Here is a 115,343-nt window from a genome sequence, read left to right as displayed (position 1 = left end):
TTTGCCGCCGTTAACAACTCTTCTAATAGCGATGAGCGCTATGACCTGTCGATGCTTAAAGATCTTTTGGATCTATCTGAGACCAGTGATGATCTAAATGACTCAAAAAGTGAAAAGGAACTTAGTCGCAGTTTAATGCTTCTCTTTAGACTTAAGCGCAAGCAGTTGAAGAAAGCTTATAAGCCTATCTTAATCAGTAAAAAGTAAGGGAATGCGCTCAATGTAAAGGCGCGGAGGAAGCATGTTATTACATGAGCGAATAATAGATTTTTCGAAGTACTCGACAATTTCTATTGTTGCAATTTTTACTTTCGTATCAGAGCCAATCCTACAGTCAACAAATCTGGCTGTCTTGGTAACATATGGGTTAGCAATTACCTTTGCTGTGATAGCTTTTGTATTTTGCTTGAAGGTGACTTACATACCGATTGAGGATAGTGAAGAGTGGAGGATTGTGAATGCTGGAGGAAAGAACAAGATTAAAGCAGATCCTCACAAGATAAGTGCGCCAAAGATGAATACAATAAGGCGGTATAATAAGCACCAACGAAGAAGTGCGATGCTATCAGTAAGCTTGCTAGCTCTTAGTTTATTCATTCTGATGTACGACAATTATACATCGAAAGACGAAACGGTAAGTTATGAGATTGTGCCTTGTGGGCAAAGTACCCCATTGCCTTTAACAACCCCAGACACTCTTTGCATGAAGAAAAAGTAGGAAAGAAAACGACCACAGATTGTGGCGTTTGAATCGGTCAGCATCCTGTAGACCATCGATCAGTTGTAAATTCCAAACTTCTCATAGACCGCTGGAGACTTAATGGCCATCTAGAGACAAAGTCAAGTGAGTCGATAATTTATTAGCTATACCTACACTAATTCATGGGTAGCAAAATTAGCAATATCATTAACACATTCTGTCCAGAAATCAGTTGTAACATCACCATATGAAGAAGCCACAGTGTATGGGTTGGTTGTGACTCACCAGCAAATCTGTCGGATTGACTATGAGTCAATACACCTTAACTGTAGGGGCTTCTTATTGTGCGTTATATAGACAAGGCTCACCTTCTGCTATGAGTCCCCGTTATGTGACCTACATTACTCATGACCGGAATTTTTACTTAAACCTGTTTCGTCTTAGGGGGAAGTGAACACAGTATTTCGAACATCAACAGCAATAGAGTAAATGGTTTTATTATTAATGGATTGTAGTTTCTGAAAGCCCTTGCCAAAATCTCTTTTCCTACCGTCAAATATTACTAGATATCCTAAATTCGAGCCTGTATTGTTCTGATAGTGGATAATCTGATCTTCGCCAGAAATAGCATATGAGCTTGAATAAGGCTTGCCACACATCTTCAGCTCAATAACTACCTTTAGACCTCCAGCGAATAACAGATATAAGTCAACAAAGCCCGCTCCAGCACGTTGCTCCTGAATAATTTCAACACTGTCTTTACCAAACTTCGCTGACAGTGAAGCAATAAGAAGTTGCTTTCCAATTTCCTCTGGATTCTTGCTCCATTTATGACCGCCTTTACCATCAGCTTGCCAAAAGTACATCCTATTTTTTGAAGCTACAGTTGCTGAAAACTCATTTAGAGCAGTTAATATGTCATCGCTGGTAATTTGTAAAACACATTCGGGTTTAAAGTTGGTAGCTATCAAACCTTTCGGCATATTGTTGAAGCAGTTTTCCTTAAGTTCCTGAAGCCCTTCAATATCAGGGTTTGCTTTATTAAAGTATTGCAAAGCTTCATGGTATCTATGCTGTTTATAAAGTGCCTTACCATATCCAAAGCACATATTAGGCAACTCCCCTAACAGCTTGATCCTTGCACTAAAGAATTCTCCAGCTTTCTCCCATGACTCATCTTTCATGTAGAGTGCTGCTAGATTATTTGCTGATGCATAGTTATACGGATTGGCGTCAAGGGATTTTAGGTAGCTCTCCTCAGCATTACCTTTCATTCCTTGGTTTTGGTATATCAAACCAAAGTAGAAATGGATTAAATCAATAATATTTCTATCGTCTCTTTTCTCCAGATATTTAAGAGCATCATCTAAGAGTGTCATTGTTTCAGCTATCGTATTTGAAGGACTGATGGACTCTTTAAGTAAGACTGTACCAATAAGAGATGGGTTACCAAACCCTAATACCTCATCGAAAAGAGCTTTACTGAGTTGCTCATTCTCTTTGTAGTAGTTTGACACTTTTATTTGAAGAATGAATAACTCATCGTCTATTGTTGAAGCTATAGCAGCTGCTTTTTGCTCAAAGTTATGAGATTTCTCTTTCAAGCCGAGAACGGTAGCATATTGAGACGCAACTACATAAGATGTATGAAGATTTACTTCAGCACCAAATACACCCTCATCAAGCTCAAAAGTATCTTCAATAGTTGCTAGTGCTTCCTCTTTCTTACCAAGCTTATCAAGATAGTTAGCTTTATCCTGCAAGAGGTTTGCTTTCTCATGACGATCAAATAAGTTTTCTGAGCTAGCTAATTTCAAACAAGTCTCAAGAGTTTCTAGTGCAAGAGCTGGTTTTTTTTTAGCTTGGAGTTTTGACAATAGCAGCAAATTAAGAATTGCATCCTTTTTCAGCCCAGCTTCAAGAAACTTATCTGCACTTAACTTGCAATAATGAGCACTGTCTTCATCATTGTTAGAGAGATCTGCTAACCCTTGATAAGCTACAGCAGTATCCCTCGGAGAAACATTTTCTTTACTTGCAAGTTCTTGATAATGAATTACTGCTAGGTTCCTTTTACTTTCTTCTTTAGCAAATCTTGCCCTTTCTAAGGTAAAGCCATCTACATCTCTTTCATCTAAGCTATCTGAAAACTCATCCTCCAACAGTTCAATATACTTAATTACTTCTTTTAATTCACCAATGTGCGATGCATAGCCAAAACTAAGTAGTAGATGCTCTTTCCTAGTGCCTTCATCCAAATTAGTACTATCAATTGACTCAATAATATCTAAGACTCGTTTATCTCTTAACTTGAAAATGAAGAAAGCATTCTCAAGTATCAAAGTTAAAGCTTTAGCATGTTCACCTGTTTCAATCTTGGTTTGAGCATCCTCAAGAGTTTCATGTGCTATTTTTACAGGAATCCCTTGTATAGATTCATGAATCTTTCGTCCAATCTCCATTGCTTCTGGGGATTGGCTGTCTATAGTGCCCAAAGACTTTGAATCAGTAACTGTAAAAGTAACTGTATGTTTTGATGTATTCTGCTCTTTCATATAGACCTAAAGCTGTTAGTGCTAACATTTACCTTTCGATTCATAAGCATATAGTATCACTTGTGTTAACTAAAAGTCGTCATTTTAACTCAATTAGTTTTGTCTACCGATATTTGGGCTAGTTTTCCCCTTCTGACAAATAGAGAGGTAGAATAACGCTAGGGTTGAACGAGGGACGAATACTTTCTAATAAGCCTTACATAAATAAGTCGCAGATCGTGGGTGAAAGCTATTGTCCAGTTCCGCGCAAGTCGATCGCTGCTAACAATGGTGGCTTCTAATGTTTTGGGATACAAAAAGTTATTCGAAGGGTGAATTTCATCCGAGGAGTCTGAATTGTTTTTGTCCAGAATCGTTACAGTCTGATTTTTAACTCAAGGCACTTTTTACCTCAAAAGTGCTCCATTTTAATTTAGTCAACTTATCCATCACACCTCTGTGTAGGCAGGCTAGTTGACGTACTACACTTTTTACACCGAATATTTTCAGAAAACCGCACTTTTTACACCGAAAGCGAGTACTCGCCCCCTTTTTTACAGCCCAAATGTAGAGTGGAAGAGCTAAATCACTTCTGTCCAATAACTAGAGATGTTCTTGCCCAACAGCTCAAAATTTAATTGCTTGATTTAAAACACAACAAAAAGTTAGTGAAATTCACCATTACCATGTCATCCATTTTTAATGGATTTATAGGTAAGCAATAAGCAGCCACACAACTAACAAATTCACTTTAATGTGCTATGAGTCAAATTGTGTCGCACTGAATCGTTTGTAAAACAATCACCTTAACTCAAAATAATGTTTCTTACGCACAACTAACTTCTTGTTTTATATAGCACATAATGTTGCACTCAGGTTTAGCCCCCCTCCTGTTAGGCGAGACTTTTAACATAGGTGTACAAAAGTCTATTTAGCCGTGTATGTAGTGATGTGATGGAGATACGGGTTGAGCTGGTAAAATTGAGGGCAAGTTTACTATTAGCTATTCTTTAGGGAATATATATCCCCTCAGACTAAGCCTGAGGGGGGCTTGCTTCTAGTTGTTGTTATGGTAATTATTACTTAATATTATCAATACTAACATTACTTTAAATGTTGTTTTTTAAGCATAAGTTATAAACTTACAGTATATTCCCAGTGCCCATAATCATCCCATTCGGCCCGCCAAATCCAAAAAAGCCAGCTTAATTGCTGGCTTTTTTACATCTGTTACTTGAGAAAGAAACAGATAGGGATGCAGAAAGCCGGCCTTTTTGCATTTGTCCCTTGGGAGAACCAAGGTTCCAATCCTCTAATACCCAAGAACTTCGCCATATGCAAAGAAACCGATATTATGTCAGCGATTTTTTGTCCCTGAAATTTTATATTTTTTGTTATACGTTAGATTTAATAGATACCTGAAGTTGCAATATTAGCAATAGGATCGAGTTGCTCACAAAACCGTTACGATTGGTTGCAGTTGAATTGTATTGGCATTTAATTAACTAGGAAGGATTTCAATAAGTTAACTATTAGAAGGGATTGAAAAATGATTAATGTGAAACAGTACAAGTCAGCTCTTGATAGACACAATGCATTAGCGATGGCCAAGTTGTCAAAACTCGTTTATAGCGATACTGATGCTAAGAATAAAAAGCCTCATGAAGCTTATATATTGCAGCAGCTTAAAGCTAATGATTCGGGGTATCGTAATGTCACCGGATATGATCGAAATACAGCCCAAGGTATGCTGGTGGAGCATGATTCGTTCATTGCTGTGGTGTTCCGTGGTACCGATGAAATAGGTGACTGGGTTGATAATTTAAGGGCATTTGCTGTCAGTGCGTTGTTCGGTGATTTTCATCGTGGCTTTTATGAGTCGGTTGATGGTATTTGGTCTGAGATGGAGAAAGATCTGAATGAATTGAAACAAGCGATAGTCAAAGATGGTAATGGAACAAAGCACAGGCGTCCTGTCTTCTTTGCTGGACACAGCTTAGGTGGCGCAATGGCGACGATTGCTGCTGCTAAATATATCAATGAAGACAAACAGTTTACCGCTGTTTACACCTACGGCCAACCACGAGCGATGACGCGCTCTACCGCACGAATTTTTAATGCGGAAGCAAAGAATCGTCTGCATCGATTCCAGAATAATGAGGATATTGTCACCCGTGTTCCTGCTCGTGTGATGAATTATAGTCATGTAGGGCAATGTTGTTATATTGATGCTGACGGTCAAATTCATACTGACCCAGGCTTTTGGTTCCGGTTTATGGATTATATTGAAGGCGCGGTTGATTCACTGAAGAAAATGACTAGTTTAGGTGCCGTCGATGATCATGATATAGATAAGTATATCGCGGCTGTTGAAAAGTGGGATTACGATGAGTAATTGAGCTTAAGCCCAGTTCCAAAGGTCTGGGCTTTGTCAGCATTTAGAATAAGTTTTTTCTAAAAAAATCTTAGTTAATTTTCTGGTAAGTCTCCGTAAGTTTTATAGCAATAAAGGTGTGAAAGCTGACTGATTCCTTGTTGATAAACGGGCGAATCCGTTATAAATCTGAGTTTGTATGTAAATAACGGACATTTGTTTTTTTTAACAAAAATAATAAAAAAATTTACGTGTTTTTCTGAAAAATACGTACCTTGTACAGTCTGTGTTATTAGATATCCTTGCCTCTATTGCCACACATCTATTTGGGGAAGAATACAAAATGAAAAAATTAAGTTTGCTTGCAGCATCGGTTGCTTTAGTCCTTGTTGGTTGTGGTGGTGGCAGTGGTGGTGGTGCAACTGGTGGCGATACAACGGCCAATAATCCAGTGAGCCCAGGGAAAAGTACATCATCGAAAGAGCTGGCAACGAAATTGGCGAATGTAAATCCCACAGTGAATGACGACGCTAATATCTGCGGTACTTACGGGGGCATTGAAGGCGCAGTTCTGCGAACTGAACATTTTAAAGTTGGGGTGATGGATAGCGGTGTGACAGACGCCAATCTTGAAAAAGCGGCTCGTGTTACTCAAGTCGCGTTTAATGACTTACTGACCTTAATCGACCTTGATGCTGAAACAGATCTTCATATAGATGAAAGTAATCCATGGGTTGTTTGTGTCGATAGCAAAAAAACTGGAAATGGTGCGGGTCATGTGAACGCATTTGAATTTAGCCCGGAAAATGATGCAGTCGAAGACTATCGCTTAGCAAAGCATGAACTGACTCACACGGTAACAAGTGAGTTGCTTGGTGACGTTGAGGCATACTTGAAATCTGAGCGTTGGTTTGATGAAGGTATAGCCCACAATTGGGGCTCACCTGCTGAGACTTTAGGTGCGATACAACTGGCTGACTTCACCCAAAATGTAGGTGCGCCAGCCATCATCAAATTGCACAGTCAAACAATCGCATTATGGGCTGATAACCCTGATTACTCATTCATGGAATACGCAAGCTTCTCAACTGTTATTGATTATATGATTCACAAATTAGGCGTTACAAAGGCTGATTTGCTTGACGTTATTCGGAAAACGAAAGATCTTCCATTCGAAGTAGCGTTTAACACTGTGATGTCAGATAAAGGCTTGTCTTTGACTCTTTCTGATTTGGAAGATCCAGCTTATATTCAAAATAAAATCATTGATGGTTGGTTAGTTGATTACCAAGCAACAGGCTCTATCGTGGCTGACGTCAATCTTGCCATGATATTCGTTGAAAACGATGATTATATGTCAGGTAGTATTGAATCCGTTGTGGATTACAGCAAAGGGATCTACGAATCTCGACTTGAGACATTTAAAGATGGCACTTATGAATTATATGCATTAGACAGTGCCGATAAAGTTTATGGTCCTGTAAATGTAACCGTAAAAAATCATGCTATGGGAAACTTAAATCTTACTGGTATCCCTCTATGTACTTCAGCATTTTGCTCTGAACAGGATTAGTAGCTTCTAGGTGAATACAAAGCCGTCTTAGCGTAGTGCCGCTCACGTAAAGTGAGCGGCATTAAGGAAGTTATTGAGAAACCTGAAGCTGAAGCCAGCTGCGGGCAAAGCGGAGATCTTTATCAATCAAACTTGCGCTGCATTCTAATAGCTGGCTGATTTCATCATTCTTCATTCCCATTAAATATTTAAGTTTTATGGCGTTTGCCTGGCGAGGATAACGGACCTCCAATTTGTCCAACGCCTTATCCATGGTAGTGAGCGACAGTAAATCAATCTCAGTTTTATCTTGATTCGGCACGGTGTGCTGTCGTTTCTTCGCCCGTAAATGGCGAGCTTGATCGAACAGAATTTGCCGCATGATCTTCGTTGCCATCAGGTAAAAATGTCGGCTGTGCTTGATATCCTGTTTATCACTGACGCTCAGTTTGAGGTAGGCATCGTGGAGCAGTGCGGTGGTACTGTTTACACAATCTTGCAATACCGTATTATCATCGCCAAATTTTCCGGCGATACGGTGTCGTTCCTGGCTGGCCAGCGTGCGTAAATGCTGATAAGCCAGCTGATAAAGCTGGTTTTCTGCATCAGGAGAACCGCTTTGCCACGCTTCTAATGCCCCCTCTAAATGACGATCAACCATGACGATCACCTAACTTATGCAGTTCTGAGATAGCTATGGTTTCCAGTTGCTCCCGGCCAAAATCATCGGCCACAATCTTTTGTTGTAGGCGGTATAAAATCCCTAAATCCCATTGATTTCCTGTCGGCAGGTATTCCCAGCTGGTGATATGCGGTTGCTCAGTCTTGTCATACCATTTTACAGGAGTATTTAGTTGTGCCAGCGTTGGATTGGTTGGCCCTTGTTGCATCCACCACATATCAGCATATTGCTTACTGATATCTTTGTTGAAATTAATATCATTCAGTTGCATGCAATCATCGGCTTGAGTATTGGCCTGGTAGATACGATTGCCTTTTATCAGTAAACATTGCTGCCGTGGTTCCAGGCTATCGGGATTATATTGAGTCAGTTGCCAGATCCCTTGCATATTGATAAGTTCAGGTGCGGTATCCGGTAAGGTGAACCTTAATAACTCGGCGTGATTACTGTGCTGAACATGCTCGTTTTTACCTAGCCCCTGGGTTGATTCCATGATGAGCTGAGTGGTCTCGTTGAAGCTATGTGCAATCGTCCGGTATTTCCAGTCACCTTCATCATCGTGGCTTTGGATTTTATAGCCATTTAAATAACTTCGGCTGCATCCCGTTCTTGCACACCCGATCACACCGGGAATATTGTCTAATGTTTGCCAGGATTCAGATTCTGCTGCGATTGTTTGGTATTGAATGTTGAGCTCGCAACTGCTGATTGAACCATCATTACTGCCAAAATAATCACCGGTCCCCGGATGAATGATAATGCCATCAGAATTGATACTGTATTTAATGCGGCCGATAGGTCCGTAGTAATCGGGTTCATTCGCTCTTGCAGTATCGTAATAACATAGCTTTCCCTGATAATCGCGACGTTTGATTGAAACATAGACGAAGGTTTTATCCATTGGTGCATAGATGATTTTGTCTGAGCTGAAATTATCTTGAATGTACTGCTGGCTGGCGGCCAAATGCGTGACAGCCGTTTCCATCGAGACAATATCGATACCGAGATCTTTGCTGGTCACATCCAGATTATTCAGGTCGATAGTTTTCAGTTTTTGTTGGAAATCAGGCTGAGACAGCAAATGGCTTGCAAGAACGATTTCATCACTGCTGGCAGGTTGGCTGTCTAATGAGAGTAGTAGCCGGGTCATATTAACGGTACGGCTTGGCGTTGTGCTGCTGGAGTAAGGCGTCGTAATTTCTTGCGGTGAGACTTTTGTCAGGGGCATCGCCTGAGCATTCTGGCCTAGGTAGAAGGTAACAGTATCCCCTTGACGATACTCATAGGCTCCTTTATTTGTCATCCCTTCTAAATTTGAGCTGGTGCTGTAATAGAGCCCTGTCACCGGGGCGTCGATAAAATAGCCGGTTAATGCTGCTTTTTCTGGGATATGCTGGCTGCACCCTACCAAAAGTGTGAGCAGCGAGGGGAGCATTACCGTTCTTAATTGCATTGTCGTTTCCTAACCAGGTTTACGTTGTTGTTGTTGTTGTTGTTGTTGTTGCATCAATTATGTTTTGCTTGTGACTGAGGAGTCATCATTGCGAGCAGCATTTTTTGTTTTAATTCGACCGGTAAGTCGGGGTTACTGAGAACCCGCCGTCGAGTCAGTTCCAACATACGTTCCATGGAAAGCGCGTTATTTTCAGGCCCCTTGCCATGATAAAGCAGAGAAGTCATTTCGTAGACCATGTCTTCGGCAACCGCTTTTTCTGTGATCAGTTGTTGATTGGCTTTAGTCAGTAAATGAATGAAGAGAATAACAGCGCAGAGACTGATGCCTGCTAAGCACGAACTTACCGGATGGCGCTGCAAAAAGCGTTTCGCCACATAGCTTTTTTGATGAGATCGCATTTCAATAGGTTGCTTGCAAAGAATGTTGCGTAAATCGTCGGCAAGCGCCTGGGCCGAGCTGTATCTTTTCTCGGCCTGATCTTGGGTGGCACGCTGAATGATCAGGGCTAAGTCGGCGGCAGGAGATTTTTCATTCTTTAATAACAGCCATTCGGCCAGCTTTCCTAACGAATAGATGTCACTCTGGCTCGTCAGGTATTCACCTTCAAGTTGCTCCGGACTGGCAAACAGACGGCTAAACGCCACAATATTTTGCTGATCATCAGGACTGTTTTTGACTCGCTGTCCGAGATTGAAATCGAGTAGTTTGGGTTTGATATTGACATCGATCAGAATGTTTTCAGGTTTCAGATCAGCATGGATGACCTGAAACTGGTGAGCATGGTGAACCGCCTGACAAATATCGATCAGTAACTGCACCCTTTGTTTTAGAGGGAGTGGATGCTGAGCTAAATATTTCTGCAGATCGATACCGTCGACTTTTTCCATCACTATGTATGAGTAGAGATCCTGGTGGATCCCACCGTCATAGACTTTAGCGATATAGGGGTGGTTCAAACGTGCGAGCATTTGTGCTTCGCGATAGATTAGTTCTTTACCCGAAAATGGAAACAGGGAAGGCTGAAGAAACTTGATCGCGACTGCCTGCTCAAATGTTCCATCATTGCGGATCCCGGCATAAACGACTCCCATTCCTCCTTGTCCTAGTGGGTGGGTAAGTCGATATTTCCCTATTTGCTGATCGCATAATTGATGAATAGGGGTTTCATTCACCAATTCATTTGCGCTATGACTGAATAAATTAAGCCATGACTGTTCACGATGAAGACTCTGTTTATCAGCCCGGAAAAGTTGGATGATTTGATGATATTTTGACGGAGACGTCGATTTTAACTCGTTAAGATAGATTTGTTGCTCTTGCTCGGTTAAATCCAACAAATCATAAAAAAGTTCAGTGGTTCCAATGCTGAAATCTGTATTCATGTGCCGACTGATATCATTTGTCTATTTGTGGGTGTGGTTTTATTTATATGTCTGATGATTGCAAATTTACCTCTTTTATACAATAGCTTAGAGTGGTAAAGCTATCATTTGTAAAAAAATTTTGAAATTGAGGGTGTCAAGTTTGTAAGCGATTGGTTTATATTTGTGGTATTCAAGAAATGATGTTTTTAATTGATTGATATTATTATCTTGAGCCAGCCTCTTTAACCTCTTGCCGTTATTCCTTAAACTTGCATCTCAAATCATTCAAACACGTTTTTTGATACTTCTATGCTGCCTATCTCAGATTCGAAATCGACAGGTATGGGCGTAGGAGCTGAAATTGACATGCAAGGCCATCAGGGTCTGAGGGATAACACATGAGCAAAGCGAAAATCGGTATTGTGACAGTCAGTGACCGTGCAAGTGCGGGCGTTTACGAAGATATTTCTGGTCTGGCGATTATCGATACTTTGAATGACTATCTGACGTCACCTTGGGAGCCAGTGTATGAAGTGATCCCGGATGAGCAAGATGTGATTGAAGCAACATTGATCAAAATGGCCGATGAGCAGAACTGCAGCCTGATTGTGACAACTGGTGGTACTGGTCCGGCAAAGCGCGATGTGACACCGGAAGCAACCGAAGCGGTATGTGATCGTATGATGCCAGGTTTTGGCGAACTCATGCGCGCTGAATCACTGAAGTTTGTACCGACGGCAATTCTGTCTCGTCAGACAGCGGGTCTTCGCGGCAATAGCCTGATTGTAAACCTGCCGGGTAAGCCGAAATCTATCCGTGAGTGTCTGGATGCGGTTTTTCCTGCTATACCTTATTGTATCGACCTGATGGAAGGCCCATACTTTGAGTGTAATGAGGAAGTTATTAAGCCATTCCGTCCAAAGCAGAAGTAATACCAACCGGGTTAATTCCTTTCTTTTCAGGTTTAACTTCTCTTTTTGAGTCACTTTGATACCGATAGCCATTTATCTGGCTATCGGCCTTACAAAGAGGGTGCTGCTGTGAAATACCGAGCCGTTGTTGTTGCGCTGAGTCTGTTCGTTTTGCCTGCCCATGCGAGTTGGGAAAAGTTTAAGGAAACAGCGTCAGATATTGGCACTAAAGTCAGCGAAAGTAGTAAACAAGCCTGGGAAAGTGTATCGGACTTCTCTAAAGAAACATGGGATTCAGTGTCCGATTGGGGGGAAGACGCATTTAATACTGCCGGTGAGTGGACCGACAGTTCTATTGAAACAGGTAAGGAATGGCTTGATGCCGGTGAGGCCAAACTAGATGAAATGCTAAAACCGGAGACGCCAGCCGAAGCTCGCGAAGCACTAAATATCATGGCCGATACTGCTTTGGTTCGGTTGTTCAATGAACAGCCTTCAGCAAAGTTATTGTTTGATGCAGCCTACGGTTATGCGGTGTTCGATTCTCGTCAATTCTCATTGCTGCTTCATACCAATCAGGGGGCGGGGGTTGCGATAAATCGTAAAACAAACAGCCATACTTATATGAAGATGTTCGGGGCAGGATTGGCCGCGGGCTTTGGTGGCAAGTTTTATCAGCAAGTGATCTTTTTTGAAGATCAAAAGACCTTTGACAGTTTTGCAGGTGAAGGCTGGGAAGCAACATCAGAGATGGGTGTCGTTGCGGGTACTGAAAGTGCTGAGTTAACCGCTAAATACAACGGTGGAATGGCAATCTACCAGATTGGTGCAAAAGGGCTGTTGATCGATGCCAATATTTCAGGGTCGAAATACTGGATAGATACCGATCTGACAGAATAAATGAAGATGCTGATGAAAGACCAGCTCAATTAATTCTAATGAAAAGGCTTGAAGTAATCTGTCAAGCTGTTGTTTTTAAAGTTTTTTTGCCGTTTAGTGATTATCCCTACTGGTCATTAGAGTTTTGGTGGTAATGAAGCCCCTTCAGATAATGGTGGCTGATCTGTCGCGTTTGCTTGTTCTTTGGATTCAGTGGCTGATTCAGACTCGTGCATCCATGTAATGAACAGCTGATACCAGATCGCCAGAACGACCGGCCCTATAAACAATCCCAGAAGACCGGATACTATCATGCCGCCAATAGCACCGATTAAGATCACCGGCATGGGAATATCCAAACCGCGGCCCATTAGCAGGGGTTTTAAGAAATTGTCACTTAACCCGGCTAACAGACTCCAAACAGTAAAAATGGTCGCGGTTGTTGTATCGTGAATGGAATAGACATAAGCAATAACGGGTGCGACCACAAGTAAAGCGGGCAGCTGAGCGATTGCCAGTAATAATACTAATACGGTGACTAATCCGGCTGCCGGTAATCCAATCGCAAATACCCCGATACCGACCAAAAGAGCCTGAATACAGGCAACCCCAACAACCCCTAGCAATACACTCCGGATAGTTGCAGTGCAGAGTGATGTCCATTCAGCACCGCTATTGCCTGCAATCCGTATCGAAAGGGCGTTAATTGATTGGGAAATACTGCTGGCGTGAGCCATAAACGCAGCTGAAATAAAGAGAGAGATAACAAACATTAGCACACTGACAATACTGCTACCCACGAGCGAGGCTAACGCAGTAATACCAGAAGTAAGCTGAGGGAGAAAACGGGTAAAAGCTTTCTCCAAATTTGTTGAAAACAGCTGCCAGATATCGAAGAGCTGCTGTCCGATGATAGGGACCTCTGCCACTTTCTCAGTCGGACCGGGGATTTTAAATGTGCCTGAACTAATCGTAGTACTGATCCCTTCAATAGCTTCGATGAGCGAGATAGTGAACAAGACAAACGGCACGACGAATAACGTTATACCAATGAGTGCGATCATCGTAGCGGCAAGCCCACGCCTGCCTTTAAACAGGGCCTCAAGTTTTAAGGTCAGAGGCATCAGGGCAACGGCGATGATTGCCCCCCATAAAACGGGGATCAGAAAGGGTTTGACGATACCAAATGACCATACAATTAAGATGAAAAGCAGGCCGACCCGAATTGCTGATTCGACAATATTATTGACGAAGAATTGGCTCTGCTTTTTATAATCGAATTGATGCTGTTCCATAACGTGCCTCGTTATTGATTCAGTGTGCTCTGCCGCGCATTGACCAGGCTGGAGACGACGATGGCCATATAAAATACGCCGGCAATGGCTTCAAGATAGACTACCACTTGAGCCATCGGTGATACCGGGCTGATGTCGCCATACCCGAGAGTGGTCAGGGTAACAAAACTAAAGTAGGCCGCCGTTGAGAAGTTATCACCCCAGGGGGCAGGTTCGATGCCTTTAATGGCATAGGGCGAAAATTCAATAATAAGTAGATAAGCCATAGCCCAGATGAGGCCCAGTAATAAAAAAAGGGCGACAGAACCGATGATCTTGTTGCCGTCAATCGCGCCGGTAAACAAGATCTGCCGAGCCGTCGATTTAAAAGTACCAGCGAAAAAAATCAGTACTAATGTCATCATGACAGTGTTAGTGGCCGTCAGGTTTAGGAAATTATGGACCAGGATGGTGGCAACCATACAGGCGCTGATGATCAGAAGGAATCGATACCAGTTTTGATCTATTTTCAGACTGATTAAGCAGACCAGAAAAACCACGATAATGAAAAATTGCACTAAGTAATCAAGAAGCCCTTCAGGTAATACCTGAGTAAGAGAGGGTGCGATCAATAAAGTAATGAGAGAAAAGGTAAGATAGTAAAAATTATTTGTTTTGGTAATTAGAGTCATTGCTGGTTACTTACCATTCAGTTGAGCCATTGAAAAATACGACCAATAAAGACAAGCTTAGAACATGGCGGAAGGAAGAGAAGATAATACCTCATTGCCTATCGTTTTTAATCTATTTTATTAAAATCACAGTTAGCGTCACTCCTTCTTTTGTTTGTTTTAGCTACACTATTGTTAATCAAATTAATCTTATAGCTGTCTTTGTTGCCTGAGATTGCATGAGTGAGAGGGAAGAGTATGGATGGATTTATCAAAACCTTGCCTAAGGTCGAACTGCATCTTCATATCGAAGGAACATTAGAGCCTGAACTGATGTTCGAACTGGCACTGCGAAACAAAATACAATTACCCTATCAGAATGTGGAACAGGTACGCCAGGCGTATGAGTTTGACGATCTGCAGTCATTTCTTGAGCTTTATTATCAAGGCGCTCAGGTACTGCAAACGGAGAGAGATTTTTATGATTTGACGTGGGCGTACTTGCAACGCTGTAAAATGGATCACGTTGTTCACACTGAGATTTTTTTTGATCCGCAAACGCATACCGCGCGTGGAATTTCATTTGATTCCATTATTAATGGTATTACTCGAGCGCTGCAACATGGCAGAGAGCAATTAGAGATCAGCAGCCATCTTATCATGTGTTTCTTACGCCACCTGAGCGAACAAGATGCCATTGAAACCTTGCAGCAGGCATTACCCTACAAAGATCAAATTATTGGGGTCGGGCTGGATTCATCCGAGCAGGGACACCCGCCGGCTAAATTTCGTCATGTGTTTGAGCAAGCAAGAGAGCTGGGCTTTCTTACTGTAGCCCATGCAGGTGAAGAGGGGCCTGCCAGTAATATCTGGGATGGGATTAACATACTCCATATCGCGCGTATTGACCATGGCGTGCGCTGTGCTGAGGATGGATCATTGGTGAGGCTCCTTGCGAAAACCCGCATTCCATTGACGGTGTGCCCGTTGTCGAACGTAAAGCTCAAGGTCTTTCCCACCATGGCCGAGCATAATGTGGTCAAGCTACTGCGCGAAGGTTTGTGTGTCACTATTAATTCCGATGATCCAGCCTATTTCGGCGGGTATATGACGGATAATTATCTTGCCGTTGCCCATGCCCTTAATGCTTCCAAGTTGGAAATGGCGCAGTTCAGCAAAAATGCCATTGAAGCCAGTTTTCTTGATGCCCGGCAAAAAGCAGAATTACAGCAGCGGCTTCAGCATTATATGGATCAACAGTTCAAACCGATTTTGTGAAACCAGGAAAAGTTACCCCACAATAGGCTGAGCTAAATCCATAAGCTGAGCACTTGAGATGGTTTGGGTAGACATTGATTACCTTAGCCATTTTTTGATTGTTTCGAGCAGGGTTGCAGATTGCCTGCTTTTGCGAGCCTGTTTTACCCCGACATAATAAGCCTGCATAAAGCCGGAACGTATCTGCTCGGCGGATTGTGTCTTTGAATAATCAGCGTCTGACACAATTAGGCTGTCGGGCATCAGTGTCTGCGCGATCTGTTCGGCATGATCATTGGCATAGCTGAAATCGATGCCAGTATACCCCTGCACCATAAACCACACCGTAGCGATCACTTTTAACCGCTGGCTATCTGTTGCCACAAATTTATCTGCTTGCTCTGCTCCGACAGTGTCTTCGAAAACCTGCTTCATATTCTGCAGGCTCTGACTCTTCTGTTTATAGTCTTCGACGGCTTCGCTCTGGGCCTTGGTCATAACACCAAGCAGTAAATGATGTTGTGATTTGTCAGGCTTCTGCTGGCAAACAGAGACAAAAAATGGAGAACACACTGCGATAAATTGGTCCAGTTCACCGCGTTCTTGTTCGCTAAAGGGAAGGTCATGTAATCCCATGACGCTTAATTCATTCAGTAAGTCAGGCATGATGCTAATTATTAAGTACATTAATCTGATCGCAGTATACGGAATTTATACTGGAAAAGCAGAGTCTGGTGCAAATTGATTTTGTGCTGTTTTACCTGGTTGAAACAATCAAGTGTTTATGGGGGCGCACTGCAATGGTGCGGTTTTTCTTTTATCCCTGTTTTGATTGTCCTTTCTATAATCCATTGAGATCAAACTTAATGCGATCAGAATCGCATTGAGAATTAATGGCTTAGTGTTTTGACTTCACATTTTCATAATATAGCCAGTTTATTCAAGCCATAAAAAAACTGCCTTTGTATGTTACCTCAAATTAACTTTGACCGGGAGAACCCGGTATTTAGCAAACAAAGGAACCAATATGGGTATCGAAGCTATCTACAACAGTATTAAAGAGCAGGGTGGTGACCCGGTAAAATGGGCTATCACAGATTTAGGATTACTGTTCTCACTGCCCTTGGAAAAACAGCAGCAGCTTAAAGCACTCTTGATAAAAGATAGCTTTAACTATCACTATGAGCACAATAATTTTTATCGTCAGCAGTGTGATGAGAAAGGTGTCACTCCGGATGATATTCAAGATTTCGATGATCTGATTAAGATCCCGGTTATTCCTGTTAATGCGTTTAAATCGGCTGATAGCCATAAGTTATTGACCAAGCCGCTTAATGCGATCGAGCACGAAATGCGTTCGACGGGTACCAGCGGGATCCCCAGTGTTTCTCGTCGCTGTGATGAAACCATGGATAATGCCGTGATCGGCATTTATGCAATGTACCGCGAGATGTTCGCACTCTCTAAAGGGGCTGGGTTGTGTATTTGTCCATCGACGGAAGAAATTCCAGAGATGGGGATGATCAAAGCCTTCAATTTTTTGACTGGGTTGCTCGACACCCACCGTTTTGTTGTCAAAGAAGAGCGTTTTTCTCCGGAAGAAGCCATTGAACAACTCGCTCAGTGGCAGGGTAAATTTACGCGTCACTTAATTGGTCCTCCTTTCCTTATTCATCGCTTGATCAGCTATTTGCGAGCGACAGATACCCGTTTAAAACTGGATAAAGACAGTATGATTATTACCCTGGGCGGTTGGAAACGTTTTACTGGCCAGATGATTTCCCGTACTGAATTTAACGCAGAAATTGAAACCTATCTTGGTATTCCGGCAAGTAATATTCGTGATATGTACGGTTTGGTTGAAGCCAACGTTATCGTCATTGAAGACGAGCATAATCAAAAACACGTTCCCCCTTATATTCATTTTTCGGTACGAGATCCAAAAGACTTAAGTAAAGAAGTTGCAGATGGTGAAACCGGACAGCTGGTGATCCTTGACCCTCTTGCGCGTTCAACCCCTGGAATGCTACTGACTGAAGATCTGATTTATTTACGTAAGGATGATACGGCGTCGACACGCAACAGTCAGCGGATGCAGTATGTGATGCGAGCTCCAAATGCCAAAGAGTTTGGCTGCTGTGCGGTCAACTTAGAAAGCAAAATGGCCAGCGATGAAGCTGAGCAGCAGTGCCCGGTCGCTCAATAAGCTCATTGAAGATCATGTCTATTGATTAAGGAAAATCACGCGAAGAGGTAACTTATGTTTAATGAGGTCATTGTAGATAATTTTAGTAATCCGAGCCATCAGGGAGAGGTTGATTCTGCGCAAGCAAACCTGAAGCTTGGCAATCCTGTTTGCGGAGATACGGTCAATATCAGTTTGCAGTTCGAATCAGCAGATACCGTCAGCGAGGCAAAATTTCAGGCGTGGGGATGTGCTACTTCGCTGGCGATGGCGAATGTGTTTTGTCGCTATGTAGAAGGGCGAAAACTAACCGAGATAAAAGAGGTCGAAGCTGATTTCATCACATCACTATTGGGGGAGCTTGAACCATCTCAGCACCACTGTCTGGAAATGCTCAATGAGTTATTCGACCAATGCAGATCGCTGGAGGTTGCATGAGTTTAGGTTATTTTGACTACAATGCGACCACGCCATTATCAGATGGTGTTCAGCAAGCTGTGCAGGAAGCGATGCAGATTTTCGCTAATCCTTCTGCGCGCTATCAGAAAAGTCAGCAAGCGAAACAGTTAATACAATCTGCCAGAATTGGCATGGGTAATTTGTTGGGTTGCGCAGCGGACGAGATCCTTTTTACCTCGGGTGGGACGGAAAGTAATAACCTTGCTATACGCAGCGTACTTGATCGCTTTCCCTCTAATCATCTGGCGCAGCAGCATGTTATTACCACCGCGATGGAACACCCGTCAGTTTTGGAATTGCTCCGTTGGTATCAAGCGGAGTATGGCTTGCAAGTTAGCTACATCAAACCTGATTATGAGGGGCGAGTTTCAGTTGAGGCCATTAATACCGCCATCACAGCACAAACGTGCTTGATCAGCTTAATGGCCATCAACAATGAAACTGGAACGATTCAACCTTTCGAAGCAGTTGCTGAACTTGCCCGTCAGCATGGTATCCATTGTCATATCGATGCTGTTCAGGCGGTTGGGAAAATTCCGTTAAATTGCCATGAGCTCGGTGTCCACACATTGGCGTTTTCTGGCCATAAGTTTCATTCACCCAAAGGGATTGGTGGATTGTTTTGCCATTCTGGCTGTACGCTTGCTCCGCTGTTTCATGGCGGTGGACAAGAGGGCGGTCTGCGCAGTGGTACAGAAAATACATTAGGACTCTCCGGTCTGGCAACAGCGGCGAACGAATGCTATGAACACCTTGAACAGCAATTTCGCCATTACGAAAAGCTTCGTTGCTTGGCGCTCAATTCCCTTCGCCAACATCAGGTTGCTTTCACCTGTAATGGTGCAACTACTGATATTCATCAAGCTCCTTGGACATTAAATATCAGCCTGAAGGGAATAAGGGCTGAGTCGCTTGCTGCAAGGTTGGATCTCTGTCACAACATCTCCGTCTCTCTGGGCTCTGCATGCAATAACAATAAAACTCAGCGTCGTTCTCACGTACTGACAGCTATGGGGCTCAGTGATCAGCAAATTGACAGCGCTATTCGTATTAGTTTTGGGCGCTTTACCTTACCTGAAGATATAGATCACCTTGCTGCAGCTATTGCTAGCGAAGTGCAAGTACTTTTACGGATGGCTCCTGCTCGCCGACAGGAACAGGAGAGTGTTTATGAAAGTTGATCAAGCAAGCACGATCATGGCGTGCGTGGAGCACTATGCACAAGTTCAGCCTGACTCTCCGGCATACCGTTTTTTACCAAAAGGACGGGGACAGCAGCAGGTGCTGAGTTATCAGCAGCTACATGATCGCGCTCAGAAGCTTGCCTGCCATTTAATCGCTCGTCAGTTACGCCATGAACGCGCGATTTTGCTGTTTCCGGCCGGATTGGAATTCATGGTCGCGCTGTTTGGATGCTTTCATGCCGGCACCGTCGCGATACCTTCTAATCTCTCTCGTAACAGCCAGCATATTCAGCGCCTGAAAGGGATTATTGATGATGCGAAAGCGGCTGTCATTTTGACAACGCCAGAGCTCGAGGCTGGCTTGAAAGCACAGCTTGATCGCCATGATATTACCTTTATTACCGTCTCGGATCAGCAGTCAGAAACTGATGCACCTGATGTGATTTTCGAATCACCACAAGCCAGTGATCTGGCTTTTATTCAGTATACCTCGGGCTCAACCTCGGCACCGAAAGGAGTGATGGTTGATCATCACAACCTGATTTCAAATATCATTGCAATTAGAGATACCTTTGGCACCCACGAAAAAATCACCATCGGTGGCTGGATCCCCCAATTTCATGATATGGGCTTAATTGGCCATATTCTTCATGCAGCTGCTGTTGGTGGGCATTATGTGTTTATGTCCCCACTTACGTTCATCCAGCGCCCTTTGCGCTGGTTGCAACTGATGGACAATTTTAAGTGTGAATTGTCGACGGCACCGAATTTTGCATATGATCTATGTGTTAAGAAAATTACACCCGAACAGATCGCAAATCTGAATTTAAGCCATTGGCAGTGGGCAGGGAATGGTGCTGAACCCGTACAGGCAGAAACGATTGAGGCGTTCTGTACAACATTTGCCGAAGCCGGGTTAAAACCCACAGTCATGACCCCGTGTTATGGCATGGCGGAAACCACGCTGATGGTCTCCTCTTCAACGAATCATCACTTGCCTGAGTGTTATACGGTTTGCGCCGAAAGTTTAAGTCGGGGACTGCTGCAAGAAACCACGGTTAGCAACGTTCCAACCCAGATATTGGTTGGTTGTGGGACAGTTGCAGCAAACCATCAGGTTCTTATTGTTGAGCCTGATAGCTGCCAGGTACTTAAGGATGGTCAGATCGGGGAGATCTGGGTGAAAGGCCCGAGCGTGGCAAAAGGTTATTGGAACAAACCGGAAAAAACGCGTCAGGATTTTGCCGCTTACACCTGCTGTGGAGAAGGGCCATATTTGCGTACCGGAGATATCGGCACGTTATGGCAGCAGCAGTTGGTATTATCTGGCCGGCTTAAAGATCTGATCATTATCTGCGGGCGAAACCTCTATCCGCAAGATCTTGAGCGGAGTCTCTCTTCGGCTTCCCCTCTGGTCCGTCTAAATAAAGCGGCGGCTTTTACAGTCAACCAACAGCTTATTTTGGTTCAGGAGTTAGAGAAAGGGACAGAAAAGCATCCTGACTTCTCAACGTTGAAAAATCTACTGAACCGTCAAATAACGGCCGAATACAACGTAATTGTGCATGACATCGTCTTTATTCGAGCCAACAGCTTACCCATGACATCAAGTGGAAAAGTGCAGCGCAGTCTGTGCAGTAAGTTATATGAACAGCAACAGCTTCAAGTCGTGCGTACGGCCGTGGCGGCATTAGCATAACCAATTATTCAAGGAAGGAATTATGGATCAATTGATAACTGACTGGTTAACAGAATACCTGTCACCGTATTTTAAAGCGAATGATCTTGCTGTAGATATCAACACTTCATTTGACACTCTCGGACTTGATTCTGTCACCCGCGTTGAAATGATCGGTGCGTTGGAAGAAGCCTTTGGGCTGGATCTGGATCCGGTTCTGGGCTTTGAATATCCGACGATCAAGTCGCTAAAACAGCAAATCATTGCGCAGGAAGTGACTCATGCCTAGCAGTGAAGTACACCCCGGAAAGCCCGCCCCCCAACATACGCCATATATCATTGTCGGTGTCGGGCAAGCAGGACTCTCTGTTGCCTATCAACTAACTTCGGAGATCATATGACGGTCTGGCTGAGATTACTTTCCTCTCTAAAGAATATACGCAGGCTGACTTTTATTAGCCTGTTTATCTGCTTTATGGCGATGAGCGGGCTGACAAAACTCACCATGGTGAGTGATTATCGTATTTTCTTCGATAGTGATAACCCTGAACTGATGACCTATGAAAGCATTCAGCAACAGTATCTGAGCAGCGATAATGTCCTGCTGATGTTAATTCCGCCGGAAGGACAAGATGCGCTGTCTGAGCAAGGCTTGGCATTACAATTGTGGTTAACGGATCAGGCTTGGCTACTGCCTTTCGTTACCCGGGTTGATAGCTTGCCAAATTTTCCACGCACGCAAGTTGATGGGGATGATCTTTATATAGAAGAATTGTTACAGCAAGCTGATCAGATCAACCCCAGCTTGGTGGCAGAGCTCAAAGCGTTTGTGACGCAAGAGATCCAGCTAACGGATCAGCTTGTGGATCGACAGGGGCATTTCTCGGCACTAAATTTAACCGTTCAATTGCCTGGTAATAATCCAAAGGAAGAGACGTTGCAGGTTGCAGCGGGTATCAAAAAACTGGTTGCGGAAGCGAAGCTGGATTGGCCTGAGTACCGTCTCTACAGCACCGGAACCGTGATGCTTAACAATGCCTTTTTTGAGGCGGCGAAAGCAGATTTTATCTCTCTCATCCCAGTGATGTTACTGGGCATTATCATCGCGGCGAGTCTGTTGCTGCGTAGCTGGCTTGCGATGCTAAGCCTCACTACGGTGATGTCACTATCGATTGCGGCGGCATTGGGAATGTCAGCACACCTTGGTATGGCTCTGTCTGCTCCTACAGTATCTGTCCCCATAATTCTGGCGACGATCAGCGTGGCTTCTTCTGTTCATCTGCTGGCGGCGATTCAGCGTCAGCAGGGTGAACCGCTGTTGCGCTTGCAACATGCGCTAAAGAAAACCCTGGCCCCTATTACGCTAACTAATTTGACGACAATTATTGGTTTTTTGTCGATGAATTTCAGTGACTCACCACCATTCAGAGATTTAGGTAACATGGTGGCATTAGGGGTGTTTTTCTCATGGGTGTTAACATTGTCCGTTATTCCGTGCCTGTTACTCCACTTACCAATGATCAGTAATTCGGCACCGCAAACCGTGGAAGTGATGATGTCTTGGCTGGGTAATGCTGTCAGCCGACACTACCGAAAAATACTCTTATTCGGATTGCCCGTCACCATCGGCCTTTCGCTGTTTGCTTTTAGCAATGTTCCTAATGATGATTTTGTCGACTACTTTGACCATTCTGTACCATTCCGTCAGCAAACAGACTTTATTAATGACAATTTAACTGGTATTTACAGCTTGGAGTTTTCGGTTGAAACCAGTGAGATCAATGGCATGTTACATCCAGACCGGCTGAAAACGATTGAACAATTCAGCCTATGGTTACGTGAGCAACCTGAGGTTACAGCGGTTGTTACGATCACCGATGTTCTGAAAGATATACGTCAGAACATGCATCAGGGCGATCCGGATCAATACTTATTACCAGACAGCCAGCAAGAAACGGCCCAGTACATTTTGTTGTACGAGATGTCTTTGCCTTTTGGTAAGTCACTCAATGATCGTATCAATATGGATAAGTCTGCAACCCGTATTACAGCACGCTTGATGAATCTTGACAGCATTGGTATGAAAGCGTTTGAAACCCGGGCGTTGGCTTTTTGGCAAAGCAGTAATAGGGATCCATCCGTGTCACTCCAATACTCATCACCAACATTGATGTTCTCCCATATTGGGGTGAAAAATACCCAAAGTCTGATTGAAGGGGGATTACTGGCACTGGTACTGATCTCACTATTGCTGATAGCCATCTTTCGCTCCTTATTTTTCGGGATCTTCAGTGCAATTCCTAATCTGTTACCGGTGATGCTGGCGTTTGGGGCCTGGGGACTATTCAGCGGTGAGATTTCAATGGGGCTGGCTAGCGTGAGCTCGATGGTTATTGGGATTGTAGTGGATGATACGGTTCATTTTCTTCATCATTTTCGGCGTTATAGACAGCAGTGTGCTATTGAATTGGCAGTAAAAAAAACCATGGTCGCCATTGGCCCTGCCATGATCATCAGTTCACTGGTTCTTACTTTGGGATTTCTAATGCTATCGTTCTCAAGTTTTGATAAGAATGCGGCGATGGGGCTGTTGACCGCACTGACGATAGTGCTGGCCGTTGTCGCGGATTTATTGTTGCTTCCGGCGTTGCTTATCTGGCTTGATAAAATGTTTCTTCGTCGTTCACCAGTTTCTCAACACGCAACAGGAGGTTCGTTATGAGTTACGCTAAATCAATAATCAAGGTTTCATTATTCTCGCTTGTGCTTGGGGGAACGTTTAAATGTTTTCCTCTTATTGCAGCCGAACTCCCCTTGGATGGATATCGCATTGCAGCGCGTGCAGAGCTTAATAAAGATGGTTTTAATGATCATAGTGCCAATGTCACGATGATTCTACGCAATGCTGCAGGAGATACATCGCAGCGCGAAATGATCATTGATACCCTTGAGCAGAAAGATGATGGTGACAAGGTACTCATTACCTTTCTCACGCCCGGAGATCTTAAAGGCACAAGCTTGCTCAATTACACCCACCGAGCCAAAGATGACGAGCGCTGGTTGTATTTACCTGTACTTAAACGGGTAAAGCGCATTGCTTCTAAGAATAAATCAGGCCCATTCATGGGAAGTGAATTCGCCTATGAAGATCTGTCATCAGTTGAAGTTAATAAATACGATTATCGTTTCCTGCGAGAAGAAAACCTGGATGGGCAAGCTGCCTATGTTGTTGAAAGGACTCCTAATGATCTGTATACCGGATATAAAAGCCAGCAGGTATGGTATGGCAAGGAAGCGTTGCGGATACTTAAAATTGAATACTATGACCGCAAAAATAGTCTGCTAAAAACACAGCGAAATAAAGACTTTAAGCTCTTTGAACAACAATATTGGTATCCGATGACGATATCTATGGTCAATCATCAGACCCAGCAGTCGACAGAATTGATTTACAACCAGTTCAAACTTAATCAACAGCTTGACGATAAGCTCTTTCACCCAGCCCAGTTAAAACGTAACCGGAGGCAGTGAAAGTGAAACGAATCCTACTTGCTATGTTGGTGACAGGGATAGCAAACACGGGGATTAACGACGCATCTGCGACCCCCGAGCTACAAGGACAATACACGCTGTTGGCTTCTGAACGTTGGTTTGAAAACTCAGCGGTTCCAACGGAACAGCAAAGTTACCCGGCTGTTGCCGCAGAAGCTGAGGTATTTCTGTTCTACGACAATAGCGAATGGGTGTTTCAGCCATTAATTCAATATCAGCCTGAAGATGGTTCGAACTGGCATGGTGATTTACGTCAGTTCCTCTGGCGTTATTATGGGGAGACACTGACCTTTAATATTGGTTTTCAACAGTTTTTCTGGGGAAGTCTGGAAACGGCGAACCCAGTTAATGAGCTTAACCAATGGGATATGCGAACCGGGCTTGAAAAGTATGATCGTCTCGGAATGCCAGCGGTAACGGTGAGCCAACTGACAGATGAAGGAGAACTGACGTTCATTGCCCTGCCCGGGTTTAGGGAGAGGGAGTTTTTAGATCCCCCCTCTCGTCCTAATTATCCTTTTTCAGTCGAGGGTGATTCGCAATATGAATCATCGAAGGAAAGCAAAAGGCTGGATTTAGCACTGCGTTGGTATGGCTTGGTCGGCGAGTCCGATGTCGGGCTGGCGGCATTCAGTGGCATCCGACGCTCGCCTCTGGTTAAGCAAGAGAATGGACGTTACTTTCCTTTTTACCCCTTGACGCATTATATTGCGGCAGATGTCAGTTATGCTTCTGGCAACTGGCTGTGGAAAACGGAAGCAATGCTGGGCTATGAACAGAAAGACGACTATCAGGTACTGGCTGCGGGAGCCGAATATACGTTGACGGGCGTTTTTTCAAGCCGTTGGGATCTCGGTCTTATTGCTGAAAACTATTATGACAGCCGAGATGCGTATACTCCCGGATGGTGGCAGAACGATCTGGCTGTTGGTATGCGCTTGAGCGCCAATAATACCGCCAGCAGTGAGCTGAAATTATTGTTAGCCTATGACTGGAAATACCACACTCAGCAGGCCAAGCTGGAGTTCACAACACGATTAACTGAAAAGTTGCAGCTGAACGTATTGGGTTATGGAACAGAGGCAACTCCGCAAGATACCGGCTTGTTATTGCTCGATGATGATAACCATCTAAAAATCACCGTTAAATATTATTTACCCATATAAATATTGGGAAGTATTTTCCAAAACGACTGATAATTTATTTATTATCAGCCATTGCTGTAATTTCCTCTATACAATCATTTTCATATTGTTAGGGCTGAGTTATATGATAGCGCTATCGTTTCAATTATGGTTTGGGATAGAGCATCATGGACTGTTCTGTAAACCGTCAGCGAAGGCAGCTTCGCCCGGTTGGCAGGCGTATCCATGGCTGGATGAGGATAACGGTGATGGCAGCAGAGGGAACGTCCTCAGATAAAGAAAAAAAAATGGTACTGGATATTTACCATGATGAGGGTATTTCCCTTATCGCCAGCCATAATTTAACCAACGAATGGCACAAACACATTTGTTTGCAGTTATCGTTATCAATGCATAGTCAGGCATTGCAGCTTGATACTGAAGATGGCAGCATTTATGCTCATGGCCTTATTATTACATCAAACTATTCCCATCGTTTGCATACGGATAATCAGTGCTGCCTGACGCTACTGATTGACCTTTTTCATCCAGAGGCGCATAGATTGCAACATTTGGTAGAATCGGCACCATACAAAACACTGAACTTACATCAAACAGATCGGCTGATCCCCTTGCTTACGCGGGCATTAGCCGACCGTGCTCCACTTGCGATTGCTCAGATAGCCAATATTCTGGCCAGCAGTGATGAGTGTTATTGTAAGCCTGATAACCGAATATATAAGACAACGTTGTTGCTGGATAGACTTGAAATAAAAAAGATCTCTTCACGGGATGTCGCAGAATTGGTGTGCTTGTCAGAAGGTCGATTTTTACATCTGTTTAAATCAAAGGTCGGCACTAATTTTCGACGTTATTTATTGTGGAAACGGTTACAGGACGCAATAAAAGGGGTCGCAAGTAAAACATCGCTGACCGACATTGCCAACCGAACCGGATTTTCAGATAGCGCCCACTTCAGCCGAACATGCAAAGAAATGTATGGCCTGGCACCGTCGACAATTCGCTTAGCGTGTGTTGATGATGAGAAAAAGGCAAATAATGATGAGGTAAGCTGTACCTTGTGTAATTAATATTATTGTTGACCGTTGATTCTGTATTGAGGTTACTTGGATATATAGATATGAATATTTGTCGTCATCGAGTGAGATAATTGCAGAGGTAGAGCAAATATTCTACTTAGGTCTGAAAATGATAACTTTTCAGTGTATAACATTAACTTGAATAACATTGTATTAAGCTAGTGTTACGCCAGATGGAATGGATAGCTAACCGGGGCCATATTGTAACTATTCGCCCTATGCTCAAGAGCCTAATAGGAGATGCATGATGACAAGTTTTTATGAACTTTCCGCCAATAACATTCGTGGTGAAAACGTATCGATGAGCGATTTCGCCGGTAAGGTGGTGCTGGTGGTCAATACCGCCAGTGAGTGTGGTCTGACGCCGCAATATCAAGGGCTGCAAGATCTGTATGCCAAGTATAAAGATCAGGGATTAGTGGTTTTAGGTTTCCCGTGCAATCAATTTGGCGGGCAAGAGCCGGGCGAGAATCAACAAATAGCAGAAATGTGTCAGATTAATTATGGTGTCGAATTTCCCATGTTCGAAAAGGTGGATGTGAATGGCCATGACAGCCATGAGATTTTTAAGTATCTGACCCAGGCTTTGCCAGGCACACTTGGGAAAAATGTGAAGTGGAACTTTACCAAGTTTCTGATCGGCCGGGATGGCAAGCCGTTAAAGCGTTATGCTCCAACGAAGAAGCCGGAATCACTGGAAGCCGATCTTGTACGACAGCTCAAGCGTTAACCAACGCATGGTATGGCGCTCATCGGTATAAGGATTGATAGCTGTCAATGTTTTGCTGATCGGCAAAATCGATGAGCTGCTGAATAATCTGATTTTTTGCCGTAATTTGTTGCTTTTCAGTAATGGCTAGTAATCGTTCAACGGCCAGGTACGGATGGCTGTTCGGTTTTCTTGTGGCCAGATAACCGGCTAAAAACAGCTGTTGTATCGATGAATCATTAAACTCACCAAGCAGATCCTGTAACTGCTTTAAGGTCGTGATTTGTTTTTTTACCTGCTTGGCCGGAAACAGTGGCAAGAAAAATTCGAGCAGGTATCTCAGTTTTTTACACTCAATGCGCAGCTGGTGAAATTTGCTATCCGGGCTGTCAGTACTTATTGCCCGGCTGAGCATCAGTACTTTCTGAGCGCGCTTCCAAATAACCTTTGGACCAAATTGCTGGCAGCATATTTGTCCCGCTTCGGTAGGGGCTTGGGAGAGCCTTTCAATAAGTTCGTTGACTTGTTTGCACTGCTGTTTGTAATTGTCTGTTTTCATCCATTGTTTTAACTCCTTAAAAGCCTTGCTCCGCTTGTTTTGCATGTCGTCAAAAAAGCGTGCTAGCCCCTGATGATGCTTGTGTTCCAGCCAGCCATAGTAGTCATCCATCTTATGAAGATAGACATCTAAATCACGTAGCAGATTGGTTTTTTGCATCATCCTTTTTAATGTAATCGCCAGCATCTCGCTCTGCTCTGGCTGAAAAAGCCCGTTCAGCAGGCTGATAATAGCCCGACTGCGACGCAGGGAAACTCGGTATTGATGTAAGAATTCATCATCATCATCCCTCAATAATCCGGCTTCATGCTGGCGAGCGTAGTGAAATTCGGTGATCAGGAAAGAATAGGTAGGAAGATAAATGTCTGTTTTCGCATCAAGATTAATCTTGTCTTTTTTTCGTTTTGGAAATTTTAGCTTATCTCTTTTTGTGACGTTCATTGTTTCCTCCTTACTATTAAATCTAGTACCAGTTGACCCAGAATTTGATTAATTCGGCAGGAATTCAATACCCAAGTTATCTATCGGGATAAGAATGGCAGTTGATCCCCATTGGCAAGCATGCTTTACAAATGCTACTTACATTTTTGTTACATCGCTTTCGTCTTGAACTTCTCATCTATTACTCATTAGTGCTAGTTCTATTAGTAGTCACGAATTGAGGAAAAAGAGATGAAAAACCCACGCTTTAATCCAATGGGAACGGATGGCTTTGAGTTTGTTGAATATACCGCGCCAACCTCTAAGGGGATCGCGAATTTGAAAAGCCTGTTTCGATTAATGGGTTTTGCTGAAATTGCGAAACACAAACATAAAGCTGTTTGGCTGTACCGGCAGGGTGATATTAATTTTATCGTTAATGGTGAAACACATTGCCAGGCAGAAGGGTTCGCCTGTCTTCACGGTGCGAGTGTGAATGCGATGGCATTTCGCGTGGCAGACTCGAGCCAGGCACTGGCTTATGCCGTTAAAGGGGGGGCAACAGCGTGTGCACCGCAGGCAGGCCCGATGGAGCTGAATATTCCCGCAATTTATGGTATCGGCGAATCGTTAATTTATCTGGTTGATCGCTTTGGCGAGCACGATATCTACGAGATCGATTTTGATTATTATCCTGACTATAAGCATAAATTAGCTGATTTAGATGCCGGGTTAGAAGTTATCGATCATCTCACGCACAATGTTCAGCGTGGCAACATGGATTTATGGTCAAACTTCTATGAAAAAATTGCCAATTTTCATGAAATTCGCCACTTCGATATCAAGGGAAAGGTGACCGGATTGTTATCGCGGGCGATGACAGCCCCTTGCGGAAAAATCCGTATCCCAATTAATGAATCCCATGATGATAAATCACAAATTGCCGAGTACCTTAATAAATACAATGGGGAAGGGATTCAGCATATCGCCCTGAGTACCCGGGATATCTACAGCACGGTGAGAAAGCTTAAAGAAGGCGGGTTGCGATTTATGGATACGCCTGATACCTATTACGAAGGGATCAATCAGCGCGTACAAGGCCATGAAGAGGATGTAGAGAAGCTCAATGAGTTGAAGATCCTCATAGATGGTGACGATACGGGCATTTTGCTGCAGATTTTTACTGATACTGTGATTGGTCCGGTTTTCTTCGAAATTATCCAGCGTAAAGGTAACCAGGGCTTTGGCGAAGGTAACTTCCAGGCTCTGTTTGAATCTATTGAGTTAGATCAGATCCGTCGTGGTGTTTTGGATGCGACTGATCCGTAAGTGCTTCCATTAAGTCTATACCCAAACAGCATCTTGAACTGGTTTGGGTATAACCACTGATCTTAGAATCTAATTTGCGAGTCCAGAGTAACGACAGCGTTGTAATTTTTGGCATCGATTAAACCGACAGGTACTATTCCTAAGTTTAAGCTGAACTGGGTCATGGGTAACACTTTCAGATAGGGTTGGGCTAATGGAACAACATCCATGCCTGACTCTTCTTTATATCCGGTCGCACCACCTAAGCGAATGCCGAAACCCAAGTATGGGTTCACGTCGTACTCGAAGGCCTTGTATACAGCAATACTTTGGCGACTGTAACTGTTCTTGAAGCTTATAACGCCGTACCCGGCATATTCAGCGCCAATGCCAAGGTTTGACTCATTCAGTTTAACGCATTGGTCATTTGCGCAGAAAAAATGTTTACTTGCCAGCGGGATTGTCACGCGAAAGTCACTGGCACTAGCCGGAACAGCAGCAAAGGCGAGTAATATCGCTAATGCTATTTTCATTATGTTTTCCTGTTATTTTATAAAATTAGATACTCATTGCGCACCAAAACACCTTAAAGGCATAACCTTTAATGAACTGTTGTTTTGATAGCATTATTTTTAATTCAGAGAGTTAGCGGTAGATTATAAAACCGTTCAATCGTTTAGTTTATCGTTATGCTATATCCATTAAGTCGTGAAAAATATGGCTAAATCTCCGTTATCCAATGACAAATAGAAACAACTCCGTCATGCAGTGAGGTAATTGTTTATATATATCGTTTTTGTCGGCCAATATAGGCAATTTATCGCTCTGGATATTGTCTTTATTATTTCTTAGCCAAGTTGAGTTAATAACTGGACATCTAGGATCTAGCGTTAATACTAAAGAATAAATCTGGAGCTTATTGTGTTGATTTTAAATGGTTTTAACTGCTTTTATTTGTTTGTGATGTCTCTCCGCTGCTGTTGTTCTTATTTGCTCTGAAATGCCGACGTTCCTCTTTGGCACAGCACATAATGGCCAAAAACTACACTTAGTCAAATAGCTTTGTTAAAAAATGAGCGATAAAAACATTCTCAAAAATGAGAAATATAACAAATTAGTAAGATAACTTTTTGAGACTGAAAAGATTTATATTTAAAATTAAGTTCAGTATTTCTAATTAATAGAACAGCATATTTTTCAACGGTAATAAAAGCAATGAAACACTAGGCATAATAATTTCACTTATAACATATTGATAGTAGATTTTTCCGCTTAAGGTTATTTCTGTAAAAGAGACATTAAAATAGCGTGATATTAAAGTTTTTACTCTTGTCGGGATTTTTAGTCACTGTGAGGCTCTCTGAATTATCGCTGAAATCGCGCAAAGGTTAAGAGGATGAGTGTAACGAACCTGTTGACTATAGTCAGTCAGCATTTTGGCAACCAAAGGTTAACAACAATAATGATGAAACGAATAAAAAATTGGTTGGTACTGAAATTACCCCGACCTGATGACGATTGGAGCACTGATTTCATTTCAGAATATTTTTAATACCAATGAATTGAATTCAGAGGGTATTAAGAAAAAAACACCGAACGTATTCACGTTCGGTGTTTTACTGTACTTCTATGCGTAAGGTATGAACCTGCTAGCGATGAATCAGGAGGGAATTAGCATTCTGCCACGCCATGCCATTGATAATGGTTATTGGGTTTTTTACTGACAAAGCCTTCATCCAGTAGCTTTTTGAAAATCTCGTCGACTTCCTCACTGTTTGTTTTCAAAAAGCGAGTCATCGCGCGTTTACTGCAGTTTACCTGATTCTGGCTAAGCGCCTCAATTGCTTGCTCATAGATGCTTTTAGGCTCTTCGGGCTCCTGTGCTTCAGCGATAACAGGATCATCAATCTCGCTGGTGCCAAATTCCGAACGGTTTATCTGGTGGGTCAGCAACTCAGGATCGCGATGTTCTGCACGATTGTAGGCGTCAATCGTGATCGGATTCAGGCGACGAAATTGATTCCGAAAACGCAGCTCTTCACCAATAAGTCCAACAAAAAAGGCCGCGAAAAAATCAAGCAGTACCGATAGAAAGACCACCAGGCCCAGCTGAGCAGTCTGGGTCTGAATATTCAGCGACTTCGCCAGACTGTCGATCAGGCCTAGCACCGAGCCCTGGCTGACGACGGGCAAACTATCGCGCTCTGTGGCCAACTCTTGCTGCTGCAGGCGTAACTTATCATTGGCTTTTTGAATACGTGTCACCCCGGTGGCGATACGTTCCATCTGAATATATTTCTCGGCGGCAACATTATTGAGTTCAATTTGCTTCTCGATGGCATCGATCTGCATGTTGTAGGTGTTTACCTTACTCTGCTGAACATTAACGTGGTTCTGAGCCTTGTTCGTGGCGCTATTTATGCCACCGACAGAGCCGCCAATCGAGATGGCGGCCAATACCGCATAAAAAGCAAAGGCAGAGAATGCGCCGGCGTAATGGCGACGGGCTTTACGTTCGCCGACTTCATACCAGGCAAAAAACTTACCCAGCTCAAAAATCACCGCGAGGCCACCGAACAGCACCTGCATCAGCGGATCATCATCAATTGACAGGAAGAGAAGCAAAGAGAAGACAATGGACGCGAGAATAGACGCGCCGGTGAAGCTGTAAACCGTCCACATCGCGAACGTCCCTTTCGGGTATCTTACGGGTAAATTCTGGTTGTAAAGCATAAAAGAGTATCTGTGTCGATGAGCGCAATGCACATTAGCTTGTCAGCGATGCCGCCAAGCAAAATAAAGGGACGGCAAGGATACCCTAAAAAACAGGCTGAGCCCTTATAAAACGTGGCTTCGCAAGATTTATCGATGAAAATTCACACGCCGCTTTCATAACTGTTTAATACTTAAGCATTCGTTGTTTGCAAGCTCTTCAATAACAATGTTTGCGTGCTACAGGTTGCGAGTAATTGGCTGCGGTGAAGTGCTGAATTCCAAGAAAGCTGGGTTACAATGAAAACAGGCCTGTTGCAAAAGTGTTAAGTTGGAGCTAGGTTAATTACTCTAATGCATATCAAGCATAGCAATTTTACTTAAAAAAAAGCGACGGGAGCAAATATGGACGACATGCTGAAAGATTATCCGGTGATCACCGAAATTCCTGTTGCCTGGGGGGAGATGGACGCCCTGAATCATGTTAATAACGTCGTTTACTTTCGCTATTTTGAAACCGCCAGGATCGATTATTTCAATAAAGTTGCTTTGATGGCAGAAATGAAGCAAACAGGAGTGGGGCCGATATTGAGTGAAACCACCTGTCGTTACAAGCTGCCCGTTACCTTCCCTGATACTTTATACGTTGGTTCTCGCATCTCTAAGATTAAAGCAGACAGGTTTACGATGACTTATGAAATTGTCAGCAAGAAGCTCGGCAGAACTACAACGATCGGTTGTGCTGAAGTGGTGATGTTTGACTTTAAAAAGAATGAAAAAGCCAAGTTGTCGCAACACCTGCTTGATACCATTTCATCAATAGAAGGGAAGGGGTTGATTGAGCAAGAACTGGTTTGATTTAACAACTTCGCTTGCTATTAATATGCCGAAATGAATATAAGTCATGCCTATATGCTGGCTGGGAGGGCTTGTAGTTGAATCAGCAGAAGAGTGGTGGTTTTGCAGATTTTAGAATTGTAGCCATAGTTTAAAAGTGTTCACTTAATGCGACTAAGCTGAAAAGTATATGAAAACTTATTGACCTTACCCCTGCTGGAAGCTTTATAGTTTCAGTGTACTCACTTGGATGAAGAAAGATGGCTCACACAGGCTCCCGATACAATTTGGTTGCTTTGATATTGTTTTTGATAGCTGCTCTGTTATCAAATGCAGTCGTGGCTGCGCGTTTCTCATCTGGCATGGTACACGTCTCTTCTGCTTCTATGAGTCAGATGACTCACGAAAATGCCTCTATGGCTGACATGGACTGCCATGGTCAAAAGCACCACTCAGAAAATAACGAACTTGCACAGGCCAGCCAGATGCCGGTGGATTGTGGTTCTGACACTGATAACAGTGCATTTGATCAATGCTGCAGTCAGCCGTTATGTATGAGCGTTATGGGGTATTTACCGCCATCAGCTTTTACGATCCCCTTATCGTTTAATCCCCCCCAAGCTGCCCTTAGCGGTCTTTTTGAGCGGCGTCAGCGTATCGAATCACTGTTCCGTCCCCCAATCGCATAACTCTAATCCAATTATTTCGACCAATTGCACCGGTTGCTTATATCTGTATCTGCCACTTAACATCTTGGCATAACTGTCTTTATCGAGTCAGTAATACAGCTGCACGACAGCACCCAAAGTGGATTGGTTATTTGTTAGCAATTACTTCATGTAATGGATTGAATTATGCGTTCAAAAATTTCGTGCCGCTTATTGGCCGTTAGCCTGGCTGCGATATTGATCAAACCGGCTTTTGCTGAAACTGAGCTAAACGACCTGATTGCCTATGCCATTGAGCAAGACGCAGGCAAAAGACAAATCACATATCAGGCCGATGCAATGCAAGATATGGGCGTCGCCAATTCCCAATGGCAGGATCCTCAGCTAAAAGTCGGGGTAGGGGGGGTGCCCGTTGATAGTTTCAGTTTCGATAAAGATCCGATGACCAACATCTCTGTGGGCCTGATGCAGAAATTCGGCCGGGGTGACGCCTTAGAACTACAGTTAAAACAAAGTACTGAGCAGGCCGACAGTATGCGCCAAAAGGCCAGCTTACGTGAACTGGAAGTTGCCAATGCGATCACCGTGTTGTGGATTGAGCTTTTTTATCAGCGCAAAGCCCAGCAGACATTAGAGCAAAACCGCGTTTTGTTTTCTGATCTTGAGCACTATCTAGGTACCAATTACGGGGTGGGGGTCAATCAGGCGCAAGATCTTATCAAGGCACAGCTTCAGGTTTCTGTACTTGATGAAAAGCTGCAGGCCAACCAGCAGCTGCAACAACGTATCCGTGCTCAGCTTACCGAGTGGCTGGGTGACAGGGCGTTGGATATGAAAGTTAACCGTTACCCCGGCTGGAAGAGCCTGACGGAATACTTAGCGACCAAACCGCAGAGTCATTATAACGCCCTTTTAAGGCACCCAACCGTCAAGATGGTTGATTATCTGGTTGCGAGTAGTGAAACCCAGGTTGATATTGCTCATGAATCTTATAAGCCTCAATTTGGGGTGGAAATGATGTATGGCTATCGCCAGGCCAATGGCATGAATGGCCAGCCGGCATCTGATCTGGTGAGTTTTTTCTTAACCATGGATATCCCGCTGTTTACGGAGAAACGTCAGGATAAAAAGTTGTCCTCAGCGCAACACCTGGTCGGGGCAGCAAAATCTCAACGCGATCTGCTGCTCCAGCAGATGAACGCCAAAGTCGATGCCTTACTGGTGAATCATCACAACCTTCAGGAACGGTTGAATCGTTATAGCCATACGCTGCTAAAACGAGCCAAAGAGCGAACCCAGGCGGTAGAACGTGGTTATCAAAATAATACCAGCAATCTGGATGAATATATTCGAGCCGCGAGCGAAGAGTTAAATCTGGCATTGGAACAAGAGCGATTAAAAGCCGATTTACAGCTGACTAACAGCAATCTCGCTTTTCTGCTGAATAAAAAGTAAGGAATATAATAATGAAATCACTTTCTGTGGCTGTATTGGCCCTGGCTATCGGTGGCGCTCTGGGATACTTCGCGTATCAACCCATTAATGAGGCTTTACATACCGAGGGGCAGAGTGCGTCATCTTCCAATGATCCGCTGTACTGGGTCGCGCCGATGGACCCGAATTATAAGCGTGACAAACCCGGAAAATCACCAATGGGAATGGATTTAATTCCTGTTTATGAAGAAGAATCGGCGGGCGGGGAAAAAGATCCAGCAGGTACTGTCACCATCAACCCTGCGGTCGAAAATAATTTAGGCGTGAAAGTTGCCCCGGTACGACAGCAAACGTTATCGCCGCAAATTGAGACGGTCGGTTATGTCGCCTTTGATGAAAGCCGTTTATGGCAAATCAACAGCCGGGTAAGCGGCTGGATCCAAAAGTTAAATATTGATGCTATCGGTGAGAAGGTGAAGAAAGGCGAGGTACTTTTCGAACTTTATTCGCCGGATCTGGTGCGTGCCCAGGAAGAGCTGCTGAATGCTAAGCGCATGGGCAAAGCCGTACTGGTCAAAGGGGCCAAAGAACGCCTGATTTCACTCGGAGTGGATTCAGCACAGATTAACCAGATCCTCCGTAGTGGCAAAGCAAAGCGCAATATCGCCGTTAAAGCCCCTTCTGATGGGGTGATTGCAACCCTGAATGTACGAGATGGTGCGTATTTATCACCTGCTCAGGCGGTGATCAGCGGCGGATCGCTCAGTGAAGTCTGGGTGGATGCTGAAGTTTTTGAAAGACAATCGCACTGGGTAAAACAGGGGGCAGCAGCAGAGATGACGCTTGATGCGTTGCCCGGCAAGGTTTTGCAAGGAAATGTTGATTATGTCTACCCGGTATTGGACGCCAAAACCCGTACCTTGCGTGTGCGGTTGAAGTTTGACAACCAGAGCGGTGATCTTAAGCCAAACATGTTCGCCAACATCACCCTGATACCGAAAAGTGACGAACTGTCACGGGTTATTCCGCAACAAGCTGTGATCCGCTCAGGCAACATGACCCGCGTGGTATTGGCGTTAGGTGAAGGCAAGTTCCGCTCAACCCGTATTGTCACCGGGCGTGAAGCGGCCGGACAGATTGAAGTTCTTGAGGGACTGAGTGAGAACGACAAAGTCGTCACCTCAGCACACTTCCTGCTTGATTCAGAGTCCAGTCAGAGCGCCGATTTCAGCCGCATGGAAGGGCTGGAAAAGAGCGTCACAGCCGCTGCTGCCAGTACGGCCTGGGCAACAGGAACGATCACCGATGTGATGGCAGACCACAGAATGTTAACCATTCAACACTCACCGATCCCTGAGTGGGACTGGCCGGCAATGCAGATGAACTTTACGGTCAAAGAGGGGGATGACTTATCGCAATTGATTGGGGGGGAGTCTATCCGATTTCTGATCGAGAAGACGGAAGCTGGCGACTATGTCATTTCTGAGATTCGGCCTGAGGGCGAGATGGATCACAGTCAGATGAACCACGGCGTAATGGATATGCCTTCAGCGGAGGATAACAAATGATAGGTGCCATTATTCGCTGGTCGATCGGGAACCGGTTCCTGGTGCTTGTCGCCACGGTTTTCCTGGTGGCAGCAGGATTGTACAGTGTTCGTCAGACCCCGATTGATGCCCTGCCGGATCTTTCTGATGTGCAGGTGATCATTAAAACCAGCTATCCGGGCCAAGCACCGCAAGTGGTCGAGGATCAGGTGACCTATCCTTTGACGACGGCAATGCTGGCAGTACCGGGTGCTGAAACCGTGCGCGGTTATTCTTTCTTCGGCGATTCATACGTATACATCATTTTTAATGATGATACTGATATGTACTGGGCGCGTTCACGGGTACTGGAGTACCTAAGCCAGGTCGCACCTAACCTTCCGGCCAATGCCAAGCCGACGTTAGGGCCGGATGCGACGGGGGTGGGCTGGATATATAGCTATGTGCTGCAGGATAAAACCGGCCAGCACGATCTCAGTGAGCTGCGCAGCCTGCAAGACTGGTTCTTGAAATATGAGCTGCAAACGGTTGAGGGCGTCTCTGAAATTGCCACCGTCGGCGGAATGGTGAAGCAGTATCAGGTGCAAATTGATCCGGCCAAACTACGCGCCTACGATCTTACATTGCAGCAAGTCAATAGTGCCATCCAAAATGGCAACCAGGAAGCAGGCGCATCGGTTATTGAAGTGGCTGAAGCCGAACATATGGTCCGGGCGACCGGCTACCTTTCAAGCATTGAAGACTTACAATCTATACCGTTAAGAGTGACGGAAAGAGGCACACCGTTACTCTTGGGGGATATTGCCGATATTAACTTAGGGCCTCAGATGCGTCGCGGGATCTCTGAGCTCAATGGCGAGGGCGAAGCAGTCGGTGCGGTCGTGGTGATGCGCTTTGGTGAAAATGCGCGGGATGTCATCCAGAACGTAAAATCCAAACTGGAAGACCTGCAGCGAAGTCTGCCTGAAGGGGTGGAAATTGTCCCGACCTATGATCGTTCTGGCTTGATTGATCATGCCGTGGAAAACCTGTATGAAAAACTGCTGGAAGAGTTCATTGTGGTCGCCATCGTGTGTGCCTTGTTCTTGTTCCACTTCCGCTCGTCACTGGTGGTGGTACTCAGTCTTCCTGTCGGTATTTTAGTCGCATTCATCGTGATGCACTCGCAAGGTATTAATGCCAATATCATGTCTCTGGGCGGGATTGCTATCGCTATCGGGGCCATGGTGGATGGTGCCATCGTGATGATTGAAAATGTTCACAAGCATATTGAACGTACTCCGCTGACCGACAAAAACCGCTGGCAAGTGATAGCAAAAGCGACTGAAGAAGTCGGGGCACCGCTGTTCTTCTCGCTGATGATCATTACATTGAGCTTTGTGCCCGTGTTTGCCCTGGAGGGACAGGAAGGCAAGATGTTCTCGCCGCTGGCCTTCACTAAAACCTTTGCCATGGCAGCATCGGCTGGTCTTTCTATTACCCTGGTACCCGTGTTGATGGGGTACTTTATTCGCGGGAAGATCCTGCCGGAACATAAAAATCCGATAAACCGCAGCCTGGTTGCCTTGTACCGTCCCTTGCTCAATACCAGCATGCGTTATCCCAAAACCGTGTTGCTATTGGCTGCGGTATTGCTGGGCTCTGCCTATTATCCGCTGCAAAAAATGGGAAGTGAATTTATTCCGCCTCTCGATGAAGGCGATTTAATGTACATGCCAACGACATTCCCGGGTATTTCGATTGGTAAGGCGCGTGAGCTGCTTCAGCAAACCAACAAACTGATCAAAACCGTACCGGAAGTGGAAACCGCCTGGGGCAAAATTGGCCGCGCTGAAACTGCGACCGATCCGGCGCCGCTTACCATGATTGAAACCTTTATCCAGTTAAAGCCGAAGAGTGAATGGCGTGAAGGAATGACGTCGGAAGGCCTGCGCCAAGAGCTCGACAGCTTAATTCAGTTCCCCGGCATCACTAATGCGTGGGTAATGCCGATTAAAACCCGGATTGACATGTTGGCGACAGGGATCAAAACACCGATAGGGATCAAGATTGCCGGTCCTGATCTTAAACAGATTGAAGCTATTGGTGCGCGGCTGGAACCGATCCTAAACGGCATTGAAGGGACGGCTTCCGTCTATGCTGAACGGGTTGCCGGCGGGCGTTATGTCACCATTGATATTAAGCGCCGGCAAGCGGCGCGTTACGGATTGAATATCAAAGATATTCAGCAAGTGATCAGCACTGCTATCGGTGGCATGAATGTGGGGGAAACAATTGAAGGGCTTGAGCGTTACCCAATCAATGTACGCTACCCGCAAGCTTACCGTGACTCGCTGGACAAGTTGAATAATCTGCCATTGGTGACGCCGAATGGTGCCCGTATTGCGCTGGCCGATGTAGCGGATATCCGCTTTGAAGACGGTCCGCCAATGATCAAGACCGAAAACGCGCGCCCGAACGGCTGGGTATTTGTCGACATTGATGGCCGTGATCTTGGCTCCTATGTGCAAGATGCCCAGCAGGTCGTGGCGGAGCAATTAGCCATGCCTGCCGGCTACTCGCTGGTCTGGTCCGGTCAGTATGAATATATGGAACGGGCGAAAGAGCGTCTCCGTGTGGTAACGCCGGCGACTCTTGCCATCATCATGATGCTGCTCTATCTCAGCTTCCGTCGTGTCGGTGAAGTGCTGATTATTATGGCAACCTTACCACTCGCATTGGTGGGCGGACTCTGGTTGATGCATGTACTTGGTTTTAACTTCTCGATAGCGGTCGGTGTCGGCTTTATTGCCCTTTCCGGTGTAGCGGTGGAGATTGGGGTCATCATGTTGGTTTACCTCAACCAGGCCTGGCATTACAAACTGCTGGATGTAAAAGAGAAAGATCAGCAAGTCACGGCCAATGATTTGACTGAAGCGATTAAAGAAGGAGCAGGCCTGCGTGTGCGACCTGTGCTGATGACAGTAATTACCGTCATTGTCGGCCTTGTTCCTATCATGTATGGCTCAGGTACCGGCTCGGAAGTGATGCAACGTATTGCGGCCCCGATGATCGGTGGCATGGTCTCTGCCCTTTTATTGACACTGGTTGTTTTGCCGGCGGTCTTCAAGCTGTGGAAAGAAACCAGCTATAAATTGAAATAGATGATATTTACTAATTGATTTTAAATGAAAAAAATCCAGTCGCCATGTTGTGGCGACAAGGCTGAAATAAGGAGCAAGTTATGAAAAAAAACATCATTAAAGCAGGACTGGCAGTAAGTGCATTGCTGGCTTCATCAATAGTGTTTGCCCAGACAGATTCGGAATACTTTTCTTCCTTAACACCGCAAGAAGCCGTTAAACAGAGCCAGGCGTGGCGAAGTGAAGGCAAAGATACCAAAGTTATCATTACGCCGACGACAATCATGGCCAAGTTTGCCAATCAACCTGCTGCCGAGGTGCCATTGGGTGACGTTTTTTTTCTCTCTATCGCCCCTTGGATGACATTTACTCACCCGTGCACTAACCATGTACCGACGGGCTGTACCGGAGAGCTGAAGAACGTGTCAATGATGATGACGGTCAAAGATGTTGAGACCGGTGAGACGGTAACAGATGGGATGGTTCGCACCCAAAATGACGGTTTTATCGATCTTTGGCTGCCCCGCAATAAAGCATTTGATGTGTCCTTCTCTTATCAGGGATTGATGTCAACAGAGCGTTTAACCACCACCAACAGCAGCCGAACTTGTATTACGACAATGAAGCTGAAAAAAGCATGATACCAATCGGGATAATTCGAGCTGAATAACGAGCTCTCCGTGTTATGAGAGGAAGTAAATATGAAATTACTGAACACCCTGGCGTTAGCAATAGCCTTGTCAGCAGTTCCAGCCTTGGCAGACAACAGTGGCCATGATCATAAAAGCATGAGCCACGGCGATATGGGCCACTCTGATATGGGGCACGGCGAAATGGGGCATGTCATGTCGGAAGTCGGCATGCCGGCGAAAACTGCGCAAGCCATTCAGACGGTTAACGTGACATTAACGGATGAGATGAAGTTGAGGTTTGATCAACCGTTGAAGATCAAGCAAGGTGATACCGTTCGCTTTATTGTGACCAACAAAGGCACAATGCCACATGAGTTTGCTATTGGCAGTAAACAAGAGCAGTTAAAGCATCGTGAAATGATGCGCAGCATGCCCAACATGGAACACAATGACGGCAGCGTATTGAGTTTAGGGGCGGGAAAACAAGGGGAGCTGACCTGGCATTTTATGGGGAAATCCCATGTTGAGTTTGCCTGTAATGTTCCGGGCCATGCAGAAGCTGGCATGACCATGGATTATATGTTACGTAACCAATAATCGGAGCGAGCACCTCAAGAGGTGCTCATTCGCTTATCAAAAACACCCCATAAAGGTATTTTGATCTAAGAGATTCTGTTGCTGAGGATCCAGGCTCTGATAGACGTTAGCCAGTGCGGCCGAATAGGCGGTCATGCTGGCAAATCGCTCGCTCATCATTCGGGTATGACGGTCAATACGCTCCGGGAGGGTTAGTGATTGACCGCTCTGGAAGTATTCAAGCATCTTCTGGTGGTGTTCGATCATAGAGTTTGCCTGTTGTTCTACCACTTTCTCGAACTCATCCCATTTAACTTGCTGTTCTTCGCTCAGTTTAAGCTGGCTTTCCAGTTCGTTGAACTGTTCTTGCATCGCAGCAATGCCCATACCACCGGCCATTGCTCCTCGTCCATGCATCATGCCGTGATTCTTTGCCATCATGCCCGGACCACCACCCATCATGCAGCCACCGGCCATCATTCCTGGGCCTCCCATCATGCCCGTCATACCTCTTTGCCAATCTTGCGCGGCATAAGTCAAGGTCGCTGTCAGTCCGATGGCTGCAGTAACGGCAATTAATAATGTTCGATTGTATTTCATGGTTTTGCTCCTTAAAACGCACTGATTAAACCGGATAAATATAAATTAGGCCATACTAATATAGACAACTTAACGCGCTACGGAAGTTTCGGTATGGATTTTTTGAGTTTTCCCAATGTATGAGCTTAGTGTGTTCTGGCTGTTCTTGCGAAGCTTAAAAATATTAGCGTCTGTTAACGCTAATGAAATGGGAAAAATAATAATGCCACCTCAGGATCACTTCCTCTTACTACACGTACTATCATTTGTTATGTAAATATCTTGAATTATTTAAATCTTCTTTCCGTGTCGAGGACGATAAATATGAAAATTGAAACCTTAAGAGATGTCCTGCATTGGACGCGTGAGTTTCATCAGTACCTGGCGAGTTGCTTGCAGCATGGTGTCGACGAAAATGCGAGCGAGCGGGCAAAGCTGTTACTTCAATACCTTGGCGAACATGAGCAGAGGCTCGTGAAAACCTTGAAGGGGTTTGAGAAGGGAGCCGATAAAAATGCTTTAGATACATGGTGTTATGATTACCTTGATAAAAACCCCATCCATCATGATATACAGTGTGAAAGTGCATTTTCGAACCTTGAACCAGCCGATATAATTACTGAAATTGTCACTCTGCACCAACAGCTCACTGAGCTATATCGCTATTTGCAAAGCCGGGCAGAGTCGACATCCAGCCGCGAATTGCTGGCTCAAATGGCTGAATTGGAGAAGCATGAGGCAATGCTGATGGTACATAGCGCAAACCGATTCCAGGACATGTGATTAGCCATTATAGCGATTCAACCAAGAGGATTGTATTAGTTGTTGATTTAATTGCATTTTGTGGTAGGTCACTTAATTCTCGCTGAACTCTGCATTTTGATGTGGTTTGGCAACATAAAGAGAGAAACTCATGAAAATTATTTTTTTGGGTGGTTGCGAAACGGTCACGGGATCTAAGTTTCTGGTTGAAACCAAAACCACGCGCGTGCTGGTAGATTGCGGGCTTTACCAAGGGTATAAGTGGCTGAGAAGGCGTAATTGGCAGCCCTTATTGTCTGTTGATGTCAATCAAATTGATGCGATCCTGTTAACCCATGCCCATCTTGATCATTCCGGTTATATTCCCGTTTTATATAAGCAAGGCTACCGTGGGCCGGTTATTACCCACCGTGCGACTAAAGAGCTTTGCGCGATCTTACTGGCAGACAGCGGTCACATTCAGGAGGAAGATGCCCGGTTTTATCGTAAATATAAACTGAGTAAGCATGAAGAACCCGAACCTCTGTATGATCGTGCTACGGCTGATAAATCCATGGAGTTGTTTGAAGCCGTGGAATATGAAGACCGTTTTACGGTAGGTGATATAAAGGTTTATCTGCAAAATGTCGGTCATATCCTGGGTGCGGCAAGTATCATTATCGAAGCAGAAGGAAAAAAAATCGGATTTTCTGGCGATGTCGGTCGACCTGACGATGTGCTTATGAGACCGCCTAACCCCTTGCCAGATCTTGATTTACTGTTACTCGAATCCACCTACGGCAATCGCCGCCATGATAAAACGGATCAGTTCCAGCAGTTGTCCGATGTTGTCAATGAAACCTCAAAAGCGGGGGGAGTGTTATTGATCCCCTGTTTTGCCGTGGGTCGTGCGCAAACGCTGCAGCATATGCTGGTCACGTTGCTGGAGGCCAAGCGCATTCCCAAGTTACCCATCTATCTCGATAGCCCGATGGCGATAAATGTCTCTGATATTTATCGGCGCTATTCTTATGAGCACCGGCTGACACCTGCACAATGTCATTCGATGGGTCAGAAAATCACTTATACACGAAGTGTTGAGGAGTCTAAAGCAATAGCAGAGATGAATTTCCCTCATATTATTATTGCAGGCAGTGGTATGGTCACGGGGGGCCGGATCCTCCACCACCTTAAACAGCTGTTACCCGATCATCGGACAACGGTGTTATTTACTGGCTATCAGGCCGGGGGAACCCGTGGCGCAAAAATGCAGGAAGGCATGGAGAGTGTTAAAATTCACGGTGAATGGATTCCCAACCATGCGCGGATTGAAGTGATGAATGGTCTGTCGGGACACGGGGATTTTGTGGATATTGAGCAATGGTTGAAGCAGTCTTCTCTGCGAAAGGATATGCCGATTAAACTTATTCATGGTGATCCTGACGCGCTTGAAGGAATGCGGGATCATTTACGGCGTACAACGAATTTTGATATTGAAATAGCAGGCTATCAAAGCATTCTGACGGTGTAGCTTGATTTGCATATAAATCAAAAAATTATGTTTGTAGATTTTAGCCAGTTGGCGACCATACACGCGATTCCACCTAGCTAAAGAATATGGGTTCTGGCCAACCAGAACCCCTTCAATGATAAAACCGTGTATGACGCAGGGGTTGAGTTACTTTCTCGATTCAGGATGCAACCAGAACCACCAGATAATCAGGCCAATAATGGCAAGACCGATAACATTAACCATTCTGTTTCTCCTCTGTCTGACGTGGGGTGAACAGGCGTAACCGGTTGGCATTGCTGACGACGGTAATCGATGAGAGTGCCATCGCAGCACCTGCGACAACCGGGCTTAGCAGAGTGCCTGTGAGCGGGAACAAGACCCCCGCCGCGACCGGAATACCGAGAGAGTTATAAACAAATGCGCCAAATAAATTCTGCTTCATATTGCGCAGGGTGGCCTTTGACAAGGCGATGGCATCGGCCGCGCCGTGAAGCGAGTGACGCATCAGGGTAAACTGACCACTTTCTATTGCGACATCACTGCCGCTGCCCATGGCGATACCGACCTCGGCCTGAGCCAGCGCAGGCGCATCATTGATGCCGTCACCGACCATCGCAACCTTGTTGCCCTGCTGCTGCAACGTGACTATCTGCTCCGCCTTGCCGTCAGGTAATACCCCGGCGATAACGGTTGTGATCCCGGCTTGTTTGGCGATAGCTTCCGCGGTAATTTGAGTGTCACCCGTCAGCATAATGACATTGAGCTTCATAGCCTGAAGGCGCTTGACTGCTTCGACAGAATCAGCCCGTAGCGGATCACTGATCCCGAGCATACCAATCAGCTGCTGATCGGCTGCGACATAAATAGGGGTGGCACCTTGTGCGGCAATCTCCCGGGCCTCTTGCTCAGCAAGACGGGTATCCACTCCCTTCTGCTGCATCAGGCGCTGGTTACCCAATAGAACGGTGATATCACCGACGATGCCGGAAACACCTAACCCGGGCAGAGCTTGAAAGTCCTGCTGTGGAAGCTGGGTTACGGCCTCTTTTTGTCCCGCTTTTACAATGGCCTGCGCCAGTGGGTGTTCCGAGCCTTGCTCAAGGCTGGCGGTTAGGCTCAATAAATCGGTTTTGTCAGTATCGTGGTAAGTAAACAGGGAAGTGACCTGCGGCTTGCCTTCGGTCAGGGTTCCGGTTTTATCCAGCACTACGGTGTCAATATCGGCGGCAAGCTGCAGGGCTTCTGCATCGCGGATCAGGACGCCGAACTCGGCCGCCCGGCCGACCCCGACGGTAACCGACATCGGGGTTGCCAGTCCCAGGGCGCAAGGGCAGGCAATGATCAGCACCGTGGTGGCCGTAACCAGCATATAAATCATGGTGGGCTGCGGGCCGAAGTTGTACCAGGCCATGGCCGTTAACGTGGCAATGATCATCACGACAGGCACAAAAATGGCTGAAATCTTATCGGCCAGGCGGGCCAATGCGGGTTTGCTGCTCTGGGCCCGGCGCACCAGCTGAATGATGCGTGACAACATCGTATCGCTGCCGATCCGCTCGGCCCGGAAAAGCAGACTGCCGTTCTGGTTGATGGTACCGGCATGTAATTTATGCCCGGTCTTTTTGTGCGCCGGTAGCGGCTCTCCGGTCAGCATTGACTCGTCTAAATAGCTTTCCCCTTGTTCTATCACACCGTCAACCGGTACTTTGGCCCCGGGGCGAAGGCGTAGCATCATGCCGACAGAAACATGCTCCAGCGGCAGCTCTTTTTCTACCCCGTCAATGACTGCGATAGCTGTCTGGGGCTGAAGATCGATCAGGCGTTCGAGCGCCTTGGAAGTGCGGCTGCGGGCCCTTGCTTCCAGGGCGTGGCCCAAGGTGATTAAACCCAGAATCATCGCCGAGGCTTCAAAGTAAACATGCCGCGCCTGTTCGGGGAACATACTCGGGAAAAGGACAACAGCGATGGAATATAACCATGCCGAGCCGGTACCTAAGGCGACCAGGGTATCCATACTCGCTCGGTGGTGAGAAAACGCCTTGTACGCATTAACAAAAAAGTGGCGTCCTGCGGTGATCAGCAAGATAAAGGTAATAACGCCGATCCCCCCCCAGGAAAGCTGGCTGGTTGTAGAGTTGATCGACATACTGCCGCCGAAAACACCCCACGCCATCAGAGGTACACCAATCGCCAGGGCGACAATGGCATTACGCAAATGTGTACGGTAGGTTTTTACATTTTGCGCTTGCTGGCGCTGGCGACGGGTCTGTTCATCTTCGCTCAGTTCGGCGCCGTAACCGACATCGATAACCGCACTGATCAGGGCTTCTGGTGTAGCACTACCTAAAATGTAGGCGCTTCTTTCTGCCAGGTTAACATTGACCTGCTCTACGCCAGCCACGCTGTTTAAGGCCTTTTCAACCGAAGATACGCAGCTGGCACAGGTCATCCCGCTCAGCAGCAGCTGAATGTGCTCCCCATCGCTTTGATCTGTAGGAGGAGTGACTTCTGTTTCAGAAACCTTGTTGTCTGGTTCAGAAGCCGAAGTGCCAGTTTTGGAAATCAAAGTTTCAGCGTGGAGGGACTCCGGATCTGCAACCCCGTATCCCAGTGCTTGTATCGCTTCAACCAGTTCTGACATGGCAGCATCGCCCTTGATCACGGCCTGCTGGGTATCAACATTGGCTTGCTGAACACCGGGTAAGGCTTCCAGTGTCTTTTGGATTTTCTTGGCGCATCCCATGCAAGACACATTTTGCAAGGGGAGGATAATGGTGGACATAATTTCTACCTCTTGAGTAAGGTAACGATAACACTTGAAAAGTGTTCGGATTAGTCGTCTACTATCAAGAATAATCCTTCCAGTGACTGGAATGTCAAGATCTATTTGGAGCTGAATATGAATATCAGTGAAGTTGCTAAACAAACTGGCCTGACGGCGAAAAATATCCGTTTCTATGAAGAAAAGCAGGTGGCGTCCTTACCTGAACGCGGCGCAAATGGTTATCGGGTCTATAATCCGCAACAGGTGGCTGAACTGCACCTGATCCGGCGCTCAAGAATTGTCGGTTTCAGCTTAGAAGAGATCAAGGCGTTGCTGCAGCTTACCCGCGATCCTCACCGCAAGAGCGCTGACGTCAAAGCCCGGGTTATGGCAAAGATTGAAGAAGTGGAAGAGAAAATCAAAGAGCTCCATGAAATGAAAAAAACACTGAAAGCCTTAGCCGAAGACTGCCCGGGTGACGGCGGAGCCCGGTGTCCTATTATTGAAAAATTAACCTCATAATTTTAACGTCAGGCATATGGTTTTACACACTTCTTCTATACTTTTATGTGACAGAGGAGTGTCTATATGTTTATCGCTATTCAGCATGAAATTACCGATCCTGAAGAATTCTGGCAAAAAGCCAATGGTGCACTAACCCATTTGCCTGCGGGCATGAGATTGCATTCCACCCTGGGTAGCCAAAGCGACAGCCTGTGTCAGTGCATGTGGGAAGCTGAATCAATAGATATGGTGAGGGAGTTTCTGGAGCCAGAACTGGCGAACTCCTGTGTGAACACTTACTTTCAAATAGACCCGGATAAAGCGATAGGATAGGAGCAAGTGTCTAGGGGGCGAGGAACGAGATTCGAGTCACCCCCTAGAATCTTTGACCTATTTTCCCGCAATACTCAGACGGCTAAAACGGATCTGAGGTGCGTAGAAGTCACGCTCGTAATCATGAGTAAGGGTATTTCCTACCGCATCAATCTCTTTTAGCATCTGATAGAAGTTACCGGCAACGGTAATACCGCGCACCGCTTGAACACGCTTGCCATCACGGCACAAGAAACCGCTCGCGCCAAATGAGAAGTCACCGCTGACGGCATCGGCACCAGAGTGAACACCCTGCAGTTCAATGAGTTCCAGATATTCACCGGCAGTTACTTCATCCGCTGAGCTATTACCTGCGGCAATGACAGTATGACGCGGGGCAACCCCTAAGCCGCCTTTTGCCGAACGAGCCGCATTCGCGGTATTTTCAATGCCAAAGAAGCTGGCAGTGTGGCTGTTGTGCAGCAGACTTTGCAGCTGGCCTTCACCAATCAGGATAGTATCGCGGGCCGCGAACCCTTCGCTGTCGAAGTGTTTAATGGCAAATCCGCCTTCCACAAAGGCACTATCAGACACGGTTAGCAACGGGCTGGCCACTTGCTGGTGGAGCGAGTTGCGCCAGGGATTAATGCCTTTCATGGCTGACTGACCAGACAGGCACATGCTGAATCCGCTGAACAGACTGCTGAGTGAGCTGAGGTCGAAAATGACCGGATAGCTTTTGGTGGTAACCGGACCGCCTTCAAGCAGTGCCTGAGCAACATCGTAACCATGATTGATACAGTATGCAGGATCAAGCTGATCAAAACGACGACCAGACGACATGCCGCCGTGCATCGATTGCTTGCCATCCTGCTCATACAGGGTATATGCATAGCAGTAGGTCGAGCGTTCCTGGTGCCGACATAATGTGCCCTGGGTATTAGCCAGTATGACCTGGCTGTCAGATTCGGCAAATCCATTGTATGGCGAGCTTTTCGCGTGGGGCTTAGTCACCACGCCGTTTTCCAGCGCTAAGGCCAGTTCGATTTTGTCATCTGCCGTTGCATCATCTTGCTGATAGATTTCTGCGACATCTGTGGTGATTCTGCTGTCAATGCAGCTGATGGTCTGATGGGCATCTTGCTGAGTGAACTGTGCGTTCTGCAGCGCCTGCTCAAGCATAGCATCCAGGCTGGCCGGCTCTAATGATTCAGAGTAGCTGGTGGCAACGCGCTGGTCTTTGACCACGCGAACCCCGATCACCTGACCTGACGTGACTTTGTATTCCGCCAGTTCACCGTCATTGGCTTTGAGCGAGAAGTTGTTACTGCAATTAGCAATCACGTCCGCTTCGGCACCGGCGGCTTTTACTTTGTCTAATACGTGGTCAATCGCGTGTTTAAGTTTGTTTTGATCAGCCATTAGTTGCCACCTCCCACCAGAATATTATCGACTTTCAATGCCGGTTGACCCACGGTCGTCGGAACCGAGCCACTGACCGAGCCGCACATACCGGCTGCTAGTGCGAAGTCGTTGCCGATCATGCTGATTTCTTTGAGTACTTTAGGACCAGTACTGATCAGCGTCGCGGATTTGAGTGGCTTGGTGATTTTGCCGTCTTCGATCAGATACGCTTCCTGTACCGCAAAGTTAAATTCACCAGTGCCGGGCTGAACCGACCCGCCACCCATTTTCGGCGCGTAGATCCCACGCTCGACGCTTGCCACCATCTCATCCAGCGTGCTGTTGCCGGCTTCAATGAAAGTGTTGCGCATGCGTGATGTTGGCGCGTATTTGTAGGATTCACGACGGCCGGAACCGGTTGGCTCATAACCGGTTTTCATTGCGCCCAGTTTGTCGACCATGAAGCTGGTGAGCTTGCCGTCTTTAATAAGCTGGGTGCGCTGGGTTTCCATGCCTTCATCATCGATATTGATGGAACCCCATTCGTTGGACATGGTGCCGTCATCGACCGCACTCACCACAGGGTTCGCGATCATTTGGCCCATCTTGTCATGAAATACCGAGGCTTTCTTCGCCACAGAGGTGGTCTCTAGCAGGTGACCACATGCTTCGTGGAAAATAACGCCGCCGAAACCGTTACCGATGATCACCGGCATTTCACCGGATGGGCATGTTTCCGCAAACAGTTTGACCATGGCTTGTTTTGCAACTTGCTGGCCGAGTTGTTTTGCATCGAGGGTGCTGTGAAATTCCCACCCCGTCAGCGCTCCGGGTGCTTCAAAACCGGTAGACTGCTCGCTGCCGTTCTGGGCCATTGCCGTTGCAGCGACACGGGTATAGTGACGGGTATCGCCGATGTGCAGGCCGTTAGAGTTGAAGATTTCAATCTGTTGTTCACGCTGCAGCAGGCGGCCAATAAACTGTGAGATTTTCTCGTGTTCAGCGCGGGCGGCATGATCGACTTCTTTCAAAAAGGCGATTTTCTGCGCCAGTTCAGCGCCTTGGCTAAGCGGATGTCGGCAAGTATGCTTGGTGGTGTAACGGTTGAGGTTCAGCGCGCTGCCATCAATAATTTGATCGCGCTTGTCTTTAGCTGCAAGCAGGCTGGTGACTCGTTTTAACTCTTCTTCGTCGGTACTGTTGGTGTAGCCGTACAGTACTTTATGGCCGAAGAACAGGCGAATACCAATACCAAAATCAATCCCTGAATTGATTTTATCAACATCGCCGGAAATGAGTTCGACCGAACTGGATTGGTGATGCTCGACAAATAATTCGGCAAAATCTGCGCCATGAAATAGCGCATGATCAATTACTGCTTTTGCAGTAGCAGGGTTTAGCATAGTTGCTCCTTGCTAATTTATAAATACATTTAGTTATTGTACTCAGTGGTGTTAAGATGCCGTGTCGGTTTGAACCAATGAGCACAAAATGCCTTCCAGTTCATCCCAGGGAAGCGGTTCATTGTCGATCACTTCAATGCGTGATTCAAAACCTTCCAGAGATAGCTCATTAACTGATACCACGCGGTTAACGACGTTAAATGCAATACAGCCTCGTTCAGTATTTACAACCGCTTTTACCCGTTGGGCATTTATATTTGAGAATAGTTTAAACAGATCTGAAAAGCTGAAAATCTGATCGGCGGCGAAGAACCAGCCGCAGCTGCGATAGCCCTGACCACTATTTTCTCTACGAAGATAAGCTTGGCCCGGCGCCAGTTCAACCTCCGGAAGTGGCACCGCTTCATTACCGCTAGCATGATGATGATGATGATGGTGATGGCTGTGAGCTGCCTGGCGCTCAATACGTTCGATATCCAGCCAGTTGAGGTCTAACTGTCCTTGTTCCACTTTACCAACCGCGGCTTTGGCTGGCTGGCATTGTGCGATAAAGGTTTCAAACGCGGTGATGTCGTAATCGACGCATTGGTCGATTTTGTTGGCAACCACAACATCAGCCAGGCTCAGTTGATCCTGGAAATTCTGGTTGTTGGTGTAGTGGGTATCGGCAAAGTGGCGCGGATCGACTACTGTGATAGTGGCTTTCAGATCGATATAGTTCTGGTAGGTATCAGAGGTTAACTTATTGATGACCTCTTTAGGGTGCCCTAATCCTGTTGGTTCAAGCAGCAGGCGATCGGGTTTTTGCGCTAACAGAGCATTAATTCCGACCGACATTGGTAAGCCTGTCACACAGCACATGCAGCCGCCCGGTACTTCTTTAACAATGGCACCCTGTTGATTCAGAATGGCACCATCAACGCCGATATTGCCGAATTCATTAATGAGAACGGCCCATTTTTCATTCTCTGGCTTGCGCGCCAGCAATGAAAGAATCGAGGTTGTTTTTCCGGCACCCAAAAAGCCGGTAATGATATTGGTCGGTATACGCTTCATAAGGAGAGTTTTAGCCACTTACATGCTGAATGATTAGTGCCATATTACTGTAAAAAATGCCCAATGTAGAAGTAAACGATTCTGGGGGATAAATAGCGAGTGAATTGTAGGCGGGCAGCCAGTACTTCATCACAGAAGTTTTGATAAGTTCAGCCACCAAACGTCGTCATTCCGTAAAGTGAGGAACGAACTTATACGGAATCTAATGAACTCGTGGTTAGAACTGGATCCCGGATATCTCGTTCCTCTATTCCGGGATGACATGCTCATAATTATGTTGGAACAGGGGGAGACGCTGTTGGCTACTCCAGCTCTTTATGCCCTTTAAATTGCTCTAAAGCTTGCGGATTGGCCAGTGCGCCGACGTTTTTCACCGGTTGACCATGAACGATATTGCGTACCGCCAGTTCGACCAGTTTCCCTGATTTAGTGCGGGGAATATCATTTACCGCAAGGATCACGTCGGGGACATGACGGGGCGAACAGTGGGTTCTGATGCGCTCGCGAATGGTATTTTTCAGTTCGTCGTCCAGTTCGCAGTTGTCAGCGAGCTGGACGAATAGCACCACACGCACATCGTTTTTCCATTGCTGACCAATAACGACAGAGTCCACAATGGCCTCTAACGGATTAACCTGCCGGTAGATTTCTGCAGTGCCGATGCGCACTCCGCCCGGATTTAACACGGCATCGGAACGGCCGAAGAAAATGATGCCGCCGGTTTGTGTCAGTTTGACAAAATCACCGTGATGCCAGACGTTGGGGAAGGTATTCCAGTAGGCATTTTGGTAGCGGCTGCCGTCGGGATCATTCCAGAATCCGACCGGTTGATTCGGGAAACTGTTGCAGCAGACTAATTCCCCTTGTTTATTGAATTCAGGTTCACCCTGTTCATTGAAAACCTGTACATCCAAGGCTAATGCGCGTCCCTGACATTCACCGCGATAGACCGGATTGATAGGGTTACCAATGGCAAAACAGCCGCATATGTCAGTGCCGCCGGAAATGGAGGCCAGCTGCAAATCTTTTTTTATTGCCCGGTAAACATAGTCAAATTGCTCCGGCGCTAATACTGAACCGGTTGAGCACAGGGTTCTTAATTGGGGCAGGGTATGGGATTTAATGGGTTGATAGCCTTGCTTTTCCAGTGCTTCGAGATATTTAGCCGAGGTGCCGAACAGGGTTACGTTTTCTTGTTCTGCAATATTCCACAGTACATTGCCATCGGGGAAAAAAGGAGAACCGTCGTACAGGATGATTGTTGCGCCAGAGGCTAATCCGCTGATCAACCAGTTCCACATCATCCAGCCGCAGGTGGTGAAGTAAAAAATACGATCACCGGGTTGTATATTGCTGTGAAGCTGATGTTCTTTTAAGTGGTTTAGCAAGGTGCCACCGGTGCCGTGCACAATGCATTTCGGTTTACCGGTCGTGCCCGACGAATAGAGTATATAGAGCGGGTGGCTGAACGTAACTTGCTTAAATTCAATTGGTTGTGGTTCATGCCGAATTAAAATGTCACGCCATAGTGCAAGGTTTATTCTTAAGGAAGTGACTAATGGTGCCAGTTCAGCGAGATTGTCATCTGAGCGGGTATAAGGGATCACAACCAGATGTTCAACACTGGGTAGCTTGGCCAGGATCTCAGCCACATTGGTTAAGCTGCTATGGGGTTTGCCATTATAGCAATAGCCATCAGTACAAAACAGGACTTTGGGTTTGGTTTGTCCGAAGCGTTCGACCACACTGTCGATGCCAAAATCTGGTGACGTTGAAGTCCAGATCGCGCCCAATGCGGTCGTCGCTAACATGGCAATAACGGCTTGTGGCATATTGGCAATATAACCGGCGACGACATCCCCTTGTTTTACACCGCTTTCAGATAAGAACTGGGTCAGCTGCGAAGTCTGTCTATATAACCGCTGCCAGCTAATATGCTGGCGACGTTCAGGTTGGCCTTCGCTGTGAAAGATCAGGGCATCACCTGCAGCGTGGCGATTCCAGTTTTTTAGCAGGTTTTCGGCAAAGTTAAGGGAGGCATGAGGAAACCACAGGGTTTCTTTCGCCGGTTGACTGGATTGCTCAGAACAAAAGCTGACAGGCTGGCGTTTGTCGCCAATGACGTCACAGAAATCCCACACCAGATCCCAGAATGCGTCACTGTTGTTTACTGACCAGTGGTGAAGTTGATTGTAGTCATGGAACAGAGTATTTTTTTGTTCGCTGAGCTGAACCATGAACTGATAGAGCAAACTGTTATGAATGCATTCCCTGGACGGTAGCCACATCATCTGCGGTTTTTCCGCTTCCTCAATGCCACCGTTGCCGTCAGTGTGATCGACAGGGTTGTTGTGAGCAATTTGACTGTCATTTTTGTCCATCACTTTTTGCTCCGTTATAGGCTTGCCTGTCTTTGTATGCCGCCTTGGTATAAAAATGTGAGTTCTTTAAACACTACCTCTGATTGTCAGGATGGGCCTGAATAAAGGCATCAAGCACCTGACATCGCTGGTCGATACGCACCAGTGTCGGATAAGGGCTGAGATCAAACCCAAATCGGTTGGCGTTATAAAGCTGTGGTACCAGGCAGATGTCGGCCAAAGTAGGGGTGTCACCGCAGCAGAAACGGTCATTGGTGTTATCTATCGTTCGGTTATTGACGATTATCGCCTCCAGGGCCTGAAATCCACGCGCCAACCAATGGTGATACCACACCATTTTTTCGTTTTTATTGGCTCCGAATTCACTGTTAAGGTAGTTCAACACTTGCAGGTTATTTAACGGGTGAATATCGCAGGCAATCAGCTGTGCTAATGAGCGGCATTGTGCCTTCTGCCACGGATCGGCCGGGAGCAGTGCATGCTCTGGATACGTCTCTTCGAGGTATTCAATGATTGCCAGCGACTGACCAAGCAAGCCCCGGTCGGTATCCAGACAGGGAACTAGGCCATTAGGATTAAGCGACAAATAGCTAGCGCTTTTCTGCTCACTGTCCAACAGAGAAACAGGGCATTGCTGGTAGCTCAGCCCTTTTAGATTGAATGCAATACGAACCCGGTATGAAGCTGAAGAACGAGAGTAATCGTAGAGTTTCATTCTGCTCCTTTCTCTGTTTGTCGCAAGTCGTCGCAGACTTGGCTCTATTTAGGTAATAGGCATATTTACATTGGCTTATGACGATTTAAATCCTCATCATCGTAGATATTAGTGTAGCGTACGACTTTTTGCTCGATGGCTCCGAAGATAGAGTGGCCGCTGTCGTCAAGCATTTCTATCCGCACCTGATCGCCAAATTGCATAAACGGTGTCTTCGCGTCACCTTGATCAAGAAGTTCCAGCATCCGCCGTTCCGCTATACAGCAAGAGCCGCTGGAACGATCTTTATTGGATACGGTACCTGAACCAATAATGCTTCCGGCACACAGCTGGCGGGTTTTTGTGATGTGCTGGATCAGTTCTGCAAAGTTAAATGTCATGTCGGTTCCAGCATGAGGCTGGCCAAATAACAGGTTATTTAAGTGAACTGTTAACCGATGATGTACTTTAAAGTCGTGCCAGTTATTGCCCAGTTCATCGGGGGTCACCGCGACCGGAGAAAAAGCCGAAGCCGGTTTTGACTGGAAGAAACCAAAGCCTTTTGCCAGCTCGCCGGGGATCAGGTTACGTAGCGAAATATCATTAACCAGCATCAGCAGTTTAATATGGCCGTGAACCTGCTCGGTGCGGGCACCCATCGGAACATCATCGGTGATGATGGCTATTTCCCCTTCGAAATCGATGCCCCATTTTTCATCGGCGGCTTGAATGTCTTGATACGGGCCAAGAAAAGCGTCAGACATTCCCTGATAGATCAGCGGATCCGTCCAGAAACTTTCTGGCATCTCTGCGCCGCGAGCTTTACGTACCAGTTCTACGTGATTGACATAGGCACTGCCATCAGCCCATTGGTAGGCTCTGGGCAGGGGGGACGCACAAAGTTTCGGATTGAACGGGAAGACGTCGTGGGCGATGTCATCGTTTAGGTTGCGATACAGATGTTGTAGATCGGTTTCAACCTGATCCCAGTTATCGAGGGCGAATTGCAAAGTAGGTGCAATATTATGGGCATGGACAGCCCGGGATAAATCCCTGGAAACAACAATGAGCTGTCCGTCACGGCCATGATTAAGAGACGCTAATTTCACGTTGGACTCCTATATTTACATTGTAAATTTTTTCAGCATTTTTCATGTCGCCATGAGTAGACATAATCTTTATTTTCGACCCCATTCGGTAATTCCGCAATTTCCAGCGGGAAGCGGGCATCGATCATTACCGCTACTTCATCGGTTTCTTTCTTCGGGTTTTGCTGGCTGGTGGCTAAGGCCTTTGGATGCGGGCCGTGCGAGAATCCGCAAGGATGGTGGGTGATCATGCCGGCTTCGATGTTGTCGCGGCTGAAGAAGTTACCGCGGTGGTAGAATAAGACTTCATCGTAGTCGTCATTGTTATGGTAGAACGGCACTTTCAGTGCATTCGGATCACTTTCAATTGGCCTTGGTACGAAAGTACATATCACAAAGCCATTAGCCACAAAGGTGCTATGCGCTGATGGCGGTAAATGATAACGGTGGCTCATTAGCGGGCGAATGTCACGCCAGTTCAGTTTGAATACCGTAAGATCGCCTTTCCAGCCTTGGGCATCTAACGGGTTATACGGGTAGGTGATGGTGTTCATGTGATTGCGGGCTTTAAGCAATACGTGCCAGTGCTGATCGCTGCTTTGTTGGGCCAGAAAGAGTTCATCTATGCGGGCGTATTCGAGTATTGCCGGATCAAAGATCGCATGCTGTCCAACCAAGCCTCGTTCAGCCATCTGATAGCCGCTGTTACTTGCTTCAATGAGTAGCAGCGAGACGGGATTGTCAACTTCAATTCGCCAGCTGGTAGCACGTGGGATCACAATGTAATCGCCGTCGCGGAAAGTGAGGTGGCCGTAATCGCAGTAGAGGTGACCGCTACCCTGGTGGACGAATAAGACCTCATCGCCGTCACCATTGCGGACAAGGTGATCCATATTCTGCAGGCTGTTCCATACGCGTAGTTTCAGGTTGTCGTTATACAGCAGTAACGAGGCATCCCACGGTGTGACACCCGGTTGTTCCAGCCGAGTGGTATCGATAGCCCGGGGGCGTAAGGGGCCTTCCCAGTTTATCCAGCCAGTTGGCGGATGTTTATGGTACATGTGGCTGGCAGGGCCGAAGAAGCCCTCTTTGCCGCATTCCCGCTCGTAGGTTCCGTCGGGTAAATCACAGTGTGCCTGCCGGGAAGCCTTTCCCTCAATAATTGGAAATTGAAACCAGTGCCGCATCCTTTAGCCCCTCTTCATATTCATAAAGGTGGTTGATGAGTTGGTAGCGCCGTTTATTAACTTTGGTTGAGACTGAGCAAACAAGCAATAATACCAATTAGCATAATCAACTATCTGATGGGCTGAATAATTATGCTGATTGGTATTAAACCCAGAATTTTTCGGGTGAAGGGGCGGGGATTTTTGTGCATAACGGTATGTATTTTATGGATTAGGGCTTGTCTGCCTGTAGTCGGTTGAATACAAGGGCCGGGAGGGCTTAAAGGTGTTAATGTAAAATAATTGTTACGCGGAAGGTGTGACAATTCTCACTGGTCGGTTCCGGTTGCTGCCTTAAAACACCTAACCTTAATGAAAAAGAGACGCATCAGCAGATACGGGTAAGCTGATTGATATGAATAGTTGAAACACCTAAACACGTCATCCCGGAATTGAGGAACGAAATATCCGGGATCCAGTTCTAACCGTGTGCTCCTTAGATTCCGCATAAGTTCGTTCCTCACTTTACGGAATGACGAAGTTCGTTGACGGAACTTGTCAAACCTTTTGTGATGAAGTACTAGTTTCCAAGGTGACTCCTTTCCAAGGTTGGTGGATTATGGGAAAAGCGGCAAAGTATGTCTCGAAGAAACCAGATGAAAATGGTTATATTGATTGGAACAATAAAGAAAATCAGATCTGGCATGACTTAATTATTCGTCAGCTCAACTGTATTGATGGTCGGGCTTGTGATGAATATATTGCCGGGCTGGATCTGTTGAATCTGCCAACCGAACACGTGCCGCAACTGGACGAAATCAATCAGGTCCTGGGCAATACCACGGGGTGGCAATGTGTGAAAGTCCCCGCACTGATCAACTTCGATCGCTTTTTCGGCATGCTTTCCCATAAACAGTTTCCGGTCGCGACATTCCTGCGTCACCGTGATGAGTTTGACTATCTGCAAGAGCCTGATTATTTCCATGAAGTCTTTGGCCATTGTGCCATGTTAACGAATCCTGCCTTTGCTGAATTTACCCACACTTATGGTCGTTTGGGCTACGAGGCAAGTAAAGAAGACCGGGTATATCTAGCTCGCTTGTATTGGTTTACTGTTGAATTTGGATTGCTAAGTGTTAACGAACAGCTAAAAATTTATGGCGGCGGCATTTTATCCTCTCCGGGTGAAACGGAGTATGCGATTACTGGCGCTTCCGCGATATATAAACCGTTTGATCCTGTTGATGTTATGCGAACGCCATATCGCATTGACATCATGCAGCCGATTTACTTTGTGATTGATAATATCAATCAACTTTATGAACTGGCGCAGCAAGACATAATGACTATGGTGCAAGAGGCCAAAGCTCAAGGTCTGCATACGCCGTTATTTCGACCAAAAAACAGGGAGAGCATGGGAGACTATGTCTGATTTACATCAATTGAAATGCGAAGCTTGCCATAGCGACGCCGTAAAAGTGACTGATCATGAATTGACTGAACTGTCGCAAGGGATCCCGCTCTGGGATGTGGTGGATCGAGAAGGCATTATGCAGTTAGAACGTCTTTTTACATTCAAGAACTTCAAACTGGCATGGGCGTTCAGTAATCAAGTGGCAGAGTTAGCGGAACAGGAATTTCATCATCCGGCCATTACGCTGGAGTGGGGGAAAGTAACCGTGATTTGGTGGAGCCATTCTATGAAGGGATTACATAAAAATGACTTCATCTGTGCGGCAAAAACCGATGCGTTATTTGAAGGCCAAGCTAAAACGTAATACTTCATCATTTAAGCCTTCCTAATTGGAAGGTTATTTTTTCGCAAATATATGAAGGTTGCAATTTTACAATCTATCAGCATATAAAACCATGATTCCCCCCCGCGGCGGTTTGAAATTCCGCAACCGTCCGATATATCCTCTTGTATTTTCAGGTTTTATCTTGCCTGTTCACTGATGGTTTTCAAAATCTTTCCTATACTGAGGTGATAAGTGTTAACTGGATCCAACCCGTATATGACGGAACACAGAACACCTGAACCGATGATAGCCTGTGAAGAGTGTGGATTAGTGATCGCGCTGCCGAAATTATCTGATGGGCAAAAAGCGGCCTGTCCGCGTTGCCATCATACCCTGATCAAACAGATCAGCATGCCATTCCAGCGTCCTTTTGCTTATGGTTTTGCGTGTTTAATTATGTTGGTGCTGAGTGTCAGTTTTCCTTTCATGTCATTCAGTGTGCAAGGCATCACGCAGGAAATAACCTTGCTGCATGCTGCCAAAATGCTTCAGCATTTTGAAAATAGCCTGTTGGCGATGCTGTTGTTATTAACGGTCGTGGTATTGCCTGCGAGTTATATTACCGCCGTGCTGTATTTGTACCGCCAGGCATCAAGGCATCAGTACAGCGAGAGTTCCAGTCAGCATATGCGTATTCTCAAACGAGTGTACCGGGGAACTTTTAGAATCGAACCCTGGATCATGGTTGACGTGTTTCTGATCGGTGTTCTGGTTAGCCTGATTAAGATTGCCTCGCTGGCTGATGTCGGCCTCGGTATGTCGTTTTGGGCATTCTGCGTGTATGCCATGCTGGTCGTGAAATGTGTCTCTATGGTTGACCGAACCTGGCTGTGGCAACAGTTTATTCCGATGCAAAAGTTAGAAGGCGTGAAAGTTGGTGATACCCATATGTCGGATAACCATGTGAGCTGCCACACTTGTTCACAACTGAATCCTCTGCCTGCAACCTCACATACAAGATGCAGCCGCTGTGGAAGTACATTACATCGCTACAATCCCAATCAGAGTCTGCAACGGGCATGGGCGTTGCTGATCGCTTCTGCGGTGTTTTATATCCCGGCTAATTTATATCCGATCATGTACACCGTCAGTCTCGGTAACAGTGAAGGCTCGACGATTCTGGGAGGGGTTGTTCTGTTGTGGCAGTTTGGATCCTATCCCATTGCGATGGTCATTTTTCTTGCCAGTGTGGTGATACCACTTGCCAAAATGTTTTCTTTAGCCTGGTTATACATCAGTGCGCAGCGTATTCGCGACAGATCGACAACCCAGGTTATCCAGCGGTTACGCTTATATCGGATGACAGAACTGATAGGGCGTTGGTCGATGATTGATGTATTTGTGGTCGCGATTTTGGTTGCTTTGGTTCAGTTACATAATTTAATGGCAATTCTTCCGGGGCCTGCCGCGTTATCTTTTGCTGTGGTCGTGGTTTTTACCATGCTATCAGCGATGACATTTGATCCTCGTGCATTTTGGACATTATCGGACAGCCAACAAGATGCGAACAATGAAAAGTGCATTAACCACAACGCGAGCTACCAAAATGCAACCCATCTATCCTCTCCGAATGGTGGCGTTTCAAACCATGACGCTTAGTTGAAAATAACTACTAACTTTAATGAGATGCCTGACTATGAGTGATAACAAGACCGCGAAGGCTGAAGTAGAAGACCTAAGACAGATATCAACAATATGGCTGGTACCGGTCATTGCCGTGGTGATAGGGATTTGGATGCTGGTTCAGTATGTCAGCAGTAAAGGGCCAATAGTGACCTTGCAACTGAATACAGCGGAAGGAATTGAAGTAGGTAAAACAGAAATTAAATCGCTGAATGTAAAAGTCGGGGTGATCACCGATGTGAAATTGAGCGATGACTACACTTACATTATTGCAAAAGCCCAGATGAATAAAGATGCTGAGCGCATGCTAAAAGAAGATACGCGATTTTGGGTGGTGAAACCGCGTATTGGTAAAGAAGGTATTTCAGGGTTGGATACACTGCTGTCGGGTTCTTACATTGAATTGCAACCCGGGGTTAATAAAGGGAAACAGCTGAAATTTACCGTACTGGAAACGCCACCTGTCGGCCCTGCTGATGCGAAGGGGCTGCGCTTGGTACTGACTCACGATGAAGCCGGAAAACTAGGCGTGGGTGATCCGGTACTGTATGAAGGTTTTACCGTCGGTCGGGTTGAGACGGTGAGCTTTGATACTAAGACCAAGAAAGCGAATTATCAGTTATTCATTTTCCAGCCTTATGACAGTTTGATCCGCTCTCGCACCAGGTTTTGGCTGAGCTCGGGTATCGATCTGAAGATGACGGCGGAAGGACTTAACTTGACGATCGGTTCTATAGAGTCACTGATCACCGGAGGAGTGAGTTTCCGGGTACCGGAAGGCTCCGAAGAAGGGAAGCTGATCACTGAACAGATGAGCCTGTTCAAGCTTTATGACAATTTGAAATCAGTACGTGAACGTGTTTTTAACGAGTACCTTGAGTTTGTCATGATGTTTGATGAATCGGTACGGGGGTTGAATGCAGGCGCTCCGGTTGAATACCGAGGAATTCGTATTGGTACCGTGAAGAAAGTACCGCTGCATTTGGCAACCAGGAAAAAAGGATTTTCGAATAAGCAGATCCCAGTTTTGGTGCGTATCGAGCTTGGTCGTGTCAACGAGCATGTGAGCTATGAAACGACACAGGAGCTGAAAACTAGCCTGGTTCGCGAATTCAACCTGGGTCTGCGGGCAACATTGAAAACCGGTAGTTTTCTGACAGGGGCTTTGTTCATTGATACTGAGGTGTACCCAGAAGAGAAAATGCCCGAAATCGTCAAATATGAGGAGTATGATCTATTCCCGACTCGTGCCGGTGGCTTTGCAGAAATTCAGAAGCAAGTCAGTAGCTTACTGATCAAGTTTAATGATCTGCCCGTTGAAGAGACATTAACGTCACTGACTCAGAGTTTAAATGCGTCACAGAAAAGTTTATTTGCGGCAGAAAAGGTGGCTAACCAGTTAAACAAATTGTTAGCGCAGAAAGAGACACAAGCAATTCCGGGTGAAATCCGTCAAAGCCTGCAACAGATCCAGTCTACACTGAATGGGTTTGGCCCGGATGCGGTGCCTTATCGCAATCTCGAAGAGGCATTATTGCGTTTTGAGCAAGTGATGACAGAGCTGCAGCCGGTATTAAGGCAGCTTAATGAGAAACCCAATTCTTTAATCTTTAGCAGTGAAAAAGCCAAAGATCCGATTCCTGCCGGGGGGCGCCAATAATGCGAAAGTGGTTATTACTATCGGCCTTAGCGCTAACAGGGTGTAGCAGTCAACCTGATGTGGTGAGCAATACCTATCTTCTTCCTGCCAGCGGACAGGCTGCGATGGCTCAGGCTGGTACCCATCAACCATTGTTGGTGGTACGCCCGGTCGAAATGGCCGAACATTTGGCGGGTACGGGGCTGGTTTATCAGGTGAGCGAGACCGAGATCGTACAGGCTCAGCAAAACTTGTGGGCTGAAAGCATTGGTGAGCAGTTAACGCGACGTATAAATGAAGATCTTCGCCTGAAGCAAACAACCTACTGGCCGACAGAATTGACGCCAGCCCTTGCTACTACGGGGTTGCCAAGATTGCAGGTGAAAATCAGTCAGTTCAATGGCCATTTCACCGGAGTGGCAAAAGTTAGTGGTGAATGGCTAATACTCGACGGTAAAGGTGAGCTGCAAGGTGTGTTTCCGTTTAAGTTCCAGGTGCCGCTGGAACAAGAGGGTTATGATGCCCAGGTGAAAGCCTTGTCGGAAGGGGTATCGCGTTTAACCACGCAGATTGCTCAACGGTTGGCAACAATGCCGGTTACAGCGCCGTTGAACTAATAATGAATACCAATTGGCAAAATTACCGCGGATAGCTAGTACCTTGACTCATTAATTATGATTGATTGAACAGATTAGTTTTTTATCGATGAAGCCAAACCGTCGTCATCCTCGAAATCGCTTAAGATTGATCTTTTCATTATCGATTGGATAAACAGTAGCGATTATCGAGGATCCACAGTCCACTGAACCTTCCGTGCATGATGGATCCCTGATAACCGCCAAGTGAGTCTTGATAAAGCCTGCAAGTTCGGTGTTTGGCGGTTTCTGGGATGACGGACTTCAACTGTTTTAATCAACCATCTTCACTGTGTAGGTACTAGATAATTGTACCGATTGGTATAAGACCGTTATTTCTGTTTAAACCGGTAGTATCCGTTAATCCAGCATTCTGGCAGTTCTTCACCAGAGGGAAAAGCCAGATTCTGTTTGTCAATGGACACTGGCTCTGCCAGATCTTCCCCTGATTGATACTGCACACTTACCTGCTGTGCAAACGGGTTTATCAATGCTCCCATATCAACCACATCGACTAGATCACCGGTGCGCGTCTCTTTTAGAAACATAGTGCGATTCTCCTCAAGTTAAGATACCTGCTCAGTATTGGCTGTGTTGCTGTTAATGCTAAGTATGGTCGATTTTAATCATTCGGTAATTGAACGTTTCAAACTGTCTAAAACGACGATCTCCATGAGACTTGTTAATCCGCTCACTATTTGGGTTATTTGCTAGGTGGCTAACTGAATTAATTTGCGTAATTCTATTATCATATCCAAATCATCTTAAGAGGTTTGGGGATGTCACACAGGTATGAAATTTAGCCAAGGGAGTAGGCCATGAGCCAGTATTATTGGGGCGTCGATCTTGGCGGTACGAAGATTGAGTGCGCAGTGATGGCACGTAAAGATAACCGTTGTGTCGTACGTAAACGTGTTTTGACGCAAAGTGATAAGGGTTATGTACACATCTTACAGCGGATCAAATTATTAATTGATAAGTGCGTCGAAGTGGTAGGGGAATACCCTGATGCCATTGGTTTTGGTACGCCGGGGGCTCTCGATCCCCAAACAGGCGTGATGAAAAACTGTAACTCGACGGCGCTCAATGGCCAGGCGTTTGATAAAGATTTAGAAGATGTGCTTGGCACAAAAGTCATATTAGCCAATGATGCGAACTGTTTTGCATTGGCAGAAACGCATTTAGGCGTCGTGAAGCGTTTAAAACCAGATGCTGAAGTAGTATTTGGTATCATTATGGGAACCGGTGTTGGCTCGGGGCTGGTTGTCAATGGAAAACTTATTAATGGCTTACATGGCATTGCCGGTGAGTGGGGACACAATGTGCTTGAGCCAAATGGTGCACCTTGTTATTGCGGTAAAAACGGCTGCCTTGAAACGGTCATTTCAGGAAAAGGCCTTGAAGCTCACTACAAGAACCTGGCTAAGAAGGCTTTATCACTACCTGAAATAGTCAAGAAAGCCGCTCAAGCTGACAGCTATGCTCAGCATACATTGACGCGTCTGATTGAAAAATTCGGTCTGGCTGTCGCTCAGGTGATCAATATTATTGATCCTGACGTCATTATTGTTGGTGGCGGGGTGGGGAATATTGACGCACTCTACGAGCATGCGCCAAAAGCCATTGAACGGCATCTATTCAATTCCAGACTGGAAACTCTGATTGTTAAACCTGACTTAGGTGACAGCGCCGGGGTGTTTGGGGCCGCGATGCTGGTGAAATAGCCTGTCCCCCTTATTTTTTAGTCCTTATTTCGTTAGTCAGGATCTGTTTCTAGGCTAATAAAATAAGTGCCTAGAACACAAAGTTCAGCATCAGCGTATAAAGTTGTACATCCTTGCTTTCATTGTTGAGAATTGGTGGTGCAATAAATTGCCCCATAGAACCGTTGTTGTAATCTTCCTGGCCCATAAATATGTTTTGCCATTCGGCATTAATTGAAATGGAGTTGGTGAGATCAAGGCGAAGGCCTGCGGTGATGTTGTTTGACTTTCTGCGGTGATGGCTTTCACCGTAGACCAAATATGGCGTGAACTGGTCGAAATGGTAAGCACTGCTGAGATACCAGCTTGTCTGCAAATTATCGGTTTCCAGCTCTGACATAAATAGCCATTGCTTAAAGGAATATTCGGCACCTAATGTATACATGCTCAGCCTGTCATAGGTTGGTTCTGGCAGCATATCAAAGTCGGCGTACATGTACCCTGCATGTACCCGGTAATTAAAACCATTGACCTCCAAAGAGACTCCCGTTATTCGTTCCGCATCAAACACGAGTTCATCATCGCCTAACTCGGTTTTGTATTTTTTTGAAAAGCCATAATATGGGCTAATAGTAACAATGGCTTCGTCTGATAGGTAATAATCCCATTGAATGGCTAATCCATCGTAGAAGGTAAAACCGAGAATACTGTCATAGACTTCTTGGGGAGGACGGGCCCAGTTATAAGCCTGACCGACGTAGTAATACTCAGATGCGAGGAACAACGGCAACCTTAACCGGCCACCTTTGAAAGACCAGTCATTGTAGTTATAGGCAAGATATGCCCACTCAACTTCAGGATCAGACCAGTCATCTTGCGGGCGCTTCACTACTTGTACCGATGTATTAAACACATCAGTAATTACCAGATCAGCCTGTAAACCTAAGATAGTGTCGCAGTCATAACAAACTTCATCGCTGACTTCACGATGAACAAACAGCGGGGTTTTATTATCCGATTGGGTGATGGAAGCTGAACCAAAGCCGCTGATCGAGAAGTTATCGGTAATTTTAATTGCGGCATGAGAATCAAATGGAATGCTCGCAATGAAAAGTAATAAAGAAAATGATTTTTTCATAACCTTACTCTCCTTGTGAGATTGTGATGAGGATATTAGCATTCTCTGGCACAGATTCGACCGGCGCATAAGCTATACCATTAGGATTATTATTAAGCCATTCGAGAATGTCTTTAATATCATCACCATTGAGTTCTTCCGGTGGTGTACCTTTACCTGAAAAGGAGAGGCTAGCCCAATAACCATTCATCTGGGGAATGGATTTTCCAAGTAACATTTCATAAAATTCTTCTCGGTGAATAGAGCTTTCTGGCAAGTCAACCAGAACAATTTTAATGCTACCGTTTAATTTTTTAGTTCTTCCTTTATATAGCATTCTAGCTTTACTTTTACTGAGTGTCGGAAACGTACTATTTAGCGAAAATACGGCGAAATTGACTTCTTTCTCGTCATTATTAGCGGCGAATGTGGGAAAACAGAGAAATACGACTAATAATCCTAAAAATACGTTGGCCTGAATGTGTCGAACATGAAATCCATTATCCATTAATTCTTTTCCATTCATCCTGAATTAGTCCTAATATAGATAATAGTAGACATAAATGTAACTACAAACAGACATCAATGTGGCAATGAATAAATGTGATTTGGGTTCAAGGTCAAGGAGATGAGATGAGCCTGTTGAATAAAATATCCATAAAAACAAGGCTGTTGCTTCTGGTAATATTGCCCTTACTATTTACCAGTATTTTTGCAGGTTTAGAGATCAATAAGCTGTATCATGATGTGCAGAATTTGAATACCCTAAATACTCGTATTGAGTTATTGGCAGAACAATCTAAAATCTCATCGGCTATACATTCTTTAAAAATAGGACGATTACAGGGGGAAGATAGCACTCTTGCCGAAAAACAAATCTCAGAGTCGATCGAGAATGTTTCACATTTACTATCTGGTGCCTTTCATGGTGATGTTTTGGCAGAAATGTCGCAAGTAATGACTGAGATGGGAGAAGCGAGCGAAGAGGTTAGACTATTAGAAAAAGAAGACTTAAATGATTGGTCTCTCTGGGTGGATGACCTAATTAATCAGTCTTTAATGAATTTTGAAAAAGAGATTTTACACACTGGAAATACACGAATTGAACAGAATGTTAGTGTTTTATACCAACTGCAGTGGCTGTTGTACTGGGCACAGGAAGAAAACTGGTACATTCATCAATTCTTAGCTCAAAATAACCTCGACTATAAAGCATCCTTGTCGACAGTCATCGAACGTCAGCAGTTATATATTGATCGATTTATTTCAATTAACGCGCAACCTGAACAAATTGAATTATTGCTTAAAACGTTTGCCCACCCAGCATTCGCAAGCAGTTATAAGCTTCGCGAAGGTATCTTAACGGGTAATGTTAAAAACAGTGAGATCGGGAAGGGGCTGATCGCATTTAATGAACGATTTAAACTGATTCAGTTTGTGGTGTATAAAGTCAATCGACAGTTAGTTGATGAGATCCAAACATCTATGAACGATGCTAAGTTGCTGATGGGCATTTTTTTGTTAGCGATTGTTCTTTCACTGGCGCTGATGAGTTATCTGGGAGCTAACCTTTCCCGGCGTATAATCAATTACTTGCATCGAGTCATTCGGACAATGTCTCAGATTGAAGAGGCACGTGATTACTCGCTGAAAATCGATCAAGACGGTAACGATGAATTCACGCTGTTTAGCACCAAGTTAAACAAGCTGATTAAAGAACGTGCCATTAACGAAACTAAGATCATTAAGGCTAAAGAAGAGGCAGAAAAGGCGAACCTCGCAAAAAGTTCATTTCTTGCCAATATGTCTCATGAGATCCGTACCCCCCTTAATGGCATTATCGGTATGACATCTATCCTGGCTGATACAGATTTGAACCCATCACAGACAGACTATTTGCGAACAATAGAAACCTCCTCCCAGACACTATTTATGTTGATTAACGATATTTTAGATCTGTCCAAAATTGAATCAGGTAAATTAGTGCTGACGTCATATGAATCAGATATTTGTGAAGTCGCTTATGACACGATGACCGTCGTATTGGCTAAAGCGTCTGAAAAAGGTCTCGATCTGCAACTCAAACTTGATCCAAGGCTGCCTCAATTCATAATGATTGATGAGCACCGTTTGCGTCAGGTGCTAATGAACCTGATGTCTAATGCCGTTAAATTTACTCAAAATGGAACCGTTGTTTTATCCATTAGTTGTGATTCATTAAATGGACATAAAGCGACATTACTATTTTCAGTTCAGGATTCGGGCATAGGTATTGCGAAGAATAAACAATATCAGATATTTGATCCGTTTACTCAAGAAGATGGCTCTATCACTCGACAGTTTGGTGGTACAGGACTAGGGTTGGCGATTTGTTGTCAGCTGGTTGAGTTAATGGGAGGAAAGATCGGTCTGGATTCAGATAAAGGAAAAGGCAGTAATTTTTACTTTTCTCTTGAGGCCGATATACAACAAATGAAGCCTAAGCCAGTTCTTGAGTTTAAAAGCATCAAATGCTTGTTATTGTGTAATAAGACGCCTTTTGCAATGCAGTTAGGAGATGAGTGTAAGAAATACGGTTTGGATGTCACTTTATTTAGTGGGCCCTCAGAATCAGCTGCGATAGGACAATATGATTTGCTGCTGTATTGTCAGCATTCGCTGGAACAAACCAAACAAGATATTGAACGACTGAGTGCAAATCCTTTAAGCCCCGCATTGGTTATATGCCATCATCACGGTGATGGACAATATGATTATGGTAATACCATTAATGGCGTGGTGACTTTGCCAATACTGGGTGAACGCTTTGTGAAAGTGATCTGTGACTCATTATGTTCGGTAAAGCACAATAGGGAGTCTTTGATCCGTCATCTTTTAACGCAAACTGATACCTTGGTGACTGACTCAAATAATAACAATATTGGCTCAGTTGCTACAGATACAACGACTGCTGAAATTGTGAATAAAGAGCTTGTTTTGATTGTTGAAGATAACCGGATTAATCAGAAAGTGGCTTCCGTGTTACTTGAAAAAGCGGGTTATGAGATTGAAGTCGCCAAAAATGGGAAAGAGGCGGTTGATGCCGTAATAAAGGGCACTCGCTATAAAGCCATTCTCATGGACTGCATGATGCCTGTCATGGACGGGTTCACTGCGACAGAAGAGATCCGACGGTGGGAAACCGCGAATAAGATTGTTCGGTTGCCGATTATCGCTTTGACAGCCAGTGTCCTTGATGAAGATATTGAGAAATGTTTTGAAGCAGGAATGGATGACTATATTGCTAAGCCATTTAAGAAAGAACACTTATTAGATAAGTTAGAGGCCTTGATGGAAGCGGTATAAGAGAAAGACTGCCCTATGAGTGATGAGTGGTTCTATTTGACGTAGGGTATTGCGATGAAAAGTGGCCTTGATGTGAAAAAGATCCATAAAATCGGTCTGGCACCTTGGTTAAAATGAAGGTTTTGAGCCGATTTGTGGAGGAATATCAGACTAGCACTCCTCTTATTGTGCGAGATCTCTTACGAAACTGTGCGAAATAGTAATAATATTGTTGGCTTTTTTTCCTGCTGATAATTTAAATTTTATATTTATCAGTGAGATATGTTTAAAAATGTTTGTTCATATAAAATACTCAGTTAAAAGTGTGATCTCAGTTCATTGCTTAGATCCATAAAACAAGTAATCTGTACCCAGTCGGAAGGAACTGACGGAACGGAACAGGAAAAGGCCAGGGATGTTGGCAGCCTCAGGATGAGGGCGGTGAGTCAGGATGACTTATCGGACATGGACTGTGAAGGGATAATCGGAAGGAAACGATATAGTAGGTAGGATGACTTACTCGTCAGGATGACGAAAATGGACCACTTCAGGATGAAGTCAGGGACACCTCCAGGATGGAGAGGAGAGTCGGAACAGGATGATTCGACGGATCAAGGTAAGATCAAGGATATCTCTGGGACAGAGAATAAAGGACTAAGCTGAAGGAATCGGCGATATCATGGAATGATGCAGGGAGCACCATAGTAGCGGGATTGCTGCAAGTAAGACCTAAGGGCGCGACGAAAGTCGCGCCCGCTCTTTTTGTATCTAGTTTGCCAGAACCTGAGGTTTACGCTTGATACTAGAGAACAGCATATAAATTGCCGTGCTTAACAGCACAATGAAGAAAAAGTCCATCAGTCCATTTTTTTCAATCATGAACCGATTTGCAATCATCGGGCCCGCCGCTGAGCCTACGCTATAGCTAAAAAGCATTATTTGTGTAGCTGAGACGATAAATGAAGAATCAAGCTCATCACAAGCCAGGGTTATCGCAATGGGATACAACGTAAAAGCAGACATCCCCAGTAAAGCTAACGCGATCATTAATACAAAATAATCATTATTCTGATATATTAATCCCATCGCAAACACACCGACTAAGCACATCATTGCTAATAGTAGTGTTTTACTCATACGATGAGCTAATGCACTGATGATAGGTTGAATCATCATGCCACCAAGAATGATTGCCGCCATCAAAAGACCAATTTTTTCATCGCTAATGCCGCTTTGACGTAATCCTAAAGGCATTAATCCATAAATGCTGCCCATTACAATACCAGAGGTGGCGCAACCAACAACGGCTGGCTTACTCAAGCGTGTAATCTGCTTAAAGGTCAGGTTATGGTGCGATTCACAAACGGGCTGACCTTGCTTAATTAATAATGGCGGTAAGATCGCGATTAATACCAGAGTTAAGATAACGATAAAAGGTCCGAAGCCACTAATACCAAATAAACCAATACCAAACTGACCTAGCGTCGTGCCGCCGTATAGCGCCGTCATGTAAAAGCCAAGTCGTTTTGCGCGCTCTTTTTTATCGTCACCAATCAGTAGCCATGATTCAACAACGACAAAGATACCGGCGACTGCCATCCCCGCAACAAGTCGAGCAAATAGCCATACTTCTTTGTGTGGAAATAACGGCATAATTGCAACCGTTAATGCTAGTGATGCAAGAAAACTAACAAAAGCGATACGGTGGCCGATCTTGTCGATCACCGGTTCAATCATCATCGAACCAATAAGAAGACCGACATAGAAAATACTGGCTAACCAGCTAGCATAACTGGTATCTATTTTGAATTCTCCCATCGCAAGTGGGATTAAACTCATTAAATAGCCAGATGCAATGGCAAAAATAGTCAGCCCGGCAACAGGTACAAAAATACCTCCGCCAGTGTGACAAGTAGTGGTATTAGTCACTACCGCGGTCTCCAATATCAATAATGTTTTTCGATTAACTGCTGTAGAAAAAAGCAGCATATGATTGTTCAGGAAGAGGAATATGAACCTAAAATTTACGGTCGTAAAATGAGAAAAACTTATCTGAATGATAACTTTTGTTTGTACTACATAAATGGGTTGCTTTACATTTAGAACAAGATGAATTGTGACGAGTAAATACAAATAATCATTTTAATTAAGTCATTGTTATCAATCGAATATAACGAGAAAATCATTGCTTTTTCAATGTTCATTTTAGTACTAATGTTTAGTGTTATAAATGAATGTTTTTCTGACTTATTGATGAGTTAGCTGAAAAAATTTTGTAAAAAGAGATGGATGAGAGTTGATCCGTGATGACAACAAGCAACAGCAACATTTTTACGAATGGAAAGCCAACACAGACCACAAAATTATTTCATTAGTTTCTGATTCTGAACGAATCGAAGGCAAGTTGATGGAAAACAGCCTATTAGCTTCTATGTATGCGCCCCATGCTCCCACGGGGCGCATACATTCTTATGAAATAAAGACGGAATTGGAATGTGGTAGAGTAATAAATAATGCCGCCTTCTGGCAGCATTTTTCAGTTCAAAACAGCTAGATTTGACTCTAAGTTATATATTTACAAATTAGAGTGTTATCTATCGCTTGTTCTTCAAGTAGCGTTTTCTTCGCTCTTCTTTCTTTTTAATTTGCTGTTCTTTTTTAAGTTCGGCTTCAATGGCAACATTGACCAACTCTTCGGTGATCATCTCCGGGCGTTCCATGGTGATCTTACCCAAAATACCGTTACGCAGTTCGTTGATCAGGATTTCTGATGCTTTGTGTAAATCGATACGGCCACCGGGACGCAAACAACCACGCTTGCGGCCAATTTCTTCCATCAGCTCGATATCAGTTTCAGGTAATTCATCATCAAGGTCGTAACGGGCTTTGATTAAGTCCGGGTATGCGGCAGCCAAATATTCAATTGTGAAAAAAGCGACATCCATGTAGTCCATGGCGGTATCTTTAACGGCACCTGTTGCTGCCAGACGGAAACCACTGTGTGGGTTCTCAACTTTAGGCCATAAGATCCCAGGCGTATCAGACAGCACGATCCCGTTTTGTAGGTTAATACGCTGCTGTTGGCGAGTTACGGCTGGTTGGTTACCCGTTACAGCAACGGAACGACCAGCCAAAGTATTAATGATGGTCGATTTACCAACATTCGGAATACCCATGATCATGGTGCGAATATTTTTGCCCATCTCTTCACGACCAGGGGCTAGCTTACGGCAAAGCTCGGTGATTTTGTTTACTTCGTTGATATTTTCTGTAGTGATGGCAATCGCTTTTACACCTTGTTCTTTTTCAAGGTGTTCAATCCACATCTGGGTCATTTCAGGATCGGCCAGATCTCGCTTGTTCAGCACTTTAACGACAGGCTTGTCGTTTTTTTCTCGGAAGGTTTTGATCAGCGGGTTTTCACTACTGAAAGGAATACGCGCATCGAGTACCTCAATGATGACATCGATCTTTGGTAGTACTTCTTCGATTTCTTTTCGAGCCTTGTGCATATGGCCTGGGAACCACTGGATTGTCTGACTACTCATTTGATCTATAACTCTTTTTTATTTCCGTTGTGCTATATGGGGTACCAAATGGGGTACTAAAAACACAAGCTAACAGAATGGGGTATGTAACCGGTGACGGCGTAAGACTTTTTACGCTTGCTGTGTCATGCATGTTGTCACCAGTGCTTATTTGTTTGTGGGTGTTGCAACTTGACGTGAAGTTTAACGCACTGAGACTGAGACATAAATGACTTTAATATTAGGCCATCTCTTGCTGACTGCCACGATACGCCGTCAGTGCCAATCCGCCCAGCCCGAACAGCACCACTGCCAGTTTAATCACCCCACCGACAATGGGTATGAGCTGTAACAGCCCCAGCAGGGTGATGGCGATAAGAAAGGAGAGAATACGCAGTCCCTTGCCAGCATTATCTCCTTTACCTGCAAGGCGAAGACCCAGATCGCCAACGGAAAAGATGCCGGTTACCACGGCAACCAATATCATCACCAGATAGCAGGCCAGCAGGACCAGAGCAAGCAACGAGCCGATGGTGGTGACAAACAGCAGAATGACAACCAGCGGGGTGGTGATCAGCACGAGCACGCCCAGCCCGAGACAGAGCCAGGGTTGGCTTCGCAGTATGACCATGGTTTGATCTGTCACCTGCGGAAGCAGCAGATAGATCACCACCCCTGTGATCATCAGGCTGACGGCGAAGAATATGAACGCAGCCAGCGGAACTGTGTCGTCATCTTCCATATGCTCCGGAAGCGGTCGCTCGATGATGCGTCCGCCGATCGTTGCCCCGTCACTGATCAGTGGAGGCTGCTCACTGCGCCAGATCAGATCACCGTGAAGGTGGGCGCCATCGAGGATCTCGATCTGCTCGGCCATCAGCTCTACATCGCCGATCACCTCGCCGCTGATAATCACATGACGTGCCGCCGCCTTCAGTTCTTGGCCTATTTGTCCTGATACCCGTACAGATTCGCCGGCCAGCCAGGCCCAACTGCCGATCCGGCTGCCTGACTCCAGGGTAACGTTTTCTCCCGCTGCCACCATATGATCGCCCACCTCGCCGATGACAATCACCTGCCGACCGGCTGCGCGTACATCATCTAACACGTTCGCACGCAGATTAATGATCTCCGCAGCGGCGATCACATCGCCAAGCACCGTATCGGTGACGTTGATCACCTGACCGGCAGCGACAAGATCGCCGTCCACCTCGGCAAGTATCTCGATATGGCGGCCGGCGGTATAGAGGTCGTGTTCGACCGGTGCACGGATCAGCACCGTTTCGCCCATAACTTGCGCCCGCAGCGCGGTTCCCCATATAAGGGTAAGTACAGCGGCAAAAAAACAGATGAGGGTGTGGTTTCGCGGGTTCATGGCATTCTTGTCCTCTGAAATAGCAGATCCTTTTCCTTTGATAGTAGAGTAAAAAACTGCTCGCATGCTGTTATTGGTATGTGTACTTCACGTTACGTACAGCAAACGGATGAAAATTTGTTGTGGTTTGTAATTTAAAGCTGAATGAGCGGAGAGCAGTTGAAGGCAGGCAGGCCAAAGCAGCGCAGGGCATCAATATAGCAATCACGTTTTACCTTGCCTGTAGGGCGTATGACAGAGAATAGGCCGTCTTCGACTGCGCAATGGGTAAAATGGATTGTGCTATGTTTTTCTCGCCATTGCAGGGTGTCGAACAATACCTGTGAGCGATGAACATGAATGGATGCACTGACCAGCGTTGCGCGATGGATATGGTGACGTTCCAGCAGTGCTAAGCTGAACCGGGCATTGTCTATGGTATTGGTTGCCTGATCTTCTTCAATGACGCGGTTCGCTGAGATCCCTTGCTCTACCAGCCAGGCTTTCATGGCCTGTGACTCGGTTATTCCCGCTTGTTCTAGTCCGCCGGTGACGATGATGACACTGTGTGGGTATCGCTTTGAGAGATCTACAGTGAGGCTCAGTCGTTGCAATAGCTGAGGAGCCATTGAACCATCATCATTTAGCTTGAACCCTAATGTGATGATGGCATGGTTGAAATGCTTATCTTCAGCTGGTAATTCATTTTCTCGTAATTCAGCAGGACAATAGTGAACAGGCGTCGACACGATGCCTTCTATTTTTCTCGATAAGCACGCTACCTTATCAGCTAAGGGCTTATCTGCCGTAACGAGCTGTTCGAGATACTGCTGGGACTCGAATAAATTGCCTTGGTGGGAGTGCCATACCGACAGGTAAATCAGGGCCAACGTTTTTTCTGATACTGATGTTGCCGACGAAAGGGCATGTTGGTAGGTGTGTAATGCGAGCTCTATGTCGCCGCGAAAGGTTTGCATATTCGCCAAGGTGATCTGTAATTTTTGCTGCTTCGGCTCCAGGTCGATTGCTTGTGCTAAATAATATTCTACGGCTTCAAGGTTACCGACATAACGTCCTTGCAGCGGGTAACTGTCTCGATTTGGGCAATTAAAAGCAGTCAGAGCGTTATGCAATAGTTGGATCATCAGTAAATACCTCTGTCTGTTTGATAATTAGGAAGCTGGCGAGTAAAAATTAAATTTCCGTCATACACAGACCGGGTTCTGGTGAGTGTGATCCTCTAGACCTAGTGAACCTTGCCTGTTATATTCAAATTACTCTAATTCATTGATCTGACCTAACAAATCCAGCGATAGCACAAACCAATTATTCAATATCGGCATATAAATCGGTATCCTGACGACTCTTTTGCTCTTTTCGGTTTTAGTCTAGGAGAAACGAAATGCCATACGATACGTTAATCACCATCGGCGTACTTATAGTTGTTGTTATTGTCTTTATTGCGTCAGGTGTCAAAACTGTTCCTCAGGGCAGTAACTGGACAGTAGAGCGCTTTGGCCGATATACCAAAACCATCTACCCTGGTTTAAATCTGATTGTGCCGTTTTTTGATCGGATCGGAAACAAGATCAGTGTGATGGAGCGAGTACTCGATATTCCCGCCCAAGAAGTTATTTCTCGTGATAATGCGAGTGTGACCATTGATGCGGTCTGTTTTATTCAAGTCATTGATGCGGCAAAAGCTGCCTATGAAGTGAATGATCTCGAACATGCCATTCGTAATCTGACCTTAACAAATATGCGTACAGTATTGGGCTCGATGGAGCTGGATGAAATGTTGTCGCAACGAGATACCATTAATACCCGATTATTAGCAATTGTTGATCAGGCGACTAATTCTTGGGGCGTTAAAGTCACTCGAATTGAGATCCGAGACGTTCAACCACCGGCCGATCTTATTGCGGCGATGAATGCGCAAATGAAGGCGGAACGTAACAAGCGTGCCGATATTTTGGAAGCGGAAGGGGTTCGTCAGGGCGAAATTCTTCGGGCTGAAGGCCATAAGCAGTCTGAAATTTTACGAGCAGAAGGCGACAAGCAGGCGGCGATTCTTCAGGCAGAAGCCCGTGAACGAGCGGCGGAAGCGGAAGCAAGGGCAACGACGATGGTTTCTGAGGCGATAGCCCAAGGTGATGTTAAAGCGATAAATTACTTTATTGCACAGGGTTATACCGATGCATTGAAATCTATTGGTCAGTCTGAAAATGGCAAAGTTATTATGTTGCCACTTGAAGCGACGGGCTTAATGGGCTCTGTGGCGGGGATTGCTGAACTACTGAGTTCCAAATCAGAACCAGCAAAAGGGACAAAAGCATGATTGAATTGCTTGAACAGATGAATGGCTGGCATTGGCTGGCTTTCGGTTTAGCATTGCTGGCATTTGAACTTTTAGGAACTGCCGGTTACTTGCTATGGCTGGGTATATCAGCTGTTCTGGTTGGGTTAATTATGTCATTCATGCCACTGGGCTGGTCAGTTCAATGGCTGACATTTGTGGTGTTTTCTCTTTTTACGACTTGGTTATGGTGGCGTTATCAACACCGCCAGGATCGTGCTGATGATAAACATCGGACATTGAATAGGCGTACTGAGCAACTGGTTGGACAGATATGTATACTGGATCAGCCGGTCCCAGTCGGCCCGGGCCGGATGAAGCTGGGAGATACCACCTGGGCAGTTCGATCGGATGTTGAGCTTGATGCCGGTACGCTGGTAGAAGTGATTGCCGTTGATGGCATTACCTTGGTGATAAGGCCAAAACAGAAGGGCAGTTCTCAGCCATAAGCGAGTACATACTGCTTAATTGAATACCGTAGCCATTCTGAAAGTCAGACATCAGAAGCCGCTGCGGTTTTTTTTATCGATAATTATTTGAGTCACTGAAAGGGCGCACTCAATCAAAAGCATGCAGAATATGGCTTCTGTTCATGATTGATTCATCTTTCTGCGATATGCTGTATTGAAGTAGTTTGGGTATTAACTGAACTGTTACAGGCTGAAAGCCTGAATTGAATTAAAGAGGCACGAATATGAGAAATCTTATTGCTGGTTTTATTGCTTTGGTAGTTGGTCTTTTCACCGTGTCATTTGCTGCAATTATGGGGCTGTTTATTGCAGTTGCAGCGTTATTAACCAGACCATTGATTAAAAAAAGAGTGGCGTATGCGCAGGCAGGCTATTCGCAAGCGGGCTATTCACAAGCGAGAGATTCACAAAAGGGTTATGCCAAAGCCAATATGCCAGATCGTCACACCGTGATTGACGGTGAATGTGAAGACATCACCGCCTCCCGCAAATTTTGAGGTTAGTACCGACTCACTATGAAACGGTACTCGGATCTTCAGATTAAAAATCAAATATTAAGCGCCAGCGACTTTCCCCTCGCTGGCGTTTTTACTGACTTTAGCATGATCACTCTGCATTATAGATCTTGGCTTTGACCATTTTCCGGTACTTGCTTGGGGTTACACTGAACTGTTGTTGAAATCGGGTCGAAAAGTGATAAGCGTCTTTGTAGCCGACTTGTTCTGCCACGTCTTGTACCGACATACCAAAATCTCGTAATAACTGTTGCGCTGTTTCCATTCTTATTTTTTGCAGATATTGATGGGGAGACTGGCCAATCTGTTCTTTGAATTTTCGATTAAAGGTTCTGAGTGGCATCCCGCATTGTATTGCAACACTTTGGGCAGTCATCGGTTGCGACAGATTACGTTTCATCCAGTCCTGAGCAAGCGCAATAGATTCATCAAACTGCACCTGTCCGCCAATTTGGTAGAAGGGTTGTTGCGCTGATTTCGAAATTTCATGGCCGTAATGGGTTTCAATGGTGTTGGCGATTTTTTGACCGAAATTTTCTGCGATCAAATACAAAATCATCTCTGACTGGGAGTTAATACTGCCGGTACAGAACAGGCCGTTGGCAGCCGTAATTGAAGCTTGTCGGTTCAGCTGTACACGGGGATAACGCGCTGCAAATTTTTCATAAAAGTACCAATGGGTTGTTGCGACCTGATTATCCAGTAATCCGGTTTCAGCCAGCCAGGAGACACCGGTGCCGGTCGCGACCAGTTTTGCGCCATGCCGGTATTGCCTGATTAACCAGGAAACGATCTCGGGGTTATGACTGAGCGATGATATCGGATTTCCCCACATTGGCGGCAGTACGACGATATCGAAAATGTGTTCGTCTTCAAACGTCATATCTGGCTGAAGCTTGATCCCTGCGGTAAGTTTGGGCGACGTCAAAGAAGGGGCGATCAGTTTGATATCAAAAGGGTTGTCACGTTGTTGCTTTCGTTCTCGTAAACTTGCGGCGCTGCTCAGCATTTCGGCTGCCAGCGATACGCCGGTGATCAGAGCACGATGGTATAAGACAAATCCCACTTTCATCTATTCACTCTCATTCATATAAATAATGCCAAAATATCTCAGCGGCCTAAATGGCAGTGATTTTGGCATATTTGCAAGGTGATTAACCAGTATAAGTTGATATCCTTCTGTTTAAAACAATGTTTGATATAGGTTCAGAATGACTAAGTTACCTCTTATCGTTGGTTTTGGTGGCATTAACGCTGCTGGCCGTAGTTCAGGCTTTCACAGTTATAAGCGTATGGTCGCCGATGTATTAACCGCAGATGAGATGAATATGACCTGGCAGGATCTGGCTCGCCGCATGGGGCTGGATAACGGTGCGGACGTCAATGAAGGCGCTGTCAGTGAAGATATTATCGCAGCGATTAAAGCGGGTACGTTGGTGCGTCGAATTGACTCATTTGATCCTGAGAACTTGCTATATCAATACAAAACCACATTAAGCTCAGAAAACGATCAGATTTCGTTCACATTACGAAAGTCCAAACTGCCGACAGTGATCCCAGACAACTGGAGCGTGGAAGAGCAGGGCAGCAAAGTGACCGTGACAGTAAACGGCAACCTGGATGCGCTGCTGGAAGATCGTGTGGCTTTTCCTGTAAGCAGCGGCGGTAATATCCCTGCCGGTTTCGATCCGGGTACACGGTATAACTCTCGTTTCCACCCCCGAGGTCTGAAGCTGACCGTTTACGGCGCATCAGATGCCCTGAATTCACTGGGCGTGGATTGGTCGGAGGTTCTTCAGCATATCAAGCCTGATGAAGTGTCTGTGTATGCCGGTAGCGGGCTGGGGCAAATCGACGATCAATCATTGGCGGGTATGCTGGCTGCGCCATTAACCGGCGGCCGTGTCAGTACGAAGATGATGGCTTTATCATTTGCAGAAATGCCTGCAGATTTTATTAATGGTTATGTGATTAACAGCGTTGGTACCACGGGTACAAATATGGGGGCTTGTGCAACCTTCCTGTATAACTTACGTCAGGGGATGTATGACATTCAGTATGGCAAATCTAAAGTAGCGATTGTGGGTAATGCAGAAGCGCCGGTTGTTGCCGAAATCATGGAAGGTTTCCGTGTGATGGGTGCGTTGGCTGAAGATGAGCAATTAAAAGCGTTAGATAATAGCGATACGGTTGATAACCGCCGTGCATGTCGCCCATTTTCCTCTAATGCCGGTTTCACGATGGCAGAATCTGCCCAGTTTGTGGTGCTGATGGATGATGAGCTGGCCTTAACGCTGGGGCTTAATATATATGGCTCGGTCGCTGATGTATTTATCAATGCTGATGCCAACAAAAAATCCATCTCAGCGCCGGGTGTTGGTAATTACGTAACGGTTGCTAAAGCGACAGCCCTGGCGAAAGCGATCCTCGGTGAAGCAGGCGTCAAGCAGACCTATGTTCAGGCGCATGGCACCGGCACGCCGCAGAACCGTGTTACCGAGAGCCATATTCTGAATGAAGTAGCAAAAACCTTTGCCATTGATAACTGGCCGGTTACTGCGATTAAATCGTATGTCGGTCACTCGATGAGTGTTGCTGCGGGCGATCAGTTAATTGCTTCGTTGGGCGTATGGCAATATGGCTGGATCCCGGGTATTCAAACCATCGATCATATTGCTGATGATGTGCACCAGTCGAACCTGAATATTCTGACGGATCATGCTTTTGCGGGTCAGAAAGGGGAAGACTATAAAGCGGTGATCCTTAATGCTAAAGGTTTTGGCGGTAATAATGCAACCGGTCTGGTGTTATCGCCGGCGCAGAGTCTTGAGATGTTACTGGCTAAACATGGCGCAGAGGCGCTGGCGGCTTATTATGATAGGAATGTCGAGATCAAGACGCGTACCGAGATCTGCGATCAAGAAGCTTGCCTGGGTAATGAAACCATTCGCTATCATTTTGGTGAAAGTGTAATGGATGAAACGTCGGTATCGATGACACAAAATGAGTTACGTCTTTCTGAGTTTGAACAGGCAATTCTATTGCCGCAAGAGAATCCATACGCGGATTATTGTTGAACGTTAATTAACTCTTGCCTCATATAAAGACCGCGCTACCAATTTTTTCCGGAATTGGTAGCGCGACCTCGCGTTTTTACCTCTTTCATGATCTAATCTAAGACTCATCAGAAAATTGTACTGATGGGTATTAGGGATGCACCTGCTCCTTTTAATGACGAGAACGCAGGAAAACGAGTAATTATGGCGAATATTCTTCTGTTAGCTAACTTAAATTGTGACCGCGTTTTACAGCTTGATAAACCGTTGATCATGGGAGGGCGTCACCATTATAAAGATGCTGGTCGACGATTAGGTGGTGGGGGGGCCAATACAGGTTTAGGCTTGATATGGGCGGGCCACCGTGTGGCTTTAGTCAGCCAGGTTGGTCGGGATGAAACCGCAGACTGGCTATTGGCAGAAGCCAGCTTGCAAGGTTTAGATTGTCACCTGTTGCAACGAAATGATGTCGTGACGCCTGAATTAATCTTGATGATGACGCCTGATGGTGAAAGAACCATTATTCGCCCTGAACGGCCTGTTTTCAAATTGGTTAACGCGCCTGATTTTACCCATTGGGATGCGCTGTATATTAACTCATCGGCTTTAGGTGGTGAGATCTGGGCTGAAGCGGCACTGGATAAAACCCTGGTTGTCGCCCAGTTAGCCAAAGATGAGCGCTCTCGGCCTTGTCACGTGTTGATCTCATCTGAGTCTGATATGGCAGGCCGTACCAAGCGTGCGGGACGTGAGCTGTCAGTGTGGCAATATGGTCAACAAATCGCAGGAAGCCATTTGCGCTATTTCATTATCACTGATGGTGAGAAGGGGGCTACAGCTTATACCGAGCATGAGCAGTTTAAGGTTCCCGCGGTACCAGCAGAAGTTATAGATACGACCGGGGCTGGTGATGCCTTTGCTTCTGGCTTAATTAACGGTTTGCTAAAGGCATTATCGATTACGGATGCGATGGCGGAGGGCGCAATGTGGGCGTCATTTGCCGTTGCAACGAAAAGTTCTATTCCGGGGGCGGCATTAAAGCGCTATCTGAGCGATACCCAAAACTGATTTTATCCTGATAGGTCTGGCTATCGATTGATCAAAAAAACGCCGATAAGCAGTAGCTAATCAGCGTTATATTTTACTATGTATGGGTTATACATAGTATTGGGCTATTTCACTTGAATTATTTCTTCATAGTTGTGATTTTAGCTTTGTTTTTAATCGCCTGGCGTAATCTGACCCGACGCTCTGCCGCTGATTGATCTGTTGGGTTGTTAGTACGACCTTTGCGATCTTTGAATGCAGATTTGGTCTGCATCTTCTGTAGCAGCGCATCACGGCTGGCAGGCTCATAGCCGGTAAGCTGTACGCGGTGAATGCGCTGACCAATCAGTGTTTCTACCTGTACCAGGGTTAATTCTTCTTCACGGCTAACAAAAGAGACAGCGTGACCTTTTTGACCAGCACGACCGGTGCGGCCAATACGGTGCACATAGTCTTCCGCTAGGAATGGCATATCATAGTTCACCACATGTGGCAGGCCTTGAATATCAAGACCACGAGCAGCAACTTCTGTTGCGACCATCACGCGCGCTTTACCTTCTTTAAACTCGTCCAGGGCACGACGACGGGCACTCTGTGCTTTGTCACCATGACACAGTACGGTTTTAATACCATCGAGTTTGAGTTCTTCAACCAGCATGTTTGCTGTTTCTTTGTAGTTCACGAAAACCAGCACTTGTTGCCAGTTTTTCTTACCGATAAGTTCAGATAACAGCTCGCGCTTGCGATCTTCATCAACAGGGTAAACAACATGAGAAACGGTATCAGCGGTGGCATTCTCGCGGTCAACAGAGATACGCTTAGGTTTACGCAGAATTTCGGTTGATAGCTTGTTCATCTGGCTAGAGAAGGTTGCTGAGAACAACATCGTCTGAGGCTGGGAGCGAATATCGCTCATGATAGCGCGAATGTCTGTAATAAAGCCCATGTCTAACATACGGTCGGCTTCATCGAAAACCAGAAATTCCAGGTTCGCCAGAGAAACATTTTTCAGTTCCAGGTGCTCAAGTAAACGGCCTGGGGTAGCCACCAGGATATCTAAGCCTTGCTCCAGCTTTTTCTCTTGAGATGACATTTTGGTGCCGCCGTAAATAGCAGCAACATTGATAGAAACATATTTGGTGTAGTCTTCAATGTTTTTTGCGATCTGCGCAGCTAGCTCACGAGTCGGAGCGAGGATAAGAGCACGAACATTGAAACGGCTACGTGGCTTAGGGTTGTTGCAAATCTGCTGGATAATAGGCAAAGCAAATGCGGCAGTTTTACCTGTACCTGTTTGTGCATTAGCAAGGATATCATGTCCACGACGAGCGTGTGGGATAGCCTGTTTCTGAATGGGGGTTAGCTTTTCGTAACCACATTCAGTAAGGGCGCGCACAATTTCCGGAGAAAAGTTTTGTGATGAAAATGACATTCTTTGTTCCTAAAGCAGACGGCTAAGTTTCCCATACATTCAATATTCACGTGTCGTTAAACCACCGAATGTAATATAAGCCTGACTAAAAATACGGTGGCAGATTATAGAGTAATAATCATAGCCTGTGGGCACTAATTTTGTATATTTGCCGATTATTTGTCCATTTTCTCCGTAATTGCCTCGGAAGAGTCGTAAAGAGTGGCTTTAGTCACTGGTGCTAATACCCTTAGCATCTGACTTGGTGACTTTCTATCACTGAGGGTCAGGCTGATCATCGTATTGTCATTGCGGTGAATTCGTTCCTGTGACCTGGTCTCTCAGTGTTCAGTATTTTTCCCTTTAGCTCCGTCAGTAAAGCTCGTAAACTAGCTAACCTATTTATCTACTGTCTGTCATAAACATCATGCCTGTACATTCTGCGACAGTTTCTCACTCTTCTTATCCTGATTTAGCCCGGGATCTGTTTAAAATGACGTGGCCGATGTTATTTGGGGTATTGTCATTAATGAGTTTTCAGCTTGTTGATAGCGCCTTTATCGGTCAGCTTGGTATCTTGCCGCTTGCGGCACAAGGTTTTACCCTGCCGATGCAAATGGTGGTTATTGGCCTGCAGGTTGGCTTGGGTATTGCGACGACATCGTTGATCTCCCGTGTTCTCGGGGCAAATGAAACGCAACGTGCGAAACAACTGGGCGGATTGGTGGTACTCACAGGTGGCGTTGGTGTATTTTTCATTTGTTGCGTGATCTGGCTGCTGCGCGGACCGATCCTGAGCTTATTGGGCGCTCCGGGAAATGTTTATCCCGTGATTGATGCTTATTGGCCGGTGTGGTTGGGGAGTGCATGGACTGGTGCTATGGTCTATTTTGCTTACAGCTTATGCCGAGCGAATGGTAATACCATGGTGCCTGGCATCATGATGGTTGTGACCAGTTTGCTGAATATTGCCTTGGATCCACTGTTTATCTTTACCTTTGATTTGGGGTTAACGGGGGCGGCATGGGCAACCATTTTTTCTTTCGCGACGGGTATGCTGGTGGTATATCCTCTGGTCATTAAACGGCACTGGATGAGCTTTCAGTGGCAAGGGCTTGATGTCTTGTCATCTGTTAAAGAGTTGGGGCATATCATGGCACCGGCTATGCTCAGTCAGTTATTACCGCCTTTGTCATCGATGCTTGCGACGAAGTTAGTGGCTGGGTTCGGGGCTGCAACCGTTGCGGCCTGGGCGTTGGGCTCGCGATTAGAGTTTTTCTCGATTGTGGTGATCCTGGCACTTACCATGTCGATGCCGCCAATGGTCGGCAGGTTGCTGGGGGCTGGTGATATCAATAAAATCAAAGCGCTGGTCGGTATTGCCGTTAAGTTTGTTTTGATCTGGCAGCTACTGGTTGCGACGATGCTGTTTTTTGCATCACCTTTTCTGTCGCAATTACTGACCAGTGAAGTCAGCGTCGGCAGTGTACTGTCAATTCATCTGACGTGGCTACCAATTAGTCTCGGTCCGTTAGGTGTGTGCATGTTGATGGTATCAATTTGCAATGCCTTGTCTCTGCCAATGCGAGCATTACTGATCTCAGGTCTGCGTTTATTTGTCTGCTTTCTGCCAATTCTATGGTTGGGCGCTTACCTTGCGGGGCTCGAAGGCATGTTTGTTGGCGCCATGCTGGGTAATTTTGCTGCTGGTATTACTGCTTGGGTACTCTATCAAAAAGGGATCCAAACCGTGATGAAGAAATATTGCTAAATGAAAACGATAAAAGGGAATAATTAATGAAAACGTTCACCATTGACTCTAAAACCATGCATTATTTGGACAAGGGTGAAGGGCCGGTATTGGTATTTGGCCACAGTTACTTATGGGATAGCGATATGTGGGCACCTCAGGTTGAGGTGCTCAGCAAACAGTACCGTTGTATTGTTCCGGATTTGTGGAGTCATGGTCAGTCGGATGCGGCTCCGGTGAAGACGCGTAACCTTCGAGATTACGCGCAAGATATACTGAGCCTGATGGATCACCTTGAAATCGAGACTTTTTCATTAGTGGGGCTGTCGGTTGGTGGTATGTGGGGAGCAGAGCTGACTGTTTTGGCTCCAAATCGTGTTAAGTCTTTAGTGCTGATGGATACCTTTGTCGGTTTTGAGCCAGAGGTCATGCACAAGAAGTATTTTGGCATGCTGGATGTGATTGCCGCCGCGCAGCAAGTTCCGGCTCCGATGGTTGATGCGATCACCCCGATGTTCTTTGCACGCAATGCGGAGCAGGAAACCCCTGAGTTAGTCGCGGCATTTCGTTCTCACCTGGCGTCAATATCCGGCCAGCATGCCGTCGATGTTACCCAGATTGGCCGAATGGTCTTTGGCCGTCGTGATACCTTCGATGATATCGAAAATTTTGCGCTGCCGACGTTGATCATGGTTGGTGCACAAGACACACCTCGTCCGCCATTAGAAGCGCAGTTGATGCAAGATGCGATTGCAGGTAGTGAATTGGTGATTGTGCCTGATGCTGGTCATATCAGTAATTTGGAACAGCCGGAATTTGTCACCGAGAAGCTGGTTAGCTTCTTTGATAAGGTTTATGCCTAGTTGTTAACTCATTCATTTCAATCGTGATAAAGCCAGGCGAGTGTTGAACTCGTCTGGCTTTTTTTTCTGAGGCGGGTATTGCCTGCATATAATATGGTGAAGTATTGTTTAATTGGCTGAGTATTCAGGATCACCCGTTAAAACAACCGCGACAGTTAAAGGGCCAGATCGCTTTAATTTAGGAAGAATGAACAATGGCAGCGAAACAGACTCGAATTGACATCTTGCGACATGGTTTGCCTGAAGGAGACGGCTGCTTGCGTGGCCACACTGATTTTGCAATCACTCCGACCGGTTTAACGCAAATGTCTGCTGCAATCGCTGATTTGAAACAACTGGATGTTGTGGTGACATCATCGCTGCAGCGGTGCAGCGACTTTGCTGAACAAGTCGCTGACAGGTTCTCCGTCTCGCTTGAGCGTACTGATGGCTGGAAAGAGATGAATTTCGGTGATTGGGATGGCAAGACCGAGGATCAATTGTGGCAAGAGCAAGGCAAGGTGATTGAACAATACTGGCAAGATCCATGGGGGGACAAAACGCCTCATGGCGGTGAAACGCTGGCGGAATTTGATAGGCGAATCGAACAAGCCTGGCACGCACTGCTTGAACAACATAAAGGTAAGCAGGTGCTACTAGTGACCCATGCCGGTGTGATGCGCCAGTTGCTACGTATTTTATTAGAAATGCCCAAGAATGCGACTTACATACAACGGCTTAAGTTACCTTTCGCTGCGCGTTACCGTGTAACGGTTTGTCATGATGAAAACGGAATGGATTGGCCGCAAATTCAATGGCCAATCATGCAACAGTATTAATTTATACCCAAGTTACCTCAAGATGCGTGATTCAGATCTTGGGTATATTCGCGAGCAGAGCATTGATCGGTTAGCCGATACCATCGAAGAACAGATGGATCTCGCCAAGCTCTGGCCGGGGTGTGTGCGGATATTTTTAACGCGAAATAGCGTTATTTTTGTTTGGGGCGGGTGAAGCCGCCGTAGAGATCGAGTCTGCGGTGGCGCAGGTTGGTTACGGAACCTTCGGTATTGAGGTATTTGAGCTTATCAAGTTCGACATCGGCAAATACGATCATTTCGGTGTTAGGGCTGGCCTCGGTGATTGTTGCATCGTGCGGGAAATAAATGTCTGACGGAGAAAACACCGCAGACTGTGCGTACTGGATATCGACATTATTGACTCGCGGCAGGTTACCGATGCTGCCGCCGATGGCGACGTAGCATTCATTTTCAATGGCACGTGCCTGGGCGCATAGCCTTACCCGCAGGTAGCCATTTTTGGTATCAGTCCAGAAGGGTACGAACACGATCTGCACTCCTTGTTCTGCCAGCATACGTCCTAGCTCCGGAAATTCTGCGTCGTAGCAGATTAGGATGCCGACGCGCCCGGCATCGGTCTCGAATACCTTGACCTTATCACCGCCGTCAATAACCCAGTCCCGCTGTTCATGGGGAGTGATATGAATTTTATACTGTTCGTCAATGCATCCGTCGCGATGCAGCAAGTAAGAAACATTATACAAGCGATCGTTTTCCAGTACAGGCATGCTGCCCGAGATGATATTGATGTTGTATGTGACTGCCATCTGAGAAAAGCGCTGCTTGATATCTTCGGTAAACTCGCTCAAAAAACGGATGGCTTCCACCGAACTTTGCTCGGTCCGCAACCCCATTAGCGGGGCATTGAAAAATTCCGGGAAAAGGGCAAAGTCGGCTTGATAGTTAGAGAGTGATGATACAAAAAACTCGGCCTGATCGATCAGATCGTCCACAGAGACCATCGCCCGCATTTGCCACTGGACAATCCCCAGGCGAACCAGCTTTTTCTCGGTATCGAGAATTGACGGGATATCCGCTTCGTAGAAAATGTTGTTCCACTCCAGCAAGGTGGCATAGCCGCAGGACTTGTCGTCTTCTGGCAGGTAGCGTTTCATCAGGCGTTTAACGTCAAAGTCATTGGATAGCTGGAAAGACAGGATGGGGTCATACAGTTCCTTGCGCTTGACCTTCTCGATGTACTCGGGGACGGAGAGTTCATCGGCGACTTTATGGTAGCCGGGTATGCGGCCGCCGGCTAAGATAGCTTTCAGGTTGGTACTCCGGCAAAGTTCCTTGCGTGCTTTGTACAGTCGCCGTCCAAGGCGAAGTCCTCGGTAATCCGGATGCACAAACACATCCAGGCCGTATAGCGCATCACCGCTGGCTTGGTGCTGGATCACATTTTGCTCGGTGATGATATCGGTATAGGTATGGCTGAGTGAAAAGCGGTTGTAATCGACCTTGATGGTGAGGGCGGCACCGACTATTTTACCGCTATCTTCAATACAGATCTGACCATCAGGAAATTGGTGGATTAAATCCATAATAGTCATTCTCGGCCATGCGCCGCCGACGTCATCAAACACCAAGTCCATTAAGGTGGCCAGCTCGTCATAATCGCCGGGCTCGATAATACGCAGGTTTAACAGGGGAGTAATGCTATCCACGCTGACTTTCTCCTTGTGTTTTTCGGGGCCTATTCATATCAAGTTGCTATGTTACCGAGTCCCCCTCGTTCCCGAAGGGCGAGTTTCAGTGGCAATTATGCTGCGTTAACCACATTTCAAATAGAATCACTATTTGCTCATACTCATACTCGCCTAAAGCCACTAAATTCTTGCTGGATACTCTATCCTGAAATGCTTGAGGTATATACAGTATGGATCACTGAATTTGGCATAGGGATTTTAATTTTCCCCGTGGGGCTGGTTTGTTAAGGAAATTATCAGCGTATTTATTTGTCATAAATGCTTAGTAAATAAGATCTGGATCACAAAATAAAACTCAGGTATAGTTGCCTTGTAATTTAATTACGGAAATTAATTACACTCTTACTGTTTTAGGCTTTTGGAGAAACAAAAATGAAAAAATTACGAAATTTTCTAATGCTATTCACTGTTCAGCTTGATTTTGACCGCAAGGAATTGGCAATCCGTGCGAATCGTTCACTGAACTAACCATACCGCTTAGCTGAACAGAGCGGCGGGAAGAAACTCGAACCGATCAACTCGCGATGGATCGAGTAAGGGCAAAGGGAGTTTGTCTCACAGGTGCAGTTTTAGGCATCCCCCCTTTACTGACAACTCTACACTTATCGTCAATATGGCTTTAAGTGGATAAGATAAGTTTGCTCAACGCGACCCCCACCAATAAACAAACCAGTCGAATACCTCTTTGTCATTCTGAATTTATCCAGATTCGGTGACGCCATTGCTCCAGTTGACCTCCCTGTTTATCTGCATTACTTTGTACCCAAGTAACCTCAAAATGCTCGTTTCAGCGAGAATCCATTGGTTTTTAGTCAAAGGCGATACTTGAGGGAATAGGGTTCAATTTAAATACCATATCAAAACCAAGGAACTGCCGATGCCAGAAGTGCCAACACGTTGCCCATGGCTCGATACGAGCAAACCCGATTATGTTGCCTACCATGATCTTGAGTGGGGCGTACCAATACATGACGATAATAAAATTTTTGAATTTCTCGTGCTGGAATCTGCCCAAGCAGGCCTTAGTTGGTACACCATCTTAAAAAAGCGGGAAAACTATCGCCAAGCCTTTGCCTATTTTGATCCCGTCGTTGTTGCCTCTTTTGATGAAGAAGACGTTGAGCGACTGATGAATAACTCGGGTATTGTTCGTAACCGACGTAAAATTGAAGCTGCCATCAATAATGCCCAACGATTTCTTGAAGTCCAAACTGAATTTGGCTGTTTTGCCGATTATATCTGGGGCTTTGTATCAGGTACGCCAAAGACCAATCATCTGAAATGCCTAGTGGATTATCCGGCCACTTCCCCTGAGTCAGATATACTTGCTAAAGATATGAAAAAAAGAGGTTTTAAATTCCTGGGTTCCACGACAATTTATGCCCATATGCAAGCAACCGGCATGGTTAACGATCACAGTATCGATTGCTTTCGCAGGGCCGAAATTATAGACGCTTCATCAGATAAAAAATGACAGTGAGGCACGTACTTAGGATCTTCAACTATTCATAATTGATGTGAAAGAGTACTAGTCTTGAAGAACTATCCTGGTGGAGGCATATATGCATCAATTGATACAGCTGAATCAGGGATCGGGATTCGATATATATTTTATATCCGATATACACGGTCAATTCGACCTGCTGATGGATGTTCTGAACGAAATCGAATTCAGGTTTCCTGTAGATGGCAGAATTCAGGACAGACTCTTTATTCTTGGTGACTTAATCGACCGTGGAAATCAGTCATTATCGGTTCTCGGTGCTGCACAGTACAACCCAGCGATAGTCAGCCTGGTCGGTAATCACGAAATGATGGCGATCAAAGCGCTATCTGGAGATGCTCAAAATATGCTTCTTTGGGCATATAATGGTGGTTTATGGCGTGAAGACCATGATCCATACCATGTAGCGGCTATGTTACGTTATGCTGCTGCACGGCCTGTGGCTATAACACTAGAGATTGGCGGGGACAGGATTGGTCTTGTACATGCGGGGGTACCAGCCCATTATGACTGGGATGCACTTGTCACTACGATTGATAATGGCACTCTCAGCGAGACCGATCTTGATTTCATGCTGTCAGATCGGTCGACATTCCAAAGTGGAATCACGACAAAGGTACAGGGAATTGATGCTGTTCTGCATGGGCACAATATAGTGGAACAACTACAGCCAGTCGTCAGAGGGAACAGGTGCTACATCGACGGGGGTATGGCGTATGGTGACAGGGCTCTGGTACTCAAGTACCAGAAAAAGGGAGCAATACTGGGAATGTTTGAGGCATATGCCTTACGGCGTGACCCTATTTCATCAAAGTTGATCGCTATTTGCACATGAAAATGAACATGTCAGTAAGCGAGTTGCACTTATTGCTTGAATCCAGCGTTTCCACTTTGTGGAAATAAGACTGAGCCAATAACAAGACCAATCGTACTATCTCTGTTTATGCTTCTGGCTGTGTTTCTCCAGTCGGCCAAAAAGCAGCGACAGCCCCAGGCACAATGCCAGATATCCTGCGCCGACAAGCAACCAGATTTCGAAAATTAAGCCGGACGAATTCGCCATTTCACTGCCAACAAACGTCAGCTCCTGGATCGAAATCAGCGAGATGATCGACGAGTCTTTAACCAGTGATATAAATTGACCGGCCAGCGGAGGCACAATACCCGCTAATGCTTGTGGGAAAATCACATCGCGGAAGCGATCCCAGCGAGAAAGGCCCAGCGAATCGGCGGCTTCCCATTGGCCTTTGCTAATCGCATCAATTCCCGAACGGACGATTTCGGCTATATAGGCTGCCGAGATCAGGCCGACACAAAGTACGCCAGAGAACAGGTTTTCCCACAGTTTAGAAGGGCCAAACAGAAAGTACTGGATGGCGTTAATCTCATCGCTGTGGTAGCGCAGCAGATTATCTAAACCGATTGCCGGTACTAACTGGCTGGAAACAAAAAAATAGAAAATGAAAACGAATACCAGCGGTGGAATATTACGTACCAGCTGAATATAGGCTTGGGCGGGCAGCCGAAGTATCATTAATGGAGATCGGCGTGCTAACCCAAGTAGTAAACCTAATAGGCCGGCAAAGACTATTCCCCATAGACTCAGCCGAATGGTCGTCAAAAATCCCTGGAAGAAATAGGGCAGTTCGCCGGCTTTACCGGATGTGAAAATTAAGCTGAATGCTCTCGTCCAGTTCCACTGATAGTGAATACCTACCGACGACCGGTAATAAAGCCAGCCGATAAACACACCGAGAATGGCAAGTAGCAGCCAGTCGAGTTTGTTGAGTTTGAAAAAGGCCGGGAAAGTTTTCCCCGGCTTTTTTGCTGTTTTTTCCGGCATCGTTAATATGTCGCTGTGTGACAAGATTATTGTCCCTCTGAGACCTGGCTTTGCCAGTCTAAGGTGGTAAACCAGTAATTATGGCGTTCATTCAACCAGCCATCTTCTGTGCGCAGCAGAATCCAGTTATTAAAGAAGTTCAGTAGATCGTGCTCACCGTGACGAAGAGCAAAAGCTTCAGAGCCTCGGCTTAAGCGCTCCGTTAGCGGGATGTGTAGCTTTTCATTGTACTGAATCGTCATTTGCTCTGGTTTTGGTGAAGATGCCAATACGGCATGCGCGTTACCATTCAATACTTCCTGGAAGGCTTGTGCATCATCGTCAAATTGACGCAATTTTGCTTTCGGGAAATATTTCTTAGCCGTTTGCACCGTAAATGCGCCGCGACGAACAGCCAGAGTTACGCTGCGCTTGTTGTAGTCGGCAATGGTGGTTTTGTCGCCGGCTTTCTCTTTGTTGGCAGCAAGCTGAACACCTGAATGAGCATACGGAGAGGTAAATAATACACTCATGTTTCGTTGTGGCGTGATCGACATGCCGCCGATGATCACATCGAATTTACTCGCCAGCAGCGCAGGAATGATGCCGTCCCATGCGGTTGGAATGAATTCTACTTTCAGGCCGGAATCTTCAGCCAGGCGACGGGCGACATCCACTTCAAAACCAATCAGCTCGCCCTGTTTGTCTCTCATTGCCCATGGTACAAAAGTCGATAGCCCGACACGTAACGTGCCTCGCTCTTTAATGTCTATCAGCGTGCTTTTATCTGCGGCAAAAACAGAAGAGCCTGTCATTAATGTAAATATTGCAAGAAAAGCGGTGAGTAGTCGTTTCATGCTTCCTTTCTCCTTACTGGCGGGTTTCTGCGCTTCGGCTTCCCGCAAAATGATTAATTAATACCATTGGTATTATGTTGGTACATTCATTTTATGCTCTAACCAGGCCGCAAAGCCGGATAAGACCAGCGTGACAGACAGGTAAATGCCAGCCACCGTAAACCATACTTCAAATGGCATGGCGGTATCTGCAACGATATTGCGACCCTCGGTTGTTAAATCAAAGATAGCCATAATGCTGACGATAGAAGAGTTTTTGACCAGTGAGACTGTTTCATTGGTCAATGGCGGCAAAATGCGCCGGATCATTTGTGGCAAGATAACAAATCGGTAGCTGTCGATGTGAGACAAGCCAAGGCTGTGAGATGCCTCGAACTGCCCTCTGGCAATACTGTTCAACCCTGCCCGAAAAATTTCTGCGGTATAGGCTCCCTGGAACAGGGAAAGAGCGAGCACCGCGGTGGTGAAGCGCTCAAGCCCTAATACCGGGCCAAACACAAAATAGAGCAGGTAAATCTGTACCAGCAGCGGCGTATTGCGGATGAGCTCGATATAGCTACGGGCAAGGCCACGGCCGACAATAGAATCAGACATCCGTAGCAGGGCGGTAGTCAGACCGAGCAGAAGGGTGAAGAATAAGCTGACCGCCGAAATTTTCAGCGTGATCGAAAGTCCCTCCAGTAATTCTGCCGGAAACCATTCACCGTCTTCCACAAACCATAAATATTGCGGAATACGATACCATTGCCAGCGGTAGTTCATTGCTTCTGCACCACTGTTTAATAACCAGAACAGCGCCAGTACTACCAGCGTAATTTGCAATAAGCCTGATACTACCGGCTTAATGATTTTGTACCCGACCGCGAGTGAAGCCGTGAGTGGGCGCTTATTTAACATAGATATCAAACACCAGAAATCAATAACTCAGGATTTGTTCAAGGAATTGCTTGGTACGTTGCTGCTTCGGGGTATCGAACAACTCAGAGGGCGGTGCAATCTCAACAATTTCGCCTTCATCCATAAAGACAACCCGATCGGCGACCTGGCGGGCAAAACCCATTTCATGGGTGACACAGACCATGGTGATACCTTCATTAGCCAGTTCTTTCATGACATCCAGTACTTCCCTAATCATTTCAGGATCTAAGGCAGACGTTGGCTCGTCGAATAACAAAATGTCAGGTTTCATACATAAGGAGCGTGCGATGGCGACCCGCTGCTGTTGCCCGCCAGAGAGCTGTGCCGGATATTTATCTGCCTGATGACCTATATGGACGCGTTCCAGATATTCCCTTGCCAGCGTCTCTGCCTCTGCTTTTGACATTTTCAACGTACGGCGAGGTGCAAGAGTCAGGTTATCGAGTACCGTCATATGCGGAAACAGATTAAAGTGCTGAAAAACCATCCCGACGTTGCCGCGAATAGTTTTTAAGTGTTTTTTATCAAGGGATTGTCCTGAAACGACAAGCTGACCGGTATTGAACTTCTCAAGGCCGTTAATACAGCGAATAAGGGTTGATTTACCCGATCCCGACGGTCCGCAAATAACAAGGCGTTCGCCACGGTCGATGGAAAGGTTGATGTTTTTTAGGGCATGGAAGTCTCCATACCATTTATCAACTTGTTTAAATGAAATGATAGCGTCTTCAGGCAAAAACACGACCTCAGTATTTTATGAGAATGTTTAAGCCATGTTATTGCTTTGATGAGGAAATTTCAAAGAAATAGCTTGAAAATGACCAATTAATTTCAATATTACCCAGTGAGAGTGATTCATAAGCGAGCTGGTTATGTCAGTTTTACGCTATTTATGTAGTGAAACTCGCCCTTCGGGAGTGATGCACCTTGAGGTAACTTGGGTATAAATATGTAATTATATTTCAATAAGCATTTGCACATGCGGTTTGAAGGCGATAAGTTAGTTTTATCTTTTTTGGAGTATGAAAGACATCACTTACGTATTTGACCGAATCTGTAGTGATGTTGTAACACAGGAAGTAAAGAAGTATGTACAAGACCGATGACGTACGCATCCGCGAAATTAAACAACTATTACCACCCGTTGCGGTATTAGAAAGATACCCTGCTACCGAAAAGGCGTCTGAGACTGTTTTTCAGTCGCGACAGGCTATTCACAACATTCTTAATGATGAAGATGACCGCTTGCTGGTTATTGTGGGCCCTTGTTCTATTCACGATACTGAAGCGGCCATTGAATATGGCAAGAAGCTGACAGCACTGCGTGAAGAACTAAAAGATCGTTTAGAAATAGTGATGCGTGTGTATTTTGAAAAACCCCGTACGACAGTAGGCTGGAAAGGCCTGATCAACGACCCGTACATGGACGGTAGCTTCCAGCTTAATGATGGTTTGCGTATTGGACGTAAGTTGTTGCTTGATCTGACCGATATGGGCATGCCGACTGCGGGTGAATTTCTGGATATGATCACACCGCAATATATGGGTGATTTGATCAGTTGGGGCGCAATTGGTGCCCGTACAACGGAATCTCAGGTCCACCGCGAGCTTTCATCGGGTTTGTCTTGCCCGGTAGGCTTTAAGAACGGAACGGATGGCAACATCAAAATTGCGACCGATGCAATTGGTTCTGCCAGCGCACCACATCACTTTTTATCTGTGACCAAGTATGGCCATTCGGCGATCGTATCAACCGCAGGTAATGAAGACTGCCATATTATTCTTCGTGGTGGCAAAGAACCCAATTACAGTGCTGAAGATGTAAATGCCGTCACTGAACAATTGGAAAAAGCCGGCCAGCGCAAGAAAGTAATGATCGACTTTAGCCACGCGAACAGCCTGAAGCAGTTCAAGCGTCAGATCGTTGTTTCTGAAGATGTCGGCAAGCAGGTTGCTGATGGTAACAGTGATATTTTCGGTGTGATGATCGAAAGCCACTTGGTAGAAGGTCGACAGGATATTGTTGAAGGTATCGAGCCAACTTATGGCCAAAGTATTACCGATGCATGTATTGGCTGGGCAGATACGGAAAAAGTCCTGCGCCAGCTAGCGGATGATGTCGTTAAGCGTCGTCAGGCGAAATAAGCTTTTCAAGCTGCAATGTAAATACATGGTTTATGATTTGAAGGCCCGGCACATTGCTGGGCTTTTTTGATCCAGTCAACACAGGTTGTATTGAAATGTACTACTCGAAAAACGCTTGTATAACCTGTAACCGCGACGATCTGTTAATTTAATTAAGAGTGTATTTTATGAATGCGGTTCTTATTACCTGGATTTAGAATTGAGAAACAGGCCGACAATCACAAAATGAAGATTCCCTAATATTTCCTGAAAAAAAATTACTTATTAACAAATTACATTTTATTGGTTAATTGGCCTACATAAAGTGACTTGTCTAATTATCCGTGCATGTTTTTTGTTATTAAATTACAAGACTAAGCCTGATTAGTGTGAGTCATTTCAAATTTACTATTCTCTCCACCCTCGAACTCATCCCCCTGACCGTGTCGGCAAGGTTGATTTCATTGTTATTGATTCACTTATCATTTTGGTAACAATTGTTTGTTTCTATATTCTTCGCCAATTTTTCAAATGACTAGTGGGTTAGAACTGTGAAAAAAAATACTAATAAATTTAAATACTCAGCACTTGCGAAAATAATTATACCGTTATGTTCTGCTGCTCTTATCGTAGGTTGTAACGACAATGACTCGTCTTCAGCTACATCTTTAAATCCAAGCACCTCAGAGACCGCGCCGGTTGAACTTGAACCAAAAATCAACCTACCAGCTGATGCTCCCGCACCATCAGAAGAACAATTTGCAGTAAGTTATGTTGTTGACACTTCAGCGGCAGTTAGTTTGAAAAAAAGTGTTCCTAGTTACAACAACTGGACACTTGACTGTGACGGTATAGATCCACTACCAGCAACCAGCTCGGATGAATTTGGCCCGATGTGGCTGGTCAATAAAGATGTACTCGAATCTTGTAGTGAACTACAGATAAAAGACGGGGATCAATTAACTAAAGCTACAGTGCCGGTTAGCGAAGCTTCTCTGGGAAAAGAATTTTCTGTTGTTAAGGTTGGTACCGAAACAGCAATAATTGTTGAAGGCTCTCGCCAGGATGGCCTGCTAGCTGCGAAAGGTCTTCCGCAGACTGGTACTGATGTCACTATGCCTGAAGTCGTTAATCCGGGAGATCTTCCTGAACCCCCTGAAGGCATGGTTGCGCTGCAGCTTTACGATGCAATGGGGGATTATACGCCTTACGAGAGCATGAACCTTCACCTGTGGGGAACAGATAAAAATCCGGATGCTGGCTGTGACGGGCTAACTGATTCAGCCAAAAATAGTGGTTGGGACGATACCTCAGTGATCCCAGATGATAGTGATGAGTTTGGTCCGGTCTGGTACCTCCCTGTCACAAGCGTTGAATCAGGTTGTTTCAATGTTATCTTCCGTAATGGCAATAAAGATAAGTTAATTGGCTCAAATATTAAAATTGATATTGCGACCATGGGCGACAACCGCTCCTTAACTTTTATACCGGGCAGCTCAACTCAGTACGATACCCGGGAAGAAGCATTTGAATTAGCCGGGCCATCATCTGAGTTCTCAGTTGATACACTGGGCGCGATTATGCTCGATGACAACACCCTGGTATGGAAAGGTGGTGCAAATGCTGACATGGTTCAAATTATGTTTAGCCATGACGGAAAATACAGCATAGAAGAAAAAAAGGTCGACGAAAAACCCAGAAACGTGGTCAGCGGCGCTTCAATTATTTTGCAGTCAGCCGATCTGACTTCAGAGCAAAAAGCACAATACCCACACCTTGCAGACTACCCAGCCTTTTCTTTACCAACGCTTCCGACAGGTATCGCTCTTTCTACATTGGTGAAAGGCAGCATGGTCGCGATCGCTTCAACCAGCGATGGTGAACTCCGCTCTGCCACCGGTGTTCAGTATGCCGGTGCATTGGATGCACTATTTGCCCAGGAAGCCACAGAGCTACAATATGGCCCTATCTATAACGATGGCAAAGTCACTTTCCGTTTATGGGCACCAACTGCTGCTGAGATTAAACTGGTTGTCTACAACAGCGATAAATCTGAAGCTCAACGTGTGGCAATGGTTGAAGATGAGGCATCGGGTAGCTGGAGTATCGATCTTGAAAGCGATGCGGTAGATGGGAAATTCTATCGCTATGCAATGAAAGTATTCCATCCTCGTGAACAAAAAAGCTACGATTACGAAGTGACCGACCCGTATTCGGTCAGCCTTTCAACTAACTCAATCTACAGTCAGGCAATTAACTTAGATTCAGACAATTTAAAACCAAGTGGCTGGGATAGCCTAGAAGCTCCTCACTCACAAAAAGAGAGCGATCTTTCTGACATGGTGATCTATGAATCACATGTTCGTGATTTCTCTGCTCGCGATGCAAGTACACAAAACAAAGGTAAGTACCTTGCCTTTACCGAGCAAGGCACCGTGCCAGTCGATCATCTTAAACAGCTAAGTGATGCGGGCATGACCCACCTGCACTTAATGCCTGTATTCGATATTGCTACCATCAATGAAGATCCAGAAAAAGTCGCCAATATCGACCAACCGTTTAGTAAGCTTTGTGAAGTTAACCCTGCAGTTAAAACTTCCGAGTTTTCAAGTTATTGCACAAGTGGTAACACGATTGCAGATGTGTTCGCGGAACTTGCTGAAGCAGACACCAAAGACAATGCAAAAGTTGAAGCGCTCAACGAGTACGTGCGCAGTGTCGATAGCTATAACTGGGGCTATGACCCGTTCCACTATACGGTACCCGAAGGTTCTTATGCGACAGATGCGGAAGGTTCCAAGCGGATCCTTGAATTCCGTGAAATGGTTAAATCCGTTAAACAAGACATCGGTATGAATGTTGTTGTGGATGTTGTTTACAACCACACCAATGCATCAGGCCTGAATGACAAGTCGGTACTGGATAAGGTGGTTCCTCTTTACTACCAGCGCTTGGTTCCTGATACGGGTGCTGTCGAAACATCTACATGTTGTGATAACACCGCGCCAGAAAACGCAATGTTTGCCAAGCTTATCGACGATTCAATTCAAACATGGGTTGAAGCGTACAAGATCGATGCCTTCCGTTGGGATTTGATGGGGCACCACCCGCTTTCACAGATGCAGGGAACACTTGCGGCTGCCCGACAGGTTAATCCTGACGTCTACTTCTACGGTGAAGGCTGGAACTTCGGTGAAGTTGGAGACGACAAGCGTTTTGTTCAGGCAACCCAAAAGCACTTAGGTGGTACGGGTATTGGTTCGTTCTCGGACCGATTGCGTGATGCGGTACGCGGCGGTAGCCCGTTTGATGGCGGCGAAGGAATCCGTAAAACCCCAGGTTTTGCGACAGGCGCCTATGTTATGCCTAATGAATTAGTCGACATTGAGGCGGATGCGGATGAAGACGGCGTTTCTGACGAACTAGCACGTGCGCTACACCAAATTGACCTGACCCGTTTGGGTATGGCAGGCAACCTCAAGGACTTTGAGTTTATTGACTATAAGGGCGATGCTCAAAAAGGTTCAACACTGGACTACAACGGCCAGGCTGCGGGTTATGCAGAGCAGCCGTGGGAAATCCAGAACTATGTCTCTAAGCACGATAACCAAACGCTTTGGGACATTAACATGTACAAAATTTCACACGATGTCTCGCTAGAAGATCGCGTTCGCATGCAAGCAATTGGTATGTCGACCGTACTGCTTGGTCAAGCGATGCCATTTAACCATATGGGGGGCGAGTTGCTGCGTTCTAAGTCAATGCAGCGTGATTCGTACGACTACGGTGACTGGTATAACCGTGTAGACTTTACCCTTGATGACAATAACTGGGACAAAGGCCTGCCAGCGAAAGATAAAGACGAAGCCAACTATGCTGTGATTGAAAAGGTACTAACGGCAAACGCGCAACCAAGCGCTGCAAACCTACAGCAGATGTTTGAGTTCTACAAAGAGCTGCTTCGCCTGCGCAAAGCATCACCTCTGATGACACTGCCGGGTGCTGATGAAATCATGAGCCGTGTTGATTTCCGTAACGCCGGTGAAGGTCAGACTCCGGGGATGATTGTGATGACCATCGATAATGGTTCAACGCAAACAACGGATCTCGACAGCAACCTTGATTCCATTGTTATCGTCATTAACGCCACGCCTGAAGAACAGGCGGCAGGTAACTTCCTCGATAATGACAGTAAAGCAATTGAACTTGCAGGGTTTGAGCTGAGCTCCACGCACAACCAGGCAAACTCTATTGCCGGTAATGCTAGCTTTACCGGTGGTAAGTTCACGGTTCCTGCATGGTCTAGCGCGGTATTCGTTCAGCCTCGTGATGGTGAACGAGGAACCGGTCTTCCTGTAACACAAAAAGCAGATATTCCGCCGTTCAAAGCCGGTACGCAAGTTTACATCGCCGGTAGTTTCAATGGCTGGGATCCTGCGGGTACAAAAGCGCCTTATGCGGGCAAAGGTCTGTACAGCGCTACTGTCGGTTTAGATAAAGCGGATGGCTATAAATTCACTTTCGGTAACTGGGATACAACGTTTGGTTGTGACGGTGGTGTTGATGGTAATTGCTCTGTTGAGTTCACTGGATTGGGTATGTATACCCTGACGATGGATGCAACGAATCCTGAAGCACCTGTCGTTCTAGCTGCCGAGTTGCAAGACAACTACACCGATGTCTCTTGGTATATTCCGGGTAGTATCTCAGGTAACTGGGACCATACTGATGACCGTAAGATGACTTCGGTTACTGCTGAACAATTCAGTTTCACAACGGCGACTCTGGATGCTGCGACTAAGTATGAATTTAAGTTTACAGGTGGCGATTGGAATACATTTGTTCATGCCGCTAGCAGTGTGATCGCTTCAGAAACCAGCCTGCCATTCACTGGTTCAGATAACATTGAATTTACCCCTGCAGAAACGGGTATCTATCAGGTGACATTTAATATTTTGTCTAAGGAAGTTGATATCCAAAAAATGTAACTTGTAATTTTAAATAAAAGCGCTGGTTAGTATTAACCAGCGCTTTTTTGTTCGTCACTTGAAGGTTAAAACTACCGGCTTTAGCGATGTTATGTTTCAACACTAATCCACCTACTTCAGTCGCTGATTGTTAAGTTTCTGGTTTAAGTACAGTCTCAATGTATAGGTGGTGGTTATTATTTCTCGTGATAAGCTATTAATAGAGTTATAAGTAAAGTGTTGTTAAATTTCATTTTTTTACAATGTATACCTACCATGAGTGATATTGGCATTATTCTGTAGTAAACAATTGTTGCTAACTTTCAATACTCAGCCTAGGTGTTGTGACTTACGTCAATTATGTTCATTTCTCCTCCTTTCTACTCCTCCCTCTCGGCAACGTATGGGGCTGATTTCACCGCGTTTTATCAAAATATAATCACACTGTGCAAAAAAAGGCCGTTCTAAGGCACTTAATGGAATGATGCTCTATTCGCAGCCACAAATTTTATCGGTGCGTAAAATATTTGTTGTGATTTCCTTTCCGAAGCAAATTCATTCCGTAAGTGCCAATAAAGTTAGTCAACATGGAAATAACGTTATTTCCGCGCTGACATATCGAAAAGCCTGCAGGTAAGCAGGTGATTAAAAAAGACAGGAACGAGAATGAAGACCAAACTCACCAAACTGGCATTGGCAACAATGTCGCTATCTCTGATGGCGGGTTGTAATGACGGAAGTTCAGACCTGACTCCGACAGCAACAACAAAACCGGCAACACCGACGAGTCTCAATGTCCAGGCAATTGATGGCTATCTCAAGGATGCTGTAATCTGGTTAGATGTGAACCAAAACTACAAACATGATGCAAATGAGCCTTCTGCGACGACTGCGGAAGAAGGTAAGGCTGTACTCGATTTGAGCAACTTCAGCGGTGATCCGGCTTTGTATCCGCTGGTAACACAAGTGGTCCAAGGGGTGACGATTGATGAAGATAACCCTGATATTAAGGTTGCTAAAAGCTACATGATGACAGCCCCCAAAGGCTATAGCCGTGTTACACCTGTAACGACACTGGTGGCTTTGAAGATAGCTCAGGGCAAGAGTGAGGCACAAGCGATCACTGAGGTTCAGGAAGCACTGTCGCAACCTGAATTAGATCCGACCGTGGACTACATTGCGGCAAAAAACGACTTATTGGCTAGCAGTGCCAATGCACTGGTACAAATTTTACCGGAACAGTTTGTTGAGAAGAGCCAGTCGCAACAGTTATCTGAACTCGAAAGCGGTGCTGATTTGCTGGGTGACGAAATTGACGATCAGATCAATAAGGGACAAAAGCCAGATTTAAGCAAGAAAACACTCGTGTTGGATGAGAAAGGCAAGCCGACAGTTTCAAGTGACCGTGACGAAGATGGCATTGCCGATAGTATCGATGCCTTTCCGGATAATAAAAAAGAAAGTGCAGATTTAGATGGTGATGGTATCGGTGATAATGCCGATACGGACCGCGATGGTGATGGAGTAGACAATAAGAGTGATGTCTTCCCGTCTGATAAAAACGAAAGTGTTGATTTGGATCTTGACGGCATCGGTGACAATGCCGATCCGGATCGGGATGGTGACGGGGTAAACAATGATGATGATCTGTTCCCGTCAGATAAGACCGAAAGTGTCGATTTTGACCTTGATGGAATCGGTGACAATGCCGATACGGATGATGACAATGACGGCTGGCTTGATCTCGACGAGGTGCGCTTAGGCAGCGATCCGCATAACAAAACAAAGCAACCTGCAGATCTGGATGGCGACCATATTACCGACAGTGAAGACCCGGATCTGGATGGTGATGGCCTTGCAAATGAAGATGATCCGGAGCCGAACGTTCCTGCCGGTGACTCTGGTGCAGTCAAAGCCAATGATCTGGAAGTTGTGATCTATTCGAAGGACGATGTCGATGATGCAGAGAAAACCCTGCATGTCTGGAACAATGAATCGTGTGGCGCTTACGATGCCGATAACATTGAAAATTTTGCCAACTGGGATGCGGGTAGCGTAAAAGCAACGGGTCATGATGAGTTTGGTACCTACTGGGTACTGCCGCTCAAGAGCCAGGAAGAAAGCGACTGTGTTAACTTCATCGTTCGTACCAGCGATGCCCAGTCAGCAGACATGATACTGAAATTTGACACGATCAAAGATCGCCAGGGCTTTGTTCCGGCTGATAATTCAGCAATCCTCGACAATGCAGATGATGTACTGCCTGTCGAACTGGCGGGTGCGTCAGCTCACTGGGTCGATGAAAACACCTTGTTGTGGGATAAAGCCGAAGGTGCAGCCAAAGTCGAGCTTTACCATTCCAAGACTGCCGGCATTATCTACGATGCGGTCAGCCAGACGATTTCAGGTGGTGAGGTTGTTGCACTGAGTGACGGTACGGCCAGCGATACGGTCAAGGATCGTTTCCCGCATCTGAGTAACTGGGCGGCATTCCAAATTGATGGCACCACTGACGTTAAACGTGACATTCTGAAAGGTCAGTTGGTTGCGGTTGCCCGAGATGCAGATGACAATATCATTCAGGCAACCAAGGTCCAGATCCCTGGTGTGCTGGATGTTCTCTATACCCGCGGTGAAGGCGAAGATCGCAATGCCGATAAAGAAAAGTTAGGCGCAGTGCTTGACGGCAACAGTGTGACCTTTGGTGTCTGGGCGCCGACGGCGCAAAGTGTCGAACTGCTGGTGTACCGCGAATCTGATGAGACCAAGCTGAAAAATACTTATCAGATGATCGATGCAGATAGCGACGGTGTCTATAAGCTTACACCCGATGACGTGGCAGTAGGCGATTACTACCGCTATCGCGTCAAGGTCTATCATCCGTTGAGCAATAAGATTGAACTGTTTGAGACCACCGATCCTTATGGTCAGAGCTTCTCTACCAACAGTCGTTTCTCGCAGGTGGTTGATATGAGCGATCCGTCGCTTAAGCCTGCTGACTGGGATGCTTATGAGTTTGATCAAGACGCCAAGCCGATGGACGCCGTGCTATACGAAGTCCATGTTCGCGACTTCAGTGTCAATGATACAAAGGGCACCCCGGAGTATAACGGTAAATATATGGCGTTTACCGAAGAGAGCCGCGACAGTGTCAAGCACCTGAAATCGATGCAGGATGCCGGTGTAAGTTATGTCCACCTGATGCCGACCTTTGATATCGGTACCGTGAACGAAGATCCGACTAAGCGTGTTGATCTGAACAATACTATTGCCGAACTGTGCAAACTGAATGCAACGGCAGGACTATGTAAGCGTGCCGATCAGAACCAGACCCTGAAGTCATTGCTGGAAAGCTACGATCCAGAATCGGAAGACGCCCAGGCGCTTATGAACGATCTGCGTGAATTCGACAGCTTCAACTGGGGTTATGATCCGTACCACTATAATGCACCGGAGGGCAGCACCTCGACGGATGCCGAGGGCACTACCCGAGTTAAAGAGTTCCGTGAAATGGTGCAGGCACTGCACGACATGGGCTTTAAAGTCGTGATGGACATGGTTTATAATCACACCAATGCCTCGGGTCTTGGTGAACAGTCGGTACTGGATAAGCTTGTTCCTGGCTACTATCACCGCCTCAATGAAATCACTGGAGCAGTAGAACGCTCTACCTGTTGTGATAACACCGCAACCGAGCAGGTCATGATGGAAAAAGTCATGATTGATTCGCTGGATATGTGGACAAAAGACTACAAGATCGACTCTTATCGCTTCGATCTGGCTGGTTTCCATATGAAATCCAACATGATCAAGGCCCGGGAAAAGGTTCGTGAGAGCAACAAGGGCACCTATTTCTACATGGAAGCCTGGGATTACGGTGAAACTGTCAACAACCGCCGTGGTGTTAACGGTTCGCAATGGAATATGGGCGGCACCGGCTACGGTACGTTCAGCGACCGACTGCGCGATGCAGTTCGCGGTACGGTATACAGCGACAGCGGCGAAACCTTGAGGACCCGTAAAGGCTTTGGTAATGCCGGTGCTGAGTTTGACAATCCGGCCCAGCAAGACGAACTTAACCACCAGGCGGATATCGTTCGCCTGGGCATGGCCGGTAACCTGAAGAGCTACCTGCTTGAAGACCAAAATGGCGTAACCAAGCGTGGCCAGGATATCAAATACGGCGGTTCACCTGCAGGCTATGCAGAGAACCCGCAGGAGACGATCAACTATATCTCCAAACACGATAACCAGACGTTGTGGGATATCAACCAGTACAAGATTGGCGCAGGCGTCAGCCTGGAAGACCGGGTACGGATGCAGAATGTTGCCAACAGTACCGTGGTGCTCAGCCAGGGGGTGCCTTTCTTCCAGTTAGGTGTTTCGCTGCTTCGCTCCAAATCGATGCAGCGTGACAGCTATAACTCGGGTGACTGGTACAACAAGGTTGATTTTGATCTGGACAACCCTGATCTGACCAATAACTGGAATGTCGGCCTGCCGCGCAAAGACAAGGACGGTGCCAACTATCCGGTAATTAAAGAGGTGATCGCCAACAGCGAGACCCAGCCGACAACAGAGCAGGTTCTGCTGGCAGACAAGCAGTTTAAAGAGCTGCTTAAGATCCGTACCAGCAGCCAGCTGTTCCACCTTGATACCGCTGATCAGATCAAGAACCGTATTGATTTCCACAATACCGGTACCGATCAGGTTGCTGGTGTGATTGTGATGTCGATTGACGACGGTATCGGATTAGACGATCTGGACAGTAACCTAGACGCTGCAGTAATTGTGGTTAACTCGACTATCCACGAGCAGGCCTTGTCGGTTGCTGGTGCAGAAGGCTTTACCCTGCACGAAGTGCAGCAACAGTCTGCCGACCAAACCGTGATCTCGGCAACCTTTGCCAATGGTGAGTTTACCGTTCCGGCACTGACTACGGCCGTGTTTGTTAAAAAGCAAGGCAGTGCCCAGGGACAAGGTTTGCCTGTTGGTGACAAAGACACGTCGAATGTACCGACTTTTGGTAGCACTGATCTGTATCTGAAAGGCATCAACGGTGACTGGGGCAATTCCACTGTGATGAATTTTGCAAACGGTGCATATAGTGTCGAGATGGTACTGGAAGCTGGTGCCCAGGCATTTAAAGTTGCCGATGCTGGCTGGACGAATGGTACTAACTTCGGTATTGATCAAATCGAACCGGGTGAAGGTACGCTTGCGTTGAGCGATAAAGATGGCAACATCGCATTTAGCACCGAGACCAAGGGACTCTACCGCTTTGTGCTTGACGCGTCTGCCGATGCCAGCAAGCCTGTCGTGACAGTGACTTTGATTCAGGAGATTGCCGAAAGCTCATGCAGCAAGCTGGCTGACAGCAGCGAACTTGCACCGCTGGCTGATACCAAGCTGTTTGTTCGTGGTTTGCATTCCGGCTGGGCTGCGGATCCGATGTATCAGCTAACCTACAAGGGCGACAATATCTACCAGGCCTACTTTACCGTAGATAAGGCAACTCCAACTCAATTCAAAATTGCCGATGATACGGATAACTGGGGGGTACAGTACTCGGTGGTGAATGAGGCCGGTAGCTATATCAAGCTGCTCGATGGCGTAGATTACACAGCGGTCAAGCGTGACGCCGGATCGTCAAACAACACCTTTGATTTGGGTGCGGCGACCTACAGCGTGAAACTGACGCTGAATGCTGGCGACAATGAAGAGGGTTCCCTGCTGTTTGAGAAATGTGATTCGGTACCAGTACCTTATGGTGATACAGAGCTTTTACTGCGTGGCGATTTCAACGGTTGGCAAGACGGTACGTCTTTGACCTATCTAGGTGACGGCAAATACCAGGTAAGTATTTACCTTCAGCCGGGTGACTATAACTTTAAGTTAGCAAGTGAGGATTGGAATACCGTCAATCTAGGCTTCAGCGACTTGGTTGCAGGTGGTGACTCAGTTCAGTGGCAAGATGCAGAGGAAGACAATAACCTTCAGCTTTCAGTGACAGAACTAGGCGATTGGACTTTTGTTATTGATGCCAGTGATAAAAGCCACGCTAAGCTGGTGATCACCAAGCCTGAACCTAAGCCAATTTATGCCTGTAACAATAGCGATAATGCTGCTTGTGACCTGCGCATGTACCAGATCATGGTCGAGTCATTTGTTGATGGTGATAAAAGCCGTGGCTATGGTGTCGGCTATGGTACTTCACACCATAACGGTGACTTGCAGGGTATTATCGACAGCCTAGACTACATCAAGGGGCTGAATGTCAATGCACTGTGGCTAACCCCGGTGTTTGATTCGTGTGCAGGCCTGGCTGGTGACGAACGGCTTGGGGCGACAGGTTACTTTGCCTGTGATTTCTTTAACGTTGACTCTAATTTCGGCAGCAAGGAAAAGCTGAAGGAGCTGATCGATATCGCCCATCAGAAAGGGATGTATGTGTTCCTTGATGGTGTCTTTGGTCATGTCGGCCTGGCAGGCGTGCCTAACGCTTCGCCAAATGGCGTCAAGCCTGCTCTTGTGAAGCCTCTTAATGACAAAGGTGAGCCGGACATGGGCTACCCGGGTTTCGTTGTTGATTACAGCAAGCCTGAGAGCCTCGATTACTTTAAGGAAGTCGCTACGTACTGGGTTCGTGAGTACGGTATTGACGGCTGGCGTCTGGATCAGGCCTACCAGCTTCCGCTGGATGCATGGCGCGATATTCGTGCAGCGGTAGAGGCAGAAGCCACAACCCGTAAGGCTGGTGGCGAATTATGGGGTACGCTGGGTTACATGGTTGCCGAGGTGTGGAAGAGCGCCTCAGAAATCAACCAGTATGCCTATGGCACCGATGAGAATCCGGCTCTGTCTTCAGCATTTGACTTTAACCGTCGTTATGGAGTGGTACAGGCGTTAGCAGTTGAAGAAAGCGGGCAATCATCAGATGCAACTCAGCTAGATTCATTCTGGAACAGCCGCTCAAACTATCCGAATCATGCGATGCCAAACCTGATGCTGGGTAACCATGATCTGGTTCGCTTCGGCGACTTGATTGAACGTGGTAACAAGGGTAACTACTGGAAGCGCCATAAGGCGGCTATCAGCTTCCTGGGTGCCTGGACCGGTCCTATTACCTTGTATTACGGTGATGAAATTGGTGATCAGGTAGAAGGCTTTGCCAAGAAAGTGACCGAGAATTGTGCGGATCAGGGGCTGTGTGACGATCACGTTGCCCGCTCAAGTGCCAAGATTGAAGGGGTTACTGGAGTGACATTGACACTTGAACAGGCCGATCTTAAGAACTGGGTAACCAAGCTGTTCCAAGTTCGTGATACACATCCGGCATTGTATAGTGGCGAGCGCAGTAACCTGGCAATCACACCTGATCTGTATGTCGATTTGAAACAGGCGGATGATGAGCAGATTGTTTACCTGCTGAACGTTTCTGAACAAGATACGTCTTATGATCTGGATGCATCACAGTTGAAGGCTGGTAACAAGCTGGTTGATTTGATGACTGGAGAAGTGATCGCTAACGGCGGTGGTACGCTAAATATTGCTGTACCAGCCTTGACGGGACGTTTCCTGCTGGTTGAATAACGTTATATTTAACCAGACATTTATCTGCTAAATAGAAAAGGGCGCGATATTCGCGCCCTTTTTTTAGCTGTTAATGAACGCAGAAATGATATCAATCCGCATAATTATCTAATCCATCAGCAAGAATAAAATATCCAGATAAACGGTCACTGCGGCGGATACTGCTTGAACATCTCGCTGATTTGCTTATCGATAAATTCAATTCTGGAACTTGGCGTCATGGTTTCAGTGAGTCTTCGCTGTGAAACAGATCGCCACACCACTTGGTTGGAGGTATTTTCGATTAGCTCGACAATCAGTTTTCCGTACTTGTACTCTTTGTAACGGGTGGGTGAACTGAACCCGATCCCCACGTTTCTGGAAGCATAGCCAAAGCCAACGCTGGTGCCATAAGATTCAAAATCTGATTGTTTCTCAATATAGTGTTTGACCGTTAGATCCGCGCTAGACTCTGAGACGTGCTGCAAGCCTTTATTTGCCAGTTGTGTACTGATGGCTTCTTCGACCCGCGTAGCGTCGAGGCTGACGGCAGTCTGGCTTGGCGGTGCTGCAAATTGGTATGTTTTAAACTGACTATAGTTAATCTGGCTATTGTAGTCGGTTGAGACATCAGCACTACAGCCAACAAGTAACAGGCATAAGCAAGCAGAGCGAAATAGATTGGCCATAGCAATATCTCGTATAGTTTCTGACATCAGTATAGCAAAGGGATATCAGTTAGTTGGTTGTGAAAATAGTTCATGCTGTCTCATCTGTCGTCACGATTGAACTGAGAGGTCATCAGCAAATGGCCTTTTATATGAATTATACCAATCGATAATCGACGATTAGCGATATGTTGGGCTATCAATAAATAGGAAAGGTCTGATGGATCTTCGCTTTTCAGGTGTAAAATGTAAGGGTATGGAAATTTATGGGTATTTTCGAACGCTTTCTAAGTGTATGGGTGGGGCTTGGTATGCTGGCTGGTGTTGCTGGTGGCATGCTATTTTCTGATTTCTTTGCCTTCCTTGGCAGGTTGCAATATGCACAGATTAATATGGTTATTGCAGTACTGATCTGGCTGATGATTTATCCGATGATGATGCATATCGACTTTTCTGCTGTGCGTAATATTCATCGTCGACCAAAAGGTTTGATTATTACCATTGCGGTGAACTGGTTGATAAAGCCATTCACAATGGCGCTGCTGGCAGTGCTATTTATGCGCTATATTTTTGGCGCTTGGATTTCCCCCGAACTCGGTGAGCAATACATTGCTGGCATGATTTTATTGGGTGTTGCCCCGTGTACCGCAATGGTATTTGTCTGGAGTCAACTGACAAAAGGCGATGCTAACTATACCGTGGTCCAGGTAGCTATTAATGACTTGATCATGGTCGTTGCATTTGCGCCCATTGCTGCGTTTTTACTCGGTGTCACTGATGTGATTGTACCGTGGGATACCTTATTGCTATCTGTCTGTCTGTTTGTGGTTATACCATTGGTTGCCGGTACAATGACACGTCACTTCATTCGTGATCAGATCAGGCTTGATAAGCTAGGCGCGCGTATTAAACCGCTTTCAATTGTCGGTCTTATTAGCACGGTGATTTTGCTGTTTGGTTTTCAGGCCCAGACCATTATTGATAATCCCATTGATATTGTATTGATCGCGATTCCACTGCTAATTCAGACCTACATTATTTTTGCCGTAACCTACTTTTGGATGAAAAAGTGGAAGCAGCCCCATTGCGTTGCAGCACCAGGCAGTATGATTGGTGCATCAAACTTCTTTGAACTGGCCGTCGCGGTAGCAATCAGCCTGTTTGGTATTCATTCCGGAGCGGCCTTAGCGACTATTGTGGGGGTCTTGGTTGAGGTGCCGGTGATGTTATCGCTGGTGGCTTATGCCAACCGAACCCGCGAGAAGTTTCCTGTCAGATCTGCCTGATTAAGCATTTCGGACAGATAAGATAACCCGTTAAATTAGCGTGAATGGCTAGACTGTCTTTAATCGTTGTTTTACAGCCTCTTACTGGTAGGTAAGAGGCTGTATCGTTTTAGGTCGGTAACATAGCTTCATTGAATAGATGGTTATTTCCTGCAGCTGAATCCATCATTAAACTCGATATGTCGAGCTTCCGAGAGCCTGAGTTCATGGGTGTGTTTGTCACAGTGGGGAAACTGACAGTAAATGGAGTACTCTCTGTGTAAGCCGTTATCCAGAAAGGCTTCCAGAACATCCTGAGTATCTGCAATTAATGTTATTTCTTCCATCACATCCCCCAAATAACCAGACTTTCTTTCAGTAAAGTTGTTATTTCACTATCAAGTTGTCTTAATAATAAGAAGACTGTAACAACGTTATGGCAGAGAAAGCAGTAGCGGCCATCGGACCTGCACAGGTGGTGACCCAACCACAATCATTCATACCTTAGAGCCCATTTCGTCATCCACCGCCAGTGAGTGGCAAGTCAGAGCAGAGGTGTTTGGCTATCAAGCATATTAGCCATTTTGGTGAATCCTTACCCCCAGCACAAAAATAAAATGGTTAAATTTTATTTATAAAGTTAATTGTGTGTTAAATTTATCTGGACAGACCAGATGAGGGTAAACCAAATGACATGGAATAAGTTATCCGTTACCGAAGACAATGGCATTGTCACGGTCGCATTAAATCGACCGGAAAAACTCAATGCCCTGGATATGGAAATGTTCACGGAGTTAGATGCTGTAAGCAAACAGTTACGTAAGCGCAAAGACATACGAGCTGTGATTCTGACTGGTAATGGCGGCACATTCAGCAGTGGGTTGGATATTAAAAGTGTCGCTGCTAAAAAATCTAAGATATTAAGTTTATTGGCCAAAGTACTGCCGGGTAATGCGAACCTGGCGCAGCGTGTTTCAAGAAACTGGCGTCTGATCCCAGTTCCGGTGATAGCGGTTATCGAAGGGCGCTGTTATGGGGGAGGGTTACAAATTGTAATGGGGGCTGATTTACGTATTGCTGCACATGATGCTGAATTATCGATCATGGAGATCCGCTGGGGGTTAGTGCCGGACATGGGCGGGCTATTGGCCCTGAGGGAAGTGATGTCTAAAGATGTCGCCATGCAGTTAACGTTAACCGGAGACATTATTTCTGCTCAAGATGCCTTAGAATATGGCATGGTGACAGAGGTGAGTGAAAACCCGATGGAAACGGCGCTCAGTATATGCCGCAAAATTGCCAAAGCGTCACCTGATGCCATTGCGGCCATTAAATACACTACCAATCGTTGCTGGGTAAGCAGTGCACGAGCGTTATTAGCGAGAGAAACGATTTGTCAGATTCGATTACTGCTGGGAAGAAACTTTTCGATCGCCGCAAAACGCCAGCGAACAAAAACAGATATTGATTATCAGAAACGGCAGTCGTTCTGGTGATCCTATCCCCAAGTTACCTCAAGATGAGAGATTCAGCACTTTATCTGGGAACTCAAATTGAACGAAATGTGCATGGGAATAATGTACCTTTTCAAACATATTCTCTTTCAAAGAGATTATCTTATAATAACCGTATCTCTTAAAAACATTGTATAAAAGGCGCTATATGCGTCTTTTATCTTTATTGGCAGGCACTATCTGTAATACCAATCGGGACAATCAGTTGGATCTATGTCAGGCTGATGATACAAGGACGAGAATTATATTCTTTGATACCGAGAATTATCCACAAATGCTCTGTGAATGAGAGGTAAGAAATAAAGTGGCAATATTGGACGAGAAAGATAAAGGCGCAATAAAGTTGATCGGGATTATCAGCCTGCTGTGTATTGTGGTTCACATTACCAATACTTTTCTAGGCGGCGCACTCAATGATTATGGTTTATTACCTCGTCATGTTACCCATTTAACCGGACTGGTGGCTTATCCTTTCTTACATGGTTCTTGGGGGCACTTGATCAGTAACCTGATATCTTTTGCTCTGTTAGCAGTGCTTGTCTCTCGTTCAGGGCTAGCCCGGTTGCTGGTGGTGATAATGATCAGCTGGGTGGTGAGTGGTATTGGTGTCTGGTTATTTGGACGGTTAAGTTTTCATATCGGGTTGAGTGGGATCATTTATGGCTTGTGGGCCTACTTATTAATCTATGCTTTGATGTATAGAAGCCTGAAATCCATTGCGATTGCCGTTATTGTCATGTTTCTTTATGGCTCAATGGTGTGGGGGTTCCTTCCTGTTCATCACTGGGTGAGCTTTGAAAGCCATCTGTTTGGGGCATTTGCCGGGGTTGTTGCCGGTTACTTGTTTGCTAAACGTGACAAAATGAGAGAAAAAGAGGTTTTTCAATAATTTCTATGCCAACACCTAATTTCAACCTAAGCAGATAAAACTAGAATTGGATCAACCGAATAAGGAGCCATCATGTTAATTACCTTTAGTTGCAAAGTAAGCGGCAACGTCACAATGTTTGGAGATATAGCAAAGCAACTGCTTAAAATGATGGGGTTTTGTGAGGCTGTACCCGGTGCGATAGATGCTGAAGATGTCCCCAGTGCTTTAGCAAATTTAAAGCAGGCGATTGATGAGGCCAAACAGCGTCAGCGTCAGGAAATGCAAGATGGAACCGAGGCTGCAAAAAGGGAAAAAGATGAACTGGATGATGCTGATTATGAACCTGAGATCAGCATCGCTATACGTGCCATACCGTTAATAGAAATGTTGCAAGCGGCAGAAAAAGAGCAATGTTACATTATGTGGGAATAGAGTCAGCGGACAATATGAAGAGGTGCAAAAGGGTCATCTCTGGGATCGTTCTGCCAGAGGTATTCAGCATGAATAGCCACCTTTCTTGCGACTTCTTCACCGTGAAGGTGGCCAATTAATGCCAGTGTCATATCGATACCTGCTGCGACACCGGAAGAGGTGAAAACATCACCATCTTGTACCCAGCGAGCAACAGGCTGCCAGTTAACATCGTTACCGAAGCGTGTTACCCAATGATAATTCTTTTTATTGGTTGTGGCAGATCTATTCTCAAGCAACCCCGCATTAGCCAGTAAAGCCGCGCCAGTACAGACAGAGCAAAGATACTGAGTTTGAGCGGCTGTTTTTTGTAGCCATGATAATACCTTGAGGCTTTCGACTTCGACGCGAGTTCCAATACCGCCTGGAATTAATAATATGTCGCTGTGAAAGGAATCCTGAAAGCTGTGATCCACCATTATTTGGGGCCCTTGAGCACTGGCCACCGGCTGACCGGTTTCAGATACCAGCTTTAGCTGGTAATCATTGTTTAATACACCGAACATCTCCAACGGTCCGAATGCATCTAACAGTTCAAACTGATTGAAGAGCAGGGTCGTGACAGTCAGTTTTGATGACATAGGGATCCTTAGTTGACTTTACGGTGAAAGACCTTTGTTTTACTGCAACTTATATAAGCATAGTTAAATATGAGTCAGGAAGGTAAAAGAGGCAAAAAATGCTAGAAAATACCCTGTATACCCAATAAATTCTCGCTGAACAAGCATCTTGAGGTCACTTGGGTATATTAATATTGTACGATCATAGCTTGTCGTCCATATTTATAGCAACTGATCATCCAGTAAAAGCGAATAGTACTCAAGACTCCGTTCTCTGTTACTAGAATTAACACAAATAAAAAATATTTAATGGCATGCAATTTTCTGTCATCTTTTGACTAAGGAATAATGTTATGACAGCCCAAACACCCCCTCAAACACCCAACCCAAAAAAAGACACCAACATTATCCATTGGTATGAGCATACAGGTATTGCCGATATTGCCCTCGTGGGGGGAAAAAATGCCAGTTTGGGAGAAATGATAAGTAAAATGGCAGCAGACGGTATTCGAGTTCCGACTGGTTTTGCAACCAATGCCCAATTGTATCGTGATTTTCTTAGTCAAAACGATCTTGATGGGCCTATTGCCGCGCATTTGGACGGGTTGTTGCAAGGGACCGAAAATCTCGCTCAAACCGGTTTTGCCATCAGGAAAATGATATCAAAGGGTGAATTTACCGAGATACAGAAGCAGGCTATCGAGCAAGCGTATCAACAATTGTGTACACGTATTGGGTGTGAAAATGTCAGTGTTGCGGTAAGAAGCTCAGCCACTGCGGAAGATTTGCCTGAAGCCAGTTTTGCCGGCCAGCAAGAAAGTTACTTAAACATAACCGGAATTGATGATTTGTTAGAAGCCTGTCGTCAGTGTTTTGCCTCACTGTATACCGATAGAGCGATTATCTACCGTCAGGAACAGGGATTCTCCCATCAGCAGGTAGCGCTTTCTGTTGGGGTGCAGCAAATGATCGAGTCAGAAGCTGCGGGGGTGATGTTCAGTCTCGATACTGAAAATGGCTTTCCTGATGTGGTGATGATTAATGGTGCATGGGGGCTGGGTGAAACGATTGTTAAAGGCAGCGTGACGCCCGATCGGTTTATGGTTTACAAACCCCTGCTGGAACAACGTGAGTTTCGCCCACTGATTGAAAAACAAGCGGGCAGTAAATTACAAAAAATGATTTATTCCTCATCAGCGCAAGAGCCAACCTTAATCGTGGCAACAGATGAGTCCGAACGTTCATCGCTGGTACTCTCGGATGATGAAGTGCTGAGTCTGTCGCGTTGGGCGGTAAAAATAGAACGGCATTATGGTTGTCCTATGGATATGGAATGGGCTAAAGACAGCCGCAGTAAGCAGCTGTATATTGTGCAGGCGCGTCCTGAAACCGTTGAATCCCTTAAAGACACTGCGGTATTAATGAGTTACAAGCTGAAGGGAAAATCCCGGGTGTTGTTAGAAGGTGCCAGTGTCGGCAGTGCCATTGCGACCGGCGAGGTATTTAAGATCCTGAGCCCTGATGATATTGAACAATTTCCCGACGGTGCAATATTGGTTACTGAACGTACCGATCCTGACTGGGTACCGTTAATGCGTAAGGCCTCCGGGATTATTACCGATACGGGAGGGCCAACCAGTCATGCCGCGATAGTCAGCCGTGAGCTTAAGGTGCCGGCGATTGTTGGCACCGAAAATGCCACGCAAGTGCTGAACAATGGTAAGGAAATAACGCTCAGTTGTGCCGGTGGGGCGGTTGGTAAGGTTTACGAAGGCATACTTGAATTTGAAACCGAGCAAGTTAATCTCGATGATATCCCGCACACTAAGACAGATATCATGATTAATGCTGCAATGCCCGACGGTATTTTTCGCTGGTGGCAATTACCGGTATCGGGTATTGGTTTGACGCGGATAGAGTTTATTATTTCCAGCCAGATTTGTGTGCATCCCATGGCGCTGGTTCATCCTGAACGTATCTCCGATCCTGTAACAAAAGATAAAATTGCCCGGCTGACTAGCGGTTATCAACACCAGCCCGATTATTTTGTCGAGAATCTGGCCTTAGGAGTCGGCAAAATAGCCGCTTCGCAATATCCAAAACCGGTTATTGTCAGAATGTCAGATTTTAAGTCGAATGAATATCGTGGCTTGCTGGGGGGGGATTTTTTTGAAATCAATGAAGAAAATCCGATGCTTGGTCTACGTGGTGCCTCACGCTATTACCATCCGCTATATCGGGAAGCCTTTAAACTGGAATGTCAGGCGATAGTCAAAGCCAGAGAAGAAATGGGGTTTGACAACATCATCGTGATGATCCCATTTTGCCGTACCACGGGTGAAGCTGATCGGGTGCTGGATGTGATGGCCGAAGCCGGCCTTAAGCGTGGTGTCAACGGCTTGCAGGTTTACGTGATGTGTGAGATCCC

92 protein-coding genes (2 of these 92 running past the window's edge) are annotated in these 115,343 nt (G+C 45.8%); 56 read left to right on the top strand and 36 right to left on the bottom strand.

Annotated features, from left to right (window positions below; translation table 11 throughout):
- Positions 1–207 carry the 3' portion of a hypothetical protein gene (locus C9I89_RS04105; protein WP_107282088.1) on the top strand. Its footprint begins 645 nt before the window's first position, so 207 of the gene's 852 nt are visible here — the last part of the coding sequence; its start codon lies off the left edge, out of view; its stop codon occupies positions 205–207.
- Between the two features lie 34 nt (positions 208–241).
- Positions 242–718, top strand: a complete 477-nt coding sequence (locus tag C9I89_RS04100; RefSeq protein WP_107282087.1) for a hypothetical protein — start codon at positions 242–244, stop codon at positions 716–718.
- A 422-nt stretch (positions 719–1,140) separates the two neighbouring features.
- On the opposite strand, the gene C9I89_RS04095 is transcribed toward C9I89_RS04100, so the two are convergent.
- Complete coding sequence (locus C9I89_RS04095; RefSeq protein ID WP_107282086.1) at positions 1,141–3,255, bottom strand: tetratricopeptide repeat protein; 2,115 nt, start codon at positions 3,253–3,255, stop codon at positions 1,141–1,143.
- Between the two features lie 1,528 nt (positions 3,256–4,783).
- Here C9I89_RS04095 and C9I89_RS04090 point away from each other — a divergent pair.
- Together C9I89_RS04090 and C9I89_RS04085 are read left to right on the top strand one after the other, a co-directional pair.
- Positions 4,784–5,629, top strand: coding sequence for a lipase family protein (locus C9I89_RS04090; RefSeq protein WP_107282085.1), 846 nt, complete (start codon positions 4,784–4,786; stop codon positions 5,627–5,629).
- A 322-nt stretch (positions 5,630–5,951) separates the two neighbouring features.
- Positions 5,952–7,181: a hypothetical protein gene (locus tag C9I89_RS04085; protein WP_107282084.1), complete on the top strand. Its 1,230-nt coding sequence runs from the start codon at positions 5,952–5,954 to the stop codon at positions 7,179–7,181.
- Positions 7,182–7,251: 70 nt separating this feature from the next.
- Here the strand turns inward: C9I89_RS04085 and C9I89_RS04080 are convergent, their stop codons facing one another.
- The 3 genes from C9I89_RS04080 to C9I89_RS04070 are packed head-to-tail and all read right to left on the bottom strand — an operon-like array spanning position 7,252 to position 10,680.
- Positions 7,252–7,821, bottom strand: coding sequence for an ECF-type sigma factor (locus C9I89_RS04080; protein ID WP_107282083.1), 570 nt, complete (start codon positions 7,819–7,821; stop codon positions 7,252–7,254).
- Complete coding sequence (locus C9I89_RS04075; RefSeq protein ID WP_107282082.1) at positions 7,814–9,295, bottom strand: chromosome partitioning protein ParA; 1,482 nt, start codon at positions 9,293–9,295, stop codon at positions 7,814–7,816. The genes C9I89_RS04080 and C9I89_RS04075 overlap by 8 nt, the downstream gene beginning before the upstream one ends.
- Positions 9,296–9,348: 53 nt before the next feature.
- Positions 9,349–10,680: a serine/threonine protein kinase gene (locus C9I89_RS04070; RefSeq protein WP_107282081.1), complete on the bottom strand. Its 1,332-nt coding sequence runs from the start codon at positions 10,678–10,680 to the stop codon at positions 9,349–9,351.
- A gap of 380 nt (positions 10,681–11,060) precedes the next feature.
- On the opposite strand from C9I89_RS04070, the gene mog reads away from it, so the two are divergent.
- Positions 11,061–11,594 (top strand): molybdopterin adenylyltransferase, encoded by a 534-nt coding sequence (gene mog, locus C9I89_RS04065; RefSeq protein WP_107282080.1) that lies wholly within the window; start codon positions 11,061–11,063, stop codon positions 11,592–11,594.
- Between the two features lie 108 nt (positions 11,595–11,702).
- Positions 11,703–12,473, top strand: a complete 771-nt coding sequence (locus C9I89_RS04060) for a lipid-binding SYLF domain-containing protein (protein ID WP_107282311.1) — start codon at positions 11,703–11,705, stop codon at positions 12,471–12,473.
- Positions 12,474–12,589: 116 nt separating this feature from the next.
- Here the strand turns inward: C9I89_RS04060 and C9I89_RS04055 are convergent, their stop codons facing one another.
- Both C9I89_RS04055 and C9I89_RS04050 read right to left on the bottom strand, forming a co-directional pair.
- A complete protein-coding gene (locus tag C9I89_RS04055; RefSeq protein WP_107282079.1) occupies positions 12,590–13,747 on the bottom strand; it encodes an AI-2E family transporter in 1,158 nt (385 codons plus the stop codon).
- Positions 13,748–13,758: 11 nt separating this feature from the next.
- Positions 13,759–14,418: a potassium channel family protein gene (locus tag C9I89_RS04050; RefSeq protein ID WP_107282078.1), complete on the bottom strand. Its 660-nt coding sequence runs from the start codon at positions 14,416–14,418 to the stop codon at positions 13,759–13,761.
- Positions 14,419–14,655: 237 nt separating this feature from the next.
- On the opposite strand from C9I89_RS04050, the gene C9I89_RS04045 reads away from it, so the two are divergent.
- A complete protein-coding gene (locus C9I89_RS04045; protein ID WP_107282077.1) occupies positions 14,656–15,675 on the top strand; it encodes an adenosine deaminase in 1,020 nt (339 codons plus the stop codon).
- Between the two features lie 78 nt (positions 15,676–15,753).
- Here the strand turns inward: C9I89_RS04045 and C9I89_RS04040 are convergent, their stop codons facing one another.
- Positions 15,754–16,341, bottom strand: coding sequence for a hypothetical protein (locus C9I89_RS04040; RefSeq protein ID WP_245905395.1), 588 nt, complete (start codon positions 16,339–16,341; stop codon positions 15,754–15,756).
- Positions 16,342–16,681: 340 nt separating this feature from the next.
- On the opposite strand from C9I89_RS04040, the gene C9I89_RS04035 reads away from it, so the two are divergent.
- From C9I89_RS04035 to C9I89_RS03990, 10 genes are all read left to right on the top strand, one after another.
- The gene (locus tag C9I89_RS04035; protein ID WP_107282075.1) at positions 16,682–17,860 is read left to right on the top strand and encodes a LuxE/PaaK family acyltransferase; all 1,179 of its coding nucleotides are present in this window, start codon (positions 16,682–16,684) and stop codon (positions 17,858–17,860) included.
- Positions 17,861–17,914: 54 nt separating this feature from the next.
- On the top strand, positions 17,915–18,277 hold the full coding sequence (locus C9I89_RS04030; protein ID WP_107282074.1) for an iron-sulfur cluster assembly scaffold protein: 363 nt from the start codon (positions 17,915–17,917) through the stop codon (positions 18,275–18,277).
- Positions 18,274–19,479 (top strand): cysteine desulfurase family protein, encoded by a 1,206-nt coding sequence (locus C9I89_RS04025; protein ID WP_107282073.1) that lies wholly within the window; start codon positions 18,274–18,276, stop codon positions 19,477–19,479. Before C9I89_RS04030 ends, C9I89_RS04025 begins: the two co-directional genes overlap by 4 nt.
- Positions 19,469–21,181 carry a fatty acyl-AMP ligase gene (locus C9I89_RS04020; RefSeq protein ID WP_107282072.1) on the top strand — a complete coding sequence of 571 codons (1,713 nt, stop codon included), beginning with the start codon at positions 19,469–19,471 and terminating at the stop codon, positions 21,179–21,181. Before C9I89_RS04025 ends, C9I89_RS04020 begins: the two co-directional genes overlap by 11 nt.
- A 22-nt stretch (positions 21,182–21,203) precedes the next feature.
- Complete coding sequence (locus C9I89_RS04015) at positions 21,204–21,449, top strand: acyl carrier protein (protein ID WP_107282071.1); 246 nt, start codon at positions 21,204–21,206, stop codon at positions 21,447–21,449.
- A gap of 108 nt (positions 21,450–21,557) precedes the next feature.
- Positions 21,558–23,882 (top strand): efflux RND transporter permease subunit, encoded by a 2,325-nt coding sequence (locus C9I89_RS04010; RefSeq protein WP_107282070.1) that lies wholly within the window; start codon positions 21,558–21,560, stop codon positions 23,880–23,882.
- Positions 23,879–24,691, top strand: a complete 813-nt coding sequence (locus C9I89_RS04005; RefSeq protein WP_107282069.1) for an outer membrane lipoprotein-sorting protein — start codon at positions 23,879–23,881, stop codon at positions 24,689–24,691. The genes C9I89_RS04010 and C9I89_RS04005 overlap by 4 nt, the downstream gene beginning before the upstream one ends.
- Positions 24,692–24,693: 2 nt before the next feature.
- The gene (locus C9I89_RS04000; RefSeq protein WP_107282068.1) at positions 24,694–25,878 is read left to right on the top strand and encodes a hypothetical protein; all 1,185 of its coding nucleotides are present in this window, start codon (positions 24,694–24,696) and stop codon (positions 25,876–25,878) included.
- A 146-nt stretch (positions 25,879–26,024) separates the two neighbouring features.
- On the top strand, positions 26,025–26,927 hold the full coding sequence (locus C9I89_RS03995) for a helix-turn-helix domain-containing protein (protein WP_107282067.1): 903 nt from the start codon (positions 26,025–26,027) through the stop codon (positions 26,925–26,927).
- 253 nt (positions 26,928–27,180) lie between these two features.
- Positions 27,181–27,666, top strand: a complete 486-nt coding sequence (locus C9I89_RS03990; protein WP_425440402.1) for a glutathione peroxidase — start codon at positions 27,181–27,183, stop codon at positions 27,664–27,666.
- Positions 27,667–27,685: 19 nt separating this feature from the next.
- Here C9I89_RS03990 and C9I89_RS03985 read toward each other — a convergent pair whose 3' ends face one another.
- Positions 27,686–28,645 carry a CHAD domain-containing protein gene (locus C9I89_RS03985; protein WP_107282065.1) on the bottom strand — a complete coding sequence of 320 codons (960 nt, stop codon included), beginning with the start codon at positions 28,643–28,645 and terminating at the stop codon, positions 27,686–27,688.
- A gap of 231 nt (positions 28,646–28,876) precedes the next feature.
- Here C9I89_RS03985 and hppD point away from each other — a divergent pair, with 231 nt between their 5' ends.
- Positions 28,877–29,953, top strand: a complete 1,077-nt coding sequence (gene hppD / locus C9I89_RS03980) for a 4-hydroxyphenylpyruvate dioxygenase (RefSeq protein WP_107282064.1) — start codon at positions 28,877–28,879, stop codon at positions 29,951–29,953.
- 62 nt (positions 29,954–30,015) lie between these two features.
- Here hppD and C9I89_RS03975 read toward each other — a convergent pair whose 3' ends face one another.
- Both C9I89_RS03975 and C9I89_RS03970 read right to left on the bottom strand, forming a co-directional pair.
- On the bottom strand, positions 30,016–30,465 hold the full coding sequence (locus C9I89_RS03975) for a hypothetical protein (RefSeq protein ID WP_107282063.1): 450 nt from the start codon (positions 30,463–30,465) through the stop codon (positions 30,016–30,018).
- 1,138 nt (positions 30,466–31,603) lie between these two features.
- Positions 31,604–32,665, bottom strand: coding sequence for a Preprotein translocase subunit SecY (locus C9I89_RS03970; protein ID WP_107282062.1), 1,062 nt, complete (start codon positions 32,663–32,665; stop codon positions 31,604–31,606).
- Positions 32,666–33,049: 384 nt separating this feature from the next.
- On the opposite strand from C9I89_RS03970, the gene C9I89_RS03965 reads away from it, so the two are divergent.
- The 7 genes from C9I89_RS03965 to C9I89_RS03935 all read left to right on the top strand — a co-directional run bounded on the left by C9I89_RS03965 (position 33,050) and on the right by C9I89_RS03935 (position 41,481).
- Positions 33,050–33,502 (top strand): acyl-CoA thioesterase, encoded by a 453-nt coding sequence (locus tag C9I89_RS03965; protein ID WP_107282061.1) that lies wholly within the window; start codon positions 33,050–33,052, stop codon positions 33,500–33,502.
- Positions 33,503–33,741: 239 nt separating this feature from the next.
- Positions 33,742–34,170 carry a CopL family metal-binding regulatory protein gene (locus C9I89_RS03960; RefSeq protein WP_107282060.1) on the top strand — a complete coding sequence of 143 codons (429 nt, stop codon included), beginning with the start codon at positions 33,742–33,744 and terminating at the stop codon, positions 34,168–34,170.
- A gap of 165 nt (positions 34,171–34,335) precedes the next feature.
- The gene (locus C9I89_RS03955; protein ID WP_107282059.1) at positions 34,336–35,604 is read left to right on the top strand and encodes a TolC family protein; all 1,269 of its coding nucleotides are present in this window, start codon (positions 34,336–34,338) and stop codon (positions 35,602–35,604) included.
- Between the two features lie 11 nt (positions 35,605–35,615).
- A complete protein-coding gene (locus tag C9I89_RS03950) occupies positions 35,616–37,151 on the top strand; it encodes an efflux RND transporter periplasmic adaptor subunit (RefSeq protein WP_107282058.1) in 1,536 nt (511 codons plus the stop codon).
- Positions 37,148–40,273 carry an efflux RND transporter permease subunit gene (locus C9I89_RS03945; protein WP_107282057.1) on the top strand — a complete coding sequence of 1,042 codons (3,126 nt, stop codon included), beginning with the start codon at positions 37,148–37,150 and terminating at the stop codon, positions 40,271–40,273. Before C9I89_RS03950 ends, C9I89_RS03945 begins: the two co-directional genes overlap by 4 nt.
- Positions 40,274–40,353: 80 nt before the next feature.
- Positions 40,354–40,893 (top strand): CueP family metal-binding protein, encoded by a 540-nt coding sequence (locus tag C9I89_RS03940; protein WP_107282056.1) that lies wholly within the window; start codon positions 40,354–40,356, stop codon positions 40,891–40,893.
- A 60-nt stretch (positions 40,894–40,953) separates the two neighbouring features.
- Positions 40,954–41,481, top strand: coding sequence for a cupredoxin domain-containing protein (locus C9I89_RS03935; RefSeq protein ID WP_107282055.1), 528 nt, complete (start codon positions 40,954–40,956; stop codon positions 41,479–41,481).
- A 36-nt stretch (positions 41,482–41,517) separates the two neighbouring features.
- Here C9I89_RS03935 and C9I89_RS03930 read toward each other — a convergent pair whose 3' ends face one another.
- A complete protein-coding gene (locus tag C9I89_RS03930; protein ID WP_107282054.1) occupies positions 41,518–42,060 on the bottom strand; it encodes a Spy/CpxP family protein refolding chaperone in 543 nt (180 codons plus the stop codon).
- 303 nt (positions 42,061–42,363) lie between these two features.
- Between C9I89_RS03930 and C9I89_RS03925 the strand changes: the two genes are divergently transcribed.
- Together C9I89_RS03925 and C9I89_RS03920 are read left to right on the top strand one after the other, a co-directional pair.
- A complete protein-coding gene (locus tag C9I89_RS03925; RefSeq protein WP_107282053.1) occupies positions 42,364–42,822 on the top strand; it encodes an ATPase in 459 nt (152 codons plus the stop codon).
- Positions 42,823–42,952: 130 nt separating this feature from the next.
- Positions 42,953–44,311, top strand: coding sequence for an MBL fold metallo-hydrolase (locus tag C9I89_RS03920; protein ID WP_107282052.1), 1,359 nt, complete (start codon positions 42,953–42,955; stop codon positions 44,309–44,311).
- Positions 44,312–44,528: 217 nt separating this feature from the next.
- Here C9I89_RS03920 and C9I89_RS03915 read toward each other — a convergent pair whose 3' ends face one another.
- On the bottom strand, positions 44,529–47,075 hold the full coding sequence (locus C9I89_RS03915) for a copper-translocating P-type ATPase (RefSeq protein WP_107282051.1): 2,547 nt from the start codon (positions 47,073–47,075) through the stop codon (positions 44,529–44,531).
- 117 nt (positions 47,076–47,192) lie between these two features.
- Here C9I89_RS03915 and cueR point away from each other — a divergent pair, with 117 nt between their 5' ends.
- Together cueR and C9I89_RS03905 are read left to right on the top strand one after the other, a co-directional pair.
- A complete protein-coding gene (gene cueR, locus C9I89_RS03910; protein ID WP_107282050.1) occupies positions 47,193–47,579 on the top strand; it encodes a Cu(I)-responsive transcriptional regulator in 387 nt (128 codons plus the stop codon).
- 66 nt (positions 47,580–47,645) lie between these two features.
- The gene (locus tag C9I89_RS03905) at positions 47,646–47,894 is read left to right on the top strand and encodes a hypothetical protein (RefSeq protein ID WP_107282049.1); all 249 of its coding nucleotides are present in this window, start codon (positions 47,646–47,648) and stop codon (positions 47,892–47,894) included.
- 57 nt (positions 47,895–47,951) lie between these two features.
- Here the strand turns inward: C9I89_RS03905 and C9I89_RS03900 are convergent, their stop codons facing one another.
- The 7 genes from C9I89_RS03900 to C9I89_RS03870 all read right to left on the bottom strand — a co-directional run bounded on the left by C9I89_RS03900 (position 47,952) and on the right by C9I89_RS03870 (position 57,086).
- Entirely contained in the window at positions 47,952–49,295 is a 1,344-nt protein-coding gene (locus C9I89_RS03900) for a TldD/PmbA family protein (protein WP_107282048.1), read from the bottom strand.
- A complete protein-coding gene (locus C9I89_RS03895) occupies positions 49,295–50,680 on the bottom strand; it encodes a TldD/PmbA family protein (RefSeq protein WP_107282047.1) in 1,386 nt (461 codons plus the stop codon). Before C9I89_RS03895 ends, C9I89_RS03900 begins: the two co-directional genes overlap by 1 nt.
- Before the next feature lie 51 nt (positions 50,681–50,731).
- Positions 50,732–51,736 carry a CobW family GTP-binding protein gene (locus C9I89_RS03890; protein ID WP_107282046.1) on the bottom strand — a complete coding sequence of 335 codons (1,005 nt, stop codon included), beginning with the start codon at positions 51,734–51,736 and terminating at the stop codon, positions 50,732–50,734.
- A gap of 302 nt (positions 51,737–52,038) precedes the next feature.
- Positions 52,039–54,027: an acetoacetate--CoA ligase gene (locus C9I89_RS03885; RefSeq protein WP_107282310.1), complete on the bottom strand. Its 1,989-nt coding sequence runs from the start codon at positions 54,025–54,027 to the stop codon at positions 52,039–52,041.
- A gap of 163 nt (positions 54,028–54,190) precedes the next feature.
- Positions 54,191–54,832, bottom strand: coding sequence for a maleylacetoacetate isomerase (gene maiA / locus C9I89_RS03880; RefSeq protein WP_107282045.1), 642 nt, complete (start codon positions 54,830–54,832; stop codon positions 54,191–54,193).
- 65 nt (positions 54,833–54,897) lie between these two features.
- A complete protein-coding gene (locus C9I89_RS03875) occupies positions 54,898–55,920 on the bottom strand; it encodes a fumarylacetoacetate hydrolase family protein (protein WP_107282044.1) in 1,023 nt (340 codons plus the stop codon).
- Between the two features lie 32 nt (positions 55,921–55,952).
- Complete coding sequence (locus C9I89_RS03870) at positions 55,953–57,086, bottom strand: homogentisate 1,2-dioxygenase (RefSeq protein ID WP_107282043.1); 1,134 nt, start codon at positions 57,084–57,086, stop codon at positions 55,953–55,955.
- A 598-nt stretch (positions 57,087–57,684) separates the two neighbouring features.
- On the opposite strand from C9I89_RS03870, the gene phhA reads away from it, so the two are divergent.
- The 5 genes from phhA to C9I89_RS03845 all read left to right on the top strand — a co-directional run bounded on the left by phhA (position 57,685) and on the right by C9I89_RS03845 (position 62,743).
- A complete protein-coding gene (phhA, locus tag C9I89_RS03865) occupies positions 57,685–58,497 on the top strand; it encodes a phenylalanine 4-monooxygenase (RefSeq protein WP_107282042.1) in 813 nt (270 codons plus the stop codon).
- Complete coding sequence (locus C9I89_RS03860) at positions 58,490–58,843, top strand: 4a-hydroxytetrahydrobiopterin dehydratase (RefSeq protein ID WP_107282041.1); 354 nt, start codon at positions 58,490–58,492, stop codon at positions 58,841–58,843. Before phhA ends, C9I89_RS03860 begins: the two co-directional genes overlap by 8 nt.
- Positions 58,844–59,080: 237 nt before the next feature.
- Positions 59,081–60,463, top strand: coding sequence for a paraquat-inducible protein A (locus C9I89_RS03855; protein ID WP_107282040.1), 1,383 nt, complete (start codon positions 59,081–59,083; stop codon positions 60,461–60,463).
- Positions 60,464–60,500: 37 nt separating this feature from the next.
- Positions 60,501–62,147, top strand: a complete 1,647-nt coding sequence (pqiB, locus tag C9I89_RS03850; RefSeq protein ID WP_107282039.1) for an intermembrane transport protein PqiB — start codon at positions 60,501–60,503, stop codon at positions 62,145–62,147.
- Positions 62,147–62,743: a PqiC family protein gene (locus C9I89_RS03845; protein WP_107282038.1), complete on the top strand. Its 597-nt coding sequence runs from the start codon at positions 62,147–62,149 to the stop codon at positions 62,741–62,743. The genes pqiB and C9I89_RS03845 overlap by 1 nt, the downstream gene beginning before the upstream one ends.
- A gap of 350 nt (positions 62,744–63,093) precedes the next feature.
- Here the strand turns inward: C9I89_RS03845 and C9I89_RS03840 are convergent, their stop codons facing one another.
- The gene (locus C9I89_RS03840; RefSeq protein ID WP_107282037.1) at positions 63,094–63,309 is read right to left on the bottom strand and encodes an acetyltransferase; all 216 of its coding nucleotides are present in this window, start codon (positions 63,307–63,309) and stop codon (positions 63,094–63,096) included.
- Between the two features lie 270 nt (positions 63,310–63,579).
- On the opposite strand from C9I89_RS03840, the gene C9I89_RS03835 reads away from it, so the two are divergent.
- Positions 63,580–64,485 (top strand): ROK family protein, encoded by a 906-nt coding sequence (locus tag C9I89_RS03835; protein ID WP_107282036.1) that lies wholly within the window; start codon positions 63,580–63,582, stop codon positions 64,483–64,485.
- A gap of 70 nt (positions 64,486–64,555) precedes the next feature.
- On the opposite strand, the gene C9I89_RS03830 is transcribed toward C9I89_RS03835, so the two are convergent.
- Both C9I89_RS03830 and C9I89_RS03825 read right to left on the bottom strand, forming a co-directional pair.
- Positions 64,556–65,602 (bottom strand): hypothetical protein, encoded by a 1,047-nt coding sequence (locus tag C9I89_RS03830; protein ID WP_107282035.1) that lies wholly within the window; start codon positions 65,600–65,602, stop codon positions 64,556–64,558.
- A 4-nt stretch (positions 65,603–65,606) separates the two neighbouring features.
- Complete coding sequence (locus tag C9I89_RS03825; RefSeq protein WP_245905394.1) at positions 65,607–66,107, bottom strand: hypothetical protein; 501 nt, start codon at positions 66,105–66,107, stop codon at positions 65,607–65,609.
- A 107-nt stretch (positions 66,108–66,214) separates the two neighbouring features.
- Here C9I89_RS03825 and C9I89_RS03820 point away from each other — a divergent pair, with 107 nt between their 5' ends.
- A complete protein-coding gene (locus C9I89_RS03820; RefSeq protein ID WP_107282034.1) occupies positions 66,215–68,926 on the top strand; it encodes a hybrid sensor histidine kinase/response regulator in 2,712 nt (903 codons plus the stop codon).
- 747 nt (positions 68,927–69,673) lie between these two features.
- On the opposite strand, the gene C9I89_RS03810 is transcribed toward C9I89_RS03820, so the two are convergent.
- The gene (locus C9I89_RS03810) at positions 69,674–70,834 is read right to left on the bottom strand and encodes an MFS transporter (protein WP_245905393.1); all 1,161 of its coding nucleotides are present in this window, start codon (positions 70,832–70,834) and stop codon (positions 69,674–69,676) included.
- Between the two features lie 367 nt (positions 70,835–71,201).
- On the opposite strand from C9I89_RS03810, the gene C9I89_RS03805 reads away from it, so the two are divergent.
- Complete coding sequence (locus C9I89_RS03805; RefSeq protein WP_107282032.1) at positions 71,202–71,459, top strand: hypothetical protein; 258 nt, start codon at positions 71,202–71,204, stop codon at positions 71,457–71,459.
- 40 nt (positions 71,460–71,499) lie between these two features.
- Here the strand turns inward: C9I89_RS03805 and ylqF are convergent, their stop codons facing one another.
- From ylqF to C9I89_RS03790, 3 genes are all read right to left on the bottom strand, one after another.
- Positions 71,500–72,453, bottom strand: a complete 954-nt coding sequence (gene ylqF / locus C9I89_RS03800; protein WP_107282031.1) for a ribosome biogenesis GTPase YlqF — start codon at positions 72,451–72,453, stop codon at positions 71,500–71,502.
- Positions 72,454–72,673: 220 nt separating this feature from the next.
- A complete protein-coding gene (locus C9I89_RS03795; RefSeq protein ID WP_146155042.1) occupies positions 72,674–73,873 on the bottom strand; it encodes a DUF8173 domain-containing protein in 1,200 nt (399 codons plus the stop codon).
- Between the two features lie 68 nt (positions 73,874–73,941).
- Positions 73,942–74,931, bottom strand: a complete 990-nt coding sequence (locus C9I89_RS03790) for a YdcF family protein (RefSeq protein WP_107282029.1) — start codon at positions 74,929–74,931, stop codon at positions 73,942–73,944.
- Positions 74,932–75,188: 257 nt separating this feature from the next.
- On the opposite strand from C9I89_RS03790, the gene C9I89_RS03785 reads away from it, so the two are divergent.
- From C9I89_RS03785 to C9I89_RS03775, 3 genes are all read left to right on the top strand, one after another.
- Positions 75,189–76,124 carry an SPFH domain-containing protein gene (locus C9I89_RS03785; protein ID WP_107282028.1) on the top strand — a complete coding sequence of 312 codons (936 nt, stop codon included), beginning with the start codon at positions 75,189–75,191 and terminating at the stop codon, positions 76,122–76,124.
- Positions 76,121–76,591 carry an NfeD family protein gene (locus tag C9I89_RS03780; RefSeq protein ID WP_107282027.1) on the top strand — a complete coding sequence of 157 codons (471 nt, stop codon included), beginning with the start codon at positions 76,121–76,123 and terminating at the stop codon, positions 76,589–76,591. The genes C9I89_RS03785 and C9I89_RS03780 overlap by 4 nt, the downstream gene beginning before the upstream one ends.
- 245 nt (positions 76,592–76,836) lie before the next feature.
- Entirely contained in the window at positions 76,837–77,109 is a 273-nt protein-coding gene (locus C9I89_RS03775; protein WP_107282026.1) for a hypothetical protein, read from the top strand.
- A gap of 109 nt (positions 77,110–77,218) precedes the next feature.
- Here the strand turns inward: C9I89_RS03775 and C9I89_RS03770 are convergent, their stop codons facing one another.
- Positions 77,219–78,199, bottom strand: coding sequence for a GlxA family transcriptional regulator (locus C9I89_RS03770; RefSeq protein WP_107282025.1), 981 nt, complete (start codon positions 78,197–78,199; stop codon positions 77,219–77,221).
- 139 nt (positions 78,200–78,338) lie between these two features.
- On the opposite strand from C9I89_RS03770, the gene C9I89_RS03765 reads away from it, so the two are divergent.
- Both C9I89_RS03765 and C9I89_RS03760 read left to right on the top strand, forming a co-directional pair.
- Positions 78,339–80,204 (top strand): beta-ketoacyl synthase, encoded by a 1,866-nt coding sequence (locus C9I89_RS03765; protein ID WP_107282024.1) that lies wholly within the window; start codon positions 78,339–78,341, stop codon positions 80,202–80,204.
- Positions 80,205–80,387: 183 nt separating this feature from the next.
- Positions 80,388–81,251 (top strand): PfkB family carbohydrate kinase, encoded by an 864-nt coding sequence (locus C9I89_RS03760; RefSeq protein ID WP_107282023.1) that lies wholly within the window; start codon positions 80,388–80,390, stop codon positions 81,249–81,251.
- 118 nt (positions 81,252–81,369) lie between these two features.
- On the opposite strand, the gene C9I89_RS03755 is transcribed toward C9I89_RS03760, so the two are convergent.
- Positions 81,370–82,662: a DEAD/DEAH box helicase gene (locus tag C9I89_RS03755; protein ID WP_107282022.1), complete on the bottom strand. Its 1,293-nt coding sequence runs from the start codon at positions 82,660–82,662 to the stop codon at positions 81,370–81,372.
- A 406-nt stretch (positions 82,663–83,068) separates the two neighbouring features.
- On the opposite strand from C9I89_RS03755, the gene C9I89_RS03750 reads away from it, so the two are divergent.
- From C9I89_RS03750 to C9I89_RS22395, 4 genes are all read left to right on the top strand, one after another.
- Positions 83,069–84,412, top strand: coding sequence for an MATE family efflux transporter (locus tag C9I89_RS03750; protein ID WP_107282021.1), 1,344 nt, complete (start codon positions 83,069–83,071; stop codon positions 84,410–84,412).
- A gap of 26 nt (positions 84,413–84,438) precedes the next feature.
- Positions 84,439–85,254, top strand: a complete 816-nt coding sequence (locus C9I89_RS03745) for an alpha/beta fold hydrolase (RefSeq protein ID WP_107282020.1) — start codon at positions 84,439–84,441, stop codon at positions 85,252–85,254.
- 194 nt (positions 85,255–85,448) lie between these two features.
- Positions 85,449–86,072, top strand: a complete 624-nt coding sequence (locus C9I89_RS03740) for a histidine phosphatase family protein (protein WP_107282019.1) — start codon at positions 85,449–85,451, stop codon at positions 86,070–86,072.
- 22 nt (positions 86,073–86,094) lie between these two features.
- On the top strand, positions 86,095–86,247 hold the full coding sequence (locus tag C9I89_RS22395; RefSeq protein WP_170107608.1) for a hypothetical protein: 153 nt from the start codon (positions 86,095–86,097) through the stop codon (positions 86,245–86,247).
- Here C9I89_RS22395 and C9I89_RS03735 read toward each other — a convergent pair.
- A complete protein-coding gene (locus C9I89_RS03735; protein ID WP_107282018.1) occupies positions 86,225–87,760 on the bottom strand; it encodes a bifunctional GNAT family N-acetyltransferase/carbon-nitrogen hydrolase family protein in 1,536 nt (511 codons plus the stop codon). The genes C9I89_RS22395 and C9I89_RS03735 overlap by 23 nt on opposite strands.
- Positions 87,761–88,679: 919 nt before the next feature.
- Here C9I89_RS03735 and C9I89_RS03730 point away from each other — a divergent pair.
- Complete coding sequence (locus C9I89_RS03730) at positions 88,680–89,276, top strand: DNA-3-methyladenine glycosylase I (protein WP_107282017.1); 597 nt, start codon at positions 88,680–88,682, stop codon at positions 89,274–89,276.
- A gap of 88 nt (positions 89,277–89,364) precedes the next feature.
- On the top strand, positions 89,365–90,141 hold the full coding sequence (locus C9I89_RS03725) for a metallophosphoesterase (RefSeq protein ID WP_107282016.1): 777 nt from the start codon (positions 89,365–89,367) through the stop codon (positions 90,139–90,141).
- Between the two features lie 96 nt (positions 90,142–90,237).
- Here the strand turns inward: C9I89_RS03725 and C9I89_RS03720 are convergent, their stop codons facing one another.
- From C9I89_RS03720 to C9I89_RS03705, 4 genes are all read right to left on the bottom strand, one after another.
- Positions 90,238–91,149 (bottom strand): amino acid ABC transporter permease, encoded by a 912-nt coding sequence (locus tag C9I89_RS03720; RefSeq protein ID WP_170107622.1) that lies wholly within the window; start codon positions 91,147–91,149, stop codon positions 90,238–90,240.
- 26 nt (positions 91,150–91,175) lie between these two features.
- Positions 91,176–91,985, bottom strand: a complete 810-nt coding sequence (locus C9I89_RS03715) for a transporter substrate-binding domain-containing protein (RefSeq protein ID WP_107282014.1) — start codon at positions 91,983–91,985, stop codon at positions 91,176–91,178.
- A gap of 72 nt (positions 91,986–92,057) precedes the next feature.
- On the bottom strand, positions 92,058–92,882 hold the full coding sequence (locus C9I89_RS03710; protein ID WP_107282013.1) for an amino acid ABC transporter permease: 825 nt from the start codon (positions 92,880–92,882) through the stop codon (positions 92,058–92,060).
- 19 nt (positions 92,883–92,901) lie between these two features.
- A complete protein-coding gene (locus C9I89_RS03705) occupies positions 92,902–93,639 on the bottom strand; it encodes an amino acid ABC transporter ATP-binding protein (RefSeq protein WP_107282308.1) in 738 nt (245 codons plus the stop codon).
- A gap of 353 nt (positions 93,640–93,992) precedes the next feature.
- Between C9I89_RS03705 and aroG the strand changes: the two genes are divergently transcribed.
- From aroG to pulA (C9I89_RS22635), 3 genes are all read left to right on the top strand, one after another.
- The gene (aroG, locus tag C9I89_RS03700; RefSeq protein ID WP_107282012.1) at positions 93,993–95,048 is read left to right on the top strand and encodes a 3-deoxy-7-phosphoheptulonate synthase AroG; all 1,056 of its coding nucleotides are present in this window, start codon (positions 93,993–93,995) and stop codon (positions 95,046–95,048) included.
- A gap of 530 nt (positions 95,049–95,578) precedes the next feature.
- Complete coding sequence (pulA, locus tag C9I89_RS03695; RefSeq protein WP_107282011.1) at positions 95,579–100,015, top strand: pullulanase-type alpha-1,6-glucosidase; 4,437 nt, start codon at positions 95,579–95,581, stop codon at positions 100,013–100,015.
- Positions 100,016–100,660: 645 nt separating this feature from the next.
- Positions 100,661–107,587 (top strand): pullulanase-type alpha-1,6-glucosidase, encoded by a 6,927-nt coding sequence (gene pulA / locus C9I89_RS22635; RefSeq protein ID WP_211315199.1) that lies wholly within the window; start codon positions 100,661–100,663, stop codon positions 107,585–107,587.
- A 146-nt stretch (positions 107,588–107,733) separates the two neighbouring features.
- Here the strand turns inward: pulA (C9I89_RS22635) and C9I89_RS03680 are convergent, their stop codons facing one another.
- Entirely contained in the window at positions 107,734–108,255 is a 522-nt protein-coding gene (locus tag C9I89_RS03680; RefSeq protein WP_107282010.1) for a DUF4136 domain-containing protein, read from the bottom strand.
- Between the two features lie 245 nt (positions 108,256–108,500).
- Here C9I89_RS03680 and arsB point away from each other — a divergent pair, with 245 nt between their 5' ends.
- Positions 108,501–109,520, top strand: coding sequence for an ACR3 family arsenite efflux transporter (gene arsB / locus C9I89_RS03675; protein WP_107282009.1), 1,020 nt, complete (start codon positions 108,501–108,503; stop codon positions 109,518–109,520).
- Between the two features lie 143 nt (positions 109,521–109,663).
- Here arsB and C9I89_RS03670 read toward each other — a convergent pair whose 3' ends face one another.
- Positions 109,664–109,846: a hypothetical protein gene (locus C9I89_RS03670; RefSeq protein WP_107282008.1), complete on the bottom strand. Its 183-nt coding sequence runs from the start codon at positions 109,844–109,846 to the stop codon at positions 109,664–109,666.
- A 342-nt stretch (positions 109,847–110,188) separates the two neighbouring features.
- On the opposite strand from C9I89_RS03670, the gene C9I89_RS03665 reads away from it, so the two are divergent.
- The 3 genes from C9I89_RS03665 (at position 110,189) to C9I89_RS03655 (ending at position 112,316) form a co-directional block, all read left to right on the top strand.
- Positions 110,189–110,995: a crotonase/enoyl-CoA hydratase family protein gene (locus C9I89_RS03665; protein ID WP_107282007.1), complete on the top strand. Its 807-nt coding sequence runs from the start codon at positions 110,189–110,191 to the stop codon at positions 110,993–110,995.
- A 322-nt stretch (positions 110,996–111,317) separates the two neighbouring features.
- A complete protein-coding gene (locus C9I89_RS03660; protein ID WP_245905392.1) occupies positions 111,318–111,902 on the top strand; it encodes a rhomboid family intramembrane serine protease in 585 nt (194 codons plus the stop codon).
- Between the two features lie 72 nt (positions 111,903–111,974).
- Positions 111,975–112,316 carry a DUF1840 domain-containing protein gene (locus C9I89_RS03655; RefSeq protein WP_107282006.1) on the top strand — a complete coding sequence of 114 codons (342 nt, stop codon included), beginning with the start codon at positions 111,975–111,977 and terminating at the stop codon, positions 112,314–112,316.
- 2 nt (positions 112,317–112,318) lie between these two features.
- Here C9I89_RS03655 and C9I89_RS03650 read toward each other — a convergent pair whose 3' ends face one another.
- Positions 112,319–112,936, bottom strand: a complete 618-nt coding sequence (locus C9I89_RS03650) for a DJ-1/PfpI family protein (RefSeq protein WP_107282005.1) — start codon at positions 112,934–112,936, stop codon at positions 112,319–112,321.
- A gap of 332 nt (positions 112,937–113,268) precedes the next feature.
- On the opposite strand from C9I89_RS03650, the gene ppsA reads away from it, so the two are divergent.
- Positions 113,269–115,343: the 5' portion of a phosphoenolpyruvate synthase gene (gene ppsA / locus C9I89_RS03645; protein ID WP_107282004.1), read on the top strand. It continues 343 nt past the right edge of the window; 2,075 of the gene's 2,418 nt are visible here — the first part of the coding sequence; the start codon lies at positions 113,269–113,271; its stop codon lies off the right edge, out of view.

The sequence above is a fragment of the Photobacterium lipolyticum genome (assembly GCF_003026475.1).
GTDB classification, from domain to species: domain Bacteria; phylum Pseudomonadota; class Gammaproteobacteria; order Enterobacterales; family Vibrionaceae; genus Photobacterium; species Photobacterium lipolyticum.
This window is presented reverse-complemented; position numbering and strand designations above follow the sequence as displayed.

What these genes read in the sequence shown, in the direction of transcription:
- C9I89_RS04010 (WP_107282070.1), top strand. Translation starts at nt 21,558, where the DNA reads ATGACGGTCTGGCTGAGATTACTTTCCTCTCTAAAGAATATACGCAGG.
- C9I89_RS03840 (WP_107282037.1), bottom strand. Translation starts at nt 63,309, where the DNA reads ATGTTTCTAAAAGAGACGCGCACCGGTGATCTAGTCGATGTGGTTGAT.
- C9I89_RS03990 (WP_425440402.1), top strand. Translation starts at nt 27,181, where the DNA reads ATGATGACAAGTTTTTATGAACTTTCCGCCAATAACATTCGTGGTGAA.
- C9I89_RS03855 (WP_107282040.1), top strand. Translation starts at nt 59,081, where the DNA reads ATGACGGAACACAGAACACCTGAACCGATGATAGCCTGTGAAGAGTGT.
- arsB (WP_107282009.1), top strand. Translation starts at nt 108,501, where the DNA reads ATGGGTATTTTCGAACGCTTTCTAAGTGTATGGGTGGGGCTTGGTATG.
- C9I89_RS03925 (WP_107282053.1), top strand. Translation starts at nt 42,364, where the DNA reads ATGAAAATTGAAACCTTAAGAGATGTCCTGCATTGGACGCGTGAGTTT.
- C9I89_RS03965 (WP_107282061.1), top strand. Translation starts at nt 33,050, where the DNA reads ATGGACGACATGCTGAAAGATTATCCGGTGATCACCGAAATTCCTGTT.
- C9I89_RS04015 (WP_107282071.1), top strand. Translation starts at nt 21,204, where the DNA reads ATGGATCAATTGATAACTGACTGGTTAACAGAATACCTGTCACCGTAT.
- C9I89_RS03995 (WP_107282067.1), top strand. Translation starts at nt 26,025, where the DNA reads ATGGACTGTTCTGTAAACCGTCAGCGAAGGCAGCTTCGCCCGGTTGGC.
- C9I89_RS03975 (WP_107282063.1), bottom strand. Translation starts at nt 30,465, where the DNA reads ATGAAAATAGCATTAGCGATATTACTCGCCTTTGCTGCTGTTCCGGCT.
- C9I89_RS03930 (WP_107282054.1), bottom strand. Translation starts at nt 42,060, where the DNA reads ATGAAATACAATCGAACATTATTAATTGCCGTTACTGCAGCCATCGGA.
- mog (WP_107282080.1), top strand. Translation starts at nt 11,061, where the DNA reads ATGAGCAAAGCGAAAATCGGTATTGTGACAGTCAGTGACCGTGCAAGT.
- C9I89_RS03750 (WP_107282021.1), top strand. Translation starts at nt 83,069, where the DNA reads ATGCCTGTACATTCTGCGACAGTTTCTCACTCTTCTTATCCTGATTTA.
- C9I89_RS04030 (WP_107282074.1), top strand. Translation starts at nt 17,915, where the DNA reads ATGTTTAATGAGGTCATTGTAGATAATTTTAGTAATCCGAGCCATCAG.
- C9I89_RS03725 (WP_107282016.1), top strand. Translation starts at nt 89,365, where the DNA reads ATGCATCAATTGATACAGCTGAATCAGGGATCGGGATTCGATATATAT.
- C9I89_RS03755 (WP_107282022.1), bottom strand. Translation starts at nt 82,662, where the DNA reads ATGTCATTTTCATCACAAAACTTTTCTCCGGAAATTGTGCGCGCCCTT.
- C9I89_RS04020 (WP_107282072.1), top strand. Translation starts at nt 19,469, where the DNA reads ATGAAAGTTGATCAAGCAAGCACGATCATGGCGTGCGTGGAGCACTAT.
- C9I89_RS03785 (WP_107282028.1), top strand. Translation starts at nt 75,189, where the DNA reads ATGCCATACGATACGTTAATCACCATCGGCGTACTTATAGTTGTTGTT.
- hppD (WP_107282064.1), top strand. Translation starts at nt 28,877, where the DNA reads ATGAAAAACCCACGCTTTAATCCAATGGGAACGGATGGCTTTGAGTTT.
- C9I89_RS03765 (WP_107282024.1), top strand. Translation starts at nt 78,339, where the DNA reads ATGACTAAGTTACCTCTTATCGTTGGTTTTGGTGGCATTAACGCTGCT.
- C9I89_RS03745 (WP_107282020.1), top strand. Translation starts at nt 84,439, where the DNA reads ATGAAAACGTTCACCATTGACTCTAAAACCATGCATTATTTGGACAAG.
- C9I89_RS03830 (WP_107282035.1), bottom strand. Translation starts at nt 65,602, where the DNA reads ATGAAAAAATCATTTTCTTTATTACTTTTCATTGCGAGCATTCCATTT.
- C9I89_RS03955 (WP_107282059.1), top strand. Translation starts at nt 34,336, where the DNA reads ATGCGTTCAAAAATTTCGTGCCGCTTATTGGCCGTTAGCCTGGCTGCG.
- phhA (WP_107282042.1), top strand. Translation starts at nt 57,685, where the DNA reads ATGGGAAAAGCGGCAAAGTATGTCTCGAAGAAACCAGATGAAAATGGT.
- C9I89_RS04040 (WP_245905395.1), bottom strand. Translation starts at nt 16,341, where the DNA reads ATGTACTTAATAATTAGCATCATGCCTGACTTACTGAATGAATTAAGC.
- C9I89_RS04025 (WP_107282073.1), top strand. Translation starts at nt 18,274, where the DNA reads ATGAGTTTAGGTTATTTTGACTACAATGCGACCACGCCATTATCAGAT.
- ylqF (WP_107282031.1), bottom strand. Translation starts at nt 72,453, where the DNA reads ATGAGTAGTCAGACAATCCAGTGGTTCCCAGGCCATATGCACAAGGCT.
- C9I89_RS04050 (WP_107282078.1), bottom strand. Translation starts at nt 14,418, where the DNA reads ATGACTCTAATTACCAAAACAAATAATTTTTACTATCTTACCTTTTCT.
- C9I89_RS04090 (WP_107282085.1), top strand. Translation starts at nt 4,784, where the DNA reads ATGATTAATGTGAAACAGTACAAGTCAGCTCTTGATAGACACAATGCA.
- C9I89_RS04095 (WP_107282086.1), bottom strand. Translation starts at nt 3,255, where the DNA reads ATGAAAGAGCAGAATACATCAAAACATACAGTTACTTTTACAGTTACT.
- C9I89_RS03770 (WP_107282025.1), bottom strand. Translation starts at nt 78,199, where the DNA reads ATGAAAGTGGGATTTGTCTTATACCATCGTGCTCTGATCACCGGCGTA.
- C9I89_RS04045 (WP_107282077.1), top strand. Translation starts at nt 14,656, where the DNA reads ATGGATGGATTTATCAAAACCTTGCCTAAGGTCGAACTGCATCTTCAT.
- C9I89_RS03835 (WP_107282036.1), top strand. Translation starts at nt 63,580, where the DNA reads ATGAGCCAGTATTATTGGGGCGTCGATCTTGGCGGTACGAAGATTGAG.
- C9I89_RS03960 (WP_107282060.1), top strand. Translation starts at nt 33,742, where the DNA reads ATGGCTCACACAGGCTCCCGATACAATTTGGTTGCTTTGATATTGTTT.
- pulA (WP_211315199.1), top strand. Translation starts at nt 100,661, where the DNA reads ATGAAGACCAAACTCACCAAACTGGCATTGGCAACAATGTCGCTATCT.
- C9I89_RS04080 (WP_107282083.1), bottom strand. Translation starts at nt 7,821, where the DNA reads ATGGTTGATCGTCATTTAGAGGGGGCATTAGAAGCGTGGCAAAGCGGT.
- C9I89_RS04005 (WP_107282069.1), top strand. Translation starts at nt 23,879, where the DNA reads ATGAGTTACGCTAAATCAATAATCAAGGTTTCATTATTCTCGCTTGTG.
- C9I89_RS03915 (WP_107282051.1), bottom strand. Translation starts at nt 47,075, where the DNA reads ATGTCCACCATTATCCTCCCCTTGCAAAATGTGTCTTGCATGGGATGC.
- C9I89_RS03680 (WP_107282010.1), bottom strand. Translation starts at nt 108,255, where the DNA reads ATGGCCAATCTATTTCGCTCTGCTTGCTTATGCCTGTTACTTGTTGGC.
- C9I89_RS03775 (WP_107282026.1), top strand. Translation starts at nt 76,837, where the DNA reads ATGAGAAATCTTATTGCTGGTTTTATTGCTTTGGTAGTTGGTCTTTTC.
- C9I89_RS03900 (WP_107282048.1), bottom strand. Translation starts at nt 49,295, where the DNA reads ATGGCTGATCAAAACAAACTTAAACACGCGATTGACCACGTATTAGAC.
- C9I89_RS03920 (WP_107282052.1), top strand. Translation starts at nt 42,953, where the DNA reads ATGAAAATTATTTTTTTGGGTGGTTGCGAAACGGTCACGGGATCTAAG.
- C9I89_RS03890 (WP_107282046.1), bottom strand. Translation starts at nt 51,736, where the DNA reads ATGAAGCGTATACCGACCAATATCATTACCGGCTTTTTGGGTGCCGGA.
- C9I89_RS03780 (WP_107282027.1), top strand. Translation starts at nt 76,121, where the DNA reads ATGATTGAATTGCTTGAACAGATGAATGGCTGGCATTGGCTGGCTTTC.
- C9I89_RS03985 (WP_107282065.1), bottom strand. Translation starts at nt 28,645, where the DNA reads ATGAACGTCACAAAAAGAGATAAGCTAAAATTTCCAAAACGAAAAAAA.
- C9I89_RS03935 (WP_107282055.1), top strand. Translation starts at nt 40,954, where the DNA reads ATGAAATTACTGAACACCCTGGCGTTAGCAATAGCCTTGTCAGCAGTT.
- C9I89_RS03860 (WP_107282041.1), top strand. Translation starts at nt 58,490, where the DNA reads ATGTCTGATTTACATCAATTGAAATGCGAAGCTTGCCATAGCGACGCC.
- C9I89_RS03905 (WP_107282049.1), top strand. Translation starts at nt 47,646, where the DNA reads ATGTTTATCGCTATTCAGCATGAAATTACCGATCCTGAAGAATTCTGG.
- C9I89_RS03740 (WP_107282019.1), top strand. Translation starts at nt 85,449, where the DNA reads ATGGCAGCGAAACAGACTCGAATTGACATCTTGCGACATGGTTTGCCT.
- C9I89_RS03940 (WP_107282056.1), top strand. Translation starts at nt 40,354, where the DNA reads ATGAAAAAAAACATCATTAAAGCAGGACTGGCAGTAAGTGCATTGCTG.
- C9I89_RS04070 (WP_107282081.1), bottom strand. Translation starts at nt 10,680, where the DNA reads ATGAATACAGATTTCAGCATTGGAACCACTGAACTTTTTTATGATTTG.
- C9I89_RS03845 (WP_107282038.1), top strand. Translation starts at nt 62,147, where the DNA reads ATGCGAAAGTGGTTATTACTATCGGCCTTAGCGCTAACAGGGTGTAGC.
- C9I89_RS03670 (WP_107282008.1), bottom strand. Translation starts at nt 109,846, where the DNA reads ATGGAAGAAATAACATTAATTGCAGATACTCAGGATGTTCTGGAAGCC.
- C9I89_RS03710 (WP_107282013.1), bottom strand. Translation starts at nt 92,882, where the DNA reads ATGTTAAATAAGCGCCCACTCACGGCTTCACTCGCGGTCGGGTACAAA.
- pqiB (WP_107282039.1), top strand. Translation starts at nt 60,501, where the DNA reads ATGAGTGATAACAAGACCGCGAAGGCTGAAGTAGAAGACCTAAGACAG.
- aroG (WP_107282012.1), top strand. Translation starts at nt 93,993, where the DNA reads ATGTACAAGACCGATGACGTACGCATCCGCGAAATTAAACAACTATTA.
- C9I89_RS03825 (WP_245905394.1), bottom strand. Translation starts at nt 66,107, where the DNA reads ATGAATGGAAAAGAATTAATGGATAATGGATTTCATGTTCGACACATT.
- C9I89_RS03795 (WP_146155042.1), bottom strand. Translation starts at nt 73,873, where the DNA reads ATGCGAGCAGTTTTTTACTCTACTATCAAAGGAAAAGGATCTGCTATT.
- C9I89_RS03715 (WP_107282014.1), bottom strand. Translation starts at nt 91,985, where the DNA reads ATGAAACGACTACTCACCGCTTTTCTTGCAATATTTACATTAATGACA.
- C9I89_RS03790 (WP_107282029.1), bottom strand. Translation starts at nt 74,931, where the DNA reads ATGATCCAACTATTGCATAACGCTCTGACTGCTTTTAATTGCCCAAAT.
- C9I89_RS03895 (WP_107282047.1), bottom strand. Translation starts at nt 50,680, where the DNA reads ATGCTAAACCCTGCTACTGCAAAAGCAGTAATTGATCATGCGCTATTT.
- C9I89_RS03720 (WP_170107622.1), bottom strand. Translation starts at nt 91,149, where the DNA reads ATGCCGGAAAAAACAGCAAAAAAGCCGGGGAAAACTTTCCCGGCCTTT.
- C9I89_RS03945 (WP_107282057.1), top strand. Translation starts at nt 37,148, where the DNA reads ATGATAGGTGCCATTATTCGCTGGTCGATCGGGAACCGGTTCCTGGTG.
- C9I89_RS03820 (WP_107282034.1), top strand. Translation starts at nt 66,215, where the DNA reads ATGAGCCTGTTGAATAAAATATCCATAAAAACAAGGCTGTTGCTTCTG.
- C9I89_RS04075 (WP_107282082.1), bottom strand. Translation starts at nt 9,295, where the DNA reads ATGCAATTAAGAACGGTAATGCTCCCCTCGCTGCTCACACTTTTGGTA.
- C9I89_RS04100 (WP_107282087.1), top strand. Translation starts at nt 242, where the DNA reads ATGTTATTACATGAGCGAATAATAGATTTTTCGAAGTACTCGACAATT.
- C9I89_RS04035 (WP_107282075.1), top strand. Translation starts at nt 16,682, where the DNA reads ATGGGTATCGAAGCTATCTACAACAGTATTAAAGAGCAGGGTGGTGAC.
- C9I89_RS04085 (WP_107282084.1), top strand. Translation starts at nt 5,952, where the DNA reads ATGAAAAAATTAAGTTTGCTTGCAGCATCGGTTGCTTTAGTCCTTGTT.
- C9I89_RS03885 (WP_107282310.1), bottom strand. Translation starts at nt 54,027, where the DNA reads ATGATGTGGCTACCGTCCAGGGAATGCATTCATAACAGTTTGCTCTAT.
- C9I89_RS03650 (WP_107282005.1), bottom strand. Translation starts at nt 112,936, where the DNA reads ATGTCATCAAAACTGACTGTCACGACCCTGCTCTTCAATCAGTTTGAA.
- cueR (WP_107282050.1), top strand. Translation starts at nt 47,193, where the DNA reads ATGAATATCAGTGAAGTTGCTAAACAAACTGGCCTGACGGCGAAAAAT.
- C9I89_RS04055 (WP_107282079.1), bottom strand. Translation starts at nt 13,747, where the DNA reads ATGGAACAGCATCAATTCGATTATAAAAAGCAGAGCCAATTCTTCGTC.
- C9I89_RS03870 (WP_107282043.1), bottom strand. Translation starts at nt 57,086, where the DNA reads ATGCGGCACTGGTTTCAATTTCCAATTATTGAGGGAAAGGCTTCCCGG.
- C9I89_RS03665 (WP_107282007.1), top strand. Translation starts at nt 110,189, where the DNA reads ATGACATGGAATAAGTTATCCGTTACCGAAGACAATGGCATTGTCACG.
- C9I89_RS03760 (WP_107282023.1), top strand. Translation starts at nt 80,388, where the DNA reads ATGGCGAATATTCTTCTGTTAGCTAACTTAAATTGTGACCGCGTTTTA.
- C9I89_RS03970 (WP_107282062.1), bottom strand. Translation starts at nt 32,665, where the DNA reads ATGCTTTACAACCAGAATTTACCCGTAAGATACCCGAAAGGGACGTTC.
- C9I89_RS03655 (WP_107282006.1), top strand. Translation starts at nt 111,975, where the DNA reads ATGTTAATTACCTTTAGTTGCAAAGTAAGCGGCAACGTCACAATGTTT.
- C9I89_RS22395 (WP_170107608.1), top strand. Translation starts at nt 86,095, where the DNA reads ATGCGTGATTCAGATCTTGGGTATATTCGCGAGCAGAGCATTGATCGG.
- maiA (WP_107282045.1), bottom strand. Translation starts at nt 54,832, where the DNA reads ATGAAACTCTACGATTACTCTCGTTCTTCAGCTTCATACCGGGTTCGT.
- C9I89_RS03950 (WP_107282058.1), top strand. Translation starts at nt 35,616, where the DNA reads ATGAAATCACTTTCTGTGGCTGTATTGGCCCTGGCTATCGGTGGCGCT.
- C9I89_RS03730 (WP_107282017.1), top strand. Translation starts at nt 88,680, where the DNA reads ATGCCAGAAGTGCCAACACGTTGCCCATGGCTCGATACGAGCAAACCC.